The 113,519-nt window shown below is 62.9% G+C and carries 97 protein-coding genes, 1 tRNA gene and 1 pseudogene; 43 read left to right on the forward strand and 56 right to left on the reverse strand.

The genetic code is table 11. The features are described 5' to 3' along the window. Together B5G03_RS11025 and B5G03_RS11030 are read right to left on the reverse strand one after the other, a co-directional pair. A partial coding sequence (locus tag B5G03_RS11025; RefSeq protein WP_087181756.1) for a DUF3048 domain-containing protein occupies positions 1-1,198 on the reverse strand: 1,198 nt, incomplete at its 3' end. Between the two features lie 90 nt (positions 1,199-1,288). Next, positions 1,289-2,494 carry a DUF3048 domain-containing protein gene (locus tag B5G03_RS11030; RefSeq protein WP_162613392.1) on the reverse strand — a complete coding sequence of 402 codons (1,206 nt, stop codon included), beginning with the start codon at positions 2,492-2,494 and terminating at the stop codon, positions 1,289-1,291. 448 nt (positions 2,495-2,942) lie between these two features. Here B5G03_RS11030 and B5G03_RS11035 point away from each other — a divergent pair. Both B5G03_RS11035 and B5G03_RS11040 read left to right on the forward strand, forming a co-directional pair. After that, positions 2,943-3,018 (forward strand) — tRNA-Lys (locus B5G03_RS11035). A 188-nt stretch (positions 3,019-3,206) separates the two neighbouring features. After that, a complete protein-coding gene (locus B5G03_RS11040; protein ID WP_087181758.1) occupies positions 3,207-3,821 on the forward strand; it encodes a hypothetical protein in 615 nt (204 codons plus the stop codon). A 150-nt stretch (positions 3,822-3,971) separates the two neighbouring features. On the opposite strand, the gene B5G03_RS11045 is transcribed toward B5G03_RS11040, so the two are convergent. Together B5G03_RS11045 and thrS are read right to left on the reverse strand one after the other, a co-directional pair. Further along, positions 3,972-4,229 carry a hypothetical protein gene (locus B5G03_RS11045; protein WP_140401680.1) on the reverse strand — a complete coding sequence of 86 codons (258 nt, stop codon included), beginning with the start codon at positions 4,227-4,229 and terminating at the stop codon, positions 3,972-3,974. A gap of 201 nt (positions 4,230-4,430) precedes the next feature. Beyond that, a complete protein-coding gene (gene thrS, locus B5G03_RS11050; protein WP_087181760.1) occupies positions 4,431-6,365 on the reverse strand; it encodes a threonine--tRNA ligase in 1,935 nt (644 codons plus the stop codon). 679 nt (positions 6,366-7,044) lie between these two features. Here thrS and rny point away from each other — a divergent pair. Both rny and B5G03_RS11060 read left to right on the forward strand, forming a co-directional pair. After that, the gene (gene rny, locus B5G03_RS11055) at positions 7,045-8,592 is read left to right on the forward strand and encodes a ribonuclease Y (protein WP_087181761.1); all 1,548 of its coding nucleotides are present in this window, start codon (positions 7,045-7,047) and stop codon (positions 8,590-8,592) included. A 146-nt stretch (positions 8,593-8,738) separates the two neighbouring features. Beyond that, complete coding sequence (locus B5G03_RS11060; RefSeq protein WP_087181762.1) at positions 8,739-9,908, forward strand: MFS transporter; 1,170 nt, start codon at positions 8,739-8,741, stop codon at positions 9,906-9,908. A gap of 76 nt (positions 9,909-9,984) precedes the next feature. Here the strand turns inward: B5G03_RS11060 and B5G03_RS11065 are convergent, their stop codons facing one another. The 3 genes from B5G03_RS11065 to B5G03_RS11075 all read right to left on the reverse strand — a co-directional run bounded on the left by B5G03_RS11065 (position 9,985) and on the right by B5G03_RS11075 (position 12,622). After that, positions 9,985-10,335 (reverse strand): hypothetical protein, encoded by a 351-nt coding sequence (locus B5G03_RS11065; protein ID WP_087181763.1) that lies wholly within the window; start codon positions 10,333-10,335, stop codon positions 9,985-9,987. 93 nt (positions 10,336-10,428) lie between these two features. Further along, positions 10,429-11,379 carry a TIGR03943 family putative permease subunit gene (locus tag B5G03_RS11070; protein ID WP_087181764.1) on the reverse strand — a complete coding sequence of 317 codons (951 nt, stop codon included), beginning with the start codon at positions 11,377-11,379 and terminating at the stop codon, positions 10,429-10,431. 22 nt (positions 11,380-11,401) lie between these two features. Beyond that, positions 11,402-12,622 carry a CobW family GTP-binding protein gene (locus tag B5G03_RS11075; protein WP_087181765.1) on the reverse strand — a complete coding sequence of 407 codons (1,221 nt, stop codon included), beginning with the start codon at positions 12,620-12,622 and terminating at the stop codon, positions 11,402-11,404. A gap of 491 nt (positions 12,623-13,113) precedes the next feature. On the opposite strand from B5G03_RS11075, the gene B5G03_RS11080 reads away from it, so the two are divergent. Together B5G03_RS11080 and B5G03_RS11085 are read left to right on the forward strand one after the other, a co-directional pair. Further along, positions 13,114-14,898, forward strand: coding sequence for an aminopeptidase P family protein (locus tag B5G03_RS11080; RefSeq protein ID WP_087181766.1), 1,785 nt, complete (start codon positions 13,114-13,116; stop codon positions 14,896-14,898). Between the two features lie 152 nt (positions 14,899-15,050). Further along, complete coding sequence (locus B5G03_RS11085; protein WP_162613393.1) at positions 15,051-16,595, forward strand: amidase domain-containing protein; 1,545 nt, start codon at positions 15,051-15,053, stop codon at positions 16,593-16,595. Between the two features lie 115 nt (positions 16,596-16,710). Here B5G03_RS11085 and B5G03_RS11090 read toward each other — a convergent pair whose 3' ends face one another. Further along, a complete protein-coding gene (locus B5G03_RS11090; protein WP_087181768.1) occupies positions 16,711-17,556 on the reverse strand; it encodes a glycosyltransferase family 2 protein in 846 nt (281 codons plus the stop codon). Positions 17,557-17,778: 222 nt separating this feature from the next. Between B5G03_RS11090 and B5G03_RS11095 the strand changes: the two genes are divergently transcribed. After that, positions 17,779-19,272 carry a carboxypeptidase M32 gene (locus B5G03_RS11095; protein ID WP_087181769.1) on the forward strand — a complete coding sequence of 498 codons (1,494 nt, stop codon included), beginning with the start codon at positions 17,779-17,781 and terminating at the stop codon, positions 19,270-19,272. A gap of 353 nt (positions 19,273-19,625) precedes the next feature. Continuing rightward, a complete protein-coding gene (locus B5G03_RS11100) occupies positions 19,626-20,924 on the forward strand; it encodes an MATE family efflux transporter (RefSeq protein WP_242962421.1) in 1,299 nt (432 codons plus the stop codon). Positions 20,925-20,971: 47 nt separating this feature from the next. Here B5G03_RS11100 and B5G03_RS11105 read toward each other — a convergent pair whose 3' ends face one another. The 5 genes from B5G03_RS11105 to gap all read right to left on the reverse strand — a co-directional run bounded on the left by B5G03_RS11105 (position 20,972) and on the right by gap (position 25,437). Continuing rightward, entirely contained in the window at positions 20,972-22,450 is a 1,479-nt protein-coding gene (locus B5G03_RS11105; protein ID WP_087181770.1) for a hypothetical protein, read from the reverse strand. 236 nt (positions 22,451-22,686) lie between these two features. Continuing rightward, positions 22,687-23,022, reverse strand: a complete 336-nt coding sequence (locus B5G03_RS11110; protein WP_087181771.1) for a DUF2500 domain-containing protein — start codon at positions 23,020-23,022, stop codon at positions 22,687-22,689. Positions 23,023-23,247: 225 nt separating this feature from the next. Then, positions 23,248-23,571, reverse strand: a complete 324-nt coding sequence (locus tag B5G03_RS11115; protein WP_087181772.1) for a branched-chain amino acid transporter permease — start codon at positions 23,569-23,571, stop codon at positions 23,248-23,250. Continuing rightward, on the reverse strand, positions 23,568-24,287 hold the full coding sequence (locus B5G03_RS11120) for an AzlC family ABC transporter permease (protein ID WP_242962422.1): 720 nt from the start codon (positions 24,285-24,287) through the stop codon (positions 23,568-23,570). The genes B5G03_RS11115 and B5G03_RS11120 overlap by 4 nt, the downstream gene beginning before the upstream one ends. A 139-nt stretch (positions 24,288-24,426) precedes the next feature. Next, entirely contained in the window at positions 24,427-25,437 is a 1,011-nt protein-coding gene (gene gap / locus B5G03_RS11125; RefSeq protein ID WP_087181773.1) for a type I glyceraldehyde-3-phosphate dehydrogenase, read from the reverse strand. A 527-nt stretch (positions 25,438-25,964) separates the two neighbouring features. On the opposite strand from gap, the gene B5G03_RS11130 reads away from it, so the two are divergent. Both B5G03_RS11130 and ansA read left to right on the forward strand, forming a co-directional pair. Continuing rightward, positions 25,965-26,630, forward strand: a complete 666-nt coding sequence (locus B5G03_RS11130; RefSeq protein WP_087181774.1) for an ATP-binding protein — start codon at positions 25,965-25,967, stop codon at positions 26,628-26,630. A 93-nt stretch (positions 26,631-26,723) separates the two neighbouring features. Then, positions 26,724-27,743, forward strand: a complete 1,020-nt coding sequence (ansA, locus tag B5G03_RS11135) for an asparaginase (RefSeq protein WP_087181775.1) — start codon at positions 26,724-26,726, stop codon at positions 27,741-27,743. 79 nt (positions 27,744-27,822) lie between these two features. On the opposite strand, the gene pap is transcribed toward ansA, so the two are convergent. The 5 genes from pap to B5G03_RS11160 form a co-directional block, all read right to left on the reverse strand. Next, positions 27,823-29,295 (reverse strand): polyphosphate:AMP phosphotransferase, encoded by a 1,473-nt coding sequence (gene pap / locus B5G03_RS11140; RefSeq protein WP_087181776.1) that lies wholly within the window; start codon positions 29,293-29,295, stop codon positions 27,823-27,825. 182 nt (positions 29,296-29,477) lie between these two features. Next, the gene (locus B5G03_RS11145) at positions 29,478-30,530 is read right to left on the reverse strand and encodes an SHOCT domain-containing protein (RefSeq protein WP_087181777.1); all 1,053 of its coding nucleotides are present in this window, start codon (positions 30,528-30,530) and stop codon (positions 29,478-29,480) included. A gap of 204 nt (positions 30,531-30,734) precedes the next feature. Beyond that, positions 30,735-32,270 (reverse strand): nitrite/sulfite reductase, encoded by a 1,536-nt coding sequence (locus B5G03_RS11150; protein WP_087181778.1) that lies wholly within the window; start codon positions 32,268-32,270, stop codon positions 30,735-30,737. Positions 32,271-32,410: 140 nt separating this feature from the next. After that, the gene (locus tag B5G03_RS11155; protein ID WP_140401681.1) at positions 32,411-33,184 is read right to left on the reverse strand and encodes a hypothetical protein; all 774 of its coding nucleotides are present in this window, start codon (positions 33,182-33,184) and stop codon (positions 32,411-32,413) included. Continuing rightward, positions 33,181-34,533: a citrate synthase gene (locus B5G03_RS11160; RefSeq protein WP_087181780.1), complete on the reverse strand. Its 1,353-nt coding sequence runs from the start codon at positions 34,531-34,533 to the stop codon at positions 33,181-33,183. Before B5G03_RS11160 ends, B5G03_RS11155 begins: the two co-directional genes overlap by 4 nt. Positions 34,534-34,714: 181 nt before the next feature. Here B5G03_RS11160 and spoIID point away from each other — a divergent pair, with 181 nt between their 5' ends. Beyond that, positions 34,715-35,785, forward strand: a complete 1,071-nt coding sequence (gene spoIID / locus B5G03_RS11165; protein ID WP_087181781.1) for a stage II sporulation protein D — start codon at positions 34,715-34,717, stop codon at positions 35,783-35,785. Positions 35,786-36,004: 219 nt separating this feature from the next. Next, positions 36,005-37,357: an MATE family efflux transporter gene (locus tag B5G03_RS11170; RefSeq protein WP_087181782.1), complete on the forward strand. Its 1,353-nt coding sequence runs from the start codon at positions 36,005-36,007 to the stop codon at positions 37,355-37,357. 9 nt (positions 37,358-37,366) lie between these two features. On the opposite strand, the gene B5G03_RS11175 is transcribed toward B5G03_RS11170, so the two are convergent. The 3 genes from B5G03_RS11175 to baiCD all read right to left on the reverse strand — a co-directional run bounded on the left by B5G03_RS11175 (position 37,367) and on the right by baiCD (position 41,241). Further along, positions 37,367-38,422, reverse strand: coding sequence for a YcxB family protein (locus tag B5G03_RS11175; RefSeq protein WP_140401682.1), 1,056 nt, complete (start codon positions 38,420-38,422; stop codon positions 37,367-37,369). A 107-nt stretch (positions 38,423-38,529) separates the two neighbouring features. Continuing rightward, positions 38,530-39,276 carry an SDR family NAD(P)-dependent oxidoreductase gene (locus B5G03_RS11180; RefSeq protein WP_087181784.1) on the reverse strand — a complete coding sequence of 249 codons (747 nt, stop codon included), beginning with the start codon at positions 39,274-39,276 and terminating at the stop codon, positions 38,530-38,532. A gap of 33 nt (positions 39,277-39,309) precedes the next feature. Further along, positions 39,310-41,241 carry a bile acid Fe-S flavoenzyme BaiCD gene (baiCD, locus tag B5G03_RS11185; RefSeq protein ID WP_087181785.1) on the reverse strand — a complete coding sequence of 644 codons (1,932 nt, stop codon included), beginning with the start codon at positions 41,239-41,241 and terminating at the stop codon, positions 39,310-39,312. 254 nt (positions 41,242-41,495) lie between these two features. On the opposite strand from baiCD, the gene B5G03_RS11190 reads away from it, so the two are divergent. After that, positions 41,496-42,470 carry a MerR family transcriptional regulator gene (locus B5G03_RS11190; RefSeq protein WP_162613394.1) on the forward strand — a complete coding sequence of 325 codons (975 nt, stop codon included), beginning with the start codon at positions 41,496-41,498 and terminating at the stop codon, positions 42,468-42,470. 71 nt (positions 42,471-42,541) lie between these two features. On the opposite strand, the gene B5G03_RS11195 is transcribed toward B5G03_RS11190, so the two are convergent. Further along, positions 42,542-43,654, reverse strand: a complete 1,113-nt coding sequence (locus tag B5G03_RS11195) for an ABC transporter ATP-binding protein (RefSeq protein WP_087181787.1) — start codon at positions 43,652-43,654, stop codon at positions 42,542-42,544. 143 nt (positions 43,655-43,797) lie between these two features. Between B5G03_RS11195 and B5G03_RS11200 the strand changes: the two genes are divergently transcribed. Both B5G03_RS11200 and nagB read left to right on the forward strand, forming a co-directional pair. Continuing rightward, a complete protein-coding gene (locus tag B5G03_RS11200; RefSeq protein WP_087181788.1) occupies positions 43,798-44,586 on the forward strand; it encodes a helix-turn-helix transcriptional regulator in 789 nt (262 codons plus the stop codon). A gap of 228 nt (positions 44,587-44,814) precedes the next feature. Further along, positions 44,815-45,552 carry a glucosamine-6-phosphate deaminase gene (nagB, locus tag B5G03_RS11205; RefSeq protein ID WP_087181789.1) on the forward strand — a complete coding sequence of 246 codons (738 nt, stop codon included), beginning with the start codon at positions 44,815-44,817 and terminating at the stop codon, positions 45,550-45,552. Between the two features lie 124 nt (positions 45,553-45,676). Here nagB and B5G03_RS11210 read toward each other — a convergent pair whose 3' ends face one another. Together B5G03_RS11210 and B5G03_RS11215 are read right to left on the reverse strand one after the other, a co-directional pair. Continuing rightward, positions 45,677-46,201, reverse strand: a complete 525-nt coding sequence (locus B5G03_RS11210) for a hypothetical protein (RefSeq protein ID WP_087181790.1) — start codon at positions 46,199-46,201, stop codon at positions 45,677-45,679. 24 nt (positions 46,202-46,225) lie between these two features. Further along, positions 46,226-47,128 (reverse strand): helix-turn-helix domain-containing protein, encoded by a 903-nt coding sequence (locus tag B5G03_RS11215; protein ID WP_087181791.1) that lies wholly within the window; start codon positions 47,126-47,128, stop codon positions 46,226-46,228. A gap of 236 nt (positions 47,129-47,364) precedes the next feature. Between B5G03_RS11215 and B5G03_RS11220 the strand changes: the two genes are divergently transcribed. After that, positions 47,365-48,738: an MATE family efflux transporter gene (locus B5G03_RS11220; RefSeq protein WP_162613395.1), complete on the forward strand. Its 1,374-nt coding sequence runs from the start codon at positions 47,365-47,367 to the stop codon at positions 48,736-48,738. A 68-nt stretch (positions 48,739-48,806) separates the two neighbouring features. Then, the gene (locus B5G03_RS11225) at positions 48,807-49,676 is read left to right on the forward strand and encodes an NAD(P)-dependent oxidoreductase (RefSeq protein ID WP_087181793.1); all 870 of its coding nucleotides are present in this window, start codon (positions 48,807-48,809) and stop codon (positions 49,674-49,676) included. Between the two features lie 60 nt (positions 49,677-49,736). Here B5G03_RS11225 and xdhC read toward each other — a convergent pair whose 3' ends face one another. After that, positions 49,737-50,594 (reverse strand): xanthine dehydrogenase accessory protein XdhC, encoded by an 858-nt coding sequence (gene xdhC / locus B5G03_RS11230; protein WP_087181794.1) that lies wholly within the window; start codon positions 50,592-50,594, stop codon positions 49,737-49,739. 293 nt (positions 50,595-50,887) lie between these two features. On the opposite strand from xdhC, the gene B5G03_RS11235 reads away from it, so the two are divergent. From B5G03_RS11235 to B5G03_RS11245, 3 genes are read left to right on the forward strand one after another with little or no spacing between them, the layout of a single operon-like run. Next, positions 50,888-51,988: a putative NPN-dependent ornithine cyclodeaminase gene (locus tag B5G03_RS11235; RefSeq protein WP_087181795.1), complete on the forward strand. Its 1,101-nt coding sequence runs from the start codon at positions 50,888-50,890 to the stop codon at positions 51,986-51,988. 39 nt (positions 51,989-52,027) lie between these two features. Further along, positions 52,028-53,119 (forward strand): hypothetical protein, encoded by a 1,092-nt coding sequence (locus B5G03_RS11240; protein ID WP_087181796.1) that lies wholly within the window; start codon positions 52,028-52,030, stop codon positions 53,117-53,119. Positions 53,120-53,151: 32 nt separating this feature from the next. After that, positions 53,152-54,063 carry a L,D-transpeptidase family protein gene (locus tag B5G03_RS11245; protein WP_087181797.1) on the forward strand — a complete coding sequence of 304 codons (912 nt, stop codon included), beginning with the start codon at positions 53,152-53,154 and terminating at the stop codon, positions 54,061-54,063. A gap of 97 nt (positions 54,064-54,160) precedes the next feature. On the opposite strand, the gene B5G03_RS11250 is transcribed toward B5G03_RS11245, so the two are convergent. Both B5G03_RS11250 and B5G03_RS11255 read right to left on the reverse strand, forming a co-directional pair. Continuing rightward, positions 54,161-54,805: a hypothetical protein gene (locus tag B5G03_RS11250; protein ID WP_140401684.1), complete on the reverse strand. Its 645-nt coding sequence runs from the start codon at positions 54,803-54,805 to the stop codon at positions 54,161-54,163. 312 nt (positions 54,806-55,117) lie between these two features. Further along, positions 55,118-56,521, reverse strand: coding sequence for an ROK family protein (locus B5G03_RS11255; protein WP_087181799.1), 1,404 nt, complete (start codon positions 56,519-56,521; stop codon positions 55,118-55,120). A gap of 297 nt (positions 56,522-56,818) precedes the next feature. On the opposite strand from B5G03_RS11255, the gene B5G03_RS11260 reads away from it, so the two are divergent. After that, positions 56,819-57,025 carry a DUF378 domain-containing protein gene (locus tag B5G03_RS11260; RefSeq protein WP_087181800.1) on the forward strand — a complete coding sequence of 69 codons (207 nt, stop codon included), beginning with the start codon at positions 56,819-56,821 and terminating at the stop codon, positions 57,023-57,025. A 69-nt stretch (positions 57,026-57,094) separates the two neighbouring features. Here the strand turns inward: B5G03_RS11260 and selD are convergent, their stop codons facing one another. From selD to B5G03_RS17435, 5 genes are read right to left on the reverse strand one after another with little or no spacing between them, the layout of a single operon-like run. Further along, complete coding sequence (gene selD / locus B5G03_RS11265; RefSeq protein WP_087181801.1) at positions 57,095-58,135, reverse strand: selenide, water dikinase SelD; 1,041 nt, start codon at positions 58,133-58,135, stop codon at positions 57,095-57,097. A 14-nt stretch (positions 58,136-58,149) separates the two neighbouring features. Next, a complete protein-coding gene (locus B5G03_RS11270) occupies positions 58,150-58,395 on the reverse strand; it encodes a putative Se/S carrier protein (protein ID WP_087181802.1) in 246 nt (81 codons plus the stop codon). After that, complete coding sequence (locus B5G03_RS11275; protein ID WP_087181803.1) at positions 58,392-58,601, reverse strand: sulfurtransferase TusA family protein; 210 nt, start codon at positions 58,599-58,601, stop codon at positions 58,392-58,394. The genes B5G03_RS11270 and B5G03_RS11275 overlap by 4 nt, the downstream gene beginning before the upstream one ends. Positions 58,602-58,615: 14 nt before the next feature. Further along, a complete protein-coding gene (yedE, locus tag B5G03_RS11280) occupies positions 58,616-59,701 on the reverse strand; it encodes a YedE family putative selenium transporter (protein ID WP_087181804.1) in 1,086 nt (361 codons plus the stop codon). Between the two features lie 13 nt (positions 59,702-59,714). Further along, on the reverse strand, positions 59,715-59,852 hold the full coding sequence (locus B5G03_RS17435; protein ID WP_162613396.1) for a hypothetical protein: 138 nt from the start codon (positions 59,850-59,852) through the stop codon (positions 59,715-59,717). A 222-nt stretch (positions 59,853-60,074) separates the two neighbouring features. Between B5G03_RS17435 and B5G03_RS11285 the strand changes: the two genes are divergently transcribed. Both B5G03_RS11285 and B5G03_RS11290 read left to right on the forward strand, forming a co-directional pair. Beyond that, positions 60,075-61,238, forward strand: a complete 1,164-nt coding sequence (locus B5G03_RS11285; RefSeq protein ID WP_087181805.1) for an aminotransferase class V-fold PLP-dependent enzyme — start codon at positions 60,075-60,077, stop codon at positions 61,236-61,238. Beyond that, complete coding sequence (locus B5G03_RS11290) at positions 61,228-62,133, forward strand: selenium metabolism-associated LysR family transcriptional regulator (protein ID WP_087181806.1); 906 nt, start codon at positions 61,228-61,230, stop codon at positions 62,131-62,133. Before B5G03_RS11285 ends, B5G03_RS11290 begins: the two co-directional genes overlap by 11 nt. Positions 62,134-62,204: 71 nt before the next feature. On the opposite strand, the gene B5G03_RS11295 is transcribed toward B5G03_RS11290, so the two are convergent. Then, a complete protein-coding gene (locus tag B5G03_RS11295) occupies positions 62,205-63,392 on the reverse strand; it encodes an FtsW/RodA/SpoVE family cell cycle protein (protein WP_087181807.1) in 1,188 nt (395 codons plus the stop codon). 468 nt (positions 63,393-63,860) lie between these two features. On the opposite strand from B5G03_RS11295, the gene tsaE reads away from it, so the two are divergent. Genes tsaE through B5G03_RS11320 form a run of 5 tightly spaced genes read left to right on the forward strand, consistent with a single transcriptional unit; the run spans position 63,861 to position 66,883 of the window. Beyond that, positions 63,861-64,286, forward strand: a complete 426-nt coding sequence (gene tsaE / locus B5G03_RS11300) for a tRNA (adenosine(37)-N6)-threonylcarbamoyltransferase complex ATPase subunit type 1 TsaE (protein WP_087181808.1) — start codon at positions 63,861-63,863, stop codon at positions 64,284-64,286. Then, on the forward strand, positions 64,283-64,987 hold the full coding sequence (tsaB, locus tag B5G03_RS11305) for a tRNA (adenosine(37)-N6)-threonylcarbamoyltransferase complex dimerization subunit type 1 TsaB (protein ID WP_242962423.1): 705 nt from the start codon (positions 64,283-64,285) through the stop codon (positions 64,985-64,987). Before tsaE ends, tsaB begins: the two co-directional genes overlap by 4 nt. After that, positions 64,984-65,430 (forward strand): ribose 5-phosphate isomerase B, encoded by a 447-nt coding sequence (rpiB, locus tag B5G03_RS11310; RefSeq protein ID WP_087181809.1) that lies wholly within the window; start codon positions 64,984-64,986, stop codon positions 65,428-65,430. Before tsaB ends, rpiB begins: the two co-directional genes overlap by 4 nt. Before the next feature lie 49 nt (positions 65,431-65,479). Beyond that, on the forward strand, positions 65,480-66,112 hold the full coding sequence (gene upp / locus B5G03_RS11315; RefSeq protein WP_087181810.1) for a uracil phosphoribosyltransferase: 633 nt from the start codon (positions 65,480-65,482) through the stop codon (positions 66,110-66,112). 39 nt (positions 66,113-66,151) lie between these two features. After that, positions 66,152-66,883 (forward strand): hypothetical protein, encoded by a 732-nt coding sequence (locus B5G03_RS11320; RefSeq protein ID WP_087181811.1) that lies wholly within the window; start codon positions 66,152-66,154, stop codon positions 66,881-66,883. Positions 66,884-66,946: 63 nt separating this feature from the next. Here the strand turns inward: B5G03_RS11320 and B5G03_RS11325 are convergent, their stop codons facing one another. Continuing rightward, positions 66,947-67,648 (reverse strand): YoaK family protein, encoded by a 702-nt coding sequence (locus B5G03_RS11325; protein WP_242962424.1) that lies wholly within the window; start codon positions 67,646-67,648, stop codon positions 66,947-66,949. Positions 67,649-67,769: 121 nt separating this feature from the next. Continuing rightward, the gene (locus B5G03_RS11330; protein WP_087181813.1) at positions 67,770-68,957 is read right to left on the reverse strand and encodes a nucleotidyltransferase family protein; all 1,188 of its coding nucleotides are present in this window, start codon (positions 68,955-68,957) and stop codon (positions 67,770-67,772) included. Positions 68,958-69,144: 187 nt separating this feature from the next. Between B5G03_RS11330 and B5G03_RS11335 the strand changes: the two genes are divergently transcribed. Further along, positions 69,145-70,344: an acetate/propionate family kinase gene (locus tag B5G03_RS11335; RefSeq protein ID WP_087181814.1), complete on the forward strand. Its 1,200-nt coding sequence runs from the start codon at positions 69,145-69,147 to the stop codon at positions 70,342-70,344. 107 nt (positions 70,345-70,451) lie between these two features. Here the strand turns inward: B5G03_RS11335 and B5G03_RS11340 are convergent, their stop codons facing one another. The 4 genes from B5G03_RS11340 to B5G03_RS11355 form a co-directional block, all read right to left on the reverse strand. Continuing rightward, complete coding sequence (locus B5G03_RS11340) at positions 70,452-71,126, reverse strand: DUF4956 domain-containing protein (RefSeq protein ID WP_087181815.1); 675 nt, start codon at positions 71,124-71,126, stop codon at positions 70,452-70,454. Further along, positions 71,113-71,829, reverse strand: a complete 717-nt coding sequence (locus tag B5G03_RS11345) for a polyphosphate polymerase domain-containing protein (RefSeq protein WP_162613397.1) — start codon at positions 71,827-71,829, stop codon at positions 71,113-71,115. The genes B5G03_RS11340 and B5G03_RS11345 overlap by 14 nt, the downstream gene beginning before the upstream one ends. Then, positions 71,813-73,459: a CotH kinase family protein gene (locus B5G03_RS11350; RefSeq protein ID WP_087181817.1), complete on the reverse strand. Its 1,647-nt coding sequence runs from the start codon at positions 73,457-73,459 to the stop codon at positions 71,813-71,815. Before B5G03_RS11350 ends, B5G03_RS11345 begins: the two co-directional genes overlap by 17 nt. Before the next feature lie 255 nt (positions 73,460-73,714). After that, positions 73,715-73,936, reverse strand: coding sequence for a hypothetical protein (locus B5G03_RS11355; protein ID WP_058963270.1), 222 nt, complete (start codon positions 73,934-73,936; stop codon positions 73,715-73,717). 491 nt (positions 73,937-74,427) lie between these two features. Between B5G03_RS11355 and B5G03_RS11360 the strand changes: the two genes are divergently transcribed. The 3 genes from B5G03_RS11360 (at position 74,428) to B5G03_RS11370 (ending at position 77,596) form a co-directional block, all read left to right on the forward strand. Then, positions 74,428-75,684, forward strand: coding sequence for a hemolysin family protein (locus B5G03_RS11360; RefSeq protein WP_242962425.1), 1,257 nt, complete (start codon positions 74,428-74,430; stop codon positions 75,682-75,684). Beyond that, positions 75,681-76,688 (forward strand): aspartate--ammonia ligase, encoded by a 1,008-nt coding sequence (gene asnA / locus B5G03_RS11365; RefSeq protein ID WP_087181819.1) that lies wholly within the window; start codon positions 75,681-75,683, stop codon positions 76,686-76,688. The genes B5G03_RS11360 and asnA overlap by 4 nt, the downstream gene beginning before the upstream one ends. 140 nt (positions 76,689-76,828) lie before the next feature. After that, the gene (locus B5G03_RS11370) at positions 76,829-77,596 is read left to right on the forward strand and encodes a sulfite exporter TauE/SafE family protein (protein ID WP_087181820.1); all 768 of its coding nucleotides are present in this window, start codon (positions 76,829-76,831) and stop codon (positions 77,594-77,596) included. 52 nt (positions 77,597-77,648) lie between these two features. Here the strand turns inward: B5G03_RS11370 and B5G03_RS11375 are convergent, their stop codons facing one another. Genes B5G03_RS11375 through B5G03_RS11385 form a run of 3 tightly spaced genes read right to left on the reverse strand, consistent with a single transcriptional unit; the run spans position 77,649 to position 82,609 of the window. Next, on the reverse strand, positions 77,649-78,017 hold the full coding sequence (locus tag B5G03_RS11375) for a winged helix-turn-helix domain-containing protein (protein WP_087181821.1): 369 nt from the start codon (positions 78,015-78,017) through the stop codon (positions 77,649-77,651). 34 nt (positions 78,018-78,051) lie between these two features. After that, the gene (locus B5G03_RS11380; protein ID WP_087181822.1) at positions 78,052-80,202 is read right to left on the reverse strand and encodes a Tex family protein; all 2,151 of its coding nucleotides are present in this window, start codon (positions 80,200-80,202) and stop codon (positions 78,052-78,054) included. A 28-nt stretch (positions 80,203-80,230) separates the two neighbouring features. Beyond that, entirely contained in the window at positions 80,231-82,609 is a 2,379-nt protein-coding gene (locus B5G03_RS11385; protein ID WP_087181823.1) for a YfhO family protein, read from the reverse strand. Positions 82,610-82,743: 134 nt separating this feature from the next. On the opposite strand from B5G03_RS11385, the gene yfbR reads away from it, so the two are divergent. Beyond that, a complete protein-coding gene (yfbR, locus tag B5G03_RS11390; protein ID WP_087181824.1) occupies positions 82,744-83,343 on the forward strand; it encodes a 5'-deoxynucleotidase in 600 nt (199 codons plus the stop codon). A 5-nt stretch (positions 83,344-83,348) separates the two neighbouring features. On the opposite strand, the gene dusB is transcribed toward yfbR, so the two are convergent. After that, the gene (gene dusB / locus B5G03_RS11395; protein ID WP_087181825.1) at positions 83,349-84,323 is read right to left on the reverse strand and encodes a tRNA dihydrouridine synthase DusB; all 975 of its coding nucleotides are present in this window, start codon (positions 84,321-84,323) and stop codon (positions 83,349-83,351) included. A gap of 170 nt (positions 84,324-84,493) precedes the next feature. Here dusB and polA point away from each other — a divergent pair, with 170 nt between their 5' ends. From polA to B5G03_RS11425, 6 genes are all read left to right on the forward strand, one after another. After that, the gene (polA, locus tag B5G03_RS11400) at positions 84,494-87,013 is read left to right on the forward strand and encodes a DNA polymerase I (protein ID WP_087181826.1); all 2,520 of its coding nucleotides are present in this window, start codon (positions 84,494-84,496) and stop codon (positions 87,011-87,013) included. 31 nt (positions 87,014-87,044) lie between these two features. Further along, positions 87,045-87,497, forward strand: coding sequence for a ribosomal protein S18-alanine N-acetyltransferase (rimI, locus tag B5G03_RS11405; protein ID WP_087181827.1), 453 nt, complete (start codon positions 87,045-87,047; stop codon positions 87,495-87,497). Positions 87,498-87,558: 61 nt separating this feature from the next. After that, positions 87,559-88,572, forward strand: a complete 1,014-nt coding sequence (gene tsaD, locus B5G03_RS11410) for a tRNA (adenosine(37)-N6)-threonylcarbamoyltransferase complex transferase subunit TsaD (protein ID WP_087181828.1) — start codon at positions 87,559-87,561, stop codon at positions 88,570-88,572. 106 nt (positions 88,573-88,678) lie between these two features. Then, positions 88,679-89,515: a DegV family protein gene (locus tag B5G03_RS11415; RefSeq protein ID WP_087181829.1), complete on the forward strand. Its 837-nt coding sequence runs from the start codon at positions 88,679-88,681 to the stop codon at positions 89,513-89,515. Between the two features lie 383 nt (positions 89,516-89,898). After that, positions 89,899-90,717: a metallophosphoesterase gene (locus B5G03_RS11420; RefSeq protein WP_087181830.1), complete on the forward strand. Its 819-nt coding sequence runs from the start codon at positions 89,899-89,901 to the stop codon at positions 90,715-90,717. 124 nt (positions 90,718-90,841) lie between these two features. Beyond that, the gene (locus tag B5G03_RS11425; RefSeq protein WP_087181831.1) at positions 90,842-91,927 is read left to right on the forward strand and encodes a uridine kinase family protein; all 1,086 of its coding nucleotides are present in this window, start codon (positions 90,842-90,844) and stop codon (positions 91,925-91,927) included. An 84-nt stretch (positions 91,928-92,011) separates the two neighbouring features. On the opposite strand, the gene B5G03_RS11430 is transcribed toward B5G03_RS11425, so the two are convergent. The 5 genes from B5G03_RS11430 to B5G03_RS11450 all read right to left on the reverse strand — a co-directional run bounded on the left by B5G03_RS11430 (position 92,012) and on the right by B5G03_RS11450 (position 98,886). After that, positions 92,012-92,494 carry a phosphate-starvation-inducible PsiE family protein gene (locus B5G03_RS11430; protein WP_087181832.1) on the reverse strand — a complete coding sequence of 161 codons (483 nt, stop codon included), beginning with the start codon at positions 92,492-92,494 and terminating at the stop codon, positions 92,012-92,014. Between the two features lie 30 nt (positions 92,495-92,524). After that, positions 92,525-93,520, reverse strand: coding sequence for a 3'-5' exonuclease (locus B5G03_RS11435; RefSeq protein ID WP_087181833.1), 996 nt, complete (start codon positions 93,518-93,520; stop codon positions 92,525-92,527). A gap of 32 nt (positions 93,521-93,552) precedes the next feature. Further along, positions 93,553-94,881, reverse strand: a complete 1,329-nt coding sequence (locus tag B5G03_RS11440; RefSeq protein ID WP_087181834.1) for a 2-hydroxyacyl-CoA dehydratase — start codon at positions 94,879-94,881, stop codon at positions 93,553-93,555. Between the two features lie 4 nt (positions 94,882-94,885). Further along, positions 94,886-97,804 (reverse strand): acyl-CoA dehydratase activase, encoded by a 2,919-nt coding sequence (locus B5G03_RS11445; protein WP_087181835.1) that lies wholly within the window; start codon positions 97,802-97,804, stop codon positions 94,886-94,888. Between the two features lie 164 nt (positions 97,805-97,968). Further along, a complete protein-coding gene (locus B5G03_RS11450; RefSeq protein WP_343286900.1) occupies positions 97,969-98,886 on the reverse strand; it encodes a YitT family protein in 918 nt (305 codons plus the stop codon). Positions 98,887-99,349: 463 nt separating this feature from the next. Between B5G03_RS11450 and B5G03_RS11455 the strand changes: the two genes are divergently transcribed. The 4 genes from B5G03_RS11455 to B5G03_RS11470 all read left to right on the forward strand — a co-directional run bounded on the left by B5G03_RS11455 (position 99,350) and on the right by B5G03_RS11470 (position 106,872). Further along, entirely contained in the window at positions 99,350-101,224 is a 1,875-nt protein-coding gene (locus B5G03_RS11455; RefSeq protein WP_162613398.1) for a sensor domain-containing diguanylate cyclase, read from the forward strand. 16 nt (positions 101,225-101,240) lie between these two features. Next, positions 101,241-103,157 carry an EAL domain-containing protein gene (locus tag B5G03_RS11460; RefSeq protein WP_087181838.1) on the forward strand — a complete coding sequence of 639 codons (1,917 nt, stop codon included), beginning with the start codon at positions 101,241-101,243 and terminating at the stop codon, positions 103,155-103,157. A 129-nt stretch (positions 103,158-103,286) separates the two neighbouring features. Then, positions 103,287-104,954, forward strand: coding sequence for a glutamine--tRNA ligase/YqeY domain fusion protein (locus tag B5G03_RS11465; RefSeq protein ID WP_087181839.1), 1,668 nt, complete (start codon positions 103,287-103,289; stop codon positions 104,952-104,954). Positions 104,955-105,177: 223 nt separating this feature from the next. Continuing rightward, a complete protein-coding gene (locus B5G03_RS11470; RefSeq protein WP_242962426.1) occupies positions 105,178-106,872 on the forward strand; it encodes a M20/M25/M40 family metallo-hydrolase in 1,695 nt (564 codons plus the stop codon). Positions 106,873-106,927: 55 nt separating this feature from the next. Here the strand turns inward: B5G03_RS11470 and B5G03_RS11475 are convergent, their stop codons facing one another. From B5G03_RS11475 to B5G03_RS17440, 8 genes and pseudogenes are all read right to left on the reverse strand, one after another. Further along, positions 106,928-107,560: a helix-turn-helix domain-containing protein gene (locus tag B5G03_RS11475; RefSeq protein WP_087181840.1), complete on the reverse strand. Its 633-nt coding sequence runs from the start codon at positions 107,558-107,560 to the stop codon at positions 106,928-106,930. Between the two features lie 177 nt (positions 107,561-107,737). Next, entirely contained in the window at positions 107,738-108,859 is a 1,122-nt protein-coding gene (locus B5G03_RS11480; RefSeq protein ID WP_087181841.1) for an SLC13 family permease, read from the reverse strand. Beyond that, entirely contained in the window at positions 108,856-109,386 is a 531-nt protein-coding gene (locus B5G03_RS11485) for a DUF5662 family protein (protein ID WP_275539304.1), read from the reverse strand. Before B5G03_RS11485 ends, B5G03_RS11480 begins: the two co-directional genes overlap by 4 nt. Positions 109,387-109,470: 84 nt before the next feature. Next, positions 109,471-110,832 (reverse strand): alanine/glycine:cation symporter family protein, encoded by a 1,362-nt coding sequence (locus tag B5G03_RS11490; RefSeq protein WP_087181842.1) that lies wholly within the window; start codon positions 110,830-110,832, stop codon positions 109,471-109,473. A gap of 116 nt (positions 110,833-110,948) precedes the next feature. Next, a complete protein-coding gene (locus B5G03_RS11495; protein ID WP_087181843.1) occupies positions 110,949-111,242 on the reverse strand; it encodes a phage holin in 294 nt (97 codons plus the stop codon). After that, a complete protein-coding gene (locus B5G03_RS11500) occupies positions 111,239-111,502 on the reverse strand; it encodes a hypothetical protein (protein WP_087181844.1) in 264 nt (87 codons plus the stop codon). Before B5G03_RS11500 ends, B5G03_RS11495 begins: the two co-directional genes overlap by 4 nt. Positions 111,503-111,513: 11 nt before the next feature. Continuing rightward, the gene (locus B5G03_RS11505) at positions 111,514-112,527 is read right to left on the reverse strand and encodes a GH25 family lysozyme (RefSeq protein WP_087181845.1); all 1,014 of its coding nucleotides are present in this window, start codon (positions 112,525-112,527) and stop codon (positions 111,514-111,516) included. Between the two features lie 27 nt (positions 112,528-112,554). Then, positions 112,555-113,519, reverse strand: a pseudogene (locus B5G03_RS17440) (hypothetical protein); the annotation flags it as partial.

The following is a 113,519-nucleotide window of genomic DNA, read 5'->3' on the forward strand; positions in this document are numbered from 1 at the left end:
GTTCCGGGGTGGGCTCCGGCGTGGGTTCCGGGCTGGGGGTGGGCACGGCAGTGGGCAGTGGAGCAGGAGCCGACGGCAGAGTCTGCTCGGCGCCCGAGGCGTCCAGCAGCTTCAGGCTCTGGCCCTCAAAGCCACCGTAAATGCCCATATAAGTGCGGCCGGGCTGCACATTCAGCATGCTGCCGCTCTCGTCATACAGTTTCAGAGGAGCCATGGCGTCGCCCTTCTCCCAGCGGATGGTCTGCACGCCGCCGCCGGACAGATACAGTCCCTGCCCGCCGCTCAGGTCATACTGGTGGGTCACGCCGTTGTCCTTCATACCGCTGGAAGCCATGAGCAGGATCACATTGGAGAACCGGACCTCGCTGTCGTCCGGGCGGCCCGCGTCAGTCTGGGGCGTGTCGCCCTCCCGCAGGTAGTAGCGCTCATCCTCCGTGTTATAGACCAGACGGGCGGTGCGCTCGCTGCCGTAGGTGATGGCCAGCTCGTAGCCCTGGGTGTTCTGGGGCACGCTGCCCTCGGCAAACTGGAAGAAGCTGTGGGTCTCGCCCTCGCTGCTCTGGCCGTACAGCTCCAGCGCGCCGGGCAGCAGGCTGCTGGTGGTGTACCAGCTGTACTGCTCCGCATAGATCTTGGCCCGGTCCTTGTCCAGGTCAAAGGCGGTGGTACCGGTGTACACACCGTCCAGCGGCTGATAGTTATAATAGTTCACCAGGTTGGAGGCATACGCATCGCTGCCCACGTACATGGGGATCGCCTGCAGCGGCATCACCATCTGCAAAAACAGATCGCGGCCCTGGCCCACCGGGCCCACCTTCAGCAGGGCGTCCGGCCCGTCGTACAAAGCCATCAGCCAGGTGTCCTGCCCTTCGGTGTTGGCTTCGATCAACAGCTCGGTATCCCCGATGCCCCACTGGGGCCAGGCTGCCTTGTCGTTGTAGAGCATCACCGCCACCGGGCGCTGGCCATAATATTCGGTCTGGCGGCCGGACAGCGCGCTGATGCCCTCGGCAGGCATCGGCATATCGTTCTCTGTTTCCGGCAGCTGCGGCGCCTGGGGCTCAGCCTGCGAGGAGGCCGCCTGGCTGGATGCAGTCTGGGACGACGCCTGCGCCTGGGAGGAATCCGCTCCCTTGCCGCAGCCGGCCAGCAGCGCCAGGCTCAGCACCAGCGCCGCCGCTTTGTAGCATGCTTTCATCTTGTGTTTCCCCTTCCCCTGTTTGTTGCTCTGAAAAGTGTAAAACAGGGCCTGTCCATTTTGGCAGACAGGCCCTGGATCAGACTATGATCAATCGTCGCTTTCCACGAAGGTCTCGCTGGTGGGCGCTTCCTGGGTGTCCTGCGCGGTGGCCAGCGGCTCCCACTCGAAGCGCTCGGCCTCGTCGATGTCCACCACGGTCACATAGCTCTTGCCGCAGTTGATCTTGAAGGGCTCCTGGGTGTCGAAGGTGACCAGCCGCAGGGACTCCAGCGGGGTGCCCTTCTCCCAGCGGATCTTCTCGATCTTGCCGCCGTAGCAGTAGTAGCCAACGCCGCCCCAGCTGTACTCGGCGTACTGCAGGTCCTTGGCCTCGTGGCCGGGATAGGTGTGGATGTCGGTGAACAGCACGATCACGTTGTCGAACATGAGCTGCTGGTCGTTGTTTTCATCAATGGTATCCCGGTAGCTGCCCAGGCTGGAGTAGTACTGTGCCATTTTGTACTGGCCCAGAGAGGCGTCGTAGTCGAACTGGGTGCGGTAGCTCTGGGAGTGACGGACGGTCACCCGCTCGGCGGTGTTGTCGCCGTCCACGAAGCTGCCCGCCGGGATCACGGCCGGGTCGCGGTAGTCCACAAAATCAAAGAAGGTGGAGTTGTAGCTGCGGCGGTCGTCGATGTTCTGACTTTCAATGTACTCGGCAATCTTTTCGCCGTTGGTGTAGGCAGTGTGCTCCTTGGCCACCGTGTTGCCCGCCCAGTTGCGGCGGTTGGAATCACGGTAGATCAGGCCGGCGGCGGTGTTGCCCTCCAGGTCCCACTCCTCGTAGTCGTAGTCCTTGATGTACTGGCGCTGCACCACGCTCTGGCCCACATGCACATACAGGGGCTGCCAGGGCAGAACCAGGCGGAAGAACTGGTCGCGGGCGGAACGGATGGGTCCGATCTCAGGAATGTCGTTGTAATCGGTGAACAGGGCCATAAAGCGGGTGATGCCGCCTTCCACCTTGATCTCGAACAGGATGTCCGCCGCAGAAAGGCCGCGCTGAGGCCGGCAGGCCTGGATGTTGTTCACCATCACGCCGGTGATGCGTTCGCCTTCCGGGTAGTCGATGTCCTTTTCGTAGCCGGTAAGTACCTGGGCCTCGTAGGGCTCCGGAGTGGGCTCCGGCGTAGCAGCAGGGCTGGATGCACCCTGACCGCCCTCACCGCTGGCAGTTTCGCCGCTGCCGCCACAGGCGGTGAATACGCTGGCCGCCATGAGAACAGCCAGTACGACACTCATCAATCGCTTCATGTAATTCTCTCCATTTGTCTGTGTATTTTTTGCACAGGCCGCAGCCGGGGCGCACCCATGCGGAAAGCCCTTATCATCGCGCCGGGAGCAGGCTGCTCCCATTTTTCCCATTTTACTCCCACGCCGAATCGTTGTAAAGCAAACGGAAATTTTTACGCACTTTCGCCAAAATCCCAAGAAAAAGTTTGTATATCCAACCTATTGAAACCTTTTTCCCAGGGCTTTGGTGTGGAGATCAAACCGGACCTCCACGCCCCAACCGCTCATTTTTGAAACGATGGGCCACTACTATCATACTCATTTTTGCGTCGTTTGTAAACACTTTGTAATTTTTACCGGTCAATTTTTCTCTCTTTAACGGCCTGGCCACCGAGCCGCTTTCTTTTTTGCAAAAAGTGCTTGACAAAGTTTTTTTCGGCTGATATAATAAACAAGCTGTAAACAGCGTGAATCATTAGCTCAGTCGGTAGAGCATCTGACTTTTAATCAGAGGGTCCGGAGTTCGAGTCTCCGATGGTTCACCAAAAAATCCCGGATGCGAAAGCATCCGGGATTTTTCTGCTTTTCAAAATCCTCGTTCCTTGTTTCTCCCCGCAATCGTCGCAAAACTGTAAGATTTCCATGGTTTACATCTGCGGAAGCTTCCACTATATTGAAATTAGAACGAGGGCCCGTCTCCTCGTTTTGATACACGGAAGGAGTGTGAGCGCAGATGAAAAAGACCTTTGCAGCCATTCTTTCAGCCTGCATCCTGGCAGCTGATTTGCTTATGGTCCCCGTCTTTGCCCTGGAAGCGGAGCTTTTGGACCAGGCCGCCAAAGAAGCCCTGTACGAAGAGTATCAGACCATTGCCCAGCAGGTGGCGCAAGAAACCGGGCAGGAGATCTCGCTGCTGCCCATGGACAAATTCACCCAGGAGGACTGGCGCACGCCGGAGGAATTCCGCGCGATGCTCACCGCGGTTGCCGACTGGGATCTGAGCGGCTCCTTCTGTGCCCCGGACCAGCCCCGTTCCACCATCGCCGCAAGGACCTCCACCCTCACGGCCGACGGGCAGGAGCTCAATCTGACCATCACAGGAAGTTTTGAAACCACATACAGTCCGGCCAGCAGGCGGCAGCATTTTCTGGCAGCCGGTTCCCTGGACTCGGAAGTGACCGGCTGCCCTGCCGCATGGACGCAGACCGATTCCGAGACTTACCTTCTGGATGGAGCAAGGACCTGCGCGGTCACCGTTTGGGGAGACCTCACCATTTCCGGCGCTGTCTTTGAAAATCGGATGGCCCACGCGGAATTCTACTGCACGGCAAACGGCGCCGTTTATTGAGCCTCTTTCCCTTTTGCCTGCATCGTCCCGGAAACAAAATCCCCCGCACCTCATCCGCTGAGGCCGGGGGATTTTTCCTTCTTCACTCTTCACTTTTCACTCCCCTAGCCTTTCTCACCAAGGCCGGGGGATTTTTCTTTGCCCGCGTTTTCAGCTCTGTTTGGAATCGCGGCGGGCGGTGCGCTTTTTCCGGGCGATCTCCGCAGTGATGATGCCCAGCGCCGCCAGCGCAAAGACCACGCCCCAGATCACGGTTCCAGTCTCCCCCGTCGGGACCTGCGTCGCCTGCTGCGTTCCGGCAGCCAGCGCGCCGGGCGCAGCGCCGAAGACCAGCAGCAGCACGCCCGCCAAGGCCGCCAAAGTGCGCAGAGAGCCGATCATCCAGTCGGTCCGTTGTCTTTTCTTCATCCTTCATTTCCCCCTCGCTGTTCCGTTTTCTTCTGCTTTCAGTTTAGACCTGTCGGGGCGGCGGGTCTATCGCTTTTGGGTGAAAGGGGTGTAAAGTTCCGGTCAAATTTTTCCGGGCTGGCCAAACCATGCAAAAAGAGCCGCATCCGGTTGGATGCGGCTCTTTGTTTGCGCGTAAATCTGCTTGCACAGGGGACGCGATCAGCGCTCCTTGGTGGCGATCTCGGTGAGGATCTGGCCGATGAAGGCGTCGGCGGTCATCACGCCGCCCTTTTCCTCCTTGCGGGCACGCACGGCAACCAGGCCCTCTTCCATCTCCTTGTCGCCCACGACCAGCATGTAGGGGATCTTCTTGAGCTGGGCCTCGCGGATCTTGTAGCCCATCTTCTCGCTGCGGTAGTCGGTGTCCACACGGATGCCGGCGGCCTCCAGCTTGTTGTGCAGCTCACGGGCATAGGCGTGCTGGCGCTCGGTGATGGGGATGATCTCCACCTGAGTGGGCATCAGCCAGGTGGGCAGAGCACCGGCGTACTTCTCCAGCAGCAGAGCCAGGGTACGCTCGTAGCAGCCGATGGAGGTGCGGTGGATGATGTAGGGGGTGTGCTCCTGACCATCCTCACCCACATAGGTCATGCCGAACTTCTGAGCCAGCAGCATGTCGATCTGGATGGTGATGAGGGTGTCTTCCTTGCCGAACACGTTCTTGATCTGGATGTCCAGCTTGGGACCGTAGAAGGCGGCCTCGTCGATGCCCACCTTGTAATCCAGGCCCAGGTGGTCCAGGATCTTCTTCATCAGGCCCTGGGCTTCCTCCCACTGCTCAGCGGTGCCCTCGTACTTGTCCTTGCGGTTGGGGTCCCACTGGCTGAAGCGGTAGCTTACGTCCTCGCCCAGACCCAGGGTATCCAGCATCTCCTTGGCCAGCTCCAGGCAGCCGCGGAACTCCTCCTCCAGCTGGTCGGGGCGCAGCACGATGTGGCCCTCGCTGATGGTGAACTGACGCACGCGGATCAGGCCGTGCATCTCGCCGGAATCCTCGTTGCGGAACAGGGTGGAGGTCTCGCCCAGACGCATGGGCAGGTCACGGTAGCTGCGCTTGCGGTTCAGGTAGACCTGGTACTGGAAGGGGCAGGTCATGGGACGCAGAGCAAAGCACTCCTTGGTCTCGTCGTGGGGATCGCCCAGGATGAACATGCCGTCCAGGTAGTGGTCCCAGTGGCCGCTGATCTTGTACAGGTCGCGCTTGGCCATCAGGGGGGTCTTGGTCAGCAGGTAGCCCCGCTTCTGCTCGGTGTCCTCCACCCAGCGCTGCAGCAGCTGGATGGCGCGGGCGCCGTTGGGCAGCATGACCGGCAGGCCCTGGCCGATGGCCTCCACGGTGGTGAAGTACTCCAGCTCACGGCCGATCTTGTTGTGGTCCCGCTTGAGGGCCTCTTCCTGCTGCTTCAGGTACTCCTCCAGCTCGCTGGCCTTGGGGAAAGCAATGCCGTACATGCGGCACAGGCTGTCCCGGCTGGAGTCGCCACGCCAGTAGGCGCTGGTGGCCTGGGTCAGCTTCACGGCCTTCACCGCGCCGGTGCTCATCAGGTGCGGGCCTGCGCACAGGTCCACGAAGTCGCCCTGCTGGTAAACGCTCAGCTCCCAGCCCTTCTCGGCGTACTCCTCCAGCAGCTCCAGCTTATAGGGCTGACCGGCGAAGATCTCGCGGCCCTCCTCCACGGTGATGATGCGCTTCTCCACCGGCAGGTCCGCCTTGGCGATCTTCTTCATCTCGGCCTCGATGGCGGCAAACTGGTCCGGGGTAAAGGGCTTCACGCCGCCGATGTCGTAGTACCAGCCGCTCTCCAGAGCAGGGCCGATGCCGAAGTGGGCTTCGGGGTACAGATGCTGGATGGCCTGAGCCATCACATGGGCAGCGGTGTGCCAGAAGGCGTGCTTGCCCTCGTCGTCGGCAAAGGTCAGGATCTCCAGCGCGCAGTCCTTGTCCAGCACGGTGCGCAGGTCGCACACCTGGCCGTCTACCTTGGCGGCGCAGGCGCTCTTGTACAGGCCCATGCCGATGCTCTTGGCCACCTCAGCGGCGGATACGCCCGCCTCAAACTCCTTGACGGTGCCCTTCAAATCAACTTTGATCATAACTATTCGACCTCCCGTTTGATCGCTTCGCCCAAAGGGGCGAAAAAGAAAAAATGCCCCATCCCGTAAAACAATAACGGGATGAAGCATCTGAAAGCTCCACGGTTCCACCCGAATTGCGCGCCTTTTTGGCACGCCCACTCGTTTGGGCGATAACGGGCCCTTGCCGGCGGGGGTTCGCCCCCGCGCTCCGCGGTGGTAAGCTGTGGGGGCACCTGCGCGCAGCCGCTCTCAGCACGCCTCCCAGGGGGAAGCGGCGGCCTTCTCTATCCGCGTGTTGCCCGCCCGCTCATGTCCGCATCTGCGCTTTTGCGGGATAGGTTCAGCCTTATCTTATACCTTCCCTTCGGGATTGTCAATATTTCTTGACAATTTGTGAACTCGTCATTAAAATAAATAGTAAGTATATTAGATGATTAGCCGCAGGGTCCGCCCTGCTTTTTGTGAAATATGCGCAAGATACTGTGAGTATTTCCAAACGAACACCGGCAGCATGCCCTGCTGCCTTGCAATATCCAATCCAGCCCGTTTGCATCCTTTCCGCCGCACCGCCTGTGCGGCGGTATCGTTGTGCTGCGTGCCGTTCGTTCCAGGTCCCGCAACCAGCCGGTCTGCCCCTGCACCATGGCGGTCATCTCAGATACCATTTCTATTTGAGGAGTTGAAAACATTGCCATCCATGATCGTATTGGTACTGGTGGCAGTCGTTGCAATCGCCGTCGGTGTGGCCGCAGGCTTTTTTCTTGGCCAGAGCTACCGCCGCAAAACCGCTGAAGCAAAGATCGGCAGCGCCGAAGAAGAAGCAATGCGGATTGTGAACGACGCCATCAAGACCGCAGAACAGAAACGCAAAGAGACCGTGATCGAGGCCAAGGACGAAGCCCTGCGCATGAAGACCGAGGCCGACAAGGAAATCAAAGAGCGCCGCAGCGAGCTGAGCCGCCAGGAGCGCCGTCTGGACCAGAAGGAGGAATCCCTGGACAAGAAGGTGGCCGCTCTGGAGCAGAAGGAAGAGGAGCAGCGCCGCCGCAGCGAGCTGGTGGAAGCAAAGCTGGACGAACTGGAACAGCTGAAGCTGCGCCAGATGGAAAAGCTGGAGACCATTGCCGGTCTGACCCAGGAGGACGCCAAGCACCTTTTGCTGAACCGCCTGGATCAGGAGCTGACCCACGAGAAGGCCATGCGCATCAGCGCCTATGAGGCCAACCTGAAGGACGAGTGCGACGTTATGGCCCGCGAGATGATCGGCCAGGCCATCGCCCGCTGCGCCGCCGACCATTCCAGCGAGACCACCGTGAGCGTGGTTCCCCTGCCCAACGACGAGATGAAGGGCCGCATCATCGGCCGCGAGGGCCGCAACATCCGCGCCCTGGAGACCGCCACCGGTGTGGACCTGATCATCGACGACACCCCCGAGGCCATCACCCTGTCCAGCTTCGACCAGGCCCGCCGCGAGGTGGCCCGCATGACGCTGGAGCGCCTGATCGCCGACGGCCGCATCCACCCCGCCCGCATTGAGGAGACGGTGGAGAAGTGCCGCCGCGAACTGGAGCTGTCCATGAAGCGTGAAGGCGAGCGCGCGGTGATGGAGGTGGGCATCCACGGCATCCATCCCGACATCGTGAAGCTGCTGGGCCGCTTGAAGTTCCGCACCAGCTTCGGCCAGAACGTGCTGAACCACTCTCTGGAGGTTTCCTATCTGTCCGGCCTGCTGGCTGGCGAGATGGGCGTGAACGTGACTCAGGCCCGCCGTGCCGGTCTGCTGCATGACATCGGCAAGGCCCTGGACCACGAGATCGAAGGCAGCCACATCCAGATCGGTGTGGAGATCGCCCGCAAGTACAAGGAGAACCCCGCCGTGATCCACGCCATCGAGGCGCACCACGGCGATGTGGAGCCCAAGACTCCGCTGGCCTTCATCGTGATGGCCGCCGACGCCATCAGCGCCGCCCGTCCCGGCGCCCGCCGCGAGAACCTGGAAAGCTACATCAAGCGGCTGGAGAATCTGGAAGAGATCAGCTGCAGCTTCGAGGGCGTGGAGAACGCCTTTGCCGTGCAGGCTGGCCGCGAGGTGCGCATCATGGTAAAGCCGGACGCCATCAGCGACGACCAGCTGATCCTGCTGGCCCGTTCCATCACCAAGAAGATCGAGGAAGAGCTGGATTACCCCGGCCAGATCAAGGTGAACGTGATCCGCGAGAGCCGCGCGGTGGAATACGCCAAGTAAGATTCCAACCATACAACGAGCCCCCGGTGGAAAAATCTCCGCCGGGGGCTTTGCTTTTGCCTGCGTCGGTGCTATAATCGGCGTTGTGCTTGCACAAACATGGCCGGGGCGGTACAAGCGCTTCGGCAAAAAGAGGGGTGCGTTTTATGACTTCGCTGCTTTTGGCGGTGATCTATCTTTCCTTTATCAGTCTGGGCCTGCCGGATTCCCTGCTGGGCTCCGCCTGGCCCACCATCTACCAGCAATTCCAGGTACCGGTGTCCTACGCGGGAATCCTTTCCGCCATCATCGCGGTGGGGACCATCGTGTCCAGCCTGCAGTGCGACCGGCTGATCCGCCGGTTCAGCGCCGGGGTGATCACCGCGGTGAGCGTGGCAGCCACCGCCCTGGCCCTGTTCGGCTTTTCCATCAGCAGCTCCTTCTGGATGCTCTGCCTGTGGGCGGTCCCCTACGGGCTGGGCGCGGGCTGCGTGGACGCGGCGCTGAACAACTATGTGGCCCTGCACTACGCCAGCCGCCACATGAGCTGGCTGCACTGCATGTGGGGCGTGGGCGCTTCCATCGGACCGGTCATCATGGGCCTTGCCCTCACCGGCGGCAAGGGCTGGACCGGCGGCTACCGGTATATCGCCCTGTTGCAGACTGTTCTGGTGGTTATCCTTGCATTGAGCCTGCGGCTCTGGGCAAAGCCGGACCAGCAGAGCGAAACCCACCAGAACGCGCCGCTGAGCCTGCGAGAAATCATTGCTATTCCCGGGGCGAAGGCCATTCTGACCGCCTTTTTCTGCTACTGCGCTCTGGAGCAGACCTGCGCGCTGTGGGCCAGCAGCTACCTGACCCTCCACCACGGCCTGAGCGCCGAACAGGCTGCCAGCTGGGCCAGCCTGTTCTTCTTCGGCATCACCGCCGGACGGGCAGCCAGCGGCTTTTTGACCATGCGCTTTTCCGACACCCAGCTGATCCGGCTGGGGCAGGCGGTGATCCTGGCGGGCATCTTCTGCCTGTTCCTGCCCTTTGGCAGCCGTCCCGCCCAGGTCGGCCTGGTGCTCGTGGGGCTGGGCTGCGCGCCTATCTACCCCTGCGTGATCCACTCCACCCCGGCCACCTTCGGGGCCGAGCGGTCCCAGGCGCTGATCGGGGTACAGATGGCCAGCGCCTATGTGGGCACCTGCCTGATGCCTCCCCTGTTCGGGCTGATCGCCAACCACATCAGCATCGGGCTGTATCCGGTGTTCCTGCTGGCGATTCTGGCGGTGATGGCTGTATCCTACCACCGGCTCACCACCGGGCGGAAGGCTCCGGCAAACGAAGCTTAAATTCCAACCGACATAAGAAAACCGGCCTGCGGATACAATTTCCGCAGGCCGGTTTTTTTGTACTTTTCGCAGAGACTCAGCCCTGGCAGCCCAGATCGTCCCAGTCGCCGAAATCCTCAGCGCTGGCGATGCGGGTGGGGTCCAGCTTGCCGTTCTCATCCAGCGGCTTTTCCGCCGCACCCAGGGTCACCGGATTGGTGTTGGGGCCCCGGTCCGGGCGCTGGGGGTAAACGGTCGGCTCCGGCTGAGGCTCCTCGCTGGCAGCCTTCTCCGGCTCGGCCTGAGCGGGCTGCTCCGGCTCGGTGGGCACCTCCACATACTCGCCCTCGATGTGAGAGCTCTTGTTGTAATCGTTCAGCAGCTTATAGGCCACAGCGCCCGCAGCAATGCCCAGAACGATGGAAATCAGTCGTTTGAAAAATCCCATGAATACTCCCTCCTTTTTGAGTAGTATACCACAGGGCCCGCCCCGGCGCAAACCCGGGAACGGGCCCTGTTTGTTTTGCTTTTCTTCGGCCGGTCAGCTGAAGGTGACCACGTCGTCCTTCAGGGGCTGGGCGGCCTCTACCGACAGAGCAGTGAGCACCGGACCCTTGCCGCCGAACAGGGGGTGGAACTGCACCCGCACCTTGGCGGTGATCTTGATCCAGCTGCGCTGGGCCAGCTTTTTGGCCTCGTCGTACTTGCAGGGGAAGCCCACGAACTGGATGTCCTGCACGCAGCAGGTCATGGCGAAGCGGCCGGGCACGAACTGATTCTGGCCCACCCGGGGCGTCTGGCAGACCTGGGCGGTGAAGCGCACGGTCTTGCCCGCGTACTTCTCCGGGTCCTCGCTGGCATCCAGATACCAGACGCCGAAGTCCTCGTCGCCGATCTCGATCACATCCGCGTTGATGTCGAAGGGCAGCTCGTCCGGCAGCTGGTCGTAGGCCACGCTGCCGTCGGTGTATTCGTAGGCGATGTCGCACCGGCGGCTGGCCTGGCGCACCGCCTTGTGTACGAACTCCTGGTCCTCGGCGGTCAGGCCGTCGGCCCGGTTCACCACCAGCAGCTCGCACTGGGCGAACTTGTCCAGGAACAGCTGGCGCATGTTGTCGAAGTACATGCGGAAGGTGTTCGCGTCGGCGGTGCCGATGGTCTGGTAGATGACCCAGTTCTCCGGCATGGCCTCGTACAGCTCCTGCACCATCCACATGCCGTTGTATTCGATCACCACCCGGCCCGCGCCGGTCTTTTTCACCAGCTCGGCCAGATGGGTGGGGTTCAGCTGCTCCTTGTCCTCAATGAGCTCCACGCTCACGCCGCCGAAGGCGAACTTGTCGGCGTTGTATTCCTCTTCGCCCTCCTCGCACACCAGCAGCAGAGTCTTGTCGCCGGAGTCAAACTGGGGGTCCTCCATGGTCTCCTGCACAAAGCGGGTCTTGCCGCTTTCCAAAAAGCCCAGGAACAGATATACCGGAATCTCTTTCACGTTACCTCTCCCTCCCTGCGGCTCAGGCCAGATGGAACAGCTGCTCCAGGGCAGCCTCGTCCAGCTTGGAGCCGATCACGCACAGGCGGCCGGTCACATCCGCAGCGCCGCCGCGCACGTCGGCTTCGCCGGGCACATGGTCAAAGTAGATCCAGCCCTCCGCGCCGGGCAGGATGCCCTTGGCGCGCAGCACCACGCCGTACTTGCCGCTGTCCAGCTCTTCCAGAGCGTTGCGGATCTCCTCCTCGGTGAACACCCGGGCAGTCTCGCGGCCCCAGCTGGTGAACACCTCGTCGGCGTGATGGTGGTGGTGATGGTCGTGGTCATGGCCGCAGCCGCAGCTGCACTCGCCGTCATGATCGTGATGATGATGCTCATGGTCATGGTCGTGACCGCAGCCGCACTCCTCGTCATGATCGTGATGATGGTGCTCATGGTCATGATCGTGGCCGCAGCTGCACTCCTCGTCGTGATCGTGGTGATGGTGCTCGTGCTCATGGTCGTGACCGCAGCCGCACTCCTCATCGTGGTCGTGATGATGGTGATGCTCATGCTCGTGGTCGTGGCCGCACTCCTCGCCATGCTCGTGGTGATGGCCGCACTCGGGGCAGATCTGAGTCTCCTCCAGCAGCTCCTTCACGAAGTCCCGCTTGGACTCCATGGCCGCCACGATCTGCTCGCCCTTCAGCTGGTTCCAGTCGGTGGTGACGATGGTGGCCTCGGGGTTCTTCTCCCGGATCATGGCCACGGCGCGGGCGATCTTGTCCTCGCTGGCGGCGCCGGTACGGCTCAGGATGATGGCGTTGGCATGGCCGATCTGGTCGTTGTAGAACTCACCGAAGTTCTTCATGTACAGCCGCACCTTGTTCACGTCGGCCACAGTCACAAAGCTGTTCAGCTGCACGTCCCGCTCGGCGGCGATGCCCTGCACGGCCTTGGTCACGTCGCTCAGCTTGCCCACGCCGGAGGGCTCGATCAGAATGCGGTCGGGCTGATACTGGTCGATGACCTTCTTCAGAGCCTCCCGGAAGTCGCCCACCAGGCTGCAGCAGATGCAGCCGGAGTTCATCTCGGTGATCTCGATGCCGGCCTCCTTCAGAAAGCCGCCGTCGATGCCGATCTCACCGAACTCATTCTCGATGAGCACCAGCTTCTGGCCCGCGTAGGCCTCGGCGATCAGCTTCTTGATGAGCGTGGTCTTGCCGGCGCCCAGAAAACCGGAAAAAATATCAATCTTGGTCATGGTATATTGTCTCCTTTTATCTTGGGGAACCCTGCACGATTCACGGCCGGGATTGCCCTTGCGCAGAGCCGCCCCGCCGGGGCATATTCCCGCCCCCGGGCCGCCTGCTGAAAAACGGTCGTTCCGTTTCTTATTATACTATCTTTGTCAAGGTCATTGCGCGGTTTTCTCCGGTGTTCTTTTTGCGAAATTTTGCGTTTTTGCGTCCCGGTCCCTTTTAAAACCTGCTTTACCGTGTTAATATAAATTTAGGCAACACCGCACAATTCACGCCCCAGGGCTCAGGTGGTGTATCGCGCCAAAATTTTCCGTGATATTTTGCAAAAATGCTTGCCAATCCACCAAGGATTGGCTGTGCTTTTTGCTTCATCTCACAAAAAATTTTCCGGCGTGCTCCACCACCCGGAATTATGCGGTATCGCCTCTTAACACGATTTTGCGCGGCGGACGCGGGATGCGTCCGCTGTGGGAAAAGAGGTAAAACAGATCTCATGAAAACCACCAACGAAAAAATCGCCCAGCTGCGGGCGGCCATGCAGGCCGCCGGGGCGAATGCCTGCCTGATCCCCTCGTCGGACCCCCATTCCAGCGAGTACCTGCCCGACCACTGGAAGGCCCGGGCCTACTTCTCCGGCTTCACCGGCAGCATGGGCACCCTTGTGGTGACCGATACCGCCAGCGCCCTCTGGGCCGACGGCCGCTACTTCATCCAGGCTGAGCGCCAGCTGGCCGGAAGCGAGATTCAGCTGCAAAAGATCGCCGTGGAGGGTACCCCCACCGTGACCGAATATCTGGTGGACGCCCTGGGCGAAGGCCAGGTGCTGGCTCTGGACGGCATGGTCACCCCCACCGCCACCGTGCAGGAGCTGGAAAAGGCCCTGGAGAAAAAGGGCGCGAAGGTGCTGTCCGTTGATCTGGTCAGCCCCATCTGGGAGGACCGGCCCCCGGTTCCCTCCACCCCCGCCTGGCTGGTGGATGCCGAAACCGCGGGTGCCTCCGCTGCGGAAAAGCTGAGCCGCCTGCGCGGCAAGCTGGCCGAAGCCGGCGCCGGCGCCATGGTGGTCTCCCGGCTGGACAGCGTGGCCTGGCTTTTGAACCTGCGTGCCGCCGACCTGGACTGCACTCCCTTTGCCCTGGCCTACTGCTTCGTGACCACCACCAACGCCACTCTGTTCATCGACCAGAGCCGCCTGCCCGAGGAGGCTGTTGCCGCTCTGCGTGCCCAGGGCGTGGGTGTGGAGAGCTATGACCGGCTGCTGGGCACCCTGACCGGCTACCATCACAACCGGGTGATCCTGGTGGACGGCTCCACCAACTGGGCCATCTACAGCGCTGTGTGCCAGAACCCCAACTTCACGGTGAAGATGGGCGAGGACCCCATCCAGGCCATGAAGGGCGTGAAGAACGCCGCCGAGATCAAGAACCTGATGAACTGCCACGTGAAGGACGGCGTGGCCATGGTGCGCTTCCAGATCTGGCTGGAGGAGCAGCTGGCCGCGGGCGAGACCCTCACCGAGGTGGATGTGGACCGCAAGCTGATGGAGCTGCGCGCCGCTCAGCCCGGCAACCTGGGCGTGAGCTTCGACACCATCGCCGCCTACGGGGCCAACGCCGCCATGATGCACTACCATGCCACCCCGGACAACTGCACCAAGCTGGAGAAGCGTGGCTTCTTGCTGGTGGACAGCGGCGGACAGTACAACGACGGCACCACCGACATCACCCGCACCTATGCGCTGGGTGAGCTGACCGACAACGAGCGCACCTACTACACCTACGTGCTCAAGAGCCACATCGACATCGCCAAGTTCCAGTTCCTGTCCGGCTGCACCGGCGGCAACCTGGATGTGATGGCCCGTGCCGCGGTGTGGCAGCACGGCATCGACTACCGCTGCGGCACCGGCCACGGCGTGGGCTTCATCGGCGGCGTACACGAAGGACCCCAGAGCCTGCGCGTGACCAATCATGTGCCCTTCGAGCCCGGCATGACCATCACCGACGAGCCCGGCATCTACGAAGAGGGCGAGGTGGGCATCCGCATTGAGAACGAGCTGCTGTGCGTGGAGCGGGTGAAGAACCAGTACGGCCAGTTCCTGGGCTTCGAGTCCATGACCCGCTGCCCCATCGACCTGACCCCGGTTCGCCCCGAGCTGCTGGACGCGGACGAGAAGGCCTGGCTGAACGCCTTCCATGCCGAGACCTACCGGGATCTTGCCCCCCTGCTGACCGAAGCGGAAACCGCATGGCTGGCCGAAAAGACCAAACCCCTGGCTTAATTTATCCCAAAGCCCCTGGTGAAAACCGGGGTCTTTTTTTGCGTCCCGCCGCCAAAATTTACAACTTTGCGTCTCCCTTCGATACAGTTTCGTTACATCGGCGCGGTATAATACGTCTAATAGAAATATACCGCCAAAGGAGGAACGAGACGATGGCCAATCCCCCCGAAAGTTGGAAATACCATTCCGGGGCAAGCCGCCAGCGCACGCCGCGCCAGCCGGCCCAATCGGCTCAGCCGGTTCGCCGCGCCCCCGCAAGACGCGCCGCGCCCCGCCGTTCCTCTCTGGAAGCCCGTTACGCACCCCAAGCCCAAAAGCGGCAGGTACGCCGCCCCGCTCCCCCGCAGCCCGCTGCACAGCGTCCCGTGCAGCGGCGGGCCAATCCGGCCCGGCCCGCCCGCCGCAAACGCCGCGCTTCCCCGCTGCCCTGGGCTCTGGCCGCTCTGGTCAGCTGCCTGATTTTAGGCTTTACCTATGTCTGGTCCGCCCGCGAGGCCCTGCCCGTCGGGGCGGATGTCTCCGGGGCTGTGAGTCAGCCCGAACCAGCGCCCGCCCCATCGGTGGGCGAATGCGTGTTCCGCTCCGGCGGCGACGAGCTGCCCCAGGAAGTGCAGGATACCCTGACCGAATGGTTCGTGCGCTGCTACGATGCCTCCGCCCGGCTGGAAGCCCCGGAGCTGGACGATCTTTACGGCCCGGGCGCAGCGGCCCAGGAGGCCTGCCTGCTGGATGAGGCCAGCGTGGACTTCATCAGTCAGGTGCGTGCCATGCAGCCGGTGGACCTGACCATGACCGGCTTCACCATCGGCCTGACGGTGGAGGAAACCAGCTGGGAGAGCGACGGCGGCTGCACCGTGACCCTGCAGGAGGATGACCAGATCCAGTTCGCTTTTCTGAACGGCCGCACCAGCTCCAGCTGCGGCATCGAGAACACCTTCACCTTCTCCGCCGACGGCAAGATCCTGGCCCACGAAAAGACCGAGGACGGCTTCAACCTGGTGCGGGATGTGTACAGCCATCAGTCCTCCAGCGGTGAGGCCGGAATCAAGAGCACGCTGAGCCAGCTGATGAGCGCCGCCAAATCGGATGTGGACAAGCTGGCCAGCCAACGCCAGGAATATCTGGCGAATCCCTCCGGCCAGAGCAGTATCCAGGCTTGCAACATGGCTTATGACCGGCAGGCGGCGGTGGATTACGCCCGCCAGTGGGTGGGGCTGACCGCAATGACCCGCAACCCCAAATGGGGCATCTACGATGACTACGGCGGCAACTGCAACAACTTCACCTCCCAGTGCCTGTACGCGGGGGGCATCCCCATGGACATCTACGGCTACGACACCCAGCAGTGGAAATGGTACAGCGACGTGCCCAACTCCTATTCCGAGGCCCGGGGCCGTTCCTCCAGCTGGAGCGGTGTGGATGAATTTTACACCTACGTGAACGAGAACAGCGGCTACGGTCTGGCAGCCGAGGCGGATGGCAACCTGTACACCGCCCAGCCCGGCGACGTGCTGCAATACGGGGCGGACGGCGAGTGGAAGCACTCGGTGCTGGTGACCGAGGTGGTCAACGACGCCAACGGCCAGCCGGTGGAATTCCTCATCGCCTCCAACACCACCGACCGGATCGACTGGCCCATGAGCGCCTACGCCTACGCGGACGTGCGGCTGATCCATGTTCTGGGCTATAACAACTGAGGCAACACCGCATCATTCACGCCGAACGGCTCAGGCGGTATTTCCTTGTAACAAAGCGAGCCTGCCGCGGGAGCATTCCCGGGCAGGCTCGCTTTCTTCGTTCTCGCTTGTTGGTTCAGGCCTCGGCCACTGCCACCAGATATTTGTAGATCTGCAGCTTGTTCTCCTCGTAAAGGCCCAGCTCCTCATAGAGCTTTTTGTAATAGGCAAACAGGCTGGCCTTGGTGGAGAGCATCTTCACCGTGTTGCGCAGCCCCAGCTGGGTGGCGGTGATGCTCTGGGGATTCTGCACGTAGTAATACACCGGCTGTTCCAGCGCATAGAAGCGGGAGGCATACCGGATGTATTCCAGATTGAACAGCAGGTCCTCGCTCCAGCCCAGCTCCACGTTGCACTGGATGTTGTGGTTATGTACAATATCCCGCCGGTAGAGCTTGTTCCACATCACGCCATAATAAAAGCTGGCGGGCTCCTTCATCAGGCCCTTGGCAAAGGCGGTCTTGTCGTAAAAGCCCGCGTCCAGAAAGCCGTACTGCTCGATGGTCTGGTAGCTGTCCTCCTCGGTTTTCGCGAAGAGAGGCTTGTGGTTTTCCACCCGGTAGTAGGGCGCGATCACCAGATCGGCGGTGTGCTGCTCCGCCTTTTCCACCAGCAGGCGGGTGGCGTCCGGAGCAAGGTAATCATCACTGTCGGCAAATTGCAGGTATTTGCCGGTGGCCATCGAGATGGCCAGATTCCGGGTGGCGGACACCCCGCTGTTGGCCTTGTCGATGAGCAGGATGCGTTTGTCCACCCGGGCGTACATGTCCGCCACCTGCAGGCTCACGTCGCTGCTGCCGTCGTTCACCAGAATGATCTCCAGGTTCTGATAGCTCTGCTTGCGGATGCTCTCCACGCAGCGGGCGATGTGAAGCTTCGCGTTGTAGACCGGCACGATCACGCTGACCAGCGGCTGCTCCATCCTTGATTCCCCCTTCGGTATGAATTGTTCCTCTGCTTTTCAGTGTAGTGCATCCGGCGGCGAAAATCAACCGCATCCGTCCGGCTTTGCCGCAGCTTTTGCGAGGGATTTGTATTTTGGGCCGCCAGCCGGTATAATAGCAGAAAAAGCCCCTGCGTTCCGGCATGGCGAACAGTCGGGCCGGGCGCGGGCGAGTTTGCCCACAAAGGAGTGACCATTTTTATGATGACCGAGACCATGCAGGCCCTGCGGGACCTGCAAAAGAAGCTGTACGCCTTTCAGTTCGCGCTGAATGTGATCGACTTCGACGCCCAGACCGTGGCCCCCAGTGAGAGCTACCCCGGCCGCGGCGAGGCGCTGGAGGTGCTGAGCGGCATCAAATACAGCCTGATTGCCGACCCCGCCCTTCCCGCTCTGCTGGAGAAGGCTCGCAATGAGGAGCGCACCGAGCAGGAGGCCGCCGAGGTGGCCGAGCTGCAGCGCCTGTACGACGAGACCAGCAAGATCCCCGCTCAGGAATACGCCGCCTTCGTGAAGCTGACCACCGCTGCGGTGAACGCCTGGGAGAAGGCCAAGGCCGCCAGCGACTTCTCGCTGTTTGCCCCCTATCTGGAGCAGATCGTGGACTACCGCCGCCGCACCGCCGCCTACTTCGACGCCAATAAGGCCCCCTACGACGTGTGGCTGGACCAGTACGAGAAGGGGCTGTCCATGGCTCAGTGCGACGCCTTCTTCGACCGGCTGAAGGCGGTGATCCAGCCACTGGTGAAGGAGATCAGCCAGCGGGGCGCGAAGATCCCCTGCGATTTCCTGGAGGGCACCTGGCCCATTGAGGCCCAGAAGATGCTCTCGGCGGCTGTGATGAAGCTGATGGGCATTGACGAGGGCCACTGCGTGCTGAGCGAGAGCGAGCACCCCTTCACCACCGAGTTCTACAAGGGCGACGTGCGCATCACCACCCACTACCACGAGGATGACATGGCCAGCAACCTGTACTCGGTGATCCACGAGGGCGGCCATGCCCTGTATGAGCTGCACATGGCCGACCGCCTGCAGTACACCTGCCTGTCCGGCGGCGCGTCCATGGGCCTGCACGAGAGCCAGAGCCGTCTGTGCGAGAACTACCTGGGCCGCAGCCTGGGCTTTATCAAGAGCCTGTGGCCCACCCTCACCGAGCTGTTCCCCACCCAGCTGGCGGGCGTGACCCCCGAGGCCTTCTACAAGGCGGTGAACCAGTGCCAGCCCAGCCTGATCCGCACCGAGGCGGACGAGGTGACCTACTGCCTGCACGTGATGGTTCGCTACGAGCTGGAAAAGCGCCTGATGGACGGCTCTCTGGCGGTCAAGGACCTGCCCGCCGCCTGGAACGCTCAGATGAAGGAGCTGCTGGGCGTGGACGTGCCGGACGACGCCCACGGCGTGCTGCAGGACATCCACTGGGCCGGCGGCGACCTGGGCTACTTCCCCAGCTACGCGCTGGGCACCGCCTACGGCGCGCAGATGATGGCCGCCATGCGCAAGGACCTGGACGTGGACGGTCTGCTGGAGGCGGGCAACTGGGCCCCCATCACCGGCTGGCTGGAGGAGCGCATCTGGCAGTACGGCAAGGAAAAGACCCCCGCCCAGCTGCTGAAGAATGCCTGCGGCGGCGATTTCGACCCCAAGTTCTACACCGATTATCTGGTGGAGAAATATTCCGCCATCTACGAGCTGTAATCAGAATAGCTCCTTGCCTTTTGGGCCGGGCTTTGCTATACTGAGTAACGGAATTTAAGGCGATACCGCACAATTCCAGGTGGTGGAGCGCACCGGAAATTTTTTGTGATATGAACCAAAAAGCGCAGACAAGCCTTGGAGGCCCCGCGAGCATTTTTGGAAAACAGCGCGGAAAATTTTGGCGTGATACGCCGCCTGAGCCGTGAGGCGTGAATTATGCGGTGTTGCCTCAATACAAAAGCATGACGGGCGGCCACCGGGTCGCCCGTCAGGTGCCTGAACCTCTCCCGGTAGGTCGCAAGCAGGGAGGGGGGCAGGCACCTTTTTTGCTGTGAGGGAGGAAGTAGAAGACTGTGAACGTATTGCCCAAATTCTGCCGCTATGTGAGCGCCAACGTGCTGGGGATGCTCGGCCTTTCCTGCTACATTCTGGCAGATACCTTTTTCATCGCCAACGCCATCGGAGCGGACGGCCTGACCGCGCTGAACATCGCCATCCCGGTGTTCAACCTGATCAACGCGGCGGGTCTGATGACCGGCGTGGGCGGCGGTACCCGCTATGCCATTCTGCGGGCTCAGGGGGAGAACGATGCCGCCAACCGGCTGTTCAGCGGCATGGTGCTGTTGGCGGCGGGTGCGGGCTGCGCCCTGCTGGCCGTGGGCGCTGTGGCCGCCTGGCCTCTGGCCGCTCTGCTGGGTGCGGACGCGGTGACCCGGCCGCTGTGCAGCGTCTACCTGCGCACCATTCTCTGCTTTGCCCCCTTCTTTTTATTGAACAGCACCCTGCAGGCCTTTGTGCGCAATGACGGCGCGCCCCGGCTGGCCATGGCGGGCATGCTCACCAGCAGCCTTTCCAACGTGGTGCTGGACTGGGTGTTCATGTATCCGCTGGGGCTAGGCATGTTCGGCGCGGCCATCGCCACCTGCATTGCCCCCATCCTGAGCCTGTGCGTACTGGCCACCCACTTTGCCCGGCCCGCCAGTCAGCTGCGCTTTTCGGTGCGGGGCGCGGCGCTGCGGCCCGCTGCACGGGCGCTGAGTCTGGGCGCCTCCTCCTTTGTGTGTGAGCTGTCCTCCGGCGTGGTGCTGCTGGTGTTCAATCTGCTGATTCTGCACTTCACCGGTAACGTGGGCGTGGCGGCCTACGGCATCATTGCCAATCTGGCTCTGGTGGGGCTGGCCATCTTCACCGGCGTGGCCCAGGGCATCCAGCCCCTGACCAGCCACGCCTACGGCACAAACAACACCGCCGAGCTGCGTCAGCTGCTGCGGCTGGCGGTGGGTCTGGTGCTGGTGCTGGCGGTGGCCTGTTACCTGGCGGTGAACCTGTGGCCGGACCCGCTGATCGGCGCCTTCAACCGGGATGCCGACCCCCAGCTGGCAGACATCGCCCGCACCGGCATGCGCATCTATTTTGTGGGCTTCTTCTTCGCCGGGCCCAATCTGGTGCTGGCCGCCTATTTCAGCGCGGTGGACCGGCCGGGCCAGGGCTTTGGCGTGGCCATGATTCGGGGACTGATCGCCCTGATCCCACTGGCGCTGGTGCTGGCGGCGGTGCTGGGCATGACCGGCGTCTGGCTGGCTTACGTGCTGGCGGAGCTGTGCGGCCTGGGCGCCGCCCTGTTCTTTCTGACCCGGCGAAAAGCAAACTGAACATACAACAAAAGCCGTGAGGAAGCTTCCTCACGGCTTTTTCTATTTCAGTTTTTCCGGCCAATGCGCCGCTGCCGGGCCAGCCGCCACAGGGTGGCCGTGGCCAGCAAAATCAGCAGCGGGGTGAAATTGAAGGAATAGCGGGCCTTGGTCTCCCAGAAGCTCAAGAAGAGCATCAGCCCGAACACGCTCACCCGGGCCAGGGTCAGGGTGCCGGGACGAGCCCGCCGCACCGCGCCCACCGCGCCCGCCAGCACCAATCCCATGAGCAGGAACTGGTAGGCCTGGCAGTAGTAGACCATGGGCATGTAGCCGGGCTGGCCCTCCAGAATGAACCGGTGGGTCCAGTTGGCTTTGAGCGGGGTGGCCAGGAACTCCTGGGCGTCATACATTCCGTCGCCCCAGGTGATGGCCGCCTTACGGGTCATGAACTCCAGCTGCTCCAGCGGGCCACGGGAGGAATACTGCTCGATGATAAACTGCCGCAGCATCTGCCGCCGCTCTGCCATGGTGGGCAGGTCCTTGGCAGCCTGGCAGACCGGGTCGTTGTAATCGCCGTCACCGGTGCTGCCGTAGGCAAACCACAGCTCGATGGGGAAGCCCTCGGCGTCCTCCACCGAAAAGTCCAAAAGACCGCTGTGCTGCCAGGCTCGGTAGCCCGCATTCAGCCCGGCGAAGACCAGCGCCAGCACCAGCGCCCCGGCCAGCGCCTGGCGGGGCTTTTTCTCCAGAAAGAGCTGGATCACCAGCGCCACAACGATCACCGCCACGCTGCCCTTCACTGCGTAGCCCACAAAGGCCGCGGCCCCCATGGCCGCCAGCAGGGCGATGCGCACCGGACGGCGTGTTTCGCTCCGGTAGTAATTCCAGCACAGCAGCACCAGCAGCCCGAAGGGCAGGGACAGCGTATCGGAATAAAAGCAGGGCGCCCAGAGCACAAAGGGCAGGAAGCCCGCGCACAGCACAAAGGCCAGGGCCACGCCGCTGTTGTGGTGCAGAATGCGCCGGGCCAGCAGGCAGACCAGCAGCACCGCCAGCCAGATGGCCAGCACGTTCAGCACGATGCCCGCATAGATGCCCGCCTCGGTGTCCGGCGTGATGCCGAACAGCCCCGCCAGCTTATACCAGCCGGCGAGCAACAGCGCCAGGCCCAGATTGTTGTTGCAGATCACATAATAGGCTCCCCACACCTGGGGCACGCCGTCGTCCAGAAAATCCGGCAGGCTTTGCAGCACGGTGCTCATGTCCATGATGGGCACCTCGGCCAGCAAAAAGCCCAGCCAGCCCAGCGCAAGGCCATAGACCGCCAGCGCCGCGCCCAGCACCAGCCGGAACCGGCGGCGGGGCAGCTGATCCAGCAGCGGCAGCACGAAGCGGGCCAGGGCGAACAGCACCGCTCCCAGCACCGCGCCCGCCGCCAGCGCGGCCAGCCCGTTGTGCTGCCAGCGCAGCACGCTATTCAAAAAGACCCAGCCCCACACCAGGGCAAACCCCGCCGAAAAAATGCGGGTGAGCTGTTTCTGCATTCCCATTCTCCCCTGCCATATCTGCGCGCTTTGCCGGGGGCATAGGCAGACCCGCCGCACCGGCTTTTGACCGCAGTTTTTTCCTTATTGTATCACATCGCACCGGCAAAACAAAGAAAAAACCGGGAGTGTTCTCTATTCAAGAACACTCCCGGCAATTCCGTCTCATGATAAGGCGGGTTCAAAAGCCGCCCCCGGGCCGCTTGCTAAGCCCTGGTGCGAACGTTTTGCGTGGTTTAGGAAACAGCGCGCAGCTGGCCTTCGCCCTCTGCTTCAAACAGCTGCTGGCGGGGTACGAAGTACACGAACTCGCCGCCCCGATAGGTGAGCACGCCGCGCTCACCGGGCTGCAGCTGACGGGCGATGTGGGCAGGAATGGCAAATTCCACTTCCTGGCCGCGGGCGACGAAAACGCCCTTGTACTGACCCTCGCCGTTGGTCAGAATCCGCTTCACAGTGGCCATCAGGCTCACTTCACCCTTATTCGACTTTCCCTTGCCGGCCCATGCACGCAGCAGCGCGAATGCAGCACCCGCCGCCAACAGGCCCGATACGATCAGCATCCACTTCATGGAATTCCCTCCTCAATTTTAATTTTGTTCCATCCGCCGGGCCGCTGGCTCTGAGGGCCCCGTGCCGGTCGGTTTGAATGTCCGCTTGTACTTGTAAGACGATTGAGGACCGGGTTTTATTTCAACTCTTTCCAAAATTTTTTGAAAAATCAGAAAAATTTTTAAAAAAGCCGTTTTGTCCTCTACAAGAGAACACTTTTCCCCGGCAGCAGGGCAAATTCCTGCTCAGAACACCCATTGCACCAGCAGCATGTAGCAAACCGTACCCCCGGCGATGGAGACCAGCATTTGCTTTTTCCAGCGATGCAGGCCGATGGTGACCAGAATCGCGAGGATTTCCGGCAGTCCGTGGGTCCCGGCGGTCCACTGTACTCCTTTGAGGCAGTAGACCACCAGCATGCCGAAGATGGCCCCCGGCAGCGCCCGGCCCAGATACCGCACATAGGCCGGGACCTGACCGCCCCGGAACACCCAGAAGGGCAGAAACCGGGTGAGCATGGTGCCCAGCACACACAGGCCGATGGTGACGATCTGTTGGGTCAGGGTCATTGCGCATCCCCTCCTTCCGCCTGCATCCGGCCAATGGGCTTTTTGAAGACCGTGAGCAGGGCCAGAATGCAGCCCATAGCGGGCAGCAGGAAGGAATCCGCCCCGAACAGCGCCAGGCACACTCCGCTGGCCCCCAGGCCGATGAGCGAGGGCAGATGGGTCTTTTCCTTATCCCACTGTTCCAGAAAGATCACCACGAACATGGCGGTCATCACGAAGTCCAGACCGGTGGTATCGAAGGAAAGCAGCGACCCCGCAAGGCCGCCCAGCGCCGCGCCCGTCACCCAGTAGCTGTGGTTGAGCAGAGTCACCCAGAAATAAAACCAGCCCCGATCCACCCCTTCGGGAATTTCGGCGCTGCAGTTGATGGAAAAGCTCTCGTCACACATGCCGAAGATCAGATAATACCGTTTGAGGCCCAGACCCCGGTATTTTTCCAGCATGGCAATGCCGTAGAACAGGTGGCGGGCCTGGAGCATCAGCGCCACCAGAAAGGTCTGCAGGGGCGCAAAGGGCGCCAGCAGCATGGACACTGCCACAAACTCCAGCGAGCCGCCGAAAATGGTGAGCCCCATGAGCATGGGGTACCAGAAGGAAAAACCGGATACATTCATGTATATGCCGTAGGCCATGCCCAAGAACAAAAAGCCCGCCAGAATGGGCACCGTGTGGGGAAAGGCCGCGGCCAGCGCCCTGCGGCGCATTCCCTGCTGCATTGTATGTCAACTCCTTTTACGTGTTACCAGTTTAGCATTAAAAAGCCAAAAAGGCAAGCGCCGCCAACGCGGACGCAGAAAAGGCCCCCGCGTGGAGGAACCACGCGGGGGCCTTTGTCATACCCTAAGCAGAGGAGAATTACAGCTCAGCGAAGTACTTGATGGTGCGAACCATCTGGCTGGTGTAGCTGTTCTCGTTGTCGTACCAGGACACAACCTGAACCTGATAGGTGTCGTCGTCGATCTTGGTAACCATGGTCTGGGTGGCATCAAACAGGCTGCCGTAACGGATGCCGATGATGTCGGAAGAAACGATAGCGTCCTCGTTGTAGCCGAAGCTCTCGGAAGAAGCAGCCTTCATGGCAGCGTTGATGCTGTCAACGGTAACGTCCTTGCCCTTAACAACGGCAACCAGGATGGTGGTGGAGCCGGTGGGAACGGGAACGCGCTGAGCAGAACCGATCAGCTTGCCGTTCAGCTCGGGGATAACCAGGCCGATAGCCTTGGCAGCGCCGGTGCTGTTGGGAACGATGTTGGCAGCGCCAGCACGAGCACGACGCAGGTCGCCCTTACGATGGGGGCCGTCCAGGATCATCTGGTCACCGGTGTAAGCATGCACGGTGGTCATGATGCCGCTCTGAACGGGGTAAGCGTCGTTCAGGGCCTTGGCCATGGGAGCCAGGCAGTTGGTGGTGCAGGAAGCAGCGCTGATGATCTGGTCTTCCTTGGTCAGGGTGTTCTCGTTAACGCTGAATACGATGGTCTTCAGGTCGTTGCCAGCGGGAGCGGAGATAACAACCTTCTTGGCGCCAGCGTTGATGTGAGCCATGGCCTTGTCCTTCTTGGTGAAGAAGCCGGTGCACTCCAGAACAACGTCTACACCCAGCTCGCCCCAGGGCAGCTCAGCGGGATTGGGGTTAGCGTAGATGGTGATCTTCTTGCCGTCTACGGTGATGGAACCCTCGCCAGCCTCAACGGTGTGACCGTCGTAACGACCCTGAGCGGTGTCGTACTTCAGCAGGTGAGCCAGCATCTCGGGGCTGGTCAGGTCGTTGATGGCAACGATCTCGTAACCCTCAGCGCCGAACATCTGACGGAAAGCCAGACGACCAATGCGGCCAAAACCATTAATTGCAACTTTAACAGCCATTGTAATATCCTCCTTAAGGTAAATAAATTACTTAGGTGTCTTTATTGTATACCAAAAAAGAGAAAACTACAAGGGCTTGTCAAGAAATTAACACAAAAGTACAAAGATTCTTACTCAGGTGCCCGCCCTTGGGCATTATCACGGGATATTGGTGCATCATTTGTGCAAACTAACAGATACATGCCCCAAAGCCGGGGTGACATAAGAAAACAACGCCGGAAAAGGGCCGCTTTTGCGGGATTGCAGCGTCAAAGCCCCTTGACAACCACCAAGGGTGCCGGGGCGGCGCAAGCCGCAAAAAACCCAGTGGGTTCTTCGACCGGCCAGGGCGGTCTGCGAAGCAGGGCGGGCGCACCATTGACGCGCCCGCAGCCCGTGCCCCAGGATTTTGGATGCAGAAAATGCGAAAAGGGGCGGAGCAAGCCTTGGTGGCTTGCCCGACCCTTTGAACATTTTGTGCGCCAAAATCCTACGGCAGAACCGTCGTTTTCTTATGTCACACCGGCTAAAAAACAGGAGGGATTCTCATGCGTTTTGCAAGCGATCCGCTGGACCGGGCTGCCCTTCTGCGCCGCCAGGCCGCCCTGCGCCTGGGCCCGGACGCACCCGCAGGGGCCGCCGGGCTGCGGGCCGGTTACCTGTTGCTGCGCCGCGCCCGGGCGCTGGAGCTGGAGACCGGCTTTTCCCTGCCCGCCGCCTCCTGCCTGGAGCTGAACGGCTGGTGCTCCGCCCTCATCGGCGCGGCGGCCGAGGTGTGTCCTTTGCCCCCGGCGTCGGTGCGCTTTTGCGGCTGGGGCGAGCCGCTGCCGGTGGCGGGCCGCAGCGGCCTGTTGGAGGCGCTGGTGCTGCAGCTGGTGTGCAACAGTCTTTTGTATGCCGGGCCCCGCCCCAACCTGGAGCTGCGGCTGCGGGCTGTAGGCGGGTGCGCCCATCTGATTTATGCAGACAGCGGCCCCGGCCTTGCCCCCGATGCCCGGCCGGGCTTCGGCTTCGGCGCAGCCCGAGCCTTTGCCCGTCAGGGAGGGGGAAGCTTCGCGGTGCGGGCGGGCGGGCCGGGCTTTGCCTGCGCTCTCTCGCTGCCGCTCTACCCCGCCCTTCCTCTTCTGGCCCCACCCCAGGCGGCGGAGCTGGTGGCGGACCGGTTCAGCCCGGTTTATATCCATCTTGCGCCCCGGTGCATCCTGCCGGAATGAAGTTGCCCCCGACCGGCTTTTATGGTATGCTGATTAACAGCAAAATTCGCCGAAGCGCCGCGAAAGCCGACGCCGGCCAGGGGGGCTTTTTTCATGAAAAAACGCATCTGCATCTTATATACCGGCGGTACCATCGGCATGATGCCCGGCGAGCAGGGCTATGCCCCCAAGCCGGGCTGCTTTGCGGGCGGACTGGCCGCCATTCCCGAGCTGACCAGCCCGGACATGCCGGACTGGGAGCTGGTGGAGATGGACCCGCTGCTGGACTCCTCCAATATCACGGTGCACGAGTGGTGCGCCATCGGCCAGGCCATTGCGGACCGCTATCATCAGTTTGACGGCTTCGTGGTGCTGCACGGCACCGACACCATGGCCTACACCGCCTCGGCTCTGAGCTTCATGCTGGAAAACCTGGACAAGCCGGTGGTGCTCACCGGCAGCCAGATCCCGCTGTGCCAGCTGCGCAGCGACGGGCGGGACAATCTGGTCACCAGCCTGCTGATCGCCGCCGAGGGCGTGGTGAACGAGGTGAGCCTTTATTTCGGCGGTCAGCTGCTGCGTGGCAACCGGGCGGTGAAGAGCTCGGCGGACGGCCTGCAGGCCTTCTCCTCCCCGAATTATCCGCCGCTGGCCACCGCCGGGGTGGACATCCGCTACAACAAAAGCGCCATCGGCGCGCCCCGGGTGAACGGCCCCTTGCAGCTGGCCAAGCTGGAGAACGTACCCATCGGCGTATTGAAGGTGTTCCCCGGCATCCAGTTCGAGCTGTTCGACTCGATTTTGACCGAAAAGCTGCAGGGCATCGTGCTGGAGACCTTCGGCGCGGGCAACATTCCGGACTACGACGGCGCGCTGCTGCCGCTGATTCAGAAGGCCTTCGCCCACGGCACCATTCTGACGGTGTGCAGCCAGTGCCCCCAGGGCGCGGTGCACATCGGTACCTACGCCACCAGCAGCGGCCTGAAGGCCGCCGGGGCGGTGAGCGGCCTGGACATGACCACCGAGGCCGCCGTGGCAAAGCTGTACTACCTGTTCAGCAAGGGCTATGACCGGGACACCATCAAGCACTGGATGGAGCAGGACCTGCGGGGCGAGCTGACCAGCGCCCGCTAATTTAACTCGAACATACACAAAGCGCCCCCTCGGTGAAATTTGCCGAGGGGGCGCTTTTTCTGTTTGTATCGCAAAGAGCTCAGTCGCCCAGCGCCTTTTCCAGAGTCTCCACAATGATCTCCAGCGCTTTGACGCGGGCGTATTTTTTGTCGTTGGAGGGCAGGATGTGCCAGGGGGCCTTCTGGGTGCTGGTCTTCTGCAGCATCTCATCCACCGCCTGCTCGTAGGCGGGCCATTTTTCCCGGTTGCGCCAGTCCTCGTCGGTGATTTTCCACTGCTTTTCCGGGGTGTTCTGGCGGCTCTTGAACCGCTCCAGCTGGGTGGCCGGGTCGATGTGGACCCAGAATTTCAGAATCACCGCGCCCCAGTCGGCCAGCTCGGCCTCGAACTCGTTGATCTCGTTGTAGGCCCGCTGCCAGTCGTTCTCGGTGCAGAAGCCCTCGATCCGCTCCACCATCACCCGGCCGTACCAGCTGCGGTCGAAGATGGCGATGTGGCCGGTCTTGGGCAGGCGGGTCCAGAACCGCCACAGGTAATGGCGGGCCTTCTCGTGGGGCTCGGGGCTGGCGATGGGGTTCACCTGATAGCCCCGGGGGTCCAGCGCGGCGGTGATGCGGCGGATGTTGCCGCCCTTGCCCGCGGCGTCCCAGCCCTCGTACACGATGATCACCGGCACCTGCTTGCGGTAGACCCGGTTGTGCAGCACGGTCAGCCGCTTTTGCAGGGCCTTGCGGCGGGCGTCGTATTCCTCGTCGGTCAGGCTCTGGGAAAGGTCCACCTGAGCAAGCTTCGGCATGGAGACCAGCGGGAAGGTGTTCTGGAGCAGAGGCACCGCCAGCGCCGCGTTTTTGTGGGCGGTGTCGATGGCGCTGCACAGGGTCTCCAGCATCTGTACCTCGCACCACTTTTTGTCCTTGGCGTCGATGATGTACCAGGGCGCGCCGGGCAGATTGGCGGCCCGCAGGTAATCGTCGAACACCTCCTCACATTCCTCATAGTGCTTGTTCTGCCAGCGGTCGTTGGCACTCACCCGCCAGGCGGTGTCCGGGTCGGCGGCCAGGGCCTCCAGCCGCTTTTTCTGCTCCTTGCGGCTGATCTGCAAAAACAGCTTGAGTACCAGATAGCCGTTGTCGGTGAGCTGACGCTCAAAGCGCAGCACGCTTTGCAGCCGCCGGGCATAGGCCTGGCCTTCCAGCTCGCCCCGCAGCCGCTCCTTCACCACCTGGTCCATCCAGCCGGAATCCAGGAAGGCGAACTTGCCCGCCTCGGGGATGGCCTTCACATACCGGTGCAAAAAGGGATAGCGCCCCTCCTCGGGCGTGGGGGCGGACATGCTGGTCACCGTGAAAAAGCGGGGGTCGATGTTCTGGATGATCCGCCCCAGCATGCTGCCCTTGCCCGCAGCGCCCCAGCCCTCCACCAGCACCAGCACCGGCAGTCCGGCGGCCTTCACCTCCAGCTGCAAAGCTTCCAGCCGGTCGCGAGCGGCGTCCAGCCGCTGTTTGCATTCGCTCTCCTCCGGCCGCGCGGGCCGGACCCAGGTTTTCAACATGTTGCACACCTCTCATTTCCCTGCCCGGACACTTTACCGGGCGCTGCGGGCGGCGCCGGGGTTTCCCTGTGCGGTCCGCCGTTTTCTTTCATTATACCACCGGGCGGCGGGTTCATACCGGCTCAGTTTTCGGCATGACTTACAAGATTCTCCCATGTTTTTTGGCAAAAAGGAACTCTTGCTTACAGCTTGGACAGTAGCTCCGCTTTCTTGGTTTCAAACTCTTCCTGCGTAAGGATACCCGTCTCTTTCAGTGCCGCAAGCTTTTCAATGGTTGCAAGAATTTCACCGGCAGCATTGGCCGGAGTCTCTTTCTGTGAAGCGGCCTGTTCCTTTCGTTTGCTAAGAAAGCCGCTTACGCCTGCTCCCAGGCCTTTCATGCCTTGCGCCATGCTTCCCACCGCATTTTTCACAACCGACTCTTTTTCCGGTTGTGCATCCTGCTGCCCATCTGCCATTGCCTGTACTTCCTGGTAATCCGCCAGTATCTCCTCTTCTGTATAACCAAAACTGGCACCATCCAGTGTTTCCAGAAGTCGTTTGGCCATCGGCATCATGGACGCAAAATTCAACCCTCCTGCAATCACGCCCCCCACAACCGGAATTGCCTTAGAGGCACCTTTTGCAACTGTGCTCTTGGTGATTTTCACGCCAACCAATTTCCCGATTTGTTTGACCACCGGATACCATACGGTTTTTGTGAGAGCCTGCTGCGGCAGCTTTTTCAGGGTGGTTTTTGCAATCTGAGCAGACAGCAGGCGTACCCCGGCGGACGCCCCGGCCACGCCGAACATCACACCGCAATACATGATCAATTGATTTTTGACCGCATCACTGTCGAGTTCGTCGTCTTTCCACAAATCCGGTGCGCCGTACAGATAAGCCAGCTCCTGTGCCAGCCGCATTGACATCCCGAAAAACTGCGCCACGTCTGCCGGGATGGATACCCCGGCAGCAATTCCCCCCGGCAGTCCCATTGCGAAGGATACCGCCGACGACTCACTGGTTCGCTTTAAAATCAGCTTATTGGCCATGCGGGAGAGCATTTCCCGTGAGCATCCCGCACACACAGGCCCCTCTTTCAAAATCAGGCTAACATCTGCATTTTCTTTTACAAACGCCTCCTTTAAAAACTGGTTACGGTCCACCTTTACCCCTGGGACCTGCACTACCTTGGTAATGATATTTTCCAGTATAAGTTCGCTGGAGGGACTCACTACAGCTGCACTTTCCATAAAATGACCTCCTCTTTTGTTCCACACTTTATTGGCGTTTCAAATCGCCTTCAATAAGGCAATTGTAAATTTCGCGAACAGAACGCCGAAAATCGTTCTTTCTGTGGCTATGATAACACACTTCGCAACACTTTACCATATTAAAAAGAGAAGCCATTCTTTTCCAAGAATGGCTTCTCTTTCTATTGTTGTCCTGTTTGGAACTCAGAGCAGATAGTCCGCCGCCAGGGCGCGCAGCTCGTCCTCGTGGGCAGGCAGCCATTCCTCAAAGGAAAGGCCGGTGGCGGCCACCTTGCGGCCCAGAGCCACCAGGAATTCCGGGATGCGCTCCTCAAAGATCACGCCCCAGCTCTCGCCGAAGCGCTCCTCGCCCATCCGGGCGCTGCCGTTCACGTGCAGGGTGAAGGCGGGGTGGGGTTTCTTGTCCACCAGCTTCACGCCGCCGTGGAAGCCCAGGGCGCCCACCTGATGGGTACCGCAGGAGGAAGGGCAGCCGGAAATGTGGATCACCGGCAGCGCGCCGTCCGGCAGGTCCGCTTCCCGGGCGGCCTTCACGCAGGCATGGTACAGCGCCTGGGAATCCCGCACGCCCTGCTGGCAGACCGATGCGCCGATGCAGGCCACCGAATGTTCAAAGCGGGTGCGCGCGCCGTCCTCGGTGGCGGCCAGCACCTTCTCCGCCTCGGCGGCGGTGCAGTTGATCACGTACATGGTGCCGTCCGCGCCCAGGCGCACCTCCACCTGCTCCATGGGACGGATGGTATCCAGCAGCGCCCGCAGGGTCTGGCGGCTGGGGGTGCCACCCAGAGGATGGTAACTCACCGCAAACAGGCCCGCCTGCTTCTGGGCGATGATCCGCTTGCCGCTGATGCTGCCCTCGCCCTGCTTGGTCACCGGGCGCGCTTCTACCTGCCGGTCCAGCCCTCCGGCGGCCTTCGCGGCCTCCAGAGCCTCGCCATAGGCCCGGCGCAGGCCCTCCTCGCCCAGGGCCTCCTGCATGTAGCGGGTGCGGGCCTTGGCCCGCTGCTCGTAGTTGCCGTGGGCCAGGAAGGTGTCCACCATGGCCTTCACGTAATACAACAGTTCGCTTCCCGGCACCTGCTCGGCCACCTTCAGGCCCATGCGAGGGTTGGGGCCCATGCCGCCGGCGATGTAGACCGAGAAGCAGCCGTCCGCCTCGGCCACGAAGCCCAGGTCCCGCATGGTGACGTGGGCCGTGTTGGTTTCATGGTTGGCAAAGCCCACCTTCAGCTTGCGGGGCATGCGGATGTCATACAGCAGGCTCAGCAGATAATCCGCGGTCATCTCCGCATAGGGGATCACATCAAAGCGCTCGCCGGGCAGAACACCGGACAACGGCGGCGCCATCACGTTGCGGGGGTGGTCTCCGCCGCCGCCCCGGCAGACGATACCCGCGTCCAGGGCCTTTTCCGCCACGTCCAGGATCTGGCGGCCGGTCAGATGATGCAGCTGCACCGTCTCGCAGGTGGTCAGCTTGATCAGCTCGATGTTCAGCCGCTCGGCGGTCTCCACCACAAAGGCCAGCTTCTCCTTGGTCAGGCGGCCTGCGGTCATCCGAAGGCGGATCATGCCCTTCTGGCCGCCCTTTTCGGAATAGCTGCCGAAGCCGCCGGAGATGCCCTTGTACTCCTGCTTGTTCATCTTGCCGGTGTAAAAATCGCGGGTGGCCTCGTCGAAGCCCTTCAAATCCGCCCGGAAGGCGGCCATCATATCGTTCATACGGTTCTCCTTTGCTCTTCTCCGTCGCCCCGGTGCGGGACGGATTAAAACGTTATTATACCATAGGTTTGGCAGGATTTACACAAAAAAAGCCCGCCGGATCGGAAATTCCGAATCCGGCGGGTTTCATTTTGCAGATTTCACCGCTCTTCGGCGGACACACTGAGCGCGTAGGCCGCGCCCATCAGGCCCACCAGAGCCAGACACAGGCCCTCGATCATGTTCCGCAGCTCGCTCTGGCCCTGCATCCAGGCCCACATGGCGCTGGGCAGTGCCAGACAGGTGCAGAGCAGGAAGGCCGCCATGCCGCTGAGCCAGATCCACCGGGCGCTTTTGCCGCCGGGGATGTAGGCGCTTTTCAGCTGGGCGGTGCAGAACAGCAGAGCCATCAGCGCCGCCAGGGCCTCCAGGGTGTTATTCACCCGTACGATGCCGGTGGGGGCAAGGCCGAACCGCTTGATGGTGAGCAGGTAGAGCGCCAAGGTGCCCGCGATGCCGAACACGGCACTGCCGGTGGGCGCTTCAAATTCCGGCGTGAAGCGGCTGCGGCCCAACAGCAGCATCCACACGCCGCTCACCAGATACAGCACCGCCAGCGCCAGCTCGAACCGGCCCATTTCGCGGAAGGCCGCCAGATACACCCCGCCCAGCGCGGCAAAGCCCACGCCGCACAGCACCGCCGCCAGCCCCTGGGCCGTGCTCTGGCCCTTCAGCGCGGCGCTGGTCTTGGGGATCATCCAGGCCGCCAGCCACAGCAGCACCAGCACGCCGCCCGCCAGTGCATAGCGCCACAGGTAGCTGCCCCAGGTCACAAAGCCGGTGGCAAGGTCGGTGTAGTACATCACATCCAGCCAGCGCACGGCGCCCGCCGCCGCGCAGACCAGAAGCAATAGGATCGTTGCAATTCGTTTCATCCGCGTTCCTCTAATGTTTTGTATTTCTGCCGCACGCCCAGGTACTTGTAGGCCGGGCGGATGATCCGGTTGGCGAACACCACCTCTTCAATGCGGTGGGCGCACCAGCCCGGAATACGGCTGATGGCGAACAAGGGAGTGTACAGATCCTGGCTGATGCCCAGCATCTTATAGATCAGGCCGCTGTACAGGTCCACGTTGGCGCACACGGTCTTGTTGCCCTTTTCCTCGGCGAACACCTGGGGGCCCAGTTTTTCCACCAGACACAGCAGGCGGAATTCCTCCTCGAAGCCCTTTTCCACCGCCAGCTTCTCCGCCTTCTGGCGCAGAACCACGGCACGGGGGTCGCTGATGGTGTAGATGGCGTGGCCCATGCCGTAGATCAGGCCGCTGCCGTCGCCCGCCTGCTTGCGGATGATCCGGCGCAGAAATTCCCGCACCTCGTCCTCGTCCCGGTAGTTTTCCACTCCGGCCTTCAAACATTCCAGCTGCTCCATCACCTTCAGATTCGCGCCGCCGTGCTTGGGGCCCTTCAGGCTGCCGATGGCCGCAGCGATGGCCGAGTAGGTGTCGGTGCCGGAGCTGGAGAGCACCCGGCAGGTGAAGGCGGAGTTGTTGCCGCCGCCGTGGTCCGCGTGGACCAGCAGGCACAGGTCCAGCAGCTTTGCCTCTTCGTGGGTGAACTTCTGGTCCGCCCGGTAGATGGAGAGGATGTGTTCTGCGGTGCTCTGCCCCGGCGTGGGCGGGTGGAAGAACATGCTCTGTTTGTCGTACACCCGGCGCTTGAGCTGGTAGGCGTTCACCATGATGGTGGGCAGCCCGGCGATCAGGTTGATGGACTGCTCCATCAGATTTTCCAGGCTCAGGTCCTCGGGGCGCTCGTCGTAGCTGTAGAGCGAGAGCACGCTGCGTGCCATCTTGTTCATGATGTTGGGGCTGGGCGAGCGCAGCAGCACGTCCTCGATGAAGTGCTCGGGCAGGTTGTGGTGCTCGGCGATGATCTGCTGGAACTGCTCCAGCTCGCTCTTTTTTGGCAGGCTGCCGAACAAAAGCAGCCAGCTGACCTCCTCAAAGATAAACCGATCGTGCTCGTAGGCCTCCCGCACCAGCTCGTTCAGGTCCACGCCCCGGTAGATCAGGCGGCCCGGAGTGGGGATCACCTCGCCCGCCGGGCCCTTTTCGTAACCCACAACATCACAGATGTTGGTCAGGCCCGCCAGCACACCGGTGCCGTCCGGGTTGCGCAGGCCCCGCTTGACCCCCAGCCGTTCGCTGGTCTCAGGGTCGATGTAGTTATTTTTCAAATATTCCCGGCATAAAAATTCCATACCGGAAGACTGCTGGGCCATGGCTCCGCTTCCCCCTCTGACTTGATTTGTCAAACGGCCTGCTTCGGCTCACTTTGCGCCCGGCTGCCGTTATTCTGGAAGCCACCGGCACCCGCCGGTGGTTTATGTTTTATCTTACACACTTTACAACGAAAAAGCAAGTGCGGAAAATGCCGCCGCGCCGCCAGGGAGGTCCAATGTCATGAAACGAAGTATCCTGCCCATCCTGCTGTTCTGCCTGCTCACCTTCTGCCTGCCGCTGGTGAGCCTTCTGCCCCAGGCCGCCGGGCGGGCGGCTGCCCCGTCCTCTGCCGGGCAGAGCGCCGCCGGAGCCGGGAGCACGGCCGCCGCTTCCACACCCGAAAGCGAGGCCGCATCCCAGACCGATTCCGCCGCCCCGCCCGCCGAAACGCCCGCACCCAAAGCCGATGTGATCCGGGTGCAGAACGCCTCCACCGGCGAGGTGCTGGAGGTGCCGGTGCTGGAGTACATGATCGGCGCGGTGGCCAGCGAGATGCCCATTACCTGGCCGGACGAAGCGCTGAAGGCCCAGGGCATCGCCGCCCACAGCTATGCGCTGTATCAGCGGGACCATGCGGACACCCAGGCGCTGGGCGGGGCATGGTTCTCGGTGGACCCGGCCCGCCGCCAGGGCTACATGACCAGCGAGGTGCTGAAAAGCTACTGGGGCGATGAATACGAGGCCAACTACCAGCGGCTGAAAGAGCTGCTGGAGCCGCTGGTGCACACGGTGCTTTTGTACGACGGCGCGCCCGCCGCCGCCTGTTACCACGCCATCAGCAACGGGCGCACCGAAGCTTCCCAGCGGGTGTGGAACGAGGCGCTGCCCTACCTGCAGGGCGTGGATTCCCCGCTGGACAAGCTGGCCGAGGGCTATGAGGAAACGGTGAGCTACACCACCCAGCAGATGTACGACATGCTGGCCACCCAGTTTTCCGGTCTGGACCTGAGCGGCAGTGCGGACGGCTGGTTCGGCGAGACAAGCCTGACCGAGACCGGATACGTGGACACCGTCCAGGTGGGCGGGGCCTTTGTAAAGGGCACCCAGCTGCGCACCGCCCTCTCGCTGCGCAGCAGCTGCTTTACCATCCAGCGCACCGAAGAGGGATTCGACGTGACCACCCTGGGCTACGGCCACGGGGTGGGCCTGAGCCAGTGCGGGGCCCAGGCCATGGCCGCCCAGGGCCAGAGCTGCGCCGAGATTCTGAGCTGGTATTTCCCCGGCACCAGCCTGGAGGAATACGCCGGGTGATTTTTCAAGCGGACAGCCCCTTTTTCAAGTGGCAAAATGCCCGCCCACCTTGCTTGTGGGCGGGCATTTTTGTGCCCTTTTCTAATTTTGAAAATTGGTCGAAAATCTTCAAAAAGTTGCATTGACTTTTGCCGCCGCTGCGGTATGATAAGTGGCGTTACACTTTTGTGCAGCAACCGGATTTTATCCCTGCAGCGCAACCCGAACGGAGAGATTTTTATGACCAAATCCATGACCGCCGGTTCCCCGGCAAAGCTGATTTTGCTGTTCGCCCTGCCGCTGTTCATCGGCAACCTGTTCCAGCAGGTCTACAACATGGCCGACACCTTCATCGTGGGCCGGATGCTGGGCGTGAACGCCCTGGCCGCGGTGGGCTGTACCGGCAGCCTGACCTTTTTGATCATCGGCTTTGCCCAGGGCATGTCCGCCGGGTTTTCCATCCTCACAGCCCAGCGCTTCGGCGCAAATGACGAGGAAGGCGTGCGCCAGAGCTACGCGGCCAGCCTGGTGCTGGGCGGCGTGATCAGCCTGGTGCTCACAGCGATCAGCGTGGCGGGCACCCGCCAGCTTCTGGTTCTGCTGCAGACTCCGCCGGAAATTCTGGAGGACGCCACCCGCTACCTGATTGTGATCTTCGCGGGCATTCTGGCCACCATGCTGTTCAACGTGGTCTCCAACGTGCTGCGCGCTCTGGGCGACAGCAAGACCCCGCTGTACTTTCTGCTGGTGGGCTGCGTGATCAACATTGTGCTGGACGTACTGCTCATCCTCTACACCCCGCTGGGCGTGGCGGGTGCGGGCGTGGCCACCGTGATCGCCCAGCTGCTGGCCGGGGCCGCCTGTGTGGTCTATATTCACAAAGCCTTCCCCGCTCTGCGGCTGCACCGGTCGGACTGGAAGCTCAGCCGCCGGGAGGTAGTGCGCCATCTGCAAATGGGCCTGCCCATGGGCTTTCAGACCAGCATCATTGCCATCGGCTCGGTCATGCTGCAATACGCCCTGAACAGCCTGGGCAGCACCGCCGTGGCCGCCTTTACCGCCGCCAACAAGCTGGAATCCCTGGGCAGCCTGCCGCTGCTCAGCTTCGGCCTTGCCATCGGCACCTATGTGGCCCAGAACTACGGCGCGGGCAAGCTGCATCGCATCCGCACCGGCGTGCTGCAGTGCAGCGCCATGACCCTGGGCTGGTCCGCCTTCATCGGCGTGATGTTCCTGGCCTTCGGCCGCCAGCTGGCCACCCTGTTCGTGGGTCACGATGAGGCGGTGACCGATCTTGCTTATGTATACCTCACCATCGTCTCGGTGTCCATCTGGGTGCTGGCGCTGCTGTTCATCTTCCGCTACTCCCTGCAGGGCCTGGGCCAGAGCTTTGTGCCCACCTTCGCCGGGATCATGGAGCTGGTGATGCGCGGCGCCTGCGCCATGTGGCTGGTGGGTCCCTTCGGCTTCACCGGCGCCTGTCTGGCCAACCCCATGGCCTGGACCGGCAGCGCGGTGCCGCTGGTCATTGCTTTCTTCATCACCATGCGGCGGCTCACCCTTTACCTGCCGGAGCACGAGGAGAACGCCTGAGCGCTCGCCTTATTCCCGGCGGCCCACCCGGGCCTGGATAAATTCCAGCACCCGGCGGCGCTCCGCCTCATCGGCAAAGGCCTGAGGCGGCACCAGGGTGATGACCCCGCCGTCCTTTTTCAGCACCAGCGTGTCCCGCTGGTCCTTGATCGCACCGATCCGGTCCCAGGTCCAGAAGCTGCCCTCCTCGCCCCGGGCGATCTGAATGCCGTCCTCATACAGCTCAAAGCGGGCGGGCATGCTGGTCAGGCCGGAGGGCCCGCCCTGCCGGATGGTGGCTTTTTCCCGCCGCCGGGGATTGGTCTGAGCGGCCACCAGACCCAGCACCACCGCTGCGGCGATCCCCTTGACCAAAAGACCGCCGGGCATCAGCAGCAGAACGATGAACAGTGCCGCCGCGCCGCCCAGTGCCAGACGCAGCCGCAGGCGGCTGTTCCAGGCATCGGCGACGGGGTAGCTGGCCCCCCACACAAGACCCGGCCGGGGTGTGATGAGCGCCCGCCAGAGGGTCTCGTTCAGCGGCTGGGCATCGCGCACCCGCTCGTTCACGATGCGCTGCAGCTGGGCAAGACCGCCCTGGGCTTCCAGCTCCCCGGCGGAAATAACCGCCACACAGCTTCGCCCGGCGCACAGCATCACGAAATCACGGCCCTGCATCAATCGGATTCCCTGGTTCCAGTGGACGGCCAAAAGCTGCAGGCCGTCAGACCGGTAGATGCGCAGGATATGCTGGCTGAACACCAAACGCCGAACATCCTCCGGCTGATCCAAAAACCGCCGGTATGCCCGGCGGTTGCCCGCCACCATGCGCCAGACCATCCAGCCCGCGGTGCCCAGGAACAGCAGCATATAGGCCAGCGTCTGCCAGCCGTACCAGGAAAAATCCATGCCCATATAGTAAAAGCCCCAGTAGGCCAGCCACAGTTCATGGATGCCCACCAGCGTCAGAAACAGCGGCCCCAGAATGGCCGCAATCCCCAGCGGGCTGAGCAGGGTGCGCCGCAGCAGCAGTTTCCAGGCCTGACGGCGCAGTGCGCGGCTGTTGGTGTATTCGATCTGATCCATGGCGATGTCCTCGCTTTCTTTGCTATTTCCCATGATTATACCATGAAATACAAAACGGAGGGAAGCCCCGGCGGCTTCCCTCCGTTTTTCTGTGCTGTAAAATCAGATCAGGTGCGGGCCAGGCCGTCCACGCTGAGCACCACGCCGGTGATGTAGCTGGCCATCTCGCTGGCCAGGAACACGAAGGCGTTGGCCACCTCTTCCGGCTTGCCGATGCGGCCCAGCGGAATCTGGGTGCACAGGGCCTTGATGATGTGTTCCGGCACCGCGCGCATCATGTCGGTATCGGTGATGCCGGGGGCCACCGCGTTCACCCGGATGCCGTACTTGCCCAGCTCCCGGGCCAGCGACAGGGTGAACCCGTTCACCGCGAACTTGCTGGTGGGATAGGCGATGCCGCTGGGCTGGCCGTAGCGGGAGACCATGGAGCTGGTGTTCAGAATCACACCGCTGCCCTGGGCCTGCATGATGGGGGTCACGGCCCGGGCGCAGGTGAACACGCCCTTCACGTTCAGGTCCATCACCTTTTCAAAGGTAGCCTCGTCGTATTTGTCAAAGGGGGTGGAATCGGACATGCCCGCGTTGTTCACCAGGATGTCGATGCGGCCGTACTCCTGCGCCACCTTCTGGAAGGCCTCTTCCACGCTGGCCAGGTCCGCCAGATTGGGAGCAATGCCCGCCACCTTGGCATTCGGGTCCTTCTCCTTCAAAGCGGCCACTGCCTTGTCCGCGGTCTCCTGCCGGGAGCCGGTGAGGATCACGGTCGCGCCCTCCCGCAGGAAAGCCTCCACGGTGGACAGACCGATGCCCCGGGTACCGCCGGTGACAATGGCAATCTTATTTTCCAACAACATACAAAACAGCCTCCTTCATTTTGCTTTGTTTGTTCAATCTTCCTTGTCCAGGGCCAGGGCCGCGTCAAAGGCCTCCCGGGTGGCGTTCAGCGCCCGGCGCGCCTTGGATGCGTCGCCCAGAACCCGATACTGTGCCCCCACCCGGGCGCTGGCTTTCTCCAGCTCCTGTCCGTCGCGGGAACGGGCGCCGATGGCGATCACCGCCCAGTCGCAGGCAAATTCCACCGGCTTGCCCTCGCTTTCGCCCAGCACCCGGCCGGGCTCGATGGCAGTGATCCGCACCTTGGTGACCGGGTTGATGCCGCTGGCGTGGATGCTCTCGGTCACGCAGATCTTGCGGGGGATGCCCATGTCTGCGCAGTATTCCGGGCCCATTTCCAGGTCGGTGACCTTGCAGCCCCGCTGGGCCAGATATTCGGCAGTCTCCATGCCCACCAGGCCGCCGCCCACGACCACCACGTTACCGGCGGGCCGCACCCGGCCGCCCAGCACGTCGTGGGAATCCGCCACACAGGGCAGATCGCTGCCGGGAATGTCCGGCACTAGGGGTTCGGCGCCGATGCAGTTGAAGACCGCGTCGGGTTTGATTTCTTCGATCAGCTCGGGAGTGACCGGCGTGTTCAGCCGGATCTCTACGCCCAGACGGCGGGCCTTTTCGCCCATGGCCCGGGCCGCGGTCTCCATCTCCTGCTTGCGGGGCGCCTTTCCGGCCAGCAGGAACTGACCGCCCAGCTCGCCGGTGGCCTCGCATAGAATGGGATGATGGCCCAGCTGCTTCAGGGTGATGGCCGCCTCCATACCGGCCACGCCGCCGCCCGCGATCAGCACGGTACGGGGATGGGCGGTGGGGTGCAGGGCACATTCCCGCTCCCGACCCAGGGCCGGGTTGCGCAGGCAGGTGATGTGGGGCACCGACGGGTCGGCAAAGCCGTCGTAGCAGCCCTGGTTGCAGCCCACGCAGTAGTCGATGTCCTCCAGGCGGCCCTCCCGGCACTTGTTGCAGAACTCCGGGTCCGCCAGCTGGGCGCGGCCGATGACCACCAGGTCCACCTTGCCCTCTTCCAGAATCTTCTCCGCCATTTCCGGCTCGTTGATCCGGCCCACGCCGATGGTGGGCAGGCCGGTCTCCCTGCGGATGCGGGCGGCGTTGTCGATGTTGAAGCCCCGGGGCAGGTCGATGGGGGGAACCTCAAATTTCAGGCCCGCGGTGAGGATGTTGCCGCGGGACACATCCAGCACGTCCACGCCCGCCTGAGCGGCCAGGCGGCAGAACTCCACCACTTCTTCCAGGGTCAGTCCGCCGGGCAGGTAGTCGTCGTGGGCGTCGATGCGCATCAGCAGGGGCATCTCCTCCGGCAGGTTCGCCCGGATGGCCCGGATGCATTCCAGCGGGAAGCGGGCCCGGTTCTCGAAGCTGCCGCCGTACTCGTCGGTGCGGTGGTTGATGCCGCCGGACAAAAAGGAGTGGGGCAGGTAGTTGTGGGCGCAGTGGAACTCCACGCAATCGAACCCGGCCTTTGCCGCCCGGGCCGCCGCCTTGCCGAAACACTCCACCACCTGGGCCATCTGCTCCCGGGTGATGCCGGGGATGGGGCCCATATCACTGGGGATGAGCACCTGCACCGTCTTGTCCATACCGGCGGCGGCCAGACCGCCCTGCCACAGCTGGATGCCCGCCTTGCCGCCCGCCGCATGAATGGCGTCGGTGAGACGCTTCATGCCGGGGATGTAGCAGTCCTCGCTGATGGACAGGAACCGCTTGGGCGCGCTGGGGGTGTGCACGCTGGACACCTCCACGATGCTCAATCCCGTGCCGCCCTTCACCCGGGCCACATGGTAATCGATCAGCTGATCGTTCACCATCTTGTCGTCCCCCGCGAACTTGGTGCCCATGGCGGGCAGCACAATGCGGTTTTTCAGCTCCATGCCCCGCACGCGGAAGGGCGAAAACAAGGTATCGTACATACAATATGCTCCTTTTTGCTCTGCTTGATTCTCTTTGCTCCGGCCCAGCTTTTTTGGCCCGGCCCTCTCTTTGTGAAAAGGATAACGCATCCAGCCCCGGCACGGTCAAGAGGACCATTTTCACAAAAAGGAGCCGCTTGTTTCCGGCGTTTTTTCCTGTTATACTGAACAAAACGGAACCCGCTGGCCCAAAGGGGCCGATTTTTTAACAAAAAAGTGTTCCCCAAGGGAACACTTTGCAGGGAGAGATGGATATGCTGATCCATGAGGCGGCCCGCCAGGCGGGCCTGAGCAAAAAAGCGGTGCAGCTTTATCTTTCCGCCGGGCTGCTTCAGCCCCAGGTGGATGCCCGCAACGGCTACCACCAGTTTACCGGCGAGGATGTGCAGCGGCTACAGCAGATCCGCTGGCTGCGGCAGCTGGACTTTTCGGTGCAGGAGATCCGCGCCATGCTGGAAGACCCCTCCGCCGCCCAATACTATATTCTAAAGCGGATGACCGCCCTGCGGGAGGAAAAACGGCGGCTGGACTGGCGCATGGCCCAGCTGGAGCAGATTCTGGAGCAGGACTGCCTTTCGCCCAACAGCACCGCCCTGACGCCGGGGCCGGAACCGTGGCATACCCCCCTGCCGCTGGACGAGACCGACGCCTACCTGATCGTCTCCTGCTTTCTGGGCAGTCTGGTGCAGAACGTGGAGCTGAACGAATACCGCCGCTTTTTGTGGCAGCGGCTTTTAAAGGTGGTGGTGGCCCACCAGACTCCCGAGCTGGCCGGACTGCGAGACTACATCTACAGCCTGACGCCGGAGCACGCCGGGCAGCTGTTCGCCCTCTGCCGCCGGGTGGTCAGCGAGATCGCCGCCCTGCCGCCCCAGAAGGTGGAGGAATTCAGCGGCCGGGTGCTGGAACATCTGGACCACAATCTGAGCAGCTCCGCCGCCGGACGGCTCAAGCGCCGGTACGAGTGCTTTCTGCGGCCGTCCATCCGGCTGTTCGACGCGGAGACCTGCGACATTCTGCGGGAATTCACCCCGCTGTTTTCGGAATATCAGGACCGGCTGCAGGCCTACTGCGATGCCATGCTGCACCGGCTGCAGCTGCCGGAAAACGCGGCGCTGTGCGCCCGGCTGGCGGCGTTCTTCGGCCCGGAATTCAGCCCGGATCAGATCGGCAGCGGCCAGCTCACCGCCCTTTACTCGCTGTCGCTGGAGAGCGGCAAGGTCAATTAAATAAAAAACGCAAAAGCGCCGCTGGTTTTCCAGCGGCGCTTCTGCGTATAACATGATTCCAAGGGGAAGGATCAGTTCAGGATGGTCAGTTCGGTCTCGGGATCGAACAGATGGATCTTGTGAGGATCGAAGGCAACGGTAACGTTGTTGCCGTTCTTGGCCTTGGAGGTGGGAGCTACACGGGCGGTCATCTTGTTGCCCTTGTATACCAGGTACAGGTAGATCTCGGAGCCCATCAGCTCGGAAACCTCAACAGTGGCCTCCAGCTTGCACTCGCCCTGCTTGCCAACGAACTCGGGATCGTCCTTGATGTCCTCGGGACGAACGCCGGCCTTGACCTTCTTGCCAACGTAGGCATCCAGCTTGCCGTCGGTGGTCTTCTCCTTGGGCAGGTCGATGCGGTCGCCGGACAGATCCAGGTAGTAGCCATTGCCGTCCTTGTTCAGGGTAGCATCCAGGAAGTTCATCTGGGGGCTGCCGATGAAGCCGGCAACGAACATGTTGATGGGGAAGTCGTACAGGTTCTGCGGGGTGTCGACCTGCTGCACGATGCCGTCCTTCATAACCACGATGCGGTCGCCCATGGTCATGGCCTCGGTCTGGTCATGGGTAACGTAGATGAAGGTGGTAGCCAGCTTCTGGTGCAGCTTGATGATCTCGGTGCGCATGCTGGTACGCAGCTTGGCATCCAGGTTGGACAGGGGCTCGTCCAGCAGGAACACGGCCGGGTTACGAACCATGGCGCGGCCCAGGGCAACACGCTGACGCTGACCACCGGACAGAGCCTTGGGCTTGCGGTCCAGCAGGTGCTCGATGTCCAGCACGCGGGCGGCCTCACGAACACGCTTGTCGATCTCAGCCTTGTCTACCTTACGCAGCTCCAGGCCGAAAGCCATGTTCTTGTAAACGGTCATGTGGGGGTACAGAGCGTAGTTCTGGAACACCATGGCGATGTCGCGGTCCTTGGGGGCCACATCGTTCACCAGGCGGTCGCCGATGTACAGCTCGCCCTTGCTGATCTCTTCCAGACCAGCGATCATGCGCAAGGTGGTGGACTTACCACAGCCAGAGGGGCCAACCAGAATGATGAACTCCTTGTCGGCGATCTCCAGGTTGAAGTCCTTAACGGCGGTAACGTCGCCGGGGTAGATCTTGTAGATATGACGCAGGCTGATGCTTGCCATGGGAATCGACACTCCTTTTTTATTGTTACTGATTTCGATTGTCTTTTGTTGATACGCTTGACCGCGTATCTCGTTGCTAATATAATAATACCAGACTTTTTCCGGATTTAAATAGCACTTTATTGATATGAGGTGACGTAAAATTGATTTTCGATCCCCTTGCCTTCTGCGCCCTGAATGAGGCGAAGGACCTGCAGTTCTCCACCCCCACCACTCTGGAGGGGGAAGGGCTTTGGATCGGGGTGCTTTCCAGCGGGCAGTGTGCCCTGGCGGACGAGGAAGCCCCCCAGCTGGCGGGAGCGGGCAGCCTTTTGCTGGGCGCGCCCCCGCTGCGGCTGGTGCCCGCCGAGCCCTGCCACCTGGCGGCGGTGCTGCTGGGCGGCCAGGCAGCCGCGGCCTTTGCCGAGGGTCTTGCCGGGCCCATGTTCGCGGCGGGCGCCTCCTGCCCCGGCGCGGCGGAGCTTGTGGCCCAGCTGGTGGCCTCCCCCTCCTCCCGCCGTGCCTCGGCGCTGGGCTACCAGCTGCTGTGCGAGAGCGCCCGGGCGGACGCCGCCGCCCCCAGCTACCCGCCCCTGGTGACCATGGCCATCGCCGCCATGCGGGAGCACTACGCCGGGCTTTACGGCGTGGAGGAGCTGAGCGAGAGCCTGGGGGTGAGCAAGAGCCATCTGGTGCGGGTGTTCAAGGCCGCGGTGGGCGTGCCCCCGGGCCAGTACCTGACCGGGGTGCGCATCGAGGCCGCCAAGCAGCTTTTGTGCCACCGGGAATACCCGCTGGAGGTAGTGGCCAGTTTGTGCGGCTTTTCCGGGGCCAACTACCTGTGCCGGGTGTTCAAAAAGGCCACCGGCCAAAGCCCCACCGCCTGGCGGGCAGCCGCCGCCGGAGTGCCCGAACTGCCCGAGCTGCCCCAGGAGCGGGAGCTGTATGTATGATATATCTCCTTATATAAATAGAAAAAACGCACCGGGGTGTCCATTTTTCCACAAATCGCGCCCCCATTTCAGAAAAGATTTTGTTTTTTGTGCAAAATTTCTGCATATTTTGGGCTACAATTTTTCCCCGGAAGGCTGTATGATAAAGATAAGACCGCGATTTGCAGGCAGGGCGTGGCCCCGCTTTGCGAGTTTCACCGAAAAATACAAAGAACGGAGTGTATCACAATGAAAGTTGTTGTTACCAAGAGCTACGACGAGAGCTGCGCCTACGTGGCCGACATGATCTGCAAACTGGTGAATGAGAAACCCAACTGCAAGCTGGGCCTGGCCACCGGCGGCACCCCTGTGCCCATGTACAAGAAGCTGATCGAGGCCAACAAGGCCGGCAAGGTGGACTTTGCTCAGGTACGCACCGTGAACCTGGACGAGTACTGCGGCATCCCCGAGACCCACGACCAGAGCTACCGCTACTTCATGAACACCAACCTGTTCGACCACATCAACATCGACAAGGCCAACACCTACGTGGCTAAGGGCATGGGCGACGCTGAGGCCAATGCCGCCGAGCTGGAAGCCAAGGTGCGCGAGGGCGGCGTTGCCGACCTGCAGCTGCTGGGCATCGGCAACAACGGCCACATCGCCTTCAACGAGGCCAGCGATCACCTGATCAGCGTGGCTCACATTGAAAAGCTGACCGAGAGCACCATCAACGCCAACGCCCGCTTCTTCGAGAAGAAGGAGGACGTTCCCACCACCGCCATCACCATGGGCATGGGCGACATCATGGCCGCCAAGTGCGTTGTGCTGATCGCCACCGGCCTGGCCAAGACCGACGCCATCAAGGGCCTGGTCATGGACAACGTGATCACCACCCAGAACCCCAGCAGCATGCTGAAGATGCACGAGAACGTGGTTGTCGTGATCGATCAGGAGCTGGCCGACGCCGTTGGCTACAAGGGCTAAGCGCTCCGTTTTCCACAAATCACTCGCTCCCCGGTGAAAAACCGGGGAGCTTTTTTCTTGCCATTGCCACGCTTTTAAAATAAAAAACAGCGGGCGGAATTTTCCGCTCGCTGTTTTTGTTCTGTTAAAAGCTGCGCCAAGTGTCCAGCCCGTCGGGCAGCTGGCCCGCCCAGAAGCCCGCCAGCATCGCCGCGGCCTGGGGGCGGCTCACACCGCCCAGCTCACGGGTGACGTCCGGCCCGCCGGGCTGCTCCATCACCGCCTGCACCGCCAGACCGCCGTCCGGGTCGGTGGTGCAGTGCATGGACCGGCAGCCCGCCAGAGGTGCGGGCGGGGTGAGCACCAGATAACCCGCGCTCACGCCCACGGCCTCCACCGCGCGGGTGAGGGCGGCGGCGTCCGGCTGGCAGGGTACCTGGCCCTCCACCGTCAGCTGCCACAGACCGGTGTCGTTTTTGCGGCCGGGGCGCTGCTCCTCGGGCAGGCCCGGATTGAGCCGCTGGCGGCGCTGCTCTTCCCTGCGCCGTTCCACGGCCTGACGGTCCCGCCGCCGGGAGCGCACAGTGGAATAGATGGCAAGTCCCATCATCACCAGGACCAGCACGCCCAGCAGCACCGGGAAAAGCACCTGAAAGAAAAACACGCTCATGGTTTGCCCTTCTCCCCTTTTGGCTTATTCCTCGCCGCGGCCCCGCCGGGCCAGCACCTTCACGCTGCTGGCGTACTCCGAGGGGGTCATGCCGGTGACCTTTTTGAAATGACGGGAAAAATAATGGATGGAATTGTACCCCAGCAGGGCCGCGATCTCGGTGAAGTTGTGGCTGCCCTCCCGGATCATCTCCTTGGCCTTCTGAATCTTCAGATTGCCGAAGTATTCCATGGCTCCGCCGCCGGTCTTTTCCCGGAAGACCTTTTGCAGGTAGCTGCGGCCCACCAGATTGTCGCGGCAGATGTCGCTCAGGGTCAGGCGGCGCTGGATGTTGTTCTCCAGATACTGCTGCACCCGGCTCAAAAATTCGTTCTGGCTGCGCTCCCGGATCAGGCTGGTGGGCTTGGCCACCACCGGGTTGTCGCCCCGGCGCACCATATCCAGCAGCATGGTCTCCAGCGACAGGCCGATCACCTGCTCGGCGCCAAAGGCCGCATCCTCCCGGCGGGTCAGATGCTGGGCCAGAGGATCGTCCAGCGGGGTGGAGAAGGCCGCACCGGCCATTTCAACGATTCGGGCCATGAGCACCCGGTCCGAATCGCTGGCCATAAGTACCCGGCCCTTGAAGAAATCCATGGCGGGGCTGGCGCAGTCGAAGGAGACGATCACGATGTTGGGCGCATCCTTGCCGGTGGCGCGGATGTTGTGATACTCGCCGGGCTCATGGAAGATCATCTGCCCCTTTTTCAGCAGCTTTTCCTCCTCGCCCGCGGTCACATAGACCTCGCCCTTGTCCGCATAGACAAATTCCCAGAAATCATGACTCTCGCCGATGAAGGCGTAGTCCGGGCCATATTCAAAATAATGTACCGAATAGATGCGGTCGATGCGCAGCACCTTTTCCAGCTCCAGCGCCTGATAGCCCATCTGCTTGCAGCTCCTCTCCTTTGGAAGAGGGGCGGTTCGCCCCTGCTTGTTTGCCTGTGGTTCACTTTCTCATGTTTGTAGTATATCCCAAAACGACCGATTGTGCAAATGTTTTCTTTTTTTTCACCCAAAACGCCGCTCTCTGGCAGCTTTTGCCCGGATATGCTATACTGAAACCGATGATGCAAACGGCGGCAAAGCCCCGCCCCAAACCAAAACAGAGAGAGGACAGACCAATGCAGCGATTCAAAGAACATTTTTATACCGACTGGTCGTTTTACAAGCGGATGCTGGCCATTACCATTCCCATCGCTTTGCAGAACGTGATCAGCCTGGGCGTGAACATGATGGACATCATCATGCTGGGCCAGCTGGGCGATGTGGCCATCGCCTCGGCCAACCTGGGCGGCCAGCTGTTCACCATTCTGGACGTGATGGGCTTCGGCCTGGCCAGCGGCGCGGCGGTGCTGATTGCCCAGTACTGGGGCAAGCGGGACATGCTGCGCATCCGCCAGATCTTCGCGCTCACCCTGCGGGTGGTGCTGGTGATAAGCAGCCTGTTCGCTTTGGTGGGCCATTTTCTGCCCGAAAAGGTGCTGGCCATCTACACCACCGATGCGGCGGTAATCGAATCCGGCGCGGCGTACCTGAAGCTTTTATCCATCAGCTTCGTGCTGTTCAGCTTTTCCAACTGCTACATCATGTGCCTGCGGGCGGTGGAGCAGGTGCGCATCAGCATGGTGGTGTACGGCTGCAGCTTTTTCATCAACGTGTTTTTCAACTACTGCTTCATCTTCGGCAAGCTGGGCGCCCCGGCCTGGGGCGTACGGGGCGCGGCCTTCGGCACCGTGATGGCCCGCCTGTTCGAGCTGTGCGCCACCCTGGTGTACATGTGCTTTATTGAAAAGCGGGTGCGCTTCACTCCCCGCTGGCTGCTGCAGCTGAAGAGCGGCCTGGGCCGGGACTATGTGCGCAACAGCGTGCCGGTGGTGAGCAACGAACTGCTGTGGGGTGTGGGCCTCTCGGTGGTGAACCTGACCATCGGCCATATGGGCGCCAGCTACACCAGCGCCATGAGCATCGTGAACGTGTTCAACCAGCTGGTGAGCGTATTCACCTTCGGCATGTCTGCCGCCAGCGCGGTGGTGGTGGGCAAGACCATCGGCGAGGGGCGCATTCAGGACGCCAAGCGGGCCGCCAACAGCTCGGTGCTGGTGGGCCTGGGCCTGAGCTTTATCTGCATGACCCTGCTGCTGGTGGGGCGGCCCTATATCCTGAGCCTTTATAATGTGAGCCAGCTGGCCCACGACACCGCCTTTGCCATGATGACCATCCTGGCCCTGATGCAGCCCTTCCAGGCGGTGGGCTGCGTGATGATCGTGGGCGTTCTGCGGGGCGGCGGCGACGTGCGCACCAACCTGCTCCTGGACAGCGGCCTGCAGTGGTGCCTGGCCATCCCGCTGGGCCTGCTCACCGGCTTTGTGCTGCACTGGAGCGCGCCCGCCGTATTCTTCTGCCTGCGGTGTGACAACATCGTGAAGAGCATCGCCGGTCTCATCCGGCTGCGCAGCGGCAAGTGGATTCGGGTGGTGACCCGGGAATCCGTCTGAACCTTGTTTTTCCCGCCCCGGTCAAACACCGGGGCGGCATTTCATTCAAAATGGGGAGATGTGTTGTTATGAGCAAGATCGCATGGATCGGCACCGGCGTGATGGGCCGCCAGCAGGCGGGCCACCTGGTAAAGGCCGGGCATACCGTGAAGGCCTACAGCCGCCGCTACGAGGCGGTGTGCCAGCAGGCGGAGGAATTCGGCTTTTTGCCCTGCGCCACCATTCGGGACGCAGTGGCCGACGCGGAATTCGTGTTCGTGATGGTGGGCTACCCTGCGGACGTGGAGCAGGTGTTCTGCGACCCCGAGGGCATTCTGGAAAACGCCCCCGCCGGGGCCGTGGTGGTGGACATGACCACCTCCAGCCCCACCCTGGCCCAGAAGCTGTATGCCCTGGGCAAGGAAAAGGGCATCGCCGTGATGGACGCGCCGGTCTCCGGCGGCGACAAGGGCGCCCGGGAAGCTACTCTGTCCATCATGGTGGGCGGCGACGAGGAGGCCTTTAAAAAGGCCCTGCCCCTGTTTGAGTGCATGGGCAAGAGCGTGCTGCTCATGGGTCCCGCAGGCTACGGCCAGCACACCAAGGCGGCCAACCAGATCGCCGTGGCGGGCGCGACCGCGGCCTACACCGAGGCCATCCTCTACGCCGAGAAGGCCGGGCTGGACCCCCACAAGATGCTGGCGGCCATCGGCGGCGGCGCGGCGGGCAGCTGGCAGATCACCAACATGGCGCCCCGGGCACTGGCGGGAGATTTCGCCCCCGGCTTCTTCGTGAAGCACTTTATCAAGGACATGAAGATCATCCGGGAAGAGGCCGCTCAGCGGGGCGTGGAGCTGGAAATGCTGGACAGCGTGCTCCATCTCTACGAGGAGTTCGCCGCGGCGGGCGGCGAGAACGAGGGCACCCAGGCCTTGATCGACTTCTACCGCAAAAAATAACCCCCAGATATCCAAATATAAAAAGGGAGCAGCGCGTGCTGCTCCCCTTTTTTGTTTGACTCAGCTGTGGATCAGGTCCAGCGGTTTTGCGCCCGCGCCCCGATGCTCCGCCCGCCAGGCGATGAGCTGGGCGGTGACGCTCACGGCGATCTCCGCCGGGGTCTCGGCCCCGATGGACAGGCCGATGGGGGTGCTCACCCGGTCGAACTGCTCCGGGCCGAAGCCCTCCTCCTCCAGCTTCTGGCGGGTCATGGCGATCTTGCGGCGGCTGCCCATCAGGCCGATGTAGCCCGCCGGAGTGGTCAGCGCCTTGCGCAGCACCTCATAGTCATGCTCATGGCCTCGTGTCATAATGACGATCAGGTCTTCCTCGGTGGGTTTCAGCCGGTTCACCGCGGCGGCCATGTCCTCACAGAGAACGCCCGCCGCGCCGGGGAAGGCCTCCTTCACCGCGAACTCCGGCCGGTCGTCCACCACCCAGTACTCAAATTCCAGCGCGGGCAGCAGCGCCGCCAGCGCCCGGGCCACATGGCCCGCGCCGAACAGCAGCACCCGCCCGGCCCCGGTCTGAGCTGCCCGCCGGGCCAGCTCCTGCGCCGATTCCCTGCCCGCGGGCAGATACAGGAATTCCACCCGCACCTGACCGCCGCAGGCCATGCCCACCTGATTGGGGCCCTGGTCGTTCAGGTCGTATTCCTCCACCGCGCTCTGCTGTTCCGCCAGCGCCCGGGCGGCCCGCTGCCGGCACACCGCCTCCACCTTGCCGCCGCCGATGGTGCCGATGCACTCGCCGCCGCCCAGCACTGCCATAAAGGCCCCCGCATGCCGGGGAGCCGAACCCTTGCTTTCCAGAATGGTCACCAGCACCGCCGGTTCCGTTTTCAGCCGCTGAGCCAGCTGCTTCATCCCCTGATTCATCGTTTCTTCTCCTTTGTGCGCCGGGCATATTGCTCCCGGCCCGTTTCATATTACTACTAGGGCAATACCGCATCATTCATGCGCGTTATTTTCTTTAGCATATCACGCCTATTTGCGAATGGCAAGCCGGTTGACAAAGTCCCCAAGTTCGCGGTACGCTGGAACAGCAAGATACGGCATTTTTTGAAAGAGTTTCCCCCGCCGGTTCGTTTTATCAGCAGCTGCCCTTTGCGGCAGTGCATACCGCCAACCATTCCCACTATCGCCGCCCCAAACGCGGCAAAGGAGGACCTATGTCATTTTCGCTTCCCATTTACCGCGCGCCGGACTTTTCCGCGCCCGCCTTCGCCCGCTGCCCGAACGCCCGCTTTGTGCCCGCGCCCTGCGACGGGGCCGCGCCGGACGGTTACCACAGCACCAGCATGTACCCGGAATACTTCCGGATCGACGGCCGCTGGACCCTGGCGGAGGAAAGCCGGATGGACAGCTGCGTGGTGCTGCGGGAAAACGGCCGTCTGGACGTGGTGGAGCTGCGCAACCTGAGACAGGGCGACCTGGTAGCCCTGGGCCGCACCGACGACGGCGCGGACGGCATCTACCTGCACACCGGCGGCTTTGCGGACCCGGAAGCTCAGGCCGAGGCGGACGCCTTCACCTTCCGCCAGGGGCGCAGCCGGGAGACCTCCTACACCAAGGACTACGACCGGCTGATTCAGCTGCTGCGCCACGAGAAGGAACACGGCAACATTCTTTGGGTGATGGGGCCCGCCTTCTCCTTTGACGCAGGCGCCCGGGCCGCCATGCAGGCGCTGGTGGAGGCAGGCTACGCCCACGGTCTGCTGGCGGGCAACGCCCTTGCCACCCACGACCTGGAGGGCGCGCACCTGCACACCGCCCTGGGGCAGGACATCTACACCCAGCAGAGCATGCCCGGCGGCCATTACAACCATCTGGACGTGATCAACCGGGTGCGCCGCTGCGGCGGCATCCCCCAGTTCATCCGGGAATACAACATTCAGGACGGCATCATGTACAGCATCGTAAAGCAGGGCGTGCCCTTCGTGCTCACCGGCTCCATCCGGGACGACGGCCCCCTGCCGGAGGTGATCGGCGACGCCTATCAGGGCCAGGCGGCCATGCGCGGCCTGGTGAAGCAGGCCACCACCGTGATCTGCCTGGCCACCATGCTGCACACCATCGCCGCTGGAAACATGACCCCCAGCTTCCGGGTGCTGCCGGACGGCACCATCCGCCCGGTGTATCTGTACACCGTGGACGCGGACGAATTCGTGGTGAACAAGCTGCTGGACCGGGGCAGCCTGTGCGCCACCACCATGGTGACCAACGTGCAGGACTTCATCACCAAGCTTGCCCACGGACTGGGGGTTCTGTAAGAAGTTCATTTTACATAGAAAAGAAAGGAAGTGCCGTCCATGCGCCGGATCGCGTGTGCTTTGATGATTCTTGCGGTTCTGACCGGCTGCGCCGCTCCCGCCACTTCAGAGCAGGCCGGTCAAGCCGCGTCTGCCAGCCAATCCTCTGCCGGTACGCCGTCCACAAGCGCTGCGCCGCCCGCACAGGGCGCGGTGAACGAAGCCCAGCTGCGCTGGAAGGCAAACGCCTCCACCGACCTGCGCCAGTCGCTGGTGCTGGCCACCGACCTGCCGGTGATGGACTACCTGCTGCCCGCGCTGACCGAACAGGACGCGGTGGTGCTGGTGGGCAAGCCGGAGCAAAGCGTGCCCCAGGCCGCCTTTTACGTGACCGAGGAGGAGGCCCTGCCGCTGGACATCGGTCCCTGCGGGCCCCAGACCCTCCGCAGGATTTTGCTGGAGGACGGCCAGACCTGGGTGATGATCACCGAGCAGCAGCTGGGCGTTTCGCCTCCGGCCAGCTACTTTTTCTATCTGGACGATACCGGCGCGCTGACCGGTTTTTCCCTCCGGGACCCGGAAAGCGGCCAGCCTCTGGCGGTGTCCGCTCAGACGATAGAGGGCAGCACCCGGTTTTCGCTGGAGGTCACCCGGCTGGACGGCGGCTGCACCCGCATCGAACCCGCGGACGGGATGGACAATTCCTATCTTTGGGTCACCGAGGAGGGGAGCTTTCTGCCCTCCGGGCGCAGCGTGCATCACTACCCGCTGGTGCTGGAAAACGGCAGCTTTTATGAGCTGGGGGCCGTTCCGCTGGAGGAGGAGCAGTTTTTGCAGCTGTTCCCCGAGGGGAAAGACTGGCTGGCCCGGATGCTGCAACACGAGACCCGCCTGGTTCGGGAGGATACGCTGGACAGCGAATACACGTTTTTATACCGGGGCGACGGCACGGTGGACGTGAACCTGCGCTACGGGGATTTTGATTGGGGCTGGCAGTGCTGCCATCTCACCCTGACCCCCGGCCAGCCGCTTCCCGAGCCGGGCACCCCCGAGGGCACCTTCCAGCCGGGCCGCCGCCAGCAGGCCGCCTGCCCGGCCATTGCCCGGCAGCCCCAGCTGCCCGACGCTCTTGCCGAACCCGGCGAGGGCTGATAAATCAATCCAATCACAGGAGGAACCCAACCTTGACCAAACGCATTGCATCCATTTTGTTCGCCGCCCTGATGCTGGGCGGCCTGCTGGCGGGCTGCGGCAGCAAGGACGCTTCCGAAGCACCTGTCGTCTCCGCCGCCCCCACTTCGGCCCCGGGCACGCCCGCGCCCACCGCCGAGCCTACCCCCACGCCGGACCCGGAGGCGGTGTGGGCCCAAGCCGGCAAGGATACCATGGCCTGGCTGCAGAGCCAGCCCGGCTTTGAGGGGCTGGACCTGACCGTGCAGGAGGGCTTCCCCTATTTCCTGGCGGTGAACCGGGACGCCAACACCGTGACCGTTTACACCGCCGACGAGAACGGCCAGTACACCAAACCCTACATGGCCATGGTGTGCAGCGGCGGCACCGACACCCCCACCGGCTACTGGAACACCCTGGTGAACTACGACTGGCGGCTGCTTTCCGGCCCCTGCTACGGCCAGTACGCCACCCGCATCGACGGGCCTTACCTGTTCCACTCGGTGCCCTACTACACCCAGCACAAGGACGATCTGGAATACGACGAGTTCAACAAGCTGGGGACCACCGCGTCGCTGGGCTGCATCCGTCTGGCGGTGGTGGATGTGCGCTGGATCTATGAAAACTGCCCCATCGGCACCCCAGTGGCCATTTATGACGACGCGGCCAACCCCGGCCCCATGGGCAAGCCGGACACCCTGACCACCGACCCCAAGGACGAGAACCTGCGGGGCTGGGACCCCACCGACCCGGACCCGGCCAACCCCTGGAGCGACGAATATCTGGACGGCACCGCCATCCGCAGCGCCGCCGCTCAAAGCGACTGGGATGCCTTTAAGGCCAGCGAAGCTTTTACCCGGAACCTGACCCCCACCGACCTGCAGGGCTGGAGCCACGACAGCTCCATCGTGGGCACCCGGGGCTGATGCCACCCTCTCTTTTCACAAACAAAAAGACCCGTGCGGGCCTGCCGGTTTGGCAGCCCCACGGGTCTTTTTCTGTTTTGTTGCTTCTGCGGACGACTTACCAGTCCCAGTGGAACCCGGCGGCCTGCAAATCGCCACGCACCGCGTAATACTCCTGCTCGAAGGTCACATACTCCCCGGCGGCCAGCGCGTCCAGCTGGCGCTCGCAGGCGCGGGCGGCCCGGGCCAGCGTGTGCGCCGCACCGGCGGGGCAGCCCTCATGGGTGCAGGCCAGCAGATACTGCATCACGTTGGGCAGATACTGCACCGCGAAATCCGCGGCCTGCGCCGGGTCGGCTCCTTCCGCCTCCAGCGCCGCCAGCAGCGCGGAACAACCGGTCTGCAATCGCTCGAACTGCCAGGCCAGCATGGGCGGACGGGCAAAGGTCCCGGTCATACCGTCCATGGCGCGAACCGCGCCCCGCAGGCTGCCCAGCACCCGCTGGTCCACGGGAATGTTCTGGGGCAGGCCGGGCGCAGGCGGCACCGGCAGGACGGCGTGCTCCGGCTCGTCCAGGCCCAGCACCGGCAGCGCATTCGCGGGCAGCAGGGCGTTCACCACCAGCAGCATGGCCCCCACCAGCAGGGGTACCGAAAGAATGGCCAGCGTGACCCGCAGCCAGGTCCAGGGAGCGGGCAGAAGAATACAAACGGCAGCCAGCACAAAGCAGGCGGCGGCCGCCATCCAAAATCGTTTTTTCACAGGGCAAAGCCCCCTTTCCCATCAATCACCACGTCCTGCCCGCAGGCAGGCCGGGAATCGACTTTTATTATAGCACAAAAACGCCCGCCTCCAAAGAGGCGGGCGCAAATGCTCTGCAAGTTTTACAAAAAGTTTTCAGGCAACGCCGCACAATTCACGGTGAAGCCCTCAGGCGGCGTATCACGCCAAAATTTTCCGTGCTATTTTCCAAAAATGCTCGCGGGGCCTCCAAGGCTTGTCTGCGCTTTTTGGTTCATCTCACAAAAAATTTTCCGGCGTGCTCCACCACCTGGAATGATGCGGTGTTGCCGCTTACTTAACCTCGGGCAGGCTGGCAGCAGCGGAGCTCTGGCCAACGCGGCGGGTCATCTCGTCCGGAGCTTCGGGACGGAACTTCACGTCGGGGTACTCCTCGTCCATCACGCGGGCAGCGGTCTCCAGGATGATATCGCCGCCGCGGCCGCTCATCACGCGGCCCATCATCTGTACGTGGTGGATGTCGTAGAACTGAGCGTACAGGCCCATGGTGTGGCCCAGGTACACGCCGATGCTCTCGTACACCTTGATGGCGCGCTCGTCGTTCTCAGCCATCAGGCCCTGAACAACCTTCAGGCGCTTTGCCGGGGGCTCGGTCTCGTCCAGCTCGATGCCGGCACGGGGAGCCAGCTTGTTCACGCCGTCCTGGCTGAAGTACTTCACGCCGCAGCCGATGTCGCCGCTCCACTCGTCTTCCATGGCGTCGGGCTGGCCGTCCACGGGAGCAAAAGCCAGCTCGTTCAGCCAGCCGCAGATGTTGCCCTCGCCGTCCACGTAGCCAACAGCCTCGCTGGTGCCCATGGCGATGCCCATGATGCCGTTCTCACCCAGGCCCATAGCGCCGGCCAGAGCGGAAACGTCGCCGTCGTTGGCAACCACAACGGGGATCTCGTAGCCCAGGATGCGGCCCAGATCCTCGGCAGCGCGGGTGTAGATGTTCTTCACCTTAGCGTCGAAGTCTTCCTTGCCCACCTTCAGGAACAGGCTGGCGACCATGCACTTGTTGTCGATGTAAACACCGGCGGAGGAAACGCCGATGCCGTCCACCTTGCGGCCCTTCTCCAGAATCTTTGCGGCAGCGGTCTCCATGGCGGCCAGGATGCCCAGGTAGTGGTAGTCGGGGTTGGTGTTGACCTTCGGGTACCACACAACCTCTTCGCTGTAGATGGTCTCGCCGTCGATCACGGCGCTCACCTTGCGGTCAGATCCGCCGGCGTCGAAGCCGATGCGGGCGCCGTTGGTGTGGCGGCCGACGCTCTCGGTCTTCTGGAAGGCAGAGGGCTTCTGGTCGTAGGGCAGAGCCACTACCTCGAACTCGTGCTCGTAAACGCCCTCCATGAAGTTCTTGTCGAACTCACGGCTGCCGCCCACGGAGTAGGCCTTCTTGATGCCCTCGGCCAGCTTGTCGTCGCCGCAGATGTACACCTTGAAGCCGCCCCAGCTCCACAGCAGGAACTTCACCAGGCGGTCCACATAGTAGGCGTCGGCCTCAGCCATCTCGGGGGTGTCGTATACCTTGCACTCCCAGGTGCCGATCTGGCCGCCGCTGCGCTCCACAGCGATGCACAGGGGCTTGGTGGCGCCCATGGCGTAATGCTTGAAGAACAGGCCCAGGGGCACAAAGCCCTGGTCCAGCTCAGGCAGGTTCTTTACGGGGATCTCAACATTCAAGAATTTCATGTTTTTCCGTCCTTTCGTGTCATCACCGGCGCTTTGGCCTGTGGCCCGCAGCGCACTGCGCCGGGCTGCGGGCCCGGCCGCTTCTCTTGCTTTCATTGTAGTACATCCCGCGGCGCAGCGTCTAGTGCAAAGCGGCTTTACTATTTGTACTTTCGTGTATTTTTGGGCGCTGTGGCCAAAATCACTTCCCCATGTTCACAGCTTTTGCACTATATTGGATGGAAGCGAAAACCGTCCCCGGACTGTATAACCAGAAAGAAACCGGGACAGACTAAGGCCAGAAAAGGAGGAAAAAACATGTCTGTTTTTTATAAGATCTGTATCCTGCTGCTGATCGTGGGCGGTCTGAACTGGGGCCTTGTGGGCCTGTTCCGCTTCGATCTGGTGGCCTGGCTGTTCGGCGGTTCCGCCAGTGTGATCAGCCGCATCGTCTACTCGCTGATCGGTCTTTGCGCCCTGGGCGCCATCCCCAGCCTGTTCATGTCGTCCGACGGCGAGCACTGACCCCGCAGCACAAAAAGCGCGCTTTCCCGCCATTGGGGGAAAAGCGCGCTTTTTGTTATGAAAAACTTTTTAGCCCTCCAGGCAGACCGCCGCGGCCTGCTGCTCGGTCACATAGCCGATGCGCGCGGCTTCCACGCCCGCGGCCAGCAGCCGTTCCAGGCACTCCTCGGCGCACTCTTTGGGCACTGCCGCCAGCAGGCCGCCGCTGGTCTGGGGATCGTAGAACAGATCCTCCAGCGCCTGCTCCACCCGGCCGTTCACCTGCACGCCCGCCTGGGCGTATTCCCGGTTGCGGTAAGCACCGGCCGGGATGAAGCCCATCCGGGCCAGCTCCAGCGCCTCCGGGTGGAAGGGCACGGCATGGGCCTGGATGTGCAGGGTGCAGCCGCTGCCCTGGGCCATCTCGAAGCTGTGGCCCAGCAGGGCGAAGCCGGTCACGTCGGTGCAGCTGTGCACCGGGTAGTTCACCAGCACGTCCCGGGCGGCCTTGTTCAGGGTGGCCATCTGCCGGTAGATGCGCTCCAGCACCGGCGCTTCCACCAGGTCCGCCTTGGCGGCGGTGGTGATGACCCCCACGCCCAGCGGCTTTGTGAGCAGCAGCACGTCGCCGGGTCTGGCCCCGCTGTTGGTGAGCACCTTATCCGGGTGGACAAAGCCCGCCACCGCCAGCCCGTAGATGGGCTCGGCCCCGTGGATGGTATGCCCGCCGGTGATGATGGCCCCCGCCTCGTAGGCCTTGGCATAGCCGCCCCGCAGAATCTCATGCACCGTGTGCTTGTCCATGGATTCGGGCAGGCACATGATGTTCAGCGCGGTGCGGGGCTCGCCGCCCATGGCGTACACGTCGCTCAGGGCATTGGCCGCCGCGATCTGGCCGAAAAGATAGGGGTCGTCCACGATGGGCGGGAAAAAGTCGGTGGTCTGCACCAGGGCCACCTCGTCGGTGATTACATACACGCTGGCGTCGTCGCTCTTGTCGTAGCCCACGATGAGCCGGGGGTCGTAATGGGTCTCGAAGCCCTCCAGCATGCGGGCCAGCGTGCCCGCGCCCACCTTGGCCCCGCAGCCCGCGCAGCTGGCCAGCTTTGTCAGCTTTACCTCGGTTTCCATCAATGGCTCCTCCTTCAGCTGCCCTCGGCCCGGTAGACCGGGCGGTATCCCTCGCCGGTCACCTCCACCACCTGCTCCACCTCGGCGAGGTATTCTCCGCCGGGGCAAGGGTCGCTGCCCCCGTATTCCGCGCAGGTACCGCAGCTGCTGCTCAGCGCCCGGGGCACCGGCATCACCTTCACCGGAATGCCTTCTTGCTGGCACAGCTTTTTGAAGCGGATGGCCCCGAAATGGGAATAAAAGGTTGCAATGTAGCTCATGCCTTGGTCAGGGTCAGGGTATATTCGCCGCCCGTTTCCTCCACCTGGACCGCGTAGCCCTGATGCTGAGCGTAACGGGTCACGTTTTCCTTGCTGGCCAGATTGTCCACCAGCACCTGATACTTGGCCTGCTTGTCCATCATGGCCTTGCGGGTCATGACCACCGGCTCCGGGCAGGAAAGCCCTCTTGCGTCCACGATAACCATAGTTGTTTTCCTCCTTATGCGTTCTTGCGGAAGGTGTTCACACAGGCGATGACCGCCACCACCGCGATGCCGATGATCACAGCCACCTGACCGGCAGGGGTGCTGCCGGTGCCGCTGGAGGCCAGACCGAAGTTGTGGGCAAAGGCAGCGCCCGCGACAAGGCCCAGAACGGCCACCGCGCTGTCGGAATTGCCCTCGCCCGCCAGCACCAGCTGACGCAGGGGGCAGCCGCCCAGCAGCACGCAGCCAAAGCCCGCCAGCAGCATGCCCAAAAAGTTCCAAAGGCCGTCGGTGTGGGCCACGGGCTGGCCCTCAAAGCCCAGGGTGAAGTAGGCCTGACCGGTGACCGCGCTCAGGATCAGGTTACAGACCAGAGCGCTGGCGAAGATGGCCACAAAGCCCAGCAGCAGCTTGCTCTCCCGGAAGAGGGCCATGTCACGGATGCCGCCCACCATGCACAGGCGGGTGCGCTGGGCCAGAGCGCCCACCACAAGACCCGCAATCAGGCTGATCAGGATAGGCGCATGCAGCGCGCCGGGGCCTGCGCCCGCCTCGGAGAAGAAGATGAAGGCGGGAGCCGCCACCAGCAGCACCAGCATGACCACCTGCACCGCCGGGAAGGCCGCGCCCTCCAGCACCGGCTGCTTGAAGGTCCGGCCCAGGGAGTAGCCACGGTTCAGGAACACAACGCCCACCAGGATGCCCGCCACAAAACCGGCCAGGCCCAGCAGCGCGTTCAGATCGCCGCCCGCCAGACGCAGAATCATGCGGAAGGGGCAGCCCAAAAACATCAGGCAGCCGATCATCACAAAGAAGCCCAGCACGAAGCGGGTCAGCGGGGCGCTGCCGCCCCGGGCGGAAAATTCCTTCTTGGCCAGCGCCATGGCAAAGCTGCCCAGCACCAGGCCGATGATCTCGGGCCGGATGTACTGCACCGCGCCCGCCCGATGCAGGCCCAGCGCGCCCGCGGTGTCACGCAGGAAACAGGCAATGCAGAAGCCCATGTTCACCGGGTTGCCGAAAAATACCAGCGCCGCCGCAATGACGCCGATGATCAGCCCCGCGATCACGATTGTGATCTTTTCCTTTTTCAAGTCCATACCAAACGATCCCTCACTTTTTGTATTTTTGGGGCAACACCGCACAATTCACGCCTAACGGCTCAGGCGGCGTATCACGCCCAAAATTTCCGTGATATTTTCCAAAAATGCGCGCCAATCCACCAAGGATTGGCTGTGCTTTTTGGTTCATCTCATGAAAATTTTCCGGCGCGCTCCACCACCTGGAATTATGCGGTGCTGCCCTGGGGTTCTCCTGTTTCCAATTATAAAGAGTACTACTTTTATTTTCCAATAGAATCTATTAATCTTGTTAATAGATTTATCCGCTTTTAAAATAAATCAATTGTAGAGCGGCCCCGCCTGTGGTATGCTGGAAGCAAACCACAGATGGAATGAAATGGAGGATGCGACCATGCCGCGCATTTATCTGGACAATGCCGCCACCAGCTTTCCCAAGCCGCCCCAGGTGGCCGGGGCGGTGTTCGAGTTCATGACCCAAGGGGGGTGCAACATCAACCGGGGTGGCTACCAGACCGCCTACGACACCGAGGAGCAGGTGTTCGACACCCGCCAGCTGCTGTGCGACTTATTCGACGGGCCGGACTGCAAAAACGTGATCTTCACCAAAAACGTGACCGAAAGCCTGAATCTGCTCATCAAGGGCTTTCTGCACCCGGGGGACCATGTGCTGGTCTCGGCCATAGAGCACAATGCGGTGATGCGCCCGCTGATGCAGATGACCGGCCACGGAGTGGAATTTTCCCGCATTCCCTGCCGCGCGGACGGCTCGCTCTGCATCGAGCAGATGGAGGGGATGATCCGCCCCAACACCCGGGCGGTGATCCTGACCCACGCCAGCAACGTGTGCGGCACCGTGATGCCGATCCGGCAGGTGGGCGAAATCTGCCGCCGCCGGGGCCTGCGCTTTTTTGTGGACGCTGCCCAGACCGCCGGGGTGCTGCCCATTTCCATGACTGGGGACTTCATCGACGCGGTGGCCTTCACCGGCCACAAGGGGCTGCTGGGGCCCCAGGGCACCGGAGGGCTGGTGCTGGCCGAGGGGCTGGAAGCCGAGCTGGACCCGCTGCTCAGCGGCGGCACCGGCAGCCTGAGCCACACCGAGGAAATCCCCGCCTTTCTGCCGGACCGGTTCGAGCCGGGTACCCTGAATCTGCCGGGCATTCTGGGCCTGCGGCAGGGGCTTTTGTGGCTGGGTGAGCAGCCGGAAGGCGCGATACTGGCCCACGAGCTGGCCCTCACCGGCCGATTTCTGGCCGGGCTTGCCCCGCTGGAAGCCCAGGGCCTTGTGCGGCTGGCGGGCAAGCGGAATCTGGAGGGCCGCACCGGCGTGGTGGCCATCCAGACGCCGGGCCGGGAGATGGCCCAGGTAGCCTACCGGCTGGACAGCGAGTTCGGCATCCAGACCCGGGTGGGGCTGCACTGCGCCCCCTCGGCCCACAAGAGCCTGGGCACCTGGCCCGAGGGTGCTATCCGCTTCTCCTTCGGGGCCTTCAGCACCGAGGCGGACGTGGACGCAGCCCTGGCTGCGCTGGAGGTGATTCTGCATGGAGCTTAAGCAGCTGCGCTCCTTTGCGGCGGTGGTGCGCTACGGCAGCTTCACCCGGGCGGCGGAAAACACCTATCTTTCCCAGCCCACCATCAGCACCCACATCCGGGCGCTGGAGGAGGAGCTGAACACCCAGCTCCTTTTACGGGACACCAAAAATTTGCAGGTCACGCCCCGGGGGCAGGAGCTGTATGAATGCGCCTGCCGGATGCTGGAATTGCAGGACAACCTGTTGCAGCGCTGGCGGCAAAGCGACCAGCACATCATCCAGCTGGGGGCCTCCACCATTCCCTCGGCCTATATTCTGCCGGAGGTGCTGCCCCGCTACGGCAAGGAGAACCCGGGCAGCTACTTCGTGGTGCATCAAAGCGACAGCCGCCAGGTCATCGAGGAGGTGGCGGGCGGTTTGTTCGACGTGGGCATGAGCGGCATGCCCTGTCAGGAGGAATCCATCCGCTGCGAACCTTTCTTCCGGGACCGGATGGTGCTCATCACTCCGGTGAGCCGCCGGTTTCTGGCGATGCAAAGCCAGGGCGAGCAGGCGCTGGCCGAGCTGCTGCGCGAGCCCATCATCCTGCGGGAGCCGGGCAGCGGCAGCCAGAAAAGCGCCGACCGGTTTCTGGCCCAGATGGGCCTGCGGGAAACCGAGCTGCGGGTCACCGCCCGGGTGAACGACCAGGAATCCATCAAGAATCTGGTATCCGGCGGACTGGGGGTATCCATCGTGTCGGAAAAGGCGGTGCGGGATTTTGTGGCAGAAAAACGGCTGCTGGCCTTTCCGCTGCCGCCGGGCAGCGCCGAGCGGGACCTGTACCTGCTGCTGCCTCGCCACGCCAGCGCCGACAGCCTGCGCTTTTGCAGCTTCGTGCGCCAGTTTTACGGCGCCTCGCAGCCTGCGGAATGACGCAAAGAAAAACCGCCCGCCGTGCGCTTTTGTTTCGCACGGCGGGCGGTTTGTTTTTTGATTGGCCCGGCTCAGTCGCTGAACAGGCGTTTTTTGTTGTGCATGTAGACGCTGGTGACCAGGCCCACGCACAGATACATCATCAGCGCGCTGCTGCCGCCTGCCGAGAAGAAGGGCAGCGTGACGCCGATGACCGGCAGCAGCATAGTGTTCATGCCCAGATTAATGATAATCTGCCAGGCCATGGTGGCGAACACACCCACGCAGATGTAGGTGCCGATGTGGTCCTCGCTGCGCAGGCCGGTGGTGAGGGTGCGGATGGCGATGCCGAACAGCAGCGCCAGCACCACCGCACAGCCCACAAAGCCCACGCACTGGGCCAGATAGCTGAAGATGAAGTCGTCCTGGGCGTTGATCACATAGGAGTGATCGTCGTGGAAAAAGCCGTTGCCGAAGATCTGGCCCGAGCCGATGGACACCCGGCCGCCCTTCTGCTGCTGCATGATATCCCGGTACTTGGGATCGTCCGGGTAAAACAGGGCCATGATCCGGTCCACCTGGTAGCCCTTGAGTTTATCCGGGAAGAAGTTCAGCACCGCCGCAAGGCCCGCCGAACCCAGCGCGATGGCGCTGAGGATATATTTCCAGGAAAGCCCCGCCGCAAACAGCATCATGCAGCCGATGGTGGCGAACACGATACCGGTGCCATCGTCGCCCTGGATGTGGATGATGCCCACCGGCACCAGAATATGCAGCAGCAGCTTGGCCAGCACCTTGGGCTCGTTGATGTGCTCCCGCACATTGTCCAGATGCATGGCGAAGGTGAGGATGAAACTGATCTTTGCCATCTCGGTGGGCTGCAGGCTCAGTGGCCCCAGCACAATCCAGCTGTAGTTATCGGTGGTGCCCGGGTTTTTGCCCAGGGTGACCGGCCCGATGGTCAGGTGGGTCAGAGTGAGCAGCACCAGGCCCCAGGTGATGGACACATGCACCGGCCAGATCCTGGCCAGGCCCCGGTAGTCGATGCAGGAAAGCACCACCGCGCAGCCCAGTCCCAGCAGGCTGGCCACCGCCTGAATCAGCACGTCCCGATAGTTGCCCAGACCGGTGATCTTGCCGGTGAAGGAATCCACGGCAAAACCGCCGTTGTCCATGCCGATGCTGATGAGGGTGACCACGCTGAGGGCAGAACAGCACACGCACATCAGCAGATAAAACCAGTCGGTGGCTTTTACATATTGACGAATGAACTTGAACATTCCACGGCTCCTTTTGTGTTTGCCTTACCGCCCCAAAGCGGGGCGGGCCCTCGGCCCTTGGCGGCCGGGGCAGGGTGTCGCTTTTTATTATAGCCCAGTTGGGGGCGGCTGACAATCATTTCCCCGCCGCTTTGTGTTGAACTTTGGGGGCTGATTGAGTATACTTATTACAAGGCAGCACTGCACAATTCACGCCTGCCGGCTCAGGCGGTGTGTCACGCCAAAATTTCTCGTGATATTTTCCAAAAATGCTCGCCAATCCACCAAGGATTGGCTGCGCTTTTTGGTTCATATCGCAAAAAATTTTCCGGCGTGCTCCACCACCTGGAATTATGCGGTGTTGCCATAAGTATGCGTGTTCTTCGTGTTTCTTTTATGAAAACGAGGCTGCATCCCGTTTTATTTCACGGCCGCGGCGTTCTTTTTTCGCTGCGGCCGGTATCCCATCGTTTAAGGAGCATTTGTTTCATGGCCATTTTCAACACCGCCAGCCGCGCCGAGACCGTGGCTCTGGGCGAGCGGCTGGCCGGCCGCCTTGCCCCCGGCAGCCTGGTGTGCTTCACCGGCGGGCTGGGCGCGGGCAAGACCGCCTTCACCGAGGGGCTTGCCAAGGGCCTTGGCTGCACCGACCCGGTAAGCAGCCCCACCTTTGCCATCGTGAACTACTACCGGGGACCCCGGCCGCTGGCCCACTTCGATCTGTACCGCATCTCCACCGAGGAGGACCTGAACGCCGCCGGGTTCTACGATTATCTGGACCAGGGCGCGGTGGTGGCCGCTGAGTGGAGCGAGAACTTCGCCGCGCTGCTGGCGCTGGAGCACCCGGTCACGGTGGACATCCAGGTCACCGGGCCGGAGAGCCGGTGCATCACCATCGAGGGGGTGAGCCTGTGATCACCTTCGGTATGGACACCGCGGGCCGCACCGTGAGCGTGGCCCTGATGCGGGACGAGCAGCTGCTGTACGAGTGCTACCAGGACGCGGGCCTCACCCATAGCGAAACCCTGATGCCCCTGGTGGACCAGGCCTTCAAAGCAACCAACCTGACCCCGCAGGACGTGAACCTGTGGGGCGTGTGCGCCGGGCCGGGCAGCTTCACCGGCCTTCGCATCGGCCTTGCGGCGGTGAAGGGTCTGGCCTTCTGCACCGGCGCGGCCTGTGCGCCGGTCTCCACTCTGGAGGCGCTGGCCCACAGCTTCGTGGGCGAGGGCACCGTGGTGAGCGCGCTGGACGCCCGCCGTGGCCAGGTATACTGGGCGGCCTTTGATCTGGGCCCCGGCCACGCCCGCCTTGTGCCGGACGCCGCCGCCGGGCTGGAGGATATGACCGAATTTTTGCAAAATTGCAAAAAACCGGTGTTTTTTGTTGGTGACGGGGCCGCCCTGTGCTATAATAGGTACGGCTCTTTGCCGGGCGTTCTGCCCTGCCCGCCCGCGCTGCAGCGGCCCCGGGCAAGCGCGGTCTGCCTCGCGGCAATGGAAATGAATCAAAAGGACCTCTGCGTGCCCCCTGCCCGGCTGCTGCCCAGCTATCTGCGGCTGAGCCAGGCGGAACGGGAACGTCAGGCCCGCATCAAAGGAGAATCGACTCAATGAGCAAACCTGTTGCGCTTGCCGCCGACCACGGCGGCTACGAACTGAAGGAAGCCATCCGCAAGCATCTGGACGAGATCGGCGTTGCCTACAAGGATTTCGGCAGCTTCACCGGCGAAGCCTGCGATTACCCGGACATGGCCGAGGCCGCCTGCCGTGCGGTGGTGGCCGGTGAATGCGACAAGGCGTTGCTGTTCTGCGGCACCGGCGTGGGCATCAGCATGAGCGCCAACAAGATCCGCGGTATCCGCGCCTGCTGCTGCAGCGACGCCTTCAGCGCGGAATACACCCGCCGCCACAACGACGCCAACGCCCTGTGCATGGGCGGCCGCGTGGTGGGCCCCGGCCTGGGCGTGTATCTGGTGGACCTGTTCCTGAACACTCCCTTCGAGGGCGGCCGGCATCAGCGCCGCATCGACAAGATGATGGCTCTGGAAGCCGAATGATCACGGTTTAAGGAAATTCCATATAAACAAACATAAGGAGCGGTTAATTATGAATAAGAATCCCATGATCCTGGATCATCCCCTGGTACAGCACAAGGTAAGCCACCTGCGTGACCGGAACACCGGCACCAAGGAGTTCAAGGAGCTGGTCAGCGAGATCGCCACCCTGCTGTGCTACGAGGCCACCCGTGACCTGCCCACCGAAGAGGTGGAGATCGAGACCCCCGTGGCCATCGCCAAGACCCGCGTGCTGAGCGGCCGCAAGCTGGCTCTGGTGCCCATCCTGCGCGCCGGCCTGGGCATGGTGGACGGCATGCTGAGCCTGCTGCCCGCCGCCAAGGTTGGTCACATCGGCCTGTACCGCAACGAGGAGACCCTGGAGCCGGTGGAGTACTACTGCAAGCTGCCCAGCGACATCGCCGAGCGTGACGTCATGGTTCTGGACCCCATGCTGGCCACCGGCGGCAGCGCTGTGGACGCCATCACCCAGATCAAGAAGCGCGGCGCCAAGAGCATCAAGTTCCTGGCCATCATCGCTGCTCCCGAAGGCCTGGAGCGCCTGCACACCACCCATCCCGACGTGGACATCTACGTGGCCGCTCTGGATGAGAAGCTGAACGAGAACGGCTACATCATCCCCGGCCTGGGCGATGCGGGCGACCGTATCTTCGGCACCAAGTAATCTATCTGCACAAGACCAAACGGAAACGAGGTGTGCCTTGTGAAACAATTCATTCGTTCGCTGCTGATCAGTCTGCTGCTCACCGGCGTGATCGGCGCCGCCTTCTGGGTGTTTGAGCAGGGCACATTCTTTGGTCCGGCGGTAAACCGGATCACCCTGGCCTGCCTGGCGCTGCTGCTTGCGGCGGTGTGGTATCTGTTCTTCTCGAACCTGTGGTTCCACCACATGCAGCGCAAGCATCGGGTGCTGGACGCGCTGCCCCAGCCCCAGCCGCCCCGAGAGGAGCCGGAAGCGCAAAAACCGGAAGCGGAATCGGAGGCAGAGGCTGCGCCGGAACCGGAAGCCGAGCCCCAGCCGGAACCCGTTTCGGAGCCCGAGCCCGCCAATGGGCCGGAGGCCACGGTGTTCATCCCGCCCCAGCCCGAAGCCCAGCAGCCCGAGGAGCCCGAAAAGCCGCAGGCCCAGCAGCCTGCGGAACAGTGGACCGCCGCGCCGGAAAGCGCCCAGCGCCCGGCTGCAAAGCCCGCCCGCTCTGCTTCCTCCCGAACCCGTGCCAAGACCGCGGAGGAAAAGGCCGCGGAAAAGGCCCGCAAGCTGCAGGAGGCCGCCCAGGAAAAGCAGGCCCGCCGGGCCCGCCGCCTGGACGAGGACGCCGCCCGCCAGCAGCAGAAGCTGGAGGAGCTGCGCGCCGCTGCCGCCCGCAAAAAGGCCGCAGGGACCAAAAAGCGGATGGACTGGAAAAACAGCGATTCCAAAAACAGCGAGCAATAAAAAGCAAAAAGTTCCGTGTGCGCCGCACACGGAACTTTTTTGTTGTTTGGATTGATGCAGCGGTCATACCGGGCCGCTGGTCTCCCACTCGCTGGAAAACAGCATGCCCAGCACCACGGCCAGCACCAGGCAGGCCAGCCAGATGGCCCCGGTACCCAGCGGCTCGCAGACCAGCGCACTGATCCCCGCGCCCACCACAAAGGCCAGGATGACGCCATAGTAGTTGAACATGTGGGCCAGCAGGGTCTTGTCGCCGGTGCGGCGGTACTGCACCAGCAGCTCGGTGCCGCTGCGCAGGTTGCCGGTACACATGGTGGTGGCGTAGGCCCGGCCATGCACCCGCCGGAAGGACTCCACCTGCAGCGAGCACACAAAGGACACGCACACGTTGGCCAGATCGTTCCAGCCCTCGGCCGCGGGCAAAAAGCCCACCGCCGCCAGCACCGCCAGCTCGATCAGCAGCACCCACTGCCGCCAGTGGAGCCGCCCGCCGGGGCGCGCCTTGCCCCGCGCCCTGATCCATTCCGCCAGCAGCACGCCGGCCACAAAAGCCAGGATGGGCAGCAGATAGTGCCCCGCACCGGCCCAGTCGCCCCGGGCCACATCCACGCCCAGCATCACGATATTGCCCGTCTGGGCGTTGGCAAACACGTGCCCCCGTCCCAGATAGGTGTATGCATCCAAAAAGCCGCCTGCCAGTGCCAGCAGAAGGCCCACACGCAGCGCCTCACTGCTCTGCACTACGGCCTGCTGTTTGTTCTTCACCGCATCTTCCCTCCCGCTTGTAATCCTTCGCCCCTCATTATAGTGCCTTCCCCCGCAAAATGCAACTTGCCCAAAAAGGCCAGAGAGCATTTGTGGGTTCTGCTAAAACAGGAGGAATCGGTCATTTCCCGGTGCGCAGCAGCGGCTTCTGGGTGTAGCTGCCGCCCATGGGGCCGGGGGTACGGCGGCACAGCGCCGCCAGGTCCGCCCCCGCCGCGTGGGCCCGGGCCATAATGCAGGCCGCCTCGCTCTTTTTTTCCAGCGCGGCCAGGGAGGTATCCGCCGGGAGGGCCGCTCCCTTCAGCAGGGCAAGGCCCGTCCGGTTGGCCGCCAGCACATGCAGATAGGGCGGTGTCTGGGGCAGGTCCGGCCCGTAGCCCAGCGCCGCGCACAGCGCATAGCGGCGCAGCCGGGCATGGGCGTAGCGCTTGGTTTTCATGGCGGCGTACAGGCCTTCCAGGTCCTGCGCACAGCGCGCCGCCGCCGCCAGCCGGTGCTCCAGCCCCTCGGCAGTGCCCCGGGCGCCCGCCATCTGCTCGGGGCCCATGGCCCGCAGGCGGCTGAGCACCGCAATGGAAAAAGCCCGGCTGTCCAGGTCCTGGCCCTCGGCCGCGGCAGCCTTGTACCGCTCCAGCGCCGGGGCGGGTACATAGGGGGCCAGGGCTTCCACGCCCTGCTGCCGCCACAGACCCCGCAGAAAGCTGGCGCTGGCAAAGCCGCCCTCGCCGGGGGTCTGCTGGCCGTGCTGGGCCCCGGTGCGCTGCACCGGCACCGGCACAAGGCGGCTGCCCTGGCGCAGGATGGCCTTGCAGTATTCCACCCCCAGGTTGTTGTTGGGCTGAGCTAAAATCTCTCCGGCCCGGGGATGCAGCGCCCCGGCCGCCTTTGCCCGGGCGGCGGCAAAGGGCATACCCTGCCCGGACAGCTGCCGCACCAGCCCGTCGAATTCCGAGCTACACAGCACCCGGGCGGTTTCCTGCAGGTCCTGCGCATCCGGCGTTTCCGCCCCGAAGACCAGGCTGTCCAGCCCGGGCAGGGCGCTGAGCGCAGCCACCCCCGCAGCGGCAAAGCCCTCGGCGCTCTGCACCGCGCAGGGGTTGGGCAGGCCGATCACCAGGTCGGCCCCGGCATCCAGCGCGGCGGCCGCCCGCACCGCCGGGGGCAGCAGTGCCGCCGCGCCCCGCTGGGTCAGATCCTCGCTCATACAAACCGCAATTGCCTCGGCTCCCAGCTCCCGCGCCCGGCGCAGCTGCCAGGCATGACCCGCGTGAAAGGGGTCGTATTCTGTGATAATGCCCGCCAAACGCATGTTTTTACCGCCTTTCTCCAGCTTATTGCCGGAAAACCGGCCTGCTTCTTGAAAACGAATTGGTTCCATTATATAATAAAAAAAGCAAAATGTAAAAACCCGGCTCGGTCAAAGGTCTTCTTTTTCCTGGGCGCGGGTTTTTGCGCCGATTTTTTGATTTTACATGATTGCAGGAGGAAACTAACACATGAAGATTCTGGTTATCAACTGCGGTTCTTCTTCTCTGAAGTACCAGCTCATCGACATGGACAACGAGAACGTGCTGTGCAAGGGCCTGTGCGAGCGCATCGGCATCGAGGGCAGCAAGATCACCCATAAGGCCAACGGCGGCGCCTGGACCGAAGAGGTTCCCTTCCCCACCCACACCGAGGCCTTCTCCAAGGTCGTTGAGATGATGACCACCGGCGAGGGCGCTGTTGTGAAGGATAAGAGCGAGATCGGCGCCATCGGCCACCGCGTTGTGCAGGGTGCTGAGTTCTTCACCAAGAGCGAGATCGTGACCGATGCCATCATCGACAAGATCGAGGAGATCGCTCCCCTGGCTCCCGTTCACAACATGGCTCATGTGCAGGGCCTGCGCAGCGCCAAGGCTGTGTTCGGTGCTGAGACTCCCAACGTGGTTGTATTCGACACCACCTTCCATCAGACCATGCCTCCCAAGGCTTACATCTACGGCGTGCCCTACGAGATGTACGAGAAGTACTCCATCCGCCGCTACGGCGCTCACGGCACCAGCCACCGCTATGTGAGCATGGCCGCCGCCAAGTTCCTGGGCAAGGACCCCAGCGAGCTGAAGATGATCACCTGCCACCTGGGCAACGGTTCCTCCATCACCGCTGTGGACGGCGGCAAGTGCGTGGATACCAGCATGGGCCTGACCCCGCTGGCCGGCGTGCTGATGGGCACCCGCTGCGGCGACGTTGATCCCAGCGTTGTGACCTACATGGAGCAGAAGCTGGGCATCCATGGTCAGGAGATGGCCGACTACCTGAACAAGAAGAGCGGCCTGCTGGGCATTTCCGGCGTTTCCAGCGACAAGCGTGACGTTGAGACTGCCGCTCAGTCCGGCAACAAGCGCGCCCGCCTGGCCGAGGAGATGCTGAACTACCAGATCAAGAAGTACATCGGCGCTTACACCGCTGCCATGGGCGGTCTGGACTGCGTGGTCTTCACCGGCGGCATCGGCGAGAACGACGCTCCCCTGCGCAAAGAGGTTTGCGCCAACATGGAGTTCTTCGGCATCAAGCTGGATGAGGAGAAGAACAAGCAGCGCGGCGCCGACATCATCGACCTGTCCGCTGAGGACAGCCGCGTGAAGATCCTGATGGTCTGCACCAACGAGGAGCTGATGATCGCCCGCGACACCCTGGCTCTGGTGAACGGCTGATCCATCCTGCTGAATCAGGCATAACAAAAGCCGCCCGATTTTCCGTTTGGAAAACCGGGCGGCTTTTGTTTCGATTGATTTTAAAGCACGGATGAATGCGCGGCGGCTCAGAACCGGGCTTCGCCGTCGTGGGAGAGCAGGCTCACGCTCTCGACCCCGGGCACCGCGGCGCAGGCCTGCACCAGCTGGGCCTCCTTGTTGGTGCGCAGCTCCACGATCAGGTCCACGCCCTGGGCGGTCAGGTTGCGGCTCTTCACACGGCAGCTCTTGGCGTACTTGCGCACCACCGGGTCCAGGGCATGCTCCAGGTTCGGGTCGCTGCCGTTCACCACCAGCAGGAAGGGAGCCTTGCCCGCCGGAACCAGGTCCAGCAGGAAGAGCAGCACGGTGACCACCAGGCTGGCGATGATGGCGATGGAATACAACCGCGCGCCGCACACGATGCCGATGCTGATGCTCCAGAACAGGAACACCAGGTCCATGGGGTCCTTCACCGCGTTGCGGAAACGAACGATGGACAGCGCGCCCACCATGCCCAGGCTGATCACGATGCTGCTCTGCATGGCCAGCACGATGGCTGCGGTGATCACCGGCATCAGGGCCAGGGCCTTGTTGAAGTCCCGGCTGTAGAAGGCGTTGCGGCTGGCCAGCCGGTACACCACATACAGGTAAACGCCCAGCAGGGTGGTGATGCCCAGCACCACCGCCAAAGCGGCGGGGGTAATATCGGTGGAGGCGAAGCCCTCCAGCACACTGTTTTTGATCACGTCATTGAAGCTCATATTGCATTGCCCTTTCCGCCAGAGGCTCGCTCAGAACCAACCGGCTGAGATAATATTTCGAGAATGCGGTGCGGCGCAGATGCCCCAATTCCAGCACCTGGGCCACCGGGTCGGGAAGAAATTCGTCGTATTTGACCTCCAGCACATGCTGCCCCGCCGCCAGAATGGGCGTGAGCGGCACACGCTCGTCCAGAAAGCGGCCCACCGCTGCGCTGGCGGCGATGTTCCGGTCAAAGGTGATGCGCACGTTGCCCAAGGCGCTTATGTAAGCGGTGCGCTCATATTCCACGATCACCTTGGGCGCCAGGCCCCGGGTACGCATGGCCGCCGCCAGCAGGTTCATGGGCGGCGGGCTGTCCGGCCCGATGGGCGGGGGCGTCCCCTGCAGGATGGCCCGGCACTGCTCCGGCGTGATGGTACAGCCGGTCTTGTGGGTCATGCCGTGCAGCTTTTCCTTGATCTCCAGCTTGATAAGGCTGGCGTCCCCATTGTAGATGCGCAGCCGATACTTGCGCCGGTCGTCCACACCGGCTTCGTTCTCCCGCAGGCAGCTGTTGTCGAAATCGTCAAAATACAGGCTGCGGATGGCGTAGCCGCCGGGCCGGTGATGGCCGTCCGGCCGGAGCAGGGGCGTGAGCCGGGCGGCGAGCACCGTCAGCTGGGCCCCGCTCACCTGGTACTTCCATTCATTCCGGTAATCCAAACTCTTCCACCCTTTCCGGCCGGTAATCCGCCATGTATTCGTCCAGATAGTCCAGCCGCTTTTCCATCATTTCGTCCGTTTCATCCAGATCCAGGGTGCGGTGGGCGGAAAGGCCGCTGGCGTAGCCCTTGTCGGCGCCCCAGAGCGCCCAGTCCCGGCCCATGGCCCCGCTCTCCACCAGATACTCGGTCTCGGCCTCCATGGCCTCGAGGATCGCGTCCCAGTCGAACAGAGTCTCGCGCAGCTCGGCCCAGCGCCGGGCCACCCGGTCCGCGGTGCCCTCCGGGTCTGTCTGATACAGCCGGTTCAGCTCCATGTCTGGAATAATCAGGGTGGTGAAGTCCAGCTCGAACATGCCCTCGTGGGTGTCGCCCCAGACGTAGTTCAGGTCCCAGGGGATGCGGTAGAACTGCCCCTCGTCCGCCCGGTACATATAATACATATTATGGTAGGAGTTGTCGATGGCGCAGGTGAACTGCTTGAACAGGGCCACGTCGATCAGGTTGTCGGTGTTGGCCGTCTGCTCCAGATGCTGGGTATCGGTCTTGGTGTCCGGCCAGAAGAAGGCCTCCGCATACCCCCGCATGGGCTCCCACACGCCCTCGGTCCAGCGCTTCGGCCAGACCACCTCCAGCTTGTTCAGCCACTGCAGGCTCTGGTCCTTTTCCAGCTGGTCGTATTCCTCGTCGTAGGCCATCACGCCCTGCCGGTATTTATACAGCCGGTCGCCGCCCTCCAGGTTCAGCAGCTCCCGGTCCACGGCGGAGCACAGCAGATACACACCCATGTATTCGCCGTTCAGATACAGCTCCACAAACTCGCAGGACGCGCCCGGGGGATCGCATTCATAGGCGGCGCTCATCTGGCCCCACAGATCGTTGACCACCTTATCCCGCACGCGGGTCACGTCGGTGGCCAGGTTCAAAAGAATCCAGTCCGCATCCGAGCCAAGGCCCAGCAGGTCCTGGGCGTCGGCCGCGCCGCTCTCGTCCATCAGGTTCAGCCGGTAGGACTTTTTGTCCGCAAAATAGCTGGCGTTGCCCCGCCAGTGCCATTCCAGGCCGGTGCTCACCGCCTGCTGGCGCACATTGCCCTCGGGCCAGAACACCCGGATGCTGCCGTAGTTATTTTCCACCGGCAGACGGCCCATGGTTCCGCCCACCACCTCCGGGTCACGGGGCGTGCTCACCCGCACCTGGCTGTCGATGGCGATGGCCGGCATGCCGCTGCGGTAGACATACAGCTTTTTCCACTGCTTGCCGTCACACACATACACCGCCTGCGGCTGGCCGCTGGCAATCTGTTCGCTGCCGTCGGCCTGCCACAGCCAGTCCGGCAGATAGACCTGCCCCCACTGGGCGCTGAGCGTGCCGGTGGCCTGGCCATTCAGCGGCTGCGGCAGGCAGTAGGCCCCCAGCTCCCGGTTGTAGGGCAGCTCCACCCCGTTCCAGTACAGCGCGCATTCCTCCGCGCTCAGCGCCGCCGTGCTGGTCAGTTGTTCAATTTTGCCCCGGTCTGCCAGACGGACGCCGAACAGCATCCGGGACTGCTGCAAGGCGCTGAACGCCAAAAACCCGGCCAAGGCGCAAAGACAGCCGATGACCAGGACCCATTTGACTGTTTTCTTCAAGAAATTGCCCCATTTCCCCTAAGGCAATGCCGCATCATTCCAGGTGGTGGAGGACGCCGGAAGATTCTGGCGTGACGCGCCGCCTGAGCCTGCCGGGCGTGAATTGTGCGGTGTTGCCGTATATTCTCGACACAGTTTCGCTTTATTTTACCACGCCGCCTATGGCCTGTAAAGGTTGACGCCTCTTTCTTCCAAACAAAATCTGCAAAGAAAGAGCCGGCCGGTGCTGCGCACCGGCCGGCTCTTTTTTCGTTCTTACTGAACCACCGCGTTGTAGACCTGCTCTACTTCCTCGGCGTTCTCACCCATCAGCTTGACGGGATGCTTGTAATCCAGATTCATCAGGCCCAAAATGCTCTTGGCATCGGCGATGACGCCCTTCAGATCCTGCACGTTCAGCTCGCACTCGCAGGAAGCTGCGGCGCTCACAATGTCCTTAACCTGTTTGAAGCTGGAAACCTTGATCTCTTTCATCATTGTCTCATGCCTCCCAAAAAATCTTCTCAAATGTTTTTTCCGGCGGCGCGCCTTTCCCCTGCGCTCGGCATTCCGGTTTTCTTCGGAGCTTTGCCGGTGTGTTTAGTATGGCTCAATGAGCCGTCCCTCAAACACATCCTTGCTCCTTGCTAGGCATTATAGCACGGAATAATCCATTTGTCGCCACTTTTCAAAAGTTTCTCCCCGATGTACCAAAAGCGCAGTTTTCCTCGGTTAATTTTTGTTACTTTTGTCTTTAACATTGAGACTGGTTCACACTTAGGAAACATTTATCCATATTCTTTTGTCCGCATGGCACAAACACATTGTTTCGCCGCAACAACTCTCGCCATATTTTTGTTGCATTGACGGCCGCGTTCTGTTATATATAATAAGGTAACCCTTGCCTTGGCAAGGGGCTGCATCCGACAAAAATACATTTGAGATTTCAGAAAGGTTCGTGATTGTTTTTGGATACTCCTGGCCCTAGTATGTACCTGTTTATTCTTCTTCTGGTCGCCGGTTCGGCATTCTTCTCCGGCAGTGAGACCGCGCTTTCCTCCTTCAACCGCATCCGCATGCGCAACCGCGCCGAAAGCGGCGACAAGGGCGCGGCCCTGGCGCTGAAGATCGCCGATGACTACGACAAGACCATTTCCACCATCCTCATCGGCAACAACATCGTGAACATGGCCAGCTCCTCGCTGGGCACCGTGATGGCCGTGGCCATCGTGGGCCAGCAGTGGGGCCCCACGGTCTCCACCGTGGTGATGACCCTGCTGGTGCTGATCTTCGGCGAGATCCTGCCCAAGAGCCTCGCCAAGGAGCACGCGGAGACCATCGCCATCCAGGTGGCCGGGATCATCGACCTGCTTCGCAAGCTGTTCACCCCTCTGGTGCTGTTCTTTGTGCTGCTGAAAAAACTGGCCTTCGGCCGCAAGGCGGCGGACGACCAGCCCAGCGTGACTGAGGACGAATTGAAGACCATCATCGACACGGTGGAAGAAGAAGGCGTGCTGGACAGTCAGGAGACCGACATCATCCAATCGGTCATCGACTTCGACGATATCACCGTGCAGGAAATTCTGATCCCCCGCGTGGATATGCTGGCGGTGGACGTGAACGAGCCGGTGGATCAGGTGATCGCCACCGTGTTGGCCAACAGCTACACCCGCATCCCGGTGTACGAAAACGACATCGACCACATCATCGGCATGCTTCACACCCGCGATCTGTTCAGCTGCCTGGCCCGCGGCGAGGCGGTGGACGTGCGCGCGCTCTGCCGCGACATCCCCTTTGTGTACCGCACCAAGCACATCAATGACCTGCTGGCCGAGCTGCGCCGCAAAAAGCAGCACATGGCCATCGTGACCGACGACTACGGCGGAACCCTGGGCCTTGTGACCATGGAGGACGTGCTGGAGGAGCTGGTGGGCGAGATCTTCGACGAGACCGACGAGGTGGAGGAAATGCTCATCCAGAAGCTGGAGGAAAACCTGTACCGGGTGGCCGGCGAGGTGAACATCGACGATCTGTTCGACGAGCTGGACCTGCGCATCAAGGATTTCGACAGCGATTATTCCAGCGTAGCCGGCTGGGCCCTGGAGTGTCTGGAGCACATCCCCGAGCCCGGCGAGAGCTTCGAGTTCCAGGGGCTGCACGTCACCGTGGAAAAGGTGGAGGACAAGCGCATCCTGAGCCTGCTGGTGCGCATCGAACCCAAGCCTGAGGAGGAAACACACCAATGAACAAAACCATGCTGCCCGGCGGCTACACCCCCTGCCTGGGCCTTTACGATACCCAGAAGGCCATCGGCCTGATCAAGCAGATCTTCGAGGTGAAGCTCTGCGCCGCGCTGCACCTGAAGCGGGTCACCGCGCCCCTGTTCGTGGACCCGGCCACCGGCCTGAACGACGATCTGAACGGCGTGGAGCGCCCGGTCAGCTTTGACGTGCCCGCCACCGGCTCCAGCGCCCAGGTGGTGCACAGCCTGGCCAAGTGGAAGCGGCTGGCCCTGCACCAGTACGGCTTCCGGGTGGGCAACGGCCTGGTGACCGACATGAACGCCATCCGCCGGGACGAGGAGATGGATAACCTGCACTCCATCTACGTGGACCAGTGGGACTGGGAAAAGGTGATCACCGCCCAGGACCGCACCCCGGAATTCCTGATGCACACCGTACAGAACATCGTGTATGCCATCGGCTCCACGCTGGACGAGCTGAAATGGCAGTTCGCGGACCTGAACACCAGCCTGTGCCGCGAGGTCACCTTCGTGACCAGCCAGGAACTGGAGGACCTGTACCCCGGCCTGTCGCCCAAGGAGCGGGAGAACGCCTTTGCCAAGGAGCACCGCACCATTTTTATCATGCAGATCGGCGGCAAGCTGAAGAGCGGCAAGCCCCACGACGGCCGCGCCCCCGACTACGACGACTGGACTCTGAACGGCGACCTGCTGTTCTGGCACGAGCCGCTGGAGCAGGCCATCGAGATCAGCAGCATGGGCATCCGTGTGGACCCTGCTGCCCTGGACCGTCAGCTGAGCGAGGCGGGCTGCGACGACCGCCGCACCCTGCCCTTCCACAAGATGCTGCTGGCGGGCGAGCTGCCCCTGACCATTGGCGGCGGCATCGGCCAGAGCCGCCTGTGCATGCTGCTGCTGGGCAAGGTACACGTGGGCGAAGTACAGGTAAGCCTGTGGGACGACGAGACCCGCGCCGCCTGCCGCGCCGCCGGTGTTCCCCTGCTGTGATATTTGCCTGATGTTACAGGTTCCCGGCCTTCCATTTTGGAAGGCCGGGCCTTTTTTCGGTCTTTTCACAGTTTTTTCGCCTTTTTGCGCTATTCTTCTCTTTGACATTTTGGAAATTGGAAAAGTGAGGCAACAGTAAAATGCTTTTGACCCTGATCGTCTGCTTTTTCGCGGGCATGGGCGCGGGCCTGGGCACCGGATTCGCCGGCATGAGCGCCGCCGCGGTGATCAGCCCCATGCTCATCACCTTCCTGCACATGGACCCCTACCTGGCGGTGGGCATCGCCCTGGCCAGCGACGTGCTTGCCAGCGCCGCCTCCGCTTACACCTACGGCAAAAACAAAAACCTGGACATCCGGGGCGGCCTGGTGATGATGGCCGCGGTGCTGGTCTTCACCATGGTGGGCAGCTGGGCGGCCAGCCTGATGCCCAGCCAGACCATGGGCGGCTTCTCGCTGTTCATGACCCTGTTCCTGGGCCTGAAATTCATCGTGCTGCCGGTGACCACCACCAAGGAAAAACGGGCCGGGCTTTCGCCTTTGGTCAGCACCCTGCAATCGCTGGGCTGCGGCATGGTGATCGGCTTTATCTGCGGCTTCGTGGGCGCGGGCGGCGGCTTGATGATGCTGCTCATCCTCACCAGCGTGCTGGGCTACGAGCTGAAGACCGCCGTGGGCACCAGCGTGTTCATCATGACCTTCACCGCCCTCACCGGCGCGGCTTCTCACTTCGCCATCGGCGGCGCGCCGGACGTTCTGGTTCTGGCGCTGTGCATGCTGTTCACCCTGGTGTGGGCGCTCATTGCCGCCCGCTTTGCCAACCGGGCCAGCCCGGTGGTGCTCAACCGGGCCACCGGCGCGGTGCTCACCGTACTGGGCATAATCATGATCGCGGTGCATTATCTGTAATCGAATAAAAAAAGCCGCAGGGCATTCTTTTTGGAATGCTCCGCGGCCTTTTTTATTGCTCCGGGGAAAGATCCTTTTCCGGATGGAAGGTGGAAAAATAGGTGTTGTACAGGTCCTGGGCGCTCTGGCCGCAGGCGGTGCGGTAGGCCTGGTAGCGCATGAGCAGCTCCTTGGCCTGGGGAGTGATGGTGCTGCCGCCGCCCCCCTTGCCGCCGATGGTCCGCTGGGTCATGGCGAAGCCGAATTCCCGCTCCGCCCGCTTGACCATGGAAAAGGCCTTGGTGTAGGCCATGCCCAGATGCTGGGCCGCAGCCCGCAGGCTGCCCAGCCGCTCCACCTCCAGCAGCAGCTCACAGGGGCCAGCGCCGAAAAACCGCTCGCCCTCGTCGCTGCAAAAGTACACGCTGAATTTTACCTGCATGGCTGTTTCCTCCCTTTCCCTTCTCTGCCTTGATTTACTGCTTGTTCAGCCCCTTCATGGTCAGGCTGATGCGCTTTTTCTTCTGATCCACATCCAGGATCTTCACCTTGACCACGTCGCCCACCTTCACCGCCTGGCTGGGATGCTTGATGAACTTATCGCTCAGCTGGCTGATGTGCACCAGGCCGTCCTGATGTACGCCGATGTCCACGAACGCACCGAAGTCGATCACGTTGCGCACGGTGCCCATCAGCTCCATGCCCGGCTTTAAGTCCTCCAGGCTCATCACGTCGCTGCGCAGCATGGGCGCGGGCAGCTCGTCGCGCATATCCCGCCCAGGGCGCAGCAGCTCGGCGATGATGTCCTTCAGGGTGGGTTCGCCCGCGCCGGTCTCGGCGCAGAGGGCGGCAAAGCCGATCTCCTTGGCTTTTTGGGGCAGAGCCTGGATGGCCTCGGTGCCGATGTCCCTGTCCGCAAAGCCGCACAGGCTCAGCAGCTTTTCCGCCGCCGGGTAGCTTTCCGGGTGGACGGCGGTGCCGTCCAGCGCTTTTTTGGCCCCGGGAATGCGCAGAAAGCCCGCGCACTGCTCAAAGGCCTTGGGGCCCAGGCCCTTCACCTTTTTCAGCTGGGCACGGCTGGCGAAGGCGCCGTTCTCCTCCCGCCAGGCCACCACGTTTTTGGCGGTGGAGGCGCTCAGGCCCGCCACCCGGGCCAGCAGGGGGGCGCTGGCGGTGTTCAGGTCCACGCCAACGCTGTTCACGCAAGCCTCCACCACGCCGTCCAGCGTCTCGTTCAGCCGCTTCTGGGGCATGTCGTGCTGGTACTGGCCCACGCCCACGGCCTTGGGGTCGATCTTCACCAGCTCGGCCAGGGGATCCTGCAAACGGCGGGCGATGCTCACCGCGCTGCGCAGGTTCACGTCGAACTGGGGGAACTCCTCGGCGGCCAGCTTACTGGCAGAGTAAACGCTGGCCCCTGCCTCGCTGACCACCATGTACTGCACGCCGCCGCCCAGCTCCCGGATGACCTCGGCGGCGAAGATCTCGGTCTCCTTGCCGGCGGTGCCGTTGCCGATGGCGATGATCTGCACATGGTGGCGGCGGATCAGGTCCTTTACCTTGGCCTTGGCCTGGTCTACCTTTTTGAACTCGGGCACCGGGTAGACCACCGCGGTGTCCAGCACCTTGCCGGTCTCGTCCACCACGGCCAGCTTGCAGCCCATGCGGTAGCCCGGGTCCATGCCCAGGGCCACCTTGCCCTTGATGGGCGGCTGCAACAGCAGCTGGCGCAGGTTCTCGCCGAACACCTGGATGGCGCCCTCGGCGGCCTCGTCAGACAGATTGGAGCGCACCTCACGCTCCAGGCTGGGGTGGATCAGCCGGGTGTAGGCATCCTCCACCGCGGCGCTTACCTGGGCCGCGCTGGGGCCGCCGCCCGCCTTCACGAACATGCGGCGGATGCCGCCCACGGCCTTTTCCGCGTCCACCTCCACGGTCACCTTCAAAAAGCCTTCCCGCTCGCCCCGGTCCAGAGCCAGCACCCGGTGACCGGCGATCTTGTTCACCGCCTGGCTGAAATCGTAGTACCCGGCGTAGACGCTGTCCTCCTCCTTGGCGGCCTTGCTCTTCACCAGGCCGAAGGTCTGATAAAAGCGGCGCAGCTGGGCGCGCAGGGCCGCGTCGTCGCTCACCTGTTCGGCAATGATGTCCCGCGCACCGGCCAGGGCGGCTTCGGCGTCCGGCACCTCGTCATTCAGGTACTTCTCCGCCTCGGCGTTCACATCCAGGCCCGGCTTCTGGGCGAAGATGGCCTGGGCCAGCGGCTCCAGGCCCCGGGCCTTGGCCACGCTGGCGCGGGTCTTGCGCTTGGGCTTGTAGGGCCGGTAGAGGTCCTCCACCTCGGCCAGGGTCTTGGCGGCGTCCAGAGCCTTTTTCAGCTCCGGGGTCATGGCGCCCAGCTCTTCAATGGTGGCCGCCACTTCGCCCTTGCGCTTTTCCAGACCGCGCAGGTACTCCAGCCGGTCGGCCAGCTGGCGCAGCACCTGGTCATCCATGGCGTTGGTGGCCTCCTTGCGGTAACGGGCAATGAAGGGAATGGTGTTGCCCTCGTCGATCAGGCGGATGGCCGCCGAAACATACTGCTCGGGGACGTTCAGCTCCCCGGCAAGAATCTTTGCAAAATCCATTGGGTTCTTTCTCCTTTGTGTTCCGGTCTTACTGCCGGGGCTGCGGCGGGTCCAGATGGTACTTTTCCGCAAGAGTCGCCCGGTATTTTTTACGGGCGCGGGCGCACAGCACCAGATAGCCCGCAAACACCACGGCGCTCACTCCCGCCAGGGTCAGGCTTACATTCAAGCCTTGCGTGTGGTATTCCAGCCGGATGGTATTGTCGCCCGCGGAGGCAGGCACCGCCATCATTCCGCCGGAGACTTTCAGCACCGGGGCCTCCTCGCCGTTCACGGTGGCGGTGAAGCCCGCGTCGTAGGGCACCGGGAAGAAGACCAGCGTGCTGTTTTCCAGCTGGATGTTGGCGGTAAGGCCCCAGTTGTCCAGCGCAACGCTGCTGGCAGCCATGGCCTGCCGGTCATCCAGGTCGTCCTCGTAGCTGGACCGGTCGAAGTCGGTCTGCTCGGCCTCGGTCAGATGGCGCAGCCCGCCGCCCCAGCTGTTCACCTGCTCCTCGCTGAGCACGATGGCCCGGACCAGCAGATTGTCCCGGTATTCCTCCGGGATCTCCTCGTACTCCTCCTCGGTGATGTAGGCATCGTAGGAGTAGGCCATGGGCAGCCAGTCGGTGTTTTCATACACCGCCAGCTGGCCCTGGGTGAGCCAGTAGCGCCAGTTGTCGCCGGCCTTTTCCTCAAATTCCTCCTGCTTATCCACCGGGCAGATGGTGTACTTCACACTGAGCAGGCCCCGCAGCGCGTATTCCTCCACTTCGGGGGCGCTGCGCACGTCCCGCTTCACGCCCACCTGGGGGTAGAACTCCAGAATGGAGGGAGCCACGGTGGAGTTGAAGGTCTGCAGGTCGCTCCGGTTCACCCACAGGCCCAGGTTGTCGTAGCATTCGTAGTCGTCGATGCGGTAGGCGCCCTCCGGCAGAATCTCCGCCAGGGCCCGGCCATCCACATACTGCTGCTGGTAGAAGTCCTTGTCGTTGTCCCACTGGGCGAACTTGCCGATGGCGATGTGCACCGCGCCGTACAGACAGCCGAAAACCAGCACCGCCGCGGTGAGCCGCCGGGACAGCTGAGGCGTGCGCTTGTACATGAGCCACAGCACCCAAAACAGCAGCACCCCGATAAAGGCGATGCCGAAGTTCAAGAAGAACTTTTCCGGGTAGTCCATCACGCCGATCTTCCAGCCGCCGTCGTCGGTCTCGGTGGGCACCAGGGCGAAGGCACAGTAGGCCAGCAGCACCGCCAGCGTGGGGCGCAGGCCCTTTTTCAGGTCCACCTCGTCCTCATGCTCCAGTCCGTAGATGGTGACCGCGCACATGATGAGCACCGGCATATAATACCAGCGGGCGTAGTAGCTGGAGTTCATGGCGTAGAACATGGAGTTCAGACCCGGCACCAGTGCCATCACCAGACAGACGCTGAGAATCCACTTGAAGGCGGTGCCCTTTTTGCACCGGCAGTAGGCCAGCACGCCCATCATGCTCACCAGGGGCAGATAGGCGGTCATGCTGGTCCATTTAATGACGCCGGAATCGAAGATCACCGGCATGTAGGGGCAGTCCGGCGGGAAGAAGAAGCTGTAAAGAATGGCGGCGTACTGCTGCACGCTGCTGTAGAGCAGCAGGCCGAAGCCGTCGGAAAAGCTGGACACCCGGGGGTTGTTCTGCAGGCTGAGCATGGTGGGGATGGCCAGAATGGCCCCCATGCCCACGCCCGCCAGGCTCTCGAAAGCCAGCGCGCCGAAGGTGCGGCCACCAATTTTATACCGCCCGGCCAGCACCATGCAGATGAAGTAGATGGCCAGGAACACCACCTGACCGGCGAAGAAGAAGTAGTTATTCAAAAGATTCAGCGCCACCAGCACCGCGAAGGGGCCACGGCGCTTTTCGTACACCGCCGCGTCCAGCGCCCAGAGCAGATAGGGGAACAGCGCCACCACATCCACAAAATGGTTGAAGAACACGTTGTACACCGTGAAGCCGGAAAAGGCGTACATGCAGGCGCCCAGCACCGCCATGTTTTCTCTGCGGGCGTAACGGCGCATCCACAGGTAAGCGCCCCCGCCTGCCACCGCGAATTTCAGGCAGAGCAGCGGCACCATCAGATAAGGCAGCCAGGCCGCCGGGAACAGCAGGCTCAGCCACCAGAAGGGACTGCCCGCCAGATAAAAGGCGTAGCTGTTCAAAAAGCCGCTGCCCAGATCAGTGGCCCAGCTGAAGGAGCCGCCGCCGGATTTTACGAATTCATTGGCGGAATAATAAAAGGCGATCTGCTGGCTGTTGAAGTCTCCCGCGTACAAAAAGAAGCCTTTATCCACAATGTAGAACGGCAGGAACATCAGCGCGGCGGCCAGGCCGCACAGCGCAAAGGTAAGCCAGTATTTGTTCTGTGGTTTATCCAGTGGGCGTATCATAAAACGCACCTCACATCCCTTCCCCTTTCGCCGCGCCGGGGCTGCCCCCGGGCAGGAAAATATGGTATATTGTTTTCGTAACGCGCCCATTGGGCGCAATCTAAATAAGTCTAACACCCAGGAGTGTGAAAGAAATGAAAACCTATTCCTTCAATGCTCTGGTGAGCCGGATGAAATACATCCGCCGGTGGAGCCTGATGCATGCCTCCCGCACCGAGAGCCTGAGCGAGCACGCGGCGGACACCGCCATCCTGGCCCATACCCTGTGCCTGATCGCGCAAAAAATCACCGGCACGCCGGTGCGGCCGGAGACAGTGGCGGTGGCGGCGCTGTATCACGACGCCCAGGAAATTCTCACCGGCGATATGCCCACTCCCGTGAAATACAAAAACGAGCGGCTGCGCAAGGCCTACAAGGCATTGGAGGACGAGAGCGCCGCCGCCCTGCTGGGCTATCTGCCCGCCCAGCTGCGGGGCGAGATGGCCGGTTACGTGACCGGCAGCCTGCTCACCGAAGCGGAGGCAAAGCTGCTCAAGGCGGCGGACCGGCTGAGCGCCCTGATCAAATGCACCGAGGAGGTGCAGGCCGGCAACCGGGAATTCGCCGCCGCGCTGACCCAGCAGCGGGCCGCGTTAAAAGAAATGCACTGCCCGGAGGCGGACTACTTCATTGTGCACATGCTGCCCTGCTACGCCCAGCCGCTGGACGAGCTGACCAGCCAGAGCGCGGAATAAGCCGCTCAGCGGTTGCCCGCGTCGTATACTTTTTGGAAGAGCTCGTCCAGGTCTTCGTAGTGGCTCAGCTGACAGCAGGCCCGGCGCAGCCCCGCCGCGCCCTTGAGGCCCTTCATGTAGTAAAGGGCCTGGCTGCGGGCCTGGGGCATGGCCACCCACTCGCCCTTTTCCTCGCACATCTCATACACCTGGGTGCGCAGGGCTTCCAGACGCTGGCGCAGGGTGGGCTTTTCCGGGGCGGGCTCGCCGTTTAAGGCGGCCTTGATCTCGGCAAAAATCCAGGGGTCGCCCAGCGCGGCACGGCCCACCATCACGCCGTCGCAGCCGGTGGCGTTCACCATGGCGAGCGCGTCGGCGGCGGATTCAATGTCGCCGTTGCCCAAGACCGGAATTTTCACCGCCTTTTTCACCGCTTCGATGATCTTCCAGTCCACACAGCCGGGCTGGTACATCTGCTCCCGGGTGCGGCCGTGCACCGCCACCAGCGCCGCGCCCGCGGCCTCGCAGGCCTTGGCCACCTCCACGGCGGTGATGTGGTCCGCGTCCCAGCCGGCCCGCATCTTCACGGTGACCGGCTTGCCCTGGCTCTCCTTCACCACCGCGGCCACGATGTCACCGCAGTTTTTGGGGTCCAGCATCAGCTTGCTGCCCGCTCCACTGGAGTTGATCTTGGGGGCCGGGCAGCCCATGTTGATGTCGATGAAATCGAACTTGTACTTCTGGATCAGCGCGGTGGCCTGGCCCATGGTCTCGGGTTCCGCGCCGAACAGCTGCACCCCATAGGGAGCCGGGTTGTTTTCATTATAAATCAGCTGGGCGCTCTTTTTGTCGCCAAAGGTCAGGGCCTTCGCGCTGACCATCTCGCTGATGGTGTAAAGCGCCCCGTGGTTGGCCGCCAGACGGCGGCAGGCGGCGTCGGTGAAACCGGCCATGGGGGCCAGCACCGCGCCGGGGGCAAAGGTCATATTGCCAAGCTGCATTGCAGTTTCTCCTTTGAAAAAGCCGGAGCGCTGCCCCGGCAGAAATCCAGGGTTTATTGTACCACAAAACTTAGCGTTGTGGTATACTTATTAAATATAGCTATTCCATAGCAAGTATCGCCCGACTTTTCTTGCGGGCGGTCAACACACGTTTTTTCGGAGGTCTGCCCATGAAATTGCTGGTTTTGGACGGCAACAGCATTGTGAACCGCGCCTTCTACGGCATCAAGCTGCTCACCACCAAGGATGGCCGTTACACCAACGCCATCTACGGTTTTATGAACATTCTGCTGAACCTGTTAAAAGAGGTCCAGCCGGACGAGGTGGCCATCGCCTTTGATTTGAAGGCCCCCACCTTCCGCCACAAGATGTACGACGGCTACAAGGCCACCCGCAAGGGCATGCCCGAGGAGCTGGCCCAGCAGATGCCGGTGCTGAAAGAACTGCTGGCCGACCTGGGCTTTGTGATGGTCTCCAAGGAGGGCTACGAGGCGGACGACATTCTGGGCACCCTGAGTGCGGCCGCTGCCGCCCGGGGCGACGAGTGCTATCTGGCCACCGGTGACCGGGACAGCCTGCAATTGGTGAACGACCACGTGACCGTGCTGCTGGCCGCCACCCGGATGGGCCGCAGCGAGACTGTGGTGATGGACAAGGCCGCTGTGGAGGAAAAATACGGCGTGAGCCCCAAACAGCTGATCGAGGTGAAGAGCCTGATGGGCGACACCTCGGACAACATCCCCGGTGTGGCGGGCGTGGGCGAAAAGACCGCTCTGGCCCTGATTCAGAAATTCGGCAGCCTGGCGGGCGTATACGAGAACATCGACGACAGCGCCATCAAGCCCGGCGTGCGCACCAAACTGACCACTCACAAAGAAGACGCGGAGCTTTCCCGCAAGCTGGCGGAAATCGACTGCGCCATCCCGGTGGACACCGCCCCCGGCACCTACAAGCGGGGTGAGGGCGACGCAGCCGCGGCCGCCGGGCTGCTGGCCGAGCTGGAGATCCACAGCCTTGCCCCCCGGCTGGGCCTGGACGGCGTGACCCCCAAGGCCGCCGCTCCCGCGCCGGAGCTTGCCGCCGTGGAGCCGGACGTGCTGCCCATGATCCCCGAGGGCCGGTATGAGCTGGCCCAGGAGGGCGAGGGCTGGTACGCGGTGCAGGGCAGCGCCGTCTACCCGCTGGACGAGGCCGCACTGGTCCGTCTGCTGGACAGCGACGCCACCCTGCGAGTATTTGACGCAAAGCCGCTCTATCATCTGGCGCTGGCAAACGGCGGCGAGGGCAAAAGCATCGTGTTTGACGCGAAGCTGGCCGCTTATCTGCTGAACCCCGCCGCCAGCAGCTACACGGTGGAAAATCTGGCCGCGGAATACGGCATCCAGCCCGCCTTCCGCTGCGAGGACGCCCCGCTGGCCGGTGTGCTGACCGGGCTGTACGACGCGCTGGACGCCAAGGTGACCGAGGAGAGCATGGACCGGCTGCTGGCTGAGGTGGAGCTGCCGCTGGCGCTGGTGCTGGCGGACATGGAGCGCACCGGCATGCTGGTGGACCGGGAAGGCCTGGTGGCCTTTGGCGAAAAGATGAAGCAGGAGCTGGAGGGCTGCCTTGCCCGCATTTACGAGCAGGTGGGCTACGAGTTCAACGTGAACAGCCCCAAGCAGCTGGGCGAGGCGCTCTTTGTGAAGATGGGCCTGCCGCCCCGCAAGAAGACCAAGAGCGGCTACTCCACCAATGCGGAGACGCTGGAAAGCCTGCGGAATGAGAGCCCGGTGATCGACGACATTTTGCAGTACCGCACCTACCAGAAGCTGAACTCCACCTATGTGGAGGGCCTTTTGAAGGTGATCGGGCCGGACGGGCGGATGCACTCCACCTTCAACCAGACCGAAGCCCGCACCGGGCGGCTTTCCTCCAGCGAGCCCAACATGCAGAACATTCCCATCCGCACCCCGCTGGGCAGCCAGCTGCGCCAGTTCTTTGTGGCGAAGCCCGGCTGCACCCTGGTGGACGCGGACTACAGCCAGATCGAGCTGCGGCTGCTGGCCCACATTTCCGGGGATGAATCCATGCGCCAGGCCTTTCTGACCGGGCAGGACATCCACCGCAGCACCGCCGCGAAAATTTACAACCTGCCGCCGGAGATGATCACCCCTGCCCTGCGCTCCTCCGCCAAGGCGGTGAACTTCGGCATCGTGTACGGCATCGGCGCGTTCAGCCTCTCCCGTGACATCAACGTGTCGGTGAAGGAGGCGGACCAGTTCATCAAGAACTATCTGGCCACCTTCCCCGGCGTGAAAAACTATATGGACGAGACCATCGCCCACGGCACCGAGAAGGGCTATGTGACCACCCTGTTCGGCCGCCGCCGGGCGCTGCCCGAGCTGGCCAGCAAGAACCACAACCTGCGGGCGCTGGGCGAGCGGATGGCCATGAACACTCCTATTCAGGGTACTGCGGCGGACGTGATCAAGCTGGCCATGGTGAAGGTATGGCGGCGGCTGCGGGCCGAGGGCCTGGCCGCCAATCTGATTTTGCAGGTGCACGACGAACTGATCGTGGAGGCCCCGGAGGCCGAGGCCGAGACCGTGGCCCGCATCCTGAAGGAAGAGATGGAGGGCGCGGTGAGCTATTCCGTGCCCCTGACCGCCGACGTGGGCCAGGGCAAGACCTGGCTGGAATCCCACTAAGGCGGGTTTTCCACAGAGGAGGCGTTTTTTCGTGGAATACTTTGTGCGACCCATGGAGCGGGCCGATCTGGACGTGTGTGCAGTGATCGAACAGAGCGCGGGCGACCCCTGGAGCCTGGCCCAGCTTTCCGAGGAGCTGGAAAACCAGTTGGCAGGGGGCGCGTCCCGGCTGTTTGTGGCACAGGCACCCGGCCAGTCGGTGGCGGGCCTTGCCGCCTGGCAGCTGGCCGCCGGGGAGGCCAGTCTCTACACCCTGACCGTGGCCCCCGAGGCCCGGCGCACCGGTGCGGGCACCGCTTTGCTGCACCAAAGCCTGGAGGCGCTGCGCGGCGAGGGCGCGGAGGTCGCCTTTCTGGAGGTGCGGGCCTCCAACGCCGGGGCCATCGCCCTGTATGAGCAGGCGGGCTTTGTGGCGGACGGCCGCCGTCCCCGCTTTTACCAGAACCCCACCGAGGACGCGGTCCTCATGCACCGGGCGCTGTGAATTTGGCAGAACCGGCCCAAATTTCCCTGATTTTTGTTGAAAAGCATGGTGATATTACAAAATGTATATTCTAGGAATCGAGAGCACCTGCGATGAAACCGCCGCCGCCGTGGTAAAGGACGGCCGCGAGCTGGTGAGCAATGTGATCTCCACCAGTGTGGCGGAGCAGGCCCTTTATGGCGGCGTGGTGCCGGAGATCGCCAGCCGCCGCCACGCGGAATACATCAGTGCCACGGTGGAAAAGGCCCTGACGGATGCGGGCATGACTCCCGCCGACCTGGACGGCATCGCCGTCTCCTTTGCGCCGGGTCTGATCGGCGCGGTGCTGGTGGGCGTGAACTTCGCCAAGGGCCTGGCCTACGCGGCCCAAAAGCCTTTGGTGCCGCTGCATCATCTGCGGGGGCACATCGCCGCCCTCTACCTGACCCACCCGGATTTAAAACCGCCCTTCCTGTGTCTGGTGGCCAGCGGCGGACACAGCCACATTGTGCAGGTGACCGACTACACCCGCTTCACGGTGCTGGGCCGCACAGTGGACGACGCGGCGGGCGAGGCCTTCGACAAGGTGGCCCGCACCCTGGGGCTTGGCTACCCGGGCGGACCGGCCATCAGCAAGGCGGCCAGGAACGGCAACCCCAAGGCCTACAAGCTGCCGGTGCCCCACGTGGAGGGCAAGTACAATGTGAGTTTTTCCGGCCTGAAGACCGCGGTGCTGAACGCGGTGAACCAGGCGGAGATGCGGGGCGAGACGGTGAACGCGGCGGATATGGCCGCCAGCTTTGAGCATCGAATCGACGAGATTCTGGCGGGCAAGCTGCTGGATGCCGCAAAGGACACCGGCGCGTCCACCATCTGCCTGGCGGGCGGCGTTGCCGCCAACAGCCTTTTGCGCTGCCTGGTGAACGAGGGCGCCCAGAAGCTGGGGGCAAAGCTCTGCCTGCCCGCGGTGGAATTCTGCGGTGACAACGGCGCCATGATCGCCGCCCAAGGCTTTTACGAGCTGCAAAGCGGCAATGTGGCGGGTCTCGAATTGAACGGCCTGCCCACCCTGCCCATTGATTACAACTGCGGCTAACCTGTTTCGCCTTGACGAACAGGGCCAAAAGCTCTATAATATATCTAGTATTAAAAACTATGTGGTTTTGCGCGGCTCCGCGCCGCCCAAAGGGAGTGTATTTACTATGTCTTGGATGATCGTTGCCGACTCCTCCTGCGAACTGCGCAGCCTGCCCGATGCCGTACCCCAGACCGGTTTTGCCACCGTGCCGCTGAAAATTCGCGTGGGCGACCGGGAATTTGTAGACAATGCCGCACTGGATGTGGCCGTGATGATGGCCGAGATGCGCAACTACAACGGCGCGTCCACCACCGCCTGCCCCAGCCCCGAGGAATGGGCGGAAAAGTTCCTGCTGGGGGATAACATCATTGCCGTGACCATCAGCAGCAATCTTTCCGGCAGCTACAACAGCGCCATGATCGCAAAGGAAATGGTGCTGGAAAGCCACCCGGACAAAAAGATCTACGTGCTGGACAGCCTGTCCACCGGCGGCGAGATGGTGCTGGCCATCCGCAAGGCCAACGAGCTGATCGGCCAGGGTCTGGAATTCGAGGATGTGGTGAAGGAGCTGGAGGTGTATTACGCGCCCCGCCAGGTGCTGTTTGCCCTTTCCTGCTTTGACAATCTGGTGAAGAACGGCCGCATGAGCCGTGTTGTGGGCTTTGTGGCCGGCAAGATGGGCATGCGCATCGTGGGCCGCGGCAGCGACGACGGCAAGCTGGAAATGCTGCACAAGACCCGCGGCGAGACCCGCACCCTGGCCTTCATCCTGGAAGAGATGGACCGTCGGGGCTATCAGGGCACGCCGGTGGTCATCAGCCACTGCTTCAACGAGAACGCCGCGCATCTGCTGCGCCACGGCATCGAGACCAAGTGGTCCGGCGCGGACGTGACCGTGCTGCCCTGCAGCGGCCTGACCAGCTTCTACGCCCAGGACGGCGGCATCATCGTGGGCTACTGATTTTTCACGATTTCTTCGCACCCTGTTTCTTTAGCCGAGGCCGGATAGGAAAACTTTGCCTGCGGACTGACGATTTTGGGCAACTGACTGCGGCAGAGCAGCTCGACAACCACCAAGGGTGCCTTCGCTGCTCTTTCTTGCATTTGCTCCAAAATCCCCGGGCCGCAGGTGCAAGGCAGCCCTGACCCAGGATTTTGAGGTCAAAACGAACAAAAAAGAGCGCCCCAATACTTGGTGTATTGAGGCGTTCTTTTGCGTTTATTGGGGCCCAAAATCCTACGTCAGGGCCAAAGTTTTCTTGTCCGGACTCGGCTTTTCAAACGAGGTGCGTTTTTGTTATAATACTGGTATTGAAACAATTCCCCCACAGGAGGTCAGACCCTATGGATCAAAACCGTGCCGACCGGGCCGCCCGTCTGTTTCTGGGCGCAGCCGCCGGAGCCGCCGTGGCCGGGGCTGCGGTGGGCTGGTATGCCGCCAGGGTGGAGCCCCGGCAGCTTACCATCAGCCGCCCGGAGCTTTGCCGCCGCCCGCCGGTGAAGGCCCTCTTTTTCTCGGACGTACACTTTGGGCCCATGTATTCCCCCCAGTTTCTGGAGCCGCTGGTAAACGCCATCAATGCCGAAGCCCCCGAGCTGGTGCTCTTCGGCGGCGACTTCTTCGCCAAGTTCGCCCGCGACGCCCACATGCTGGACTTTTCCTGGCTGGCGGGCCAGCTGCGGCGCATCGAAGCGCCGCTGGGCAAATACGCGGTGTGGGGCAACCACGACGTGCGCCAGGGCGCCGCGCCCTTCTACCGGATGCTGATGGAGCACGGCGGCTTTGTTCCCCTGTGGGATAAGATCGTGCAGCCCGCGCCGGGTGCCACGGTTTGCGGTCTGGCCCCTTATTCCGACGGCAAGGTGCTGCGGGATATGCCCGCCGAGGGCTGGCGGGTCTGCCTGTGCCACATGCCGGACAAGGCCCGCTACCTGAATCTTTCCCATGTGGATGTGATGCTCAGCGGCCACAGCCACGCGGGCCAGCTGCAGGTGCCGGTGCTCACCAAAATGATCCTGCCGCCGGGGGGCAAGATGTTCCCCCAGGGTCTTTACCGGCCCCAGCCCGACCGCCCGGCTCAGCTGTTCGTGAGCCAGGGCATCGGCATGAGCGGCGTGCCCTTCCGGCTGCTCACCCCGCCCGAGCTGGTGGTGCTGGCCTAACGCCCTCTTCTCTATTGCTTTTTCGCTGGCCGTGCTCACCGCACGGCCGGTTCGCTTTTTCCCTGATTTGCAGCCGGTCCCCGCCTCTTGGCGGAACGCCGGTTTTTTGGAGGTGAATCTCTTTATGAACGACTTTTCCATGACCCAGTTCACCCGGGAGCTGCAGGCGCATCTGGACGCCCATCCTCTGGCCCAGCCCGCCGACCTGGTGAAATACTGCCGCCAGCGGGCCTTCGGCGCGTCCCGCACTTATACGGGGGAGCAGGAGGCTTTGCAAGCGCTGGCGAAAGAATACGCGGCCCTCTCGCCGGACGATGCAGCCCCGCTGCTGGAGCCGCTGGGGCCCGGCGCGGCACGGCTGAATCTGGCGGGAGCCGCCGCCAGCGGACTGACTCCGGCCCAGCTGGCCCGGGCCTGCGTGCTGGATTCCTCCCTCGCCCAGCGGGACGAAGCCTGGTTCCGCCAGGCGCTGGAGGCACTGGAGCAGCTGGCCGCCCAAAACGCGCTCCCCCCTGCCTGCAGCCGGAACATGAAGGGATTTTTGGCCCTGTACCGGAACAAGGGCTGCCCGCCTTTGCGCCACAGTGATGTGTACCGGGCTGCCTACCAGCCCCACTACCGGGTCTTTTCCGGGCCGCTTGCCCGGCTGCTGCCCCTGATGGCGGCGGTGAGCCAGCACAGCGCGGGCCTTGCGGAGAACCGGCGGCTGGCCGTTGCCATGGACGGCTGCGCCGCCGCCGGAAAGACCGAGGCCGCCGAGTGGCTGAGCCGGGTCTTCTGCGCCGGTGTGGTGCACATGGACGACTTCTTCCTGCCGCCCCATCTGCGCACCGCCCAGCGCCGGGGTCAGCCCGGGGGCAATGTGCACTACGAGCGGTTCTCCATCCAGGTGGCCCCCCGGCTGCCCTGGCGGGAGCCTTTTTCCTATCAGCGGTTCGACTGCGCCCGCCGCAGCCTGGGGGAATGGCGGCAGGTGCCCGCAGTACCGGTGGTCTTCGTGGAGGGCGCCTATGCTCTGCACCCGGCCTGCCGGGGCGAGTACGGCCTGAAGGTGTTCTTTGATGTTTCGCCCCGGCTGCAGCAGGAGCGGATCTTGAAGCGGAACGGACCGGACCAGTGGGTCCGCTTCCGGGAGGAATGGATTCCCATGGAGCGGCTGTATCAGGAGCATTTTCAGATCCGCCGCCAGGTGGACCTGATCGTGGAATAACAAAAAGCGCCCGGCACGGAATTAAAACTTCGTGCCGGGCGCTTTATTATTGTATGGATTGCGAAAAGGGATCAGGCCGCACGCTCATTCCTCTTTCTCCGCATCCGCGTCCCGCAGTGCCTGTTCCCGTGCAGCCATCAGGCTGGAGGTGCCGAAGGCATCTTCACCGGGCATGTGGGCTCCGAAGGCGGGCACGAACAGGTACTTGCGGATCACGAAGATCAACAGGATGGCCAGGATGCTCACCAGGTTTTCCAGCGGGGAGGTATGCTCCACCACCATCTGGCGGGCAATGGCGAAGAGCAGCACTTCAATGGCGCTGCCGGGGCTGTGCTTGGCCAGCATCTTTACAAACTCGATGCCGATGACCACGTTGAAGGCGCTGCGCAGAAAGCTGGTGAAGGCCGCATCCACATCCGGGGCGAGCACCAGGTCCTGCAGCTCCAGCAGCACCCTTACGCCCGCCAGCAGAATGGCCAGCAGCACCACCAGTGCAACCACCGTTTCGATGATGCTTGCCATTCTCGCCACCCACTGGCGGCAGAAAATCAACCGATTGCGTTTCATTGCCGGGGTCCCTCCTCAATTCTTCAATTTTCAGCGGCCCGCGTTGCGGACCCGTTCCAGCGCTTCGGCGGCTTCCTTTTCCCGCTTGCGGCGGGCCCGCTCCAGCGCGGCTTTCTTTTCCTTGGCCCACTTGGCCTGGGCCTCCTTGCCCGCGGGCTCGGTGGCCCGGGCGAAGGTGAAGTGCAGCCCGTCCAGCCGCATCCGGCGCAGCCAGATCATGGCCGGGCCGTGCTGGGCGCACTCACCCATGCTGTACAGGCAGTTGTTGCCCTTGCGCAGCCAGACGTCGTCCTTGTCCAGCGCCAGCGGCGCGCCGCATTCCGGGCACACCGCGCCCCGCAGCTCGCTGCTGGTGGACCAGGCCTCGCCGTCCACATGGCCGGGCCAGAGCTGGAAGTCCCGCCGGTCCTTGCCTTCCGGGCAGAGCAGCTCGTTCAGCTGCTGCGCTTCGTCGGGGTATTCCGCAAGCCCCCGGCTAAGGTCCAGAAAGCCGCAGACCGCGGCGGTGTACTCCGCGTCGCTCAAGGCGTCGTGGAAGGCGTCGTTTTTGGGGATGCCCAGCCGCTCCACCACCGCTTCCAGGGTCATGCCCTCGCCCTCCTGCCGGGGGCGCTGGCTGGTGAAGACCCGCTGCAGATCGTACCACTTGCGGGGCCAGGTCTCGTCCAGGCCGCAGAGCACCAGGTTCTGCTTGAGCACGGGCACGTCGTCCTGCCCCCACTCGCCCAGGGCGGTGTCCGGCCCGCACCACTCGGCAAAGCGGCGCAGGCCCTCCTTGATGGGCACGCCCGCGTCCAGCTGGGCCTGGGTCAGGCCGGTGACCTTGGCCACATGGTGATGCAGCCGGGGGAAGATGCGGGGCTTCATGGTCAGGGAAAAGCGGTCCACCGGCTGGCCGTCCCGCAGCTTCACCGCGCCGATCTGGATGATCTCGCCCCGCAGGGTCTGCTCGACGCCCTGATACTGGAAGGTCTTGGGCTGGTAGCCCATGTTCCATTCCATGTCAAAAATCACAAAGTCGCTCATCTGCGGCTTCCTTTCTCGCTGTATTCCGGCGCTCAGCGAACGCCGGGAATGCTTTCAATCTTGGATTCCAGGCCGGCCACCGGCTCCTGCACCGGGGCGGGCTGGGCGGCGGCGCTCTCCTCCAGCCGCTCCTTGCCCACGCTGATCATCAGCTTGATGCGGTTCTCCTGGTTCACCGGGGTGGCGCTGGGGTCGTAGTCGATGGGGGTGATGTTGGCATTGGGATAAATGGCCCGGATGCGGCTGATCATGCCCTTGCCGCAGATGTGGTTGGGCAGGCAGCCGAAGGGCTGGGCGCAGACGATGTTCTCGTAGCCGCTGGTGACCAGCTCCACCATCTCGGCGGTGAGCAGCCAGCCCTCGCCCATCTTGTTGCCGCGGCTGATGATGCCGTTTGCCATCTCCCGCAGCTCCAGAAAGCGCGCCGGGGCGTGGAAGCCCGCCTCACGCATGGCCTTGCCCATGGCCCGCTCAAAGCCGTCCAGGTATTTCAGCAGCGCTTCGCTGCCCCATACCTCGGCCAGGCTGCCGCCGTAAAAGCGCACGGTGTCGCCCATGTTGCTGATGCAGTAATCCACAAAGCCCAACAGGCCCGGCAGGTTCACCTCGCAGTCCTGGCTGGCCAGGAACTCCTCCAGGTTATTGTTGCCCAGGGGGGAGTATTTCACGTAGATCTCGCCCACGACGCCCACCTTCACCTTGGGGGTGCGCACCACCGGAATGGCGGCGAAGTCTTTGGCGATCTTGGGGAAGGTGGCCTTCATCTCGCCGCCGGAAAAGCCCTTGTTCTGGAGAAACCAGCCGCAGATGGTATCCACCCATTTTTCGGCCAGCGCCTTGGCCTGGCCCTTGGTGACCTCGTAGGGGGAGGTCTGGTTGCGCAGAGCCATGATCAGATCGCCGTAGAAAATCGCGGCGATGGCCTTGCGGCCGATGGACAGATTCATCTGGAAGCCGGAGTCCTTTTCCAGGCCCGAGAAGTTCAGGCTGGCCACGGGAATGTGGCCGTAGCCCGCCCGCTGCAGCGCCTTGCGCAGCAGGTGGATGTAGTTGGAGGCACGGCAGCCGCCGCCGGTCTGGGTGATGAGCAGAGCGGTGTGGTCCAGGTCATATTTGCCGCTCTGCAGCGCGTCCAGAAACTGGCCGATGACCAGCAGAGCCGGGTAGCAGGTGTCGTTGTGCACGTACTTCAGGCCCAGCTGCGCCACCTGGCTGCCGCAGTTGCCCAGAACCTCCACGTGATAGCCCTCGTATTCCAGCGCCGCCGCCAGCATGGAAAAGTGCAGGGGCAGCATGTTGGGGATCAGGATGGTGTGGGTCTTTTTCATCTCCTGAGTAAAACGGGGATAATTGGGTTCCATTGGGTCATTCCCCCTTTCGTTCTTTTTCGTCCAGCGCGGCCAGCAGGCTGCGGATGCGAATGTTCACCGCGCCCAGGTTGGTGATCTCGTCGATCTTCAACTGGGTGTACAGCTTACCGCCCTCGTGCAGGATCTCGCGGGTCTCGTCGGTGGTGATGGCGTCCACGCCGCAGCCGAAGCTTACCAGCTGCACCAGGTCCATATCCTTCTGGGTGGTGCAGTATTTGGCGGCGGCGTACAGGCGGGAGTGGTAGGTCCACTGGTTCAGCACGGTGGTGGGGAATTTCTCCTCATGCCAGGCCACGCTGTCCTCGGTGACCACCGCCGCGCCGTGGCGGCACAGCAGCGCGTCGATGCCGTGGTTGACCTCTGGGTCCACATGGTAGGGACGGCCCGCCAGCACCATGATGCGCTTGCCCTCGGCCCGGGCGGCGGCGATGATCTCGGCCCCCTTGTCCCGCAGGCGCTGCATGTGGGCGTTGTATTCCGCGTAGCCCATGTCGGCCGCGCGCTCCACCTCGGCCCGCTTGATGCCGGTGAAGTACCGGTTCAGGATCTCGAACATCTTCTTCTTGAAGTCCTTCGGGCGGTGCAGGCCCACAAACTCGTTGATGAAGGTGACGTTTGCCAGCTCGGGGCAGTTCACCGCCAGCACCTCCGGGTAATAGGCCACCACCGGGCAGTTGTAGTGGTTGTCGCCCAGATGTTCGTCGATGTTGTAGCTCATGCAGGGGTAGAAGATGGTCTTCACGCCCATGTCTGCCAGTGCGCGGATGTGGCCGTGGGCCAGCTTGGCCGGGAAGCAGACGGTGTCGCTGGGGATGCTGGCCTGGCCCTTGATGTACATGGCGCGGGTGGATACCGGGCTGGTGACCACCGCGAAGCCCAGACTGGTGAAGAAGGCATGCCAGAAGGGCAGCAGCTCATACATGTTCAGGCACAGCGGGATGCCGATGGTGCCCCGCACCGACGGGCCGGGCTTGTAGCTCGCCAGCATCTTCTGCTTGTAGGCATACAGGTTCAGGTCGTTCTCGGCGGTCTTGCCGGTGACCGGCTTCTCGCAGCGGTTGCCGCTGATGAGCTTGCGGCCGCCCGCGAAGGTGCTCACGGTGAGCTGGCAGTGGTTGGTGCAGCCGTTGCACTGCACGTTCTGGGTCTTCTGGGTGAACTCCAGCAGCTCCTGGCGGGTGAGCAGGCTGCTCTTGTGGCCCTTTTCCACCAGGGAACGGCCGTGCAGCGCCGCGCCGAAGGCGCCCATCAGACCGGCGATGTCCGGCCGGACCACCTCCACGCCCATCTCCTTTTCAAAGGCGCGCAGAACAGCCTCGTTGTAGAAGGTACCGCCCTGTACCACGATGCGGCGGCCCAGCTCCTCGGGGCTGGCGGCGCGGATAACCTTGTAGATGGCGTTCTTGACCACGCTGATGGACAGGCCCGCCGAGATGTTCTGGATGGACGCGCCGTCCTTCTGGGCCTGCTTGACGCTGGAGTTCATGAACACAGTGCAGCGGCTGCCCAGGTCCACGGGCTTATCCGCAAACAGGCCCAGGGCCGCGAACTCCTTCACGTCGTAGCCCAGCGCCTGGGCGAAGGTCTGCAAAAAGCTGCCGCAGCCGCTGGAGCAGGCCTCGTTCAGGAAGATGTCGCTGATGGCGCCGTCCTCGATCTTGAAGCACTTCATGTCCTGGCCGCCGATGTCGATGATGAAATCCACATCCGGCAAAAAGTGCCGGGCGGCGGTGAAGTGGGCCACCGTTTCCACCACGCCGAAGTCACCCCGGAAGGCATGCTTGACCAGCTCCTCGCCGTAGCCGGTGCTGGTGACGCTGGCCACCTCCAGGTTGGGGTGGTTCTGGTACAGCTTGAGCAGCACTTCACGGATGAGGGGCAGCGGATTGCCCAGGTTGGGCTGGTAGTCGGTGAACAACAGGTTTGCGTTGTCGTCGATGACGGCCACCTTCACGGTGGTGGAGCCGGAGTCCACGCCGATGTGCACCGGGCCCACCTCGGCCCCGAAGGGCACGCAGGGCACGCTGGCGCGCATGTGGCGGGCGTGGAAGTCCTCGTATTCCTGCTTGTTCGCAAACAGGGGCGGCTGGCTGGTGTAGTCCCCCACCTGCTGGATGCCGCCGATGGCCTGTGCCACCTGGGCCAGGTCCATCTCCTTGTCCGCGTAGAAGGCCGCGCCCATGGCCACAAAGTGCAGGCTGTGGTCCGGGCACAGGCCGGTGAGCTCCAGCGTCTGGTCAAAGCTCTTGCGCAGCTCGCTGTTGAAGGTGAGCGGGCCGCCCAGATACAGCACGTTGCCCTGGATGGGACGGCCCTGAGCAAGACCCGCGATGGTCTGGTTCACCACCGCCTGATAGATGCTGGCGGCGATGTCGCCCGCAGCGGCGCCCTGGTTGATCAGGGGCTGGATGTCGCTTTTTGCGAACACGCCGCACCGGCTGGCGATGGTGTAGGTCTTTTTGGCCCGGCTGGCAGCGGTGTTCAGCTCCTCCGGGCTCATCTTCAAAAGGGTGGCCATCTGGTCGATGAAGGCGCCGGTGCCGCCTGCGCAGCTGCCGTTCATGCGCACCTCGGTGCCGCCGGAGAGGAAGAGGATCTTGGCGTCCTCGCCGCCCAGCTCGATGACCACGTCCGCCTGGGGAGCCAGCCGCTTCGCGGCCACCCGGGTGGCGAACACCTCCTGCACGAAGGGCACGCCGCAGCCGTCCGCCAGGCCCATGCCCGCGGAGCCGGAAATGGCCAGATATGCCTTGCCGCCGGGCACCTTCTCCCTGGCCAGACGGGCCAGCAGCTCCCCGGCCTTTGCGGTGATGTGGCTGCCGTGACGTTCGTATGTATCGTAGATGACCTGATCGTGCTCATCCAGCACGACGCACTTGATGGTGGTGGAACCGATGTCCAAGCCTACCCGCATGTATCAAACACTCCTTCTTGCTGTACGGGAGCCCCGCCCCCGCGAAAAAACGATGCGGACCGCCCAGGGCTGCAAAACGCCCCGGCGGCATGGGAGCGGCGCGGTGCGCTCCATCGTATATCATACCGCGCAATTTTGAACGAATTGTTGCGCCAAGGTCCCGTTTACAGCGCCCGGAAGCCCTTGCCCACGATCTCGGAGGAATTCACGATGGTCAAAAAGGCCTTGGGGTCCACCCGGCGCAGGTGGTTGCGCAGCAGTACCGCCTGACGGCGGGTGAGCACGGTGGTGAACACCTGCTCGGCCTGGCCGGTGTAAGCGCCCTCGGCGGTGTAGACCGTGGCGCTGCGGTGCAGCTTTTCCAGAATGAAGCTTTTCATATCCTCCGGATGGCTGCTGATCACCGTGACCACCTTGCGCTGGTTCAGGCTCTCGATGAAGCTGTCCACCATGAAGGCCTTGGCAAAGGTGCCCAGCACACAGTAAAGACCGGTGGCCACGCCGTAAAGCCCGCCCGCCCAGGCCGCGATGGCCAGATCCGAGATGAGCAGCGCCCGGCCAATCTCCATGCTGGTGTACTTGGAAAGAATCATGGCCACAATGTCGGTGCCGCCGGTGGAGGCCCCCACGTTGAACACGATGGCGCTGCCCGCGGCGGGCAGGGCCACCGCGAAGCACAGCTCCAGCAGCGTATCGTTGGTAAAGGGGGCGCTCATGGGGTAGACCTTTTCCAGCAGGCTCACGAAGGCCGACAGGGCAAACGAGGAATAGATGGTCACGCCCATGGTCTTCACACCCAGAAAGATGATGCCCAGCGCCACCAGAATGCCGTTGATAATGAACAGAGCACCGCCCACGTTCATTCCCGGCCACAGGGTGGCCATGATGATGGACATACCGCTGGTGCCGCCCATGGCAAAGTGGTTGGGGGTCTTGAACAGGTGGATGCCCGCCGCGGTGAGGAACAGGCCCAGATTCAACAAAAATGCATATTTTGCAAATTCACCGGGACTGCCCATGTGCTCCAGTCGAAAGGGGATCAGCTGCCGCCCCTTACCGGCCTTATTGTGTGGTTTTTCCACGCTTATCGCTCCTTTTCACCCTTCGCTGCCTGCGCGTATACCGCGCAAAAAAATCCAATGCCCGCAAACAGGCCGCCCAAAGCCGGGCAGCGCCGCGCGGGCAGCGTTCGCTCTTGACCCGCCCCGGAGGCATTGCTGCCGCGGGCGGCGGGCCGTTATTCTTTTGCGCGCGGTCTCGCCTCGCCCCTGCGCCTCTTTACTTATTAAATATGCGCATGGACATTCGCTATTTTACATTACCACAGCGCATTGTTCCTGTCAATGTTTGCGCCTTTCTTTGGCGTTTCTGCCGTATTTTCCGCCCGCGCCGGAAAAATTCCTGCGCGAATTGTATGCATATAGCTTGCGCGCCGGGCTGCTTTTTACTATAATTTTAACCAGAAAAGCCCAAGTTTGGGTAAAACCGGCCGCAAAATCCCCGGATTTCCGCCGCTTTGCCCCACGCCAGAGGAGTGATCTTCTGATGAAACATTTGTCCGTTTTCCGCCGCTGGGCGCGCACCGCCCGGCAGCTTCGCCTTGCCCTTGTGGGCCTTACCCTGCTGTTCGTGACCCTGGTGCTCAGCACGCTGGATTTTGCCCTTCAGCTCAACCGCTACACCATCGCCTCCAGCCAGCACGCGCTTCAAAATACCGCCCGCTCCTGCATCTCCATGCTGGACAGCTATCTGGAGCGGCAGATGAGCTATGTGCAGCGGGCGGCCACCGCCATTGCCAGCCTGCCCGAGGGCAGCGGCGAGGAGGAGGTGCGCCAGCTGCTGGACGAGTATTTCCAGCGCAGCGACTTCGCCCAGATCTTGGCCGTCTCGCTGGATAAGCAGGCCATCTCCTCCCAGGGCATCTCGCTGGACCTTTCCAGCGTAGAAGCGCTGGACAACGCCTTCGCCGGTCAGAGCGGCTATTCCGGCGTATACACCAGCTTCACCTACCATGACGACCGGTTTTATGTGTATGTGCCGGTGCGGGTGAGCCCCGAGCAGCTGGTGACCGGCGCGGTGCTGGGCGTGCTGAAGGTGGACCAGCTGGAACAGGTACTCACCCTGTACGGCCTGTCAGACGAGAGCCGGGTGGCGGTGTTCCAGCCGGACGGTATGCTGGTCTATGCTTCCAGCAGCCTGAAAGCTCAGCTGCAGGACGGAGCCGGCTTCTGGGCCACCGAGCCCGGCCAGATCCTGGGCGAGCTGCCCGAAAGCGAGGAGGGCCGTTTCGACACCGCGGGCAGCGGCGACGATGCGGTGGCCTGGCTGTGCACCCCCACCGGCATCCGGGACTGGTACCTGTATCAGGACGTGCCCCAGAACACGCTGCTGGCAACCAACGCCCAGGAGACCAGGCTCGTGATGCTCATGGCGCTGAAGATGCTGGCCGCCTCGGTAGTGATGCTGGTGCTGCTGGCGGTCTACCACCGGCAGCGAGAGGGTCAGGTGCAGCGGGCCGAGGATTCGCTGCGCACCAGCAATCAGCTGCTGGCCATGGCGCTGCAGCACACCGCCATCACCCTGTTTGTTTACGATCTGTCCGCCCATACCATGACCTCCTGTGCCGAGCCCCGGCCCGGCGAGAAGGCCCCCAAGCCCACCGAACCCGCCCTGCTGGTGCAGAACGGCACGGTGGCGCCCCAGCATTCCACCGGCTTTCTGGCGCTGTTCCATGAGATCCGCAAGACCCAGGAGGCAGTGCAGGGCGATTTCATGGTGCGCTGGCCGGGCCAGAGCGAATACCGCTGGACCCGGGTGACCCTGACCGCCGTGCGCACTCCGGGCCAGACGCCCAGCCACGCCATCGTGACCTTTGAGGACATCACCGAAGAGCGCCGCCGGGAGGACGAGCTGCGCCAGCGGGCCAACCGGGACCCGCTGACCGACCTGTACAACCGGCGCGGGCTGCGGGTGCGGGTGAACGAGCTGCTGAACCAGCCCGCCCCGCCCAAACAGGCAGCCCTTCTGATGATGGACCTGGACCACTTCAAGGAAGTGAACGACATTCTGGGCCATCCCATCGGCGACGTGCTGCTGCGCCAGGTGGCCCGGCTGCTGGAGGAGCTGGCCCCTGCTCCCGGCATGGCGGTGCGGCTGGGCGGCGACGAGTTCATTGTGCTGCTGCCTGACGCGGACTGGGCCCAGGCCGAGGGCCTGGCCGGGCGCATCTGCGACCAGCTGCCCGGCCTTGCCAGCAAGCTGGAGCTGGGCGTGCCGGTGGGCGTGAGCGTGGGTGTGCATCTGTTCGACCCCGCCGCCGAATCGCTGAACCAAGCCTATCAGAAGACGGACGTGGCGCTCTATACCGCCAAGCGCAACCGTGGCTGCTGGGTGTCCACCCGCAGCCTGCGGGAGCTTTGAGCGCGGGAGGTACGTCATGGAAACAACCATCCATTACAACATCTATTTCCAGATGGCCGGATTTGTATTTCTGGCCGCGCTGGCGCTGATCTGCCTGCTGCGGCGGGGGGCGCATACCCTCACCCGCATCTCCCTGAACCGGACCTTCGCCAGCGCTCTGGCGGCCACCGCACTGGACGTGCTGGCCACCCCGCTGCGCGCCGGAGCCTGGCCCTGGCTGCCTGCCTGGGCGGCCCACGGGCTGCTGGTGGCCTGGCTGATCAGCCAAACGCTGTTTTTCCCCTTCTTCATCCTGTGCACCCTGTTTCTGGCCAAGACCCCCGGTCCCCGGCTGCGCGGGATGATGCGGCTGCTGAGCATTTTGTTCTGCGCCGGGATCGCCGGGGCGCTGCTGAGCCCCTGGCTGGGGCTGATGTACCGCCCCTCGCCCTCCGGCGGCTTTGACAACGGTCCGCTCTACCGGCCCCTGCTGATCTGCTGGTGGCTGCTGCTGGCGCTGGGTTCCTTCTGGCTGCGCGCCGCGCGGCCGGGCCCGGGCCGCCGCTGCGCCGCCTGCATGGCCGGGCTCGTGCTGGCCACCATGCTGCTGCAGATGGCCGTGGGCGGCGTGCGGCTGTTCTGGTTCGCGGTCTCGCTGTCGCTGCTGCCCGCGGCGCTGGGCGCTCCGCTGCCCGGCAACCAGATCCACAACGCCAGCTGCTGCCCCAACTACCGGGCCCTGACGGATACTCTGTGGGACTGCTACCAGTTCCGCAAGCCCTACTGCCTGGCCTTTCTGCGCATCGCCCCCGCCAACGACGCGGGCGCGGCCCAGCCCGCCGCCTGGATGGCCCCGGCCGCGGCACGGCTGCGGGCCGCGCTGCCCCGGTGCACCGTCTTCTTTCTGAGCCAGGCGGACCGGTTCGTAGTGTTCAGCCAGGGCAGCCGGGAGGGCTTCAGCAGCCAGATGGCCGAGCTTGCCGCCGGGCTGAACGAGGGCTGGTCCCTGGAGGGCTGCACCGTCACCCTGACCCAGCCCGCCCTGCTGATGGACGGCCTGCGCTGCGCGCCGGAGCTGGAGCAGGCGTTGCTTTTGCTGGATCTTTTGGAGGAATTCGTCCCCGACGGACCGGCCCACGCCGCCCCCCAGTGGGTGAACGATCAGGCGCTGGCCCGTTTGCAGCGCACTCTGGCGGTGCGCCGTGCTCTGACCGGCGCGCTGGATCGGGGCCGCTTTGCGCTGCGCTATCTGCCGGTGCTGGACGCCCGCACCGGAAAGCCGGTGCAGCTGGAGGTACTGCCCCGCATCGACGACGAGCAGCTGGGCCTGCTTGGTCCGGATGCCTTTGTGCCCATCGCCGAGCGCTGCGGCCTGACCGAGCGGATGGGCGAAGTGATCTTCGACTCGCTGCTGGCGGCCATGGCCGCCGACCCGGAGCTGTTCAGCCGGGTGGAGCGGGTAAGCGTGAACCTGAGCCCGCTGCAGCTGGCCGCGCCGGACCTGGCGGACCGGTTCGTGCGCATGGCCCGTGAGAAGGGGGTGCCCTGCTCCCGGCTGGCCTTTGAGCTCACCGAGAGCCGGAGCCTGCACCAGATCGACGAGGTTCCCCGGCTGATCCGCCAGCTGTTCGCCGCCGGGGCCGCCATCACGGTGGACGACTTCGGCGCAGGCCATTCCAACCTGACCCGCATTCTGGACCTGCCGGAGGCGGGGGCCGTGAAGCTGGACCGCTACGTGATGCGCACCTGCCTTTCCCGGGCCCCCCGGCTGCTGGCCCATCTGATCGACTTTGTGCACGACTGCGGCAAGCTGGTGATCGCCCAGGGCGTGGAGAGCAGCCAGCAGGCTCAGCAGCTGACGGGCCTCGGCGCAGATTATCTGCAGGGATTTTACTACACCATGCCGCTGGATGAGGCCGGACTGCGCCGGTTCCTGCACCGGGACACGGTGTGAGGAGCCGTTTGCCCTTTGCTGCCCCGCTTTTTTGTTGCAAAGCGGGGCAAAATCCTGTAGAATGGGAGAATAGAGCGTTTGGGGCCCCTTTGCGGGCCCCTTCGAAATAAGAGGAGCGAAGAATCAGCTATGGAAAAGCCGAACAATTTTCTCACCGAGATCATCGACGCGGACCTGGCGGAGGGCCGTGTAAAAGAGATCCACACCCGGTTCCCGCCGGAGCCCAACGGCTACCTGCACATCGGCAGCGCCAAGGCCATCTGGATCAACTGGGGCATTGCCAACGCCTACGGCGGCAAGTTCAACCTGCGCTATGACGACACCAACCCGGTGCGCGAGGACGACGAGTATGTGAAGAGCATCGAGGAGGACCTGCGCTGGCTGGGCGCCGTGCCCAACGGCGGCATCTACTACGGCAGCGACTACTTTGAAAAGTGCTACGAGTATGCCGAGCAGCTGATCAAGGAGGGCAAGGCCTACGTGTGCGATCTGACCCGCGAGCAGATGCAGGAATACCGCGGCACCCTGACCGAGCCCGGCAAGCCCAGCCCCTGGCGGGACCGCAGCGTGGAGGAGAACCTGGACCTGTTCCGCCGCATGCGCGCCGGTGAATTCGCCGACGGCAGCCGCACCCTGCGCGCCAAGATCGACATGGCCAGCCCCAACATGAACCTGCGCGACCCGGCCATCTACCGCATCGTGCGCGCTCACCATCACCGCCAGGGCGATGCCTGGTGCATCTACCCCCTGTACGATTTCGCCCATCCCATCCAGGACGCCATCGAGGGCATCACCCACAGCATGTGCAGCCTGGAGTTCGAGAACCACCGTCCCCTGTACGAGTGGGTCATCAACAACCTGCACCTGGGTCCCTTCCCCATCCAGCGCGAGTTCGCCCGCCTGAATGTGTCCAACACCGTGATGAGCAAGCGCTACCTGCGCGAGCTGGTGGAAAAGGAGATCGTGGACGGCTGGGACGACCCCCGCATGCCCACCCTGTGCGGCCTGCGCCGCCGGGGCTACACCCCCTCCAGCATCTTTGAGTTCGTGAAGAAGGCCGGTGTCTCCAAGGTATACAGCCTGGTGGACTACCGCCTGCTGGAGTACTGCATCCGCACCGAGCTGGAGACCACCGCTCTGCGCCGGATGGCCGTGACCGAGCCCATCAAGCTCACCATCACCAACTACCCCGAGGGCAAGGTGGAATACTTCGATATTCCCAACAACCCCAACAAGGCCGCGAACGACTCTTCCACCCGCAAGGTGGCCTTCTCCGGCAGCCTGTACATCGAGAAGAGCGACTTCGCCGAGGTACCCCCGCCGAAGTTCCAGCGCCTGAAGCCGGACGGCGAGGTTCGCCTGATGGGCGCCTACATCGTGAAGTGCAACGAGGTCATCAAGGACGAGAACGGCGAGGTGATCGAGCTGCGCTGCACCGCCGACCTGGAGACCGGCAACGGCAACCCGGTGGACGGGCGCAAGGTGAAGGGCACCATCCATTGGGTGAGCGCCGACCATGCGGTGGACGCTGAGGTTCGCCTGTACGACAAGCTGTTCACCCAGGAGAACATGGGCGAGCTGCCCGAGGGCAGCGACTACAAGGACTTCCTGAACCCGGATTCCGTGAAGGTTCTGAAGGGCGCCAAGCTGGAGGCCAGCCTGGCCGACGCCAAGCCCGGCGAGAAGTTCCAGTTCGTGCGCATGGGCTACTTCACCCCGGATTCCAAGAATCCCGGCGTGTTCGGCCGCATCGTAACCCTGAAGGACAGCTTCAGCAAGACCCTGGAGCAGAAGTGAGCCCGGCCCCTGCCGCTCACCCCATAATCAAAAGAAAAGGCGGCCGCCGCATCCCTTTTTGGAGGGAATGCGCCGGCCGCTTTTTTCTTTGCCTCCTTTCCTTGCCAGAAGGTTTTGGTCTATGGTATACTAAAATGTGACGAGCAGATGCCCGCCAGCTGAATACAGATATTTTCGCGCCGCTGTGCGCGTTTTTCCATACACCCATTAAGGAGGCCTTTTTATGATTGTTTTGTGGATCTTGCTTATTCTCGTTCTTGTCCTTTTGATTCTGCTGGGCGTTGCGGCCGCCCGCGCGCTTCAGATGAAGCCCACCTCCGCCGCTTCGGCCCAGTTCCCGGATTCCGACCTGGAGCGGGCCCAGCGGTATGCCGAGACCCTTTCCACGCTGGTGCAGTGCGAGACTGTGTCGGAAAAGGACCAGGCCAGCCGCCGCAAGTTCCAGGCCTTCCACAAGCTGCTGCGGGAGCAGTTCCCTCTGGTGCACAAGGCAGCCACCCGCACCGTGCTCAACGGCAGCCTGGTCTATAAGATCCCCGGTCTGGACGGCGGCGCAGGCGCGCCCATCCTGATCATGAGCCACCACGACGTGGTGCCCGCTCAGGGCGAGTGGAAATACCCGCCCTTCTCCGGCGAGATCGCCGAGGGCTCTGTGTGGGGCCGCGGCACCGTGGCCACCAAGGGCAGCCTGTTCTGCTTCATGCAGGCGGTGGAGGAGCTGCTGGCCGAGGGCTGGAAGCCCGAGTGCGACGTGTATCTGGCCTCCAGCTGCACCGAGGAATGGGGCGGCGACGGCGCGCCCGCCATTGCTGCCTGGCTCAAGGAGCAGGGGGTCCATCTGGGCCTGTTGCTGGACGAGGGCGGCATGATCATGGATTCCCCCATGGCCGGAGTCAAGGGTCGCTACGCCATGGTGGGCGTGGTGGAAAAGGGCTACGCAGACGTGAAGTTCACCGCCAATTCCGCCGGCGGCCATGCCAGCGCCCCCGGCCCCAACACCGCTCTGGTACAGCTGGCCAAGTTCATCTGCAAGACCGACCGCCACAGCCCCTTCCAGGCCCGCTTCTCCCCCACCCTGCGGGAGATGTTCCAGCGCCTGGCCCCCAACATGAGCTTCGGCATGCGGATGCTGCTGGGCAACCTGTGGCTGTTTGAGCCGCTGCTCTGCTTCCTGCTGCCCCGTGTGAACCCGCTGGCGGGCGCGATGATGCGCACCACCTGCGCCTTCACCATGGCCGAGGGTTCCCCCGCCTACAACGTGCTGCCCCAGCAGGCCTGGGTCACCGCCAACATGCGCTGCATGCCTCACCAGGGCACCGACGAGAGCATCGAGATCATCCGTGCCGCCGCCCAAAAGTGCGGGCTGGACACCGAGGTACTGAAAGCCGACCCGGCCTGCGCCGAGGTGGACTTTAACGGCGATGCCTTCCGGCTGCTGGAGGAGACCATGGGCAAGATCTACCCCGGCTACGGGGTGGCCCCCTACATCATGACCGGCGGCACCGACGCGAGGTTCTATATGTACGAGGGCGTGGTGGAAAATGCCCTGCGCTTTGCCCCGCTGGAGATCAACAAACAGCAGTACGCCAGCATCCACGCGGCCAACGAGAACCTGTCCATTCTGGCGCTGCCCCCGGCTGTGGACTTCTACCAGGAGCTGCTGCGCAGCTACTGTGCCCGCAACGGCAAGCCGGAACTGGCCCCCGAAAAGCCCGCCCGCAAGGCTCCGGCCCGCAAGAAGGCAGCCCCCAAGGCCAAGGCCGAAGTGGAGGCCCCTGTGACCGAGACCGCTGAGCCCGCCCCGGCAACCGCCACCAAGGCAGAGCCGGAGAAAGCCGCCGAGCCTGCTCCGGAAGCGGACCAGACCCCGGAAGCCCCCGCTGAATCCACCGAAGCGGACGAGCCCCGGGAAGAATAACCCAAACGCAAACGAGCACCTGCATGCAAAACGCAGGTGCTCGTTTTTTTGTTGTTTACTTCTGCTTGTCCTTCGCGCCGCGCAGCAGCCGCCATTCCAGCGTGCCGCAGCCGCCCAGGTAGATCACCCAGAACAGGACGTACCCCACCAGCGGATACACCGGGATTGGATAGGGCGCGGTGCCAAAGCCGCCCGCCAGGATGTTGTACACCATGGACAGGGGGATGAAGGGCAGCAGCCACAGGTTCACCGCCCAGAAGCGCCGCTTTGCCCGGGGACGGCTGGCAGGCTCGCCCACCGTCATGCCGATGGCATAGATCACGCAGCCCATCACCATGAGCAGCAGGCCGATGGCCGTGGCGATGGCGGTCTGCTTTTCGTACCAGAGCATCGCCGCCGCCAGAAGGCCCGCCACGGTGCTGCCGGTGCCCACCACCGAAAAGAGCGACGCGTCCGGTCCCTGCTCCCGCGCTGCCGGGTGCTGCCCCGTCAGCAGATAATCGGTGGTGGTGTCCAGCTGAGCGCCCAGCGCCAGCAGCCGCTCCAGGTCCGGCGCGGTCTGGCCGCTCTCCCATTTGGACACTGCCTGCCGGGACACGCCCACCCGGTCCGCCAGCTCCTCCTGGGAAAAGCCCTTTGCCTTGCGCAGCTGCTGCACCCGCCGGCCCAGCTCCTCGTTCAGACTCATACCGTCCACTCCTTTTTGTTTTGCTGGAACCCAGTATACCCGATGGGGCGGGGGCCTGTCCACCATTCGCGGACCGAATTCCGTCAACCAGGTGTTGCATTTTGTCAACCGAGTCCGTTTCGGGCACAAAAAAGCGGCGGAGGGCAATCCCTCCGCCGCTTTGGATGTCACATGGATTTACAGAATACCGCACCCGGCCAATGCCAGCAGAACCGCCAGCAGGCCAAAGTTCAGCGCGCTGAACACCGCCAGATACCGCCCGGTGTTCGCACCGGGGGCCTTGGAATAGATTTTCAAACTGATGAGGCTGGCCAGGCTGGCGATGGGGGTGCCCAGGCCGCCCAGGTCCACACCCATCAGAAGGCCCGCGCCGTTCTCGGTAAAACCGGAGAGCAGCACCGCCGCCGGTACGTTGCTGATGATCTGGCTGGCCGCCGCGCCCACCAGCATCTCCCGGCCCTGCATCACGCTGGCCAGAAAATTCTGCAGCGCCGGAATGCGGGCCAGATTGCCCGCGAAGACAAAAAAGCACACGAAGGTGACCAGCAAAGCGAAATCCGCCCCCAGCACCAGCTTTTTGTCGAACACCGCCAGCGCCACGATCACCACCGCCAGCAGCGCGGGCCAGGGCAGCAGATGGAACACCGAGGCCAGACACACGCAGAACAGCACGCCGCACAAAATCAGCTGGGCGCGCTGGCGGGCCGTCATGGGCCCCTCGTCATTCTGGGCGGTCAGGGTGACCCGCCGGGCGGGGGTGAAGAGACACAGCACCGCCAGCACCACAAAGCTCGCCAGGGTGGCGGGCACGGTGAGGGCAAAGAACTCGCCCGCGGAAAAGCCGTAGCGGCTGTAGAGATACAGGTTCTGGGGGTTGCCCACCGGGGTGAGCATGCTGCCCAGATTGGCCGCCACCGTCTGCAGGCTCACCACCCAGGGCAGCAGCCCGCCCTGGCCGCTGGCGGCCAGCACCAGCACCGCGAAGGGCACGAAGGTGATGAGGGCCACGTCGTTGGTGACCAGCATCGAAGAGAAAAAGCAGAGCATCACCAGCACCAGGCACAGTCCCTTGCCGCTGCCGCTGCGTTTGACCAGCGCCGCCGCCATCCGCCGGAAGGCCCCGGCCTGCTCCATACCCGCTACTACCGCCATCAGGCAGTAGAGCAGGGCCAGCACCCGGCCGTCCACATAGCCCAGATATTTTGCGTCCGGCGGGACCACCAGGCAGGAGGCCAGCGCCAGCACCGCCGAGATGGCCAGCACCGGTTCGCTTTTCAGCCATTGCACCGCGCGTTTCACCGGCCCAGCACCTCCTTTTTCAGCACCCGGAAGGCCTCGTCCTCGCCCTTGTCCCGCAAAGTGAGGAGCATGTATTCCAAAAGTTTTCGCGTCTCCGGATGAAGCACATAGTGGTCCCGGCCCCGGTCGTAATATTCCCAGGGGGAGGCGTCGGTGTAGTCCTTGCCCTTATACACCTTGCTGGCGGCCACCCGGTCGCAGAACATTTCGGCCACGAACTGCAAAGGCATTTTATTGCCGATCAGCTTGCCGCTGCCCGCCGGGTCGTAGTCGATCCAGTATTCCAGATGGTGCCGGTTGCGCCCTTTATGGTGCAGCCAGGCGGTGCTGCAGCCCTCGGCCTGGCGCTGGGCGTCGTTGGGGCTGCGGTTGCCCTGGTAGTATTTCACGCCCGGCCAGAATTCACTGGGCGAATATTTGGAAAGGTCATGGGTCAGCCCCCGCCAGTAAAGCCCCAGCCGGAAGCAGTGCTTCATCACCAGCCATTTGTGGTGATTGATGGTGCAGAAATGCCCCCACAGATTCACGGTTTATCCCTCCTGAACATCAAAAAGCCGGGTTTTTGAAAACCCGGCCTTTATTATAGCATATTTATGCAGATTCGTGTGCGGTCAATCCAGAGTCTCGGCCTGCTCATCCAGCCGGTTTTCCCACAGATAGTGCCGCGTTTCCGCCACGATCACCCCGCTGAGCAGCAGCACCGACAGCAGGTTCGGGAAGGCCATCAGACCGTTCATCAGGTCCGCGAAGCTCCAGACCAGCTCCAGGTTGGCCACCGCGCCGATGAACAGCACCACCAGGAACACCAGCCGGTACACCGGAATGCCCTTCGGCCCGAACAGGTATTCCACACAGCGCTCGCCGTAGTAGCTCCAGCCCAGGATGGTGGTGAAGGCAAACACCGACAGGGCCAGCGCCAGCACGATCTGACCGGCGGGCAGGTTGGCGAAGGCCAGACGGGTCATGGCGTCATCGCTGGCGCCCTGGTACAGCTGGGGCTGCTTGACCATGCTGCTCACCACCACGATGCCGGTCATGGCACAGACGATCACGGTGTCCCAGAAGGTGCCGGTCATGGAGACCAGCGCCTGGCGCACCGGGTTTTTGGTCTGGGCAGTGGCCGCCGCAATGGGCGCAGTGCCCAGGCCCGACTCGTTGGAGAACAGGCCCCGGGCCATGCCGTAGCGGCAGGCGGCCATCATGGCGCCGCCCGCAAAGCCACCGGCGATCTGCTGGAAGCCGAAGGCGTTTTTCACGATCAGCGCCAGCGCCTCGCCCAGATAGGGGGCGTTCAGAACCAGAATGGCGATGCAGCCCAGGATGTAAAACAGGCTCATGAAGGGCACCAGCTTTTCGCACACCTTGGCGATGGACTTGACGCCGCCCAAAATCACCACGGCGGTGACAGCGGTGACCACCAGGCCGGAAATGGCGGGGGCCACCCCGAAGGTGGTGTGGATCACGTCGGTGATGGCGTGGCTCTGCACGGTGCAGCCCGCGCCGAAGGTGGCCAGTACGGTGAAGGCGGCGAAGATCACCGCCAGCCATTTCCAGCCCAGGCCCCGCTCGATGGTGTACATGGGGCCGCCCACGATGGCGCCGGTCTTGCCCCGGGTGCGGTACTTCACCGCCAGCAGGGCCTCGCCGTATTTGGTGGCGATGCCGAACACGCCGGTGAGCCAGCACCAGAGCACCGCGCCCGGGCCGCCCAGGGCGATGGCGGTGGACACGCCGATGATGTTGCCGGTGCCGATGGTGGCCGCCAGCGCGGTGGCAAGCGCACCAAACTGGCTGATCTCGCCCTGGCTGCCCTCATCCGGCGAAAGGCTCAGCCGGATGGCCTTGGGAATGTGGCGCTGCACCAGCCGCAGCCGGGCGGTCAAAAACAGATGGGTGCCGAACAGCATGACCAGCATCGGCACACCCCAGATAAAATTGCTGCACGCGCTCACAAGCGCGGTGAGGCTCTGCATGGGTGTCTCCCCCTTAAACTAACAATATTTTAGTATTATACCATATCAAAGCCAGCCGCGCAAATCCGCGAAAAAGGCCGGACCCCGGCGAAAACGGGGCCCGGCACAGCTTTGTCTTATTGCTTTTTCGCGTCAGAGTCTGCGGCGCCGTCCGGGGCAGCCTTGCCCGCGCACAGCACGTTGTCGCTGTCGCACACGCCGTCGGTGGTGGGGTCGGTGATGACGCCCAGCACCGCCAGCAGGGCGAACAGGGCGTTCACCACCGCCAGCAGACGGTTGCCCAGTTCGCCCAGATCCAGCTGGTAGCCGAACACCGCCGCCACCACCTGGATCAGCAGCAGCACCGCCGGGATCAGGCTCAGCCAGAAGGCCTTGTTTTGAATGCGTACCATCCAGTTGATCTTTTTCATCTTGTCTCTTCCTTTCGCTCCAGAATCGTGATGCGTGTTTCGTGGTCGTTGAGGGCCGCATCCTGCCCGTCGTTGTGCTTCCACAGGCGGCGGTGACTGTCGGTGTTGTCCCGCTCCTGGCGGGCCTGCCGGTCCTGCAGCCCCTCCACCAGGGTGGAAAGCTTGGTGAGGGTGCTGTTCAGCCGGATCACCGGAGCCCCCACCGACAAAAACAACCCGGCCACCACCACCAGCACCCCGACCACATTCCATTCATTCATATTCATCCCCCTCACCAGATAAACTCCGCCGAGAAGCCCAGGTTCTTGCAGAAGGCTTCAATGCTCTTCCGGTCGCCCTCGTTGGGCACCGGGCGCAGGCGCAGCTCCAGGCCCTCCTCCGGCGCGTCGGTCAGGCGGCAGCGGTCGTCCAGAATGGCCGCGTACACGGTTTCGCCCCGGTACTCGATCTGCACCATGGGGTAGCCGTCCACCAGGCCGTCCGCCAGGGCCAGCACCTTGTAAGCGCCCTCCGGCAGCTTATCGGTGCGACCATCGGCGTTCATCACCACCGCGTTGATGTCCGGCGCGGTGAAGTATTCGCAGCGGCTGGCGTCGAACACCTCCAGCTGCTTGCCGGAAATGGGCCGGAACTCCGTCTTTTCGGGGGCACAGCTCTCCCGGATGATGCGGGGCAGATCGCAGTACATCCGGTTCAGATCGCACCGGCCCGCAACGCCCGGCACCGACCCGCTGCTGGAATGCTGCCAGACGGCCGCATTGTCCACCCCGATCTTGCCGGTGTAGTTGGCGATCCACAGGCCCTCGTACTGTTCGAGGGCCTTCATATCCATATAGCTGTCGCAGAAGGACTTGTAGCTGTAGAACATGGGCAGATAGCCCGCCGCTGCCACCACCTCCATGAAGGCGTTGCAGATGGCGGTATTCTTTCCCCGGCCGTAACCGGCGTATTTGCTGCCGTGCTCGTAGTCCAGCACCAGGGGCATGGTCAGCGCCCGGCCCGCCAGCAGCTCCAGCGCCCGGGCGGCGGCGATGCGGGCATGTTCCTCGCTGTCGATGTAGCTGTACAGATACACGCCCACGTCCAGCCCGGCGGCCGCCGCGCCGCTCAGGTTGCGCTCAAAATAGGGGTCAACCACGATGCTGCCGTCCCCGTTGGCGTAGCCCAGCCGCACGAAGGCGAAGGCATAGCCCGCCGCCTTTACCCGGGGCCAGTCCACATTGCCCTGATACTTACTCACGTCGATGCCCAGAATGGGGGCCTTGGTTTCATACTTCAATGCCATTTCGTTTCTCCTTTCTCGTTGCACGGCTCAGGGCAGATACAAAATCGCCATGCCGCCGCATTTCATGTCCCGCCAGTAGATATCGCTCGCATCCGGGATGGTCAGGACCACGGTATTTCCACTGGAAAGGCTCACCTCCCCGGTTTTGGAGACCGAACCGTCGCCGAACAGCTGCACCAGGTATTTCCCGGCCTTGGCGCATTTCCAGGTGACCTGGCGTTCCCCCGAGCCGTCCTCAAAATAACCCAGCCCAGAAAGGCTGCCGGTGCCGGATTCGGCATAGCCCGACACCTTGGTCACGCGGTGGTATTCGCCGCTGCTTCCCGGCTGCAGGGCCAGCACACGGCCGTATGCCACATAGGCGGCGGGGGTGCGGGGAATCATGCTGCCCGCCACGCCGAAGATGCTCACCCCCTGGCGGATGTTGTCCGCCTTCAGATTCCCGTCGCCCTGGATGGTCTGGGCCCCGCTCAGGTACTGCCCGGCTGCGATGGTCTGGCTGGCGGTGCCGGGCTTGTAGCTGGCCGCGGCTTTGCTGGGGATGGTGCCAGTGACCTTCGCCCCCTTCACGTAGGCGGTTTTGCCGGAAAGGATCTGGGCCGCGGCGGCGGTGGCGTCGGCGGTGAAGGTGCCAGTGACGGTCTTGCCGTTCACGGTGACGGAAATGCCGGTTTTCAGGTTCTGGGGGGCCAGCTTGGCCGCTTCGGCCGCAGGCAGGCCCCCGCCGTTAAAAGTTAAGGCGTTCCCCGTTCGGTAGCACACCACCATCGCTCCGGCCTTGAAGAATCCGGCCCACAGCGCATCGCCCGCGGCGGTGGCGGCGGTGCATGCCTGGCCGTTCACCTGGATGGTATCCCCGGCCGCGAAATCCGTCGTTGCCGCAAAGCGGATGTTGTTGCCGCTGCCGGTGAGGGTGTGCACCGTGCCGCTCTTTTGATGGGTGTACAGGTTCACCCCGTTTTCGGCGGCTGCCGCCCCGATGGCCTGCGGCG

Origin of the sequence: Gemmiger sp. An50 (assembly GCF_002161595.1) — a bacterium.
Classification (GTDB): domain Bacteria; phylum Bacillota; class Clostridia; order Oscillospirales; family Ruminococcaceae; genus Allofournierella.

Bases quoted from the DNA above. Each gene is read 5' to 3' on its own strand.
- B5G03_RS11500 (WP_087181844.1), bottom strand. From the start codon at position 111,502: ATGAATGAATGGAATGTGGTCGGGGTGCTGGTGGTGGTGGCCGGGTTG.
- baiCD (WP_087181785.1), bottom strand. From the start codon at position 41,241: ATGTACGATACCTTGTTTTCGCCCTTCCGCGTGCGGGGCATGGAGCTG.
- B5G03_RS11285 (WP_087181805.1), top strand. From the start codon at position 60,075: ATGCCGCGCATTTATCTGGACAATGCCGCCACCAGCTTTCCCAAGCCG.
- B5G03_RS11115 (WP_087181772.1), bottom strand. From the start codon at position 23,571: ATGACCCTGACCCAACAGATCGTCACCATCGGCCTGTGTGTGCTGGGC.
- B5G03_RS11290 (WP_087181806.1), top strand. From the start codon at position 61,228: ATGGAGCTTAAGCAGCTGCGCTCCTTTGCGGCGGTGGTGCGCTACGGC.
- rpiB (WP_087181809.1), top strand. From the start codon at position 64,984: ATGAGCAAACCTGTTGCGCTTGCCGCCGACCACGGCGGCTACGAACTG.
- yfbR (WP_087181824.1), top strand. From the start codon at position 82,744: ATGAAAACCTATTCCTTCAATGCTCTGGTGAGCCGGATGAAATACATC.
- B5G03_RS11420 (WP_087181830.1), top strand. From the start codon at position 89,899: ATGGATCAAAACCGTGCCGACCGGGCCGCCCGTCTGTTTCTGGGCGCA.
- B5G03_RS11445 (WP_087181835.1), bottom strand. From the start codon at position 97,804: ATGCGGGTAGGCTTGGACATCGGTTCCACCACCATCAAGTGCGTCGTG.
- B5G03_RS11040 (WP_087181758.1), top strand. From the start codon at position 3,207: ATGAAAAAGACCTTTGCAGCCATTCTTTCAGCCTGCATCCTGGCAGCT.
- B5G03_RS17435 (WP_162613396.1), bottom strand. From the start codon at position 59,852: ATGAACCAAAAAGCACAGCCAATCCTTGGTGGATTGGCGCGCATTTTT.
- B5G03_RS11085 (WP_162613393.1), top strand. From the start codon at position 15,051: ATGGCCAATCCCCCCGAAAGTTGGAAATACCATTCCGGGGCAAGCCGC.
- B5G03_RS11385 (WP_087181823.1), bottom strand. From the start codon at position 82,609: ATGATACGCCCACTGGATAAACCACAGAACAAATACTGGCTTACCTTT.
- B5G03_RS11495 (WP_087181843.1), bottom strand. From the start codon at position 111,242: ATGAAAAAGATCAACTGGATGGTACGCATTCAAAACAAGGCCTTCTGG.
- B5G03_RS11340 (WP_087181815.1), bottom strand. From the start codon at position 71,126: ATGAGCTTCAATGACGTGATCAAAAACAGTGTGCTGGAGGGCTTCGCC.
- B5G03_RS11065 (WP_087181763.1), bottom strand. From the start codon at position 10,335: ATGGGATTTTTCAAACGACTGATTTCCATCGTTCTGGGCATTGCTGCG.
- B5G03_RS11030 (WP_162613392.1), bottom strand. From the start codon at position 2,494: ATGAAGCGATTGATGAGTGTCGTACTGGCTGTTCTCATGGCGGCCAGC.
- B5G03_RS11255 (WP_087181799.1), bottom strand. From the start codon at position 56,521: ATGAAATTCTTGAATGTTGAGATCCCCGTAAAGAACCTGCCTGAGCTG.
- ansA (WP_087181775.1), top strand. From the start codon at position 26,724: ATGAAAAAACGCATCTGCATCTTATATACCGGCGGTACCATCGGCATG.
- thrS (WP_087181760.1), bottom strand. From the start codon at position 6,365: ATGATCAAAGTTGATTTGAAGGGCACCGTCAAGGAGTTTGAGGCGGGC.
- B5G03_RS11440 (WP_087181834.1), bottom strand. From the start codon at position 94,881: ATGGAACCCAATTATCCCCGTTTTACTCAGGAGATGAAAAAGACCCAC.
- B5G03_RS11425 (WP_087181831.1), top strand. From the start codon at position 90,842: ATGAACGACTTTTCCATGACCCAGTTCACCCGGGAGCTGCAGGCGCAT.
- B5G03_RS11275 (WP_087181803.1), bottom strand. From the start codon at position 58,601: ATGGTTATCGTGGACGCAAGAGGGCTTTCCTGCCCGGAGCCGGTGGTC.
- B5G03_RS11155 (WP_140401681.1), bottom strand. From the start codon at position 33,184: ATGAAACGAATTGCAACGATCCTATTGCTTCTGGTCTGCGCGGCGGCG.
- B5G03_RS11270 (WP_087181802.1), bottom strand. From the start codon at position 58,395: ATGAGCTACATTGCAACCTTTTATTCCCATTTCGGGGCCATCCGCTTC.
- B5G03_RS11435 (WP_087181833.1), bottom strand. From the start codon at position 93,520: ATGAGCGACTTTGTGATTTTTGACATGGAATGGAACATGGGCTACCAG.
- B5G03_RS11370 (WP_087181820.1), top strand. From the start codon at position 76,829: ATGCTTTTGACCCTGATCGTCTGCTTTTTCGCGGGCATGGGCGCGGGC.
- B5G03_RS11330 (WP_087181813.1), bottom strand. From the start codon at position 68,957: ATGCGTTTGGCGGGCATTATCACAGAATACGACCCCTTTCACGCGGGT.
- B5G03_RS11220 (WP_162613395.1), top strand. From the start codon at position 47,365: ATGCAGCGATTCAAAGAACATTTTTATACCGACTGGTCGTTTTACAAG.
- B5G03_RS11455 (WP_162613398.1), top strand. From the start codon at position 99,350: ATGAAACATTTGTCCGTTTTCCGCCGCTGGGCGCGCACCGCCCGGCAG.
- B5G03_RS11225 (WP_087181793.1), top strand. From the start codon at position 48,807: ATGAGCAAGATCGCATGGATCGGCACCGGCGTGATGGGCCGCCAGCAG.
- B5G03_RS11215 (WP_087181791.1), bottom strand. From the start codon at position 47,128: ATGGGCTATCAGGCGCTGGAGCTGGAAAAGGTGCTGCGCATCGACCGC.
- B5G03_RS11145 (WP_087181777.1), bottom strand. From the start codon at position 30,530: ATGGAAAGTGCAGCTGTAGTGAGTCCCTCCAGCGAACTTATACTGGAA.
- B5G03_RS11380 (WP_087181822.1), bottom strand. From the start codon at position 80,202: ATGGATTTTGCAAAGATTCTTGCCGGGGAGCTGAACGTCCCCGAGCAG.
- B5G03_RS11080 (WP_087181766.1), top strand. From the start codon at position 13,114: ATGAAAACCACCAACGAAAAAATCGCCCAGCTGCGGGCGGCCATGCAG.
- B5G03_RS11150 (WP_087181778.1), bottom strand. From the start codon at position 32,270: ATGAACGATATGATGGCCGCCTTCCGGGCGGATTTGAAGGGCTTCGAC.
- B5G03_RS11210 (WP_087181790.1), bottom strand. From the start codon at position 46,201: ATGAGCGTGTTTTTCTTTCAGGTGCTTTTCCCGGTGCTGCTGGGCGTG.
- B5G03_RS11335 (WP_087181814.1), top strand. From the start codon at position 69,145: ATGAAGATTCTGGTTATCAACTGCGGTTCTTCTTCTCTGAAGTACCAG.
- rny (WP_087181761.1), top strand. From the start codon at position 7,045: ATGATCGTATTGGTACTGGTGGCAGTCGTTGCAATCGCCGTCGGTGTG.
- B5G03_RS11175 (WP_140401682.1), bottom strand. From the start codon at position 38,422: ATGGATCAGATCGAATACACCAACAGCCGCGCACTGCGCCGTCAGGCC.
- B5G03_RS11170 (WP_087181782.1), top strand. From the start codon at position 36,005: ATGACCAAATCCATGACCGCCGGTTCCCCGGCAAAGCTGATTTTGCTG.
- B5G03_RS11075 (WP_087181765.1), bottom strand. From the start codon at position 12,622: ATGACCAAGATTGATATTTTTTCCGGTTTTCTGGGCGCCGGCAAGACC.
- B5G03_RS11360 (WP_242962425.1), top strand. From the start codon at position 74,428: ATGTACCTGTTTATTCTTCTTCTGGTCGCCGGTTCGGCATTCTTCTCC.
- pap (WP_087181776.1), bottom strand. From the start codon at position 29,295: ATGTTGAAAACCTGGGTCCGGCCCGCGCGGCCGGAGGAGAGCGAATGC.
- B5G03_RS11105 (WP_087181770.1), bottom strand. From the start codon at position 22,450: ATGCAGAAACAGCTCACCCGCATTTTTTCGGCGGGGTTTGCCCTGGTG.
- spoIID (WP_087181781.1), top strand. From the start codon at position 34,715: ATGAAACGAAGTATCCTGCCCATCCTGCTGTTCTGCCTGCTCACCTTC.
- B5G03_RS11465 (WP_087181839.1), top strand. From the start codon at position 103,287: ATGGAAAAGCCGAACAATTTTCTCACCGAGATCATCGACGCGGACCTG.
- B5G03_RS11240 (WP_087181796.1), top strand. From the start codon at position 52,028: ATGCGCCGGATCGCGTGTGCTTTGATGATTCTTGCGGTTCTGACCGGC.
- B5G03_RS11235 (WP_087181795.1), top strand. From the start codon at position 50,888: ATGTCATTTTCGCTTCCCATTTACCGCGCGCCGGACTTTTCCGCGCCC.
- yedE (WP_087181804.1), bottom strand. From the start codon at position 59,701: ATGGACTTGAAAAAGGAAAAGATCACAATCGTGATCGCGGGGCTGATC.
- B5G03_RS11355 (WP_058963270.1), bottom strand. From the start codon at position 73,936: ATGATGAAAGAGATCAAGGTTTCCAGCTTCAAACAGGTTAAGGACATT.
- nagB (WP_087181789.1), top strand. From the start codon at position 44,815: ATGAAAGTTGTTGTTACCAAGAGCTACGACGAGAGCTGCGCCTACGTG.
- B5G03_RS11260 (WP_087181800.1), top strand. From the start codon at position 56,819: ATGTCTGTTTTTTATAAGATCTGTATCCTGCTGCTGATCGTGGGCGGT.
- gap (WP_087181773.1), bottom strand. From the start codon at position 25,437: ATGGCTGTTAAAGTTGCAATTAATGGTTTTGGCCGCATTGGTCGTCTG.
- asnA (WP_087181819.1), top strand. From the start codon at position 75,681: ATGAACAAAACCATGCTGCCCGGCGGCTACACCCCCTGCCTGGGCCTT.
- B5G03_RS11060 (WP_087181762.1), top strand. From the start codon at position 8,739: ATGACTTCGCTGCTTTTGGCGGTGATCTATCTTTCCTTTATCAGTCTG.
- B5G03_RS11190 (WP_162613394.1), top strand. From the start codon at position 41,496: ATGCTGATCCATGAGGCGGCCCGCCAGGCGGGCCTGAGCAAAAAAGCG.
- B5G03_RS11505 (WP_087181845.1), bottom strand. From the start codon at position 112,527: ATGGCATTGAAGTATGAAACCAAGGCCCCCATTCTGGGCATCGACGTG.
- B5G03_RS11160 (WP_087181780.1), bottom strand. From the start codon at position 34,533: ATGGCCCAGCAGTCTTCCGGTATGGAATTTTTATGCCGGGAATATTTG.
- B5G03_RS11470 (WP_242962426.1), top strand. From the start codon at position 105,178: ATGATTGTTTTGTGGATCTTGCTTATTCTCGTTCTTGTCCTTTTGATT.
- tsaD (WP_087181828.1), top strand. From the start codon at position 87,559: ATGTATATTCTAGGAATCGAGAGCACCTGCGATGAAACCGCCGCCGCC.
- B5G03_RS11430 (WP_087181832.1), bottom strand. From the start codon at position 92,494: ATGAAACGCAATCGGTTGATTTTCTGCCGCCAGTGGGTGGCGAGAATG.
- B5G03_RS11120 (WP_242962422.1), bottom strand. From the start codon at position 24,287: ATGCAGCAGGGAATGCGCCGCAGGGCGCTGGCCGCGGCCTTTCCCCAC.
- B5G03_RS11415 (WP_087181829.1), top strand. From the start codon at position 88,679: ATGTCTTGGATGATCGTTGCCGACTCCTCCTGCGAACTGCGCAGCCTG.
- xdhC (WP_087181794.1), bottom strand. From the start codon at position 50,594: ATGAATCAGGGGATGAAGCAGCTGGCTCAGCGGCTGAAAACGGAACCG.
- B5G03_RS11490 (WP_087181842.1), bottom strand. From the start codon at position 110,832: ATGCAGAGCCTCACCGCGCTTGTGAGCGCGTGCAGCAATTTTATCTGG.
- B5G03_RS11095 (WP_087181769.1), top strand. From the start codon at position 17,779: ATGATGACCGAGACCATGCAGGCCCTGCGGGACCTGCAAAAGAAGCTG.
- B5G03_RS11110 (WP_087181771.1), bottom strand. From the start codon at position 23,022: ATGAAGTGGATGCTGATCGTATCGGGCCTGTTGGCGGCGGGTGCTGCA.
- upp (WP_087181810.1), top strand. From the start codon at position 65,480: ATGAATAAGAATCCCATGATCCTGGATCATCCCCTGGTACAGCACAAG.
- B5G03_RS11045 (WP_140401680.1), bottom strand. From the start codon at position 4,229: ATGAAGAAAAGACAACGGACCGACTGGATGATCGGCTCTCTGCGCACT.
- B5G03_RS11180 (WP_087181784.1), bottom strand. From the start codon at position 39,276: ATGTTGTTGGAAAATAAGATTGCCATTGTCACCGGCGGTACCCGGGGC.
- B5G03_RS11475 (WP_087181840.1), bottom strand. From the start codon at position 107,560: ATGAGTCTGAACGAGGAGCTGGGCCGGCGGGTGCAGCAGCTGCGCAAG.
- polA (WP_087181826.1), top strand. From the start codon at position 84,494: ATGAAATTGCTGGTTTTGGACGGCAACAGCATTGTGAACCGCGCCTTC.
- selD (WP_087181801.1), bottom strand. From the start codon at position 58,135: ATGGAAACCGAGGTAAAGCTGACAAAGCTGGCCAGCTGCGCGGGCTGC.
- dusB (WP_087181825.1), bottom strand. From the start codon at position 84,323: ATGCAGCTTGGCAATATGACCTTTGCCCCCGGCGCGGTGCTGGCCCCC.
- B5G03_RS11130 (WP_087181774.1), top strand. From the start codon at position 25,965: ATGCGTTTTGCAAGCGATCCGCTGGACCGGGCTGCCCTTCTGCGCCGC.
- B5G03_RS11295 (WP_087181807.1), bottom strand. From the start codon at position 63,392: ATGTTCAAGTTCATTCGTCAATATGTAAAAGCCACCGACTGGTTTTAT.
- B5G03_RS11195 (WP_087181787.1), bottom strand. From the start codon at position 43,654: ATGGCAAGCATCAGCCTGCGTCATATCTACAAGATCTACCCCGGCGAC.
- tsaE (WP_087181808.1), top strand. From the start codon at position 63,861: ATGGCCATTTTCAACACCGCCAGCCGCGCCGAGACCGTGGCTCTGGGC.
- B5G03_RS11375 (WP_087181821.1), bottom strand. From the start codon at position 78,017: ATGCAGGTAAAATTCAGCGTGTACTTTTGCAGCGACGAGGGCGAGCGG.
- B5G03_RS11460 (WP_087181838.1), top strand. From the start codon at position 101,241: ATGGAAACAACCATCCATTACAACATCTATTTCCAGATGGCCGGATTT.
- B5G03_RS11090 (WP_087181768.1), bottom strand. From the start codon at position 17,556: ATGGAGCAGCCGCTGGTCAGCGTGATCGTGCCGGTCTACAACGCGAAG.